Below are 81,166 nucleotides of genomic sequence, written 5' to 3' on the forward strand. Positions count from 1 at the left end.
GGGGCGGGGGTCAGGACCAGCCGAGTTCGTGGAGTTCGTCGTCGTCGAAGCCGAAGTGGTGGGCGACCTCGTGGATGACGGTGGTGCGGACCTCCTCGACGGCCTCCTCGCGGGTCTCGCAGAGGCGGAGGGTCGGGCCCATGTAGACCATGATCCGGTCGGGGAGGACGCCGGCGTACCACTCGCCGCGCTCGGTGAGCGGGATGCCCTCGTAGAGGCCGAGCAGGTCGGGGGTGCCGGGGGCGGGCTCGTCCTCGACGAAGACGGCGACGTTGTCCATCATCGCGGCCAGCTGCGGCGGAATCTGGTCCAGTGCGTCGGACACCAGCGCCTCGAACTCGTCCCGGGTCATCTCCACGGGCCCCATTGTCGGAGTTCCGCCGACGGGACGCCAGGGCACCGGCGGGGTGTCGGGGGCCGGAACGGCGGGGGCCGGGCGGGTGCTTGACTGGCGGCATGACGACGAGGGAACCGGTGCTGCGCGGGCAGGGGCGGGTGGTGGCGGCGGTCTCCGCGGGCGGGGTGCTGGGGGCGGGCGCCCGGTACGGGGCGGGGCTGCTGTGGCCGACCTCGGGGGACGCCTTCCCGTGGACCACGCTGGGGGTCAACGTGCTCGGCTGCGCGGTGATCGGGGTGGTGCTGGTGGTGCTCACCGAGGGGCGGCGCACGCCGAACCCGCTGCTGCGGCCGTTCCTGGCGACCGGGATCCTCGGCGGGTTCACCACCTTCTCGACGTACGCGGTGGACGGGCAGCGGCTGTTCGACCACGCGCTGCCCGGCAGGGCGCTGCTCTACCTGGGCGGGACGCTGCTGGCCGCGCTGGCGGCCGTCTGGGCGGCGGCGGGCGCGACCCGGGCGGTGCTGCTGGCGCGCAGCGAGCGGGCCGGGGGAACGGCCGGGGGCGCGGGCGGGCGAGCGGACGGAGGAGCGGACGGACGGGGGGCCGCGGGGTGAACTGGCTGCTGGTGCTGGCGGGGGCCGCGGTCGGCGCCCCGCTGCGGTACCTGACGGACCGTGCGGTGCACTCCCGGGTCGGCTTCGGCTTCCCGTGGGGCACGCTGACCGTCAACGTCGGCGGCTGCGCGCTGCTCGGCCTGCTCACCGCGGTCGCCCCGCCGGACGTCCGGCTGCTGCTCGGCACCGGCCTGTGCGGGGCGCTCACCACGTACTCGACCTTCTCGTTCGAGACCCTGAAGCTGGCCCAGAACGGCTCCCGCGGCGCGGCGCTGGGCAACGTGGTGCTGTCGCTGGGCGCGGGCCTGGCGGCGGTGTACGCGGGGGCGGGCGTCGGACGCGCGATCTGGGGGTGAGTGGGGCGCCACCCGTGTCCCGGTGGGCGGCCGCGCGTTGGGCACCGGGAACGGTGGCGGCCCCGGGCGGGTCGTGCGGGAGGTGGCTCGATGGTGGCGGGTTGGTCGGTGCGTCGGCGGCGTGCGGCGGCGGGTTCGGTGGCGGCGGCGCTGGCCGTGCTGGGGCTGGGCGGGTGCATGTCGGTGGGTGCGGACGCCCCCGGCGGGTCGGTCGTGGTGAAGCCGTCCGGGACGGGCGGCTCCGCGGCGGCGAGCGCCAGGCCGGGCGGCGGGTCGGGCGGGCGGCAGGGCGGTCAGCACGGGGAGCGCGGCGGCTCGTTGAGCCTTGACGGGGCGTCACCGGCCGCGTCGCCCCCGGCCGGGGCCCCCGCGCCCGGCTCCACGCCGCCGCCGGAGTCGGCGGGGGTGCCCGGTGCGCCGGTGCAGGTGCCCGCCCCCTCGGCGAGCAGCACGCCCCCCTCCGGCACGGCGAGCGGGCCGGCCTCGTCGCCGCCCAGCCCGCCCGCCGGCGGGGGCGGGACGGCCGCCCCGCCGAGCCCGCAGGGCAGCCCGTCGGCGCCCGCGCACTCGACGACGCCGTCCGCGACGCCCAGCGGTTCGGGGTCGGAGGGGCCGAGCGACCCGTCTTCGGTACACTGAGGAGGCGGTCCACACCTTCGTTCGAAGGCGATGACCAGGGGATTTGCCTCCGATCCCGAGGTTCCCCTATGGTGGTAGATCGTTCGTTTGATCCTATTTGGCTGGCGCTCCTCATACACCTTTGAGCGCCCTTGGCGCGTTCCGGCGATCCGTGGCTGACCGCATAGAGGCGGTTTTTCAACAGACCCACCGGACTTTGGCGCGTGCCACTTCCGGAAGGTTTTGCATGTCTCTCGTTGACGACGCCCGCTTCGCCATGCCCGCGAACGGGTCCGACGCCGACTCCCTCGACACCGACACGCTGGACGCGGAGCTCGCCGAGCTCACCGACGCCGACGTGGACACCGACACCGACTTCGCCGCGGACGTCGACACCGACGCCGCGGACGACACCGACGCGGACGCCGACGTCGACACCGACGCGGCGGACGACGCCGAGCCCACCGTCACCTTCAGCGACCTCGGTCTGCACGACGACGTGGTCCGGGCGCTCGCCAAGCGCGGCGTCACCACCCCGTTCCCGATCCAGGCCGCGACCATCCCGGACGCGCTGGCCGGCAAGGACGTGCTCGGCCGCGGCCGCACCGGCTCCGGCAAGACCCTGAGCTTCGGCCTCCCGCTGCTGACCCGCCTCGCCGACGGCGAGCGCACCAAGGCCAAGCACCCGCGCGGCCTGATCCTCGTCCCGACCCGCGAGCTGGCCATGCAGGTCGCCGACGCGCTGGAGCCGTTCGGCTCGGTGCTCGGCCTGCGCCTCAAGGTGGTCTGCGGCGGCACCTCGATGTCGAACCAGATCTACGCCCTGGAGCGCGGCGTCGACGTCCTGGTGGCCACCCCCGGCCGCCTGCGCGACCTGATCAACCGCGGCTCCGCCAAGATGGACGAGGTCGAGATCGCCGTCCTGGACGAGGCCGACCAGATGGCCGACATGGGCTTCCTGCCCGAGGTCACCGAGATCCTCGACCTGGTGCCGGCCGGCGGCCAGCGCCTGCTGTTCTCCGCCACGCTGGAGAACGAGATCGACACCCTGGTCAAGCGCTACCTGAAGAACCCGGTCACCCACGAGGTCGACCCGTCGGCCGGCGCGGTCACCACCATGACCCACCACATCCTGGTCGTGAAGCCCAAGGACAAGGCGCCGATCACCAACGCGATCGCCGCCCGCAAGGGCCGCACCATCATCTTCGTCCGCACCCAGATGGGCGCGGACCGGGTCGCCCAGCAGCTGATGGAGGCCGGGGTGAAGGCCGACGCGCTGCACGGCGGCATGACCCAGGGCGCCCGCACCCGCGTCCTCGGCGACTTCAAGGACGGCTACCTGAACGTGGTCGTCGCCACCGACGTCGCCGCCCGCGGCATCCACGTCGACGGCATCGACCTGGTGCTGAACGTCGACCCGGCCGGTGACCACAAGGACTACCTGCACCGCTCCGGCCGCACCGCCCGGGCCGGCCGCTCCGGCATCGTCGTCACCCTGGTGCTGCCGCACCAGCGCCGCGGCGTGTTCCGCCTGATGGAGGACGCGGGCGTCGACGCCTCGCGCCACATCCTCGACCACGCCTTCGACGCCGAGGTGGCCCGGATCACCGGCGCCCGCTCGCTCGTCGAGGTGCAGGCCGAGAGCGCCTCCGGCATCGCCGGTGCCGCCGAGCGCGAGGTCGCCGAGCTCACCCGCGAGCTGGAGCGCGCCCAGCGCCGCGCCACCGAGCTGCGCGAGGAGGCCGACCGCCTGGCCGCCCGCGCCGCCCGCGAGCGCGCCGACCTGGGCATCGTGGACGAGGAGCCGGCCGCCGAGGCCGAGACCGACGCCCCCGCCGCGGCGGCTGCCGCCGCCGAGGCCGAGCCGGTCGCCGAGGAGCGCGCCCCGTCCTACCGCGAGACCCGCAGCGAGCGCCCGGCCTACAACAACCGGGACCGCGGCGAGCGCGGCGGCTTCAACCGCGACGACCGTGGCGGCGACCGCGGTGGCCGTTCGTTCGGCGACCGGGACCGCGGCGAGCGTGGCGGCTTCAACCGCGACGACCGTGGCGGCCGTTCGTTCGGTGACCGCCCGCAGGGCGGCTTCAACCGGGACGACCGTGGCGGCCGTTCGTTCGGTGACCGCGAGCGTGGCGGCTTCAACCGGGACGACCGTGGCGGCGACCGTGGTGGCCGTTCGTTCGGTGACCGCGAGCGCGGTGGCTTCAACCGCGACGACCGTGGCGGCGACCGTGGTGGCCGTTCCTTCGGTGACCGCGAGCGCGGTGGCTTCAACCGCGACGACCGCGGCAGCCGTTCCTTCGGTGACCGTCCGGCCCGCTCCTTCGGCGGCGACCGCGACCGCGGCCAGGCCGGTGGCGGCAGCCGTCCGTTCGTGCGGCGCGACGACCACCGCACCGGTGGGCGCCCGCAGGGCGGTTTCAACCGGGACGACCGTGGCGGCGACCGTGGTGGCCGTTCGTTCGGTGACCGCGAGCGCGGTGGCTTCAACCGGGACGACCGTGGCGGCGACCGTGGTGGCCGTTCGTTCGGTGACCGCGAGCGTGGCGGCTTCAACCGCGACGACCGCGGCGGCTACAATGGCGGCGGCGACCGCAAGCCGCGCTGGAAGAACTGACGCCCTGCACGCAGGCTGATCCGGGCCCGTTCCACTTCGGTGGGGCGGGCCCGTCCGCGTTCCCGGGCGGTGAAAATCGCTGGTGGGGAGGGGAGTTGGGGGTTAGCGTGCCGTGGCATGAGCAGTAGGCAGCGGGCCATGGCCGCGCAGAACGAGGAGATCGCCGACCGCGGCGAGTACCGCAGCCCCGCCGGGGCGGTGGTGCGGATCGCCGAAGAGCTCGCCGAGGCCCGGGCGGGCACGGTGTCGTACCGGGCCGACGCGGAGTTCGGGCCGGGCCCGGGGCCGCTGGCGGCCGGGGCGGCGGTCGGGGCGGTGGTCGAGGTCACCGGCGAGGGCAGCATGCAGGCCGCCCGGCGGCTGGTCGCGGACGGCGGGCGGAGCGTCGCGGTGCTCAACTTCGCCTCCGCGCGCAACCCCGGCGGCGGCTACCTGCGCGGTGCGAAGGCCCAGGAGGAGGACGTCTGCCGCTCCTCGCTGCTGTACCGCTGCCTGCTGGAGGCCCCCGACTACTACGAGGCGCACCGGGCCTCCACCGACCTGCGCTACAGCCACCGGGTGATCTGGTCGCCCGGCGTGCCGGTGATCCGAGACGACCGGGGCGACCTGCTGGAACGCACCCACCGGGTCGGCTTCCTGACCTCGCCCGCGCCCAACGCGGGCCAGCTGGCGCTCCGTTCACCCGGCCAACCGCTCGCCCTCGCCCCGCTGCTGGCCGAACGGGCCGGACGGGTGCTGGCCGTCGCCGCCCGGCACGGGGTGCGGGAACTGGTGCTGGGCGCCTGGGGCTGCGGGGTGTTCCGCAACGACCCGACCGAGGTCGCGGCCGCGTTCGGGCAGGCCCTGGACGGGTGGGGCGCCGCCTTCGACCGGGTGGTGTTCGCGGTCTGGGACCGCAGCCACCCCTCGGCGAACCGGACGGCCTTCGAGACGCGCTTCGGCGGCTGAACCGGCCCCCGACGGCGTCCCGCCCGCTCAGTCGCCGGTGGCCAGCGCCGAGGCCGCGGCCACCACACCCGTCACGGACAGCACGGCCGGCCAGGCGCCGATCTTCTTCGCCAGCGGGTGCGAGCCGCCGAACGCGGCCAGGTACAGCGCGGTCAGCCCCGCCGCGGCCGGCACCCCCGACCGCCGCCCCCACCGCACCGCGGCGGTCGCCCCCGCCGCCGCCAGCACGGCACCGCCCAGCTCGCGACGGCCGCTGAACCGCGCGGTCGCGTACCCGCCGATCAGCCCGGTGGCGGCAACGGCGGCGGTGGCGGGGAAACGGGCCATCGGACGTACTCCTTCACGACTTCACGACTACGGGGCTTCACGACTTCACGGCCGTGGAGCTTCACGGCTGTGGAGCCTCACGACTGCGGGGCTTCACGACTGCGGGCTTCCGGTGGACGCGCCGCCCACGGCCCGTCCACGGTAACGCTCCTAACGAGCCGCCTGCCGTGCGGGGAACGGGGATTGGGATACTCGGGCGGTGACCGATCGAGAGCTTGCACCGACGGGGGACGGGGAGCTGCGGGCAAGCCCGCTGGAGCTCTTCTTCGACCTGGTCTTCGTCTTCGTCATCACCCAGCTCACCGCGAGCCTGGCCCACCACCTCACCCCCGGCGGCCTCGCCCGGGTGCTGGTGATGCTGGCGGTGATCTGGTGGATGTACGACGCCTACATATGGGTCGCCAACGCGGTCCCGCCGCGCACCCACGGGCAGCGCGGCCTGATGCTGCTGGGAATGGGCTGCTTCCTGGTCATCGCGCTCAGCGTGCCGCGGGCCTTCGACGGTGGGGGCGAGGCCTTCGGCTGGGCGTACCTGCTCGTCATCGCCGTGCACACCGGCATGTTCGCCACCGCCGGGGTCCGCCCCGGGGCGGTCGCCCGGATGGGGGCGCTCAACCTGCTGGGCGCCGGACTGGTGATCGCCGGCGGGTATCTCCGCGGCGGGCCCGAACTCCTGCTCTGGACGGCCGCGTTCGGCCTCCAGCTGGTCATCCCGTACCTGGTCGACCTGCCGCGCTTCCAGCTCCGCTCCGACCACTTCGTGGAACGCCACGGACTGGTGGTGATCGTCGCCTTCGGCGAGTCGGTGATCGCCATCGGCGTCGGCATCGGCGAGGCCCGACTCACCCCCGCCCCGGCCACCACCGCGATCCTCGCCCTGGCGGTCTGCGTCGGCCTGTGGTGGGCGTACTTCGGCGCGGACGACGAGGAGAAGGCCGTCCACGCGATGGCCCGGCTCGACGACGCCCGGCGCAACCTGGCCGCGATCAAGGTCTACAACCTGGGCCACTACGCCCTGCTGCTGGCCGTCATCCTGTTCGCCACCGGCGCCAAGACCGCCACCGCCCACCCCACCTCCCCCATCCACCTCCCCGAAGCACTCGCCCTCTCCGGCGGCACCGCGCTCTTCCTCTGCGCCAACACCGGCATCCGCCGCACCCTCGCCCTCGGCCCCACCCGCCTCCGCCTCCTCACCGCCGCCCTCGTCCTGGCCATCACCCCCCTCGGCACCCAGCTCAACCCCCTCACCCAACTCGCCACCACCACCGTCCTCCTGGCCCTCCTCTTCCACACCGAGGCCCGCCGACAGCCCGCACCCGAACGTCCGATCGCCGAGCAGCGGCACCACGACTCCGAGGAGCTCGGCGACCGGCATCCCCCTGGGGTCCTCGCCGTCGACGAGATGGGGTGACACCGGCGCCGTCAGATGCTCGTGCGGCCGCCGTCCGTCGTCACGCCGGGCCCAGGGTGCGGAGGGTGGCGAGGTCGGCGTCGGTGGCGCCGTGGTTGCGGAGGTAGGTGTCGAGGGAGCCGTGGGCGGTGGTGGCGTGGGTGAGGGCGGCGTGCAGGTGGGCGGCTTCGACGGGGCGGGAGAGGCGTTCGACTCCGGCGGCGTCGTAGTAGGGGACGGGGCCGCGGTCGAGGCCGAGGCCGGGGTTGGAGCGGAGGAAGTCGGCGGTGACGGCTTCGAGCGGGAGGCCGGCCAGGGTCTGCAGGACGGCGACGGTCAGGCCGGTGCGGTCCTTGCCGACGGCGCAGTGGACCAGCAGCGGGGCGCCGTTGGCCAGGGCGCGGACGGCGGCGGCGATGGCGACGCCGCCGGTCTCGGCCATGAACGGGTAGAGCGCGGCCTGGTCCTCGGGCCAGGCCCGGTCGGTGGTGGCCGGGTCGGGCAGCAGCGGCAGGTGGAGGTAGTCGACGCCGTCCGGGAGGCGGTCGGGCCAGTCGGCGACCTCGGGGGTGCTGCGCAGGTCGAGGACGGTGCGGATGCCGAGTGCCGCGAAGCGCTGCAGGCCTTCGTCGGTGAGGCGGTTGAGGGTGGCCGAGCGGTAGAGCAGTCCGGGGCGGTAGACGCCGGCCCCGGCGTCGCGGAGGTTGGGGACGTCGGGGATGTCGAGGAACGGCGCGGCGGCGATCTCGGTCTCGGTCATGCGTTCCACGGTAGGCGCAGGGGGCGACGGCGGGCCGGTGCGTTCACCGAACCGGTACCGGGATCGAGACCGGGAGCTGGAGCGGGAGCGGGGGCAGGAGAGGGGGCGGGAGAGGGGGCGGGACCGAGGGTCGCCGCGGCGGGGGCGGGGCCGGTCAGCGTCCGCCGGCCGCGTCCAGGAAGGCGCCGGTGACGTACGAGGCGGCGGGGGAGAGCAGGTAGAGGATCGCCTCGGCGATCTCCTCGGGCTGCCCGCCGCGCCCCATCGGCAGGTTCGGGCCGACCCGGTCGACCCGGCCGGGTTCGCCGCCGAGGGCGTGGATGCCGGTGTGGATCAGGCCCGGGCGGACGGCGTTGACCCGGATGCCCTCGGCCGCGACCTCCAGCGACAGGCCGGTGGTCATCGAGTCGAGCGCGCCCTTGGACGCCGCGTAGTCGACGTACTCGTTGGGCGAGCCGAGCCGGGACGCCGCCGAGCCGACGTTGACGATCGCGCCGCCGCGCCCGCCGTACCGGGTCGACATCCGGCGCACCGCGGCGGCCGCGCACAGGAACGGGCCGGTGATGTTGGCGGCCCAGATCCGCTGCAGCCGGTCCTCGTCGAGCTCGTCCAGCCGGCACTGCTTCTCCAGCGTGCCCGCGTTGTTCACCAGGGCGGTGAGGGTGCCGAGTTCGCGGTCGACGGTGTCGAACAGCTCGGTCACCCCGGCGGTGTGCGAGACGTCCGCGCGGACGGCGAGCGCGGTGCCGCCCGCAGAGCGGATCCGCTGCACCACGGCGTCCGCCGCGTCCCGGTCGGTGCGGTAGTTGACGCACACCCGGTAGCCGCGTCCGGCGGCGAGCAGCGCGGTGGCCGCCCCGATGCCGCGGCCGCCGCCGGTGACCACCAGTACCTCGTCCGCCTCGTCCTGCGCCATGCCGTCAGCTCCTTCGTCCACGACGGTGTCGCCCAGACGCTATCCCACCCGGTGAAACTCCTTTGCGGGCCGCCCGGTCGGCGGCCGAGCATCACTGCCATGGACCTCTCGCTCTCCCCCCACGGCCCGCTGCGGGCCGACCGGCCGGACCTGTCCGCGTACCTCGCCGCGGACGAGGTCGTCGACCACGACCACCCCGCGATCGTCGCCCTCGCCGCGCAGTTGCGGCAGGACGACCCGGTGCGGACCGCCGAGGCGGTGTTCGAGCACGTCCGCGACCGGATCGACCACTCGGCGGACGTCGGCCGCTGGTCGGCCGCCTACCGGGCCTCCGACGTGCTCGCCGCGGGCAACGCGATCTGCCACGGCAAGTCGCACCTGCTGGCCGCGCTGCTGCGTGCCAACGGCATCCCGGCCGGGCTGTGCTACCAGAAGCTGGAGGTGCTGCACGGCCTCAACGGCGTTCTGCTGCCGGGCAGTTCGTGGTGGGTGCGGCTGGACGGCCGGGGCAACCGGAACGGCGCGGACGGGCACTTCGCCACCACCCCCGCCGAGGAGCGGCCCGCCTGGGCCAACGACCCGGCGCTCGGCGAGCACCACTACACCACCGTGTACGCGACGCCGCCCGGGCCGCTGCTGGACGGCCTGCGCGCGGCCGTCCCGAACTCGACCGGATACGGCCACCTTCCGCTCGAACTCCCGGACACAGCTCGGTAGTTCACTGCCCCCGTGCGCGCAGGGCGGCGAGCCGCGGCGCGCGGCTCCGGGGCGAGTCCGGGCCCGAGCTGCGGGCGTCGCCGAGGTCCTCGCGGACGAAGGCCTCGGCGGCGTCGATCGCGGCCCGCAGGCCGGGGGTCATCGGTACGAACAACTCGTGCACCAGCTCCCGCAGTTCGGGGTCGTACTCCCAGAAGCCGATGACCCGTCCGCGGTCCACCACCAGGTGGGTCCGCGGGTCGGTCTCCTCGCCGAGGAGTCGCCCGCCCCGCCCATCCTGGCCGCCCCGGCCGCCCCGGCCGCCCCGGCCGTCCCGGCCGCTCCGGGCCGCCGGGGCGGGGCGGGCCGCCGGGACGGGGCGGTCCGCGTCCCGCGGGTCGACCAGCCGGGGCAGGTCGCGGTGCAGCAGGTGCAGGCCGTCGGTGGCCGCCAGCAGCGCGTACGCGGGCTCGTCCGGAACGGTGAACCCGGCGAACTCGTCGACGAGTTCGGGCGGCATCAGCAACTCGCTGCCGGGCAGCCGGACCAGCCCGAGCGGGGCCAGCGCGGCCTTCGCGGTCGCCGCGCCGAAACCGGAGAACCAGCGGAAGTGCCGCACCGAGGCCGGGGCCGCCCAGGCGAAGTACCGCCGCGCCAGGTCGGCGGCCTCCCCGTGCGCCGGCCGGTCCCACCGCAGGTAGCCGCGCGACTGCCGGTCCAGGCGGCCCCCGACCGGTACCCGGCGCGCCAGCCCGCGCGACTGCAGCAGCCCGAGCGCGGGCGGCAGGGTGGTCGCCACTCCGCGCCTGCGCCCCGCCTCGCCCAGCGACCGGACCGCCGGGCCCAGCTGCGCGTGCAGCTCCTTCGCGGTCAACGGCTCGACGGGGGACAGCACTTCGGTGACCGCCAGGCAGAGCTGCTCGATCTCGTCCCGGGTCACCCCGAGCTGCCGCGCCGCCGCCGCGAGCTCCGTCTCCACCGAGCCCGCGCCCGCGGCCAGGCCCAGCGCGGAGTCCTCGGCGGGCAGCAGGTACGTCCGCCCGCGGGCGGACGGCAACTCCTGCACCTCCAGTGCGGCCAGCGCCGCGTCCACCTCGGCCCGCCGCAGCCCCGCCCGGGCGAACAGCCCCAGGTACGGCCCCGCCCCGCCCGTCGACCGGGCCCACCCCGTCGCCGCCAGCACCTGCGCCGCCGACGCCCCGCGGTGCCGTCCGCCGTCCAACCACTGCCGCCGCGCCCACCAGGCACGCAGCTTCACCGCCGGGACCTCGCCGTTCACCATCCGCCCAGTATCGGCGCGGCCCCGCCGCCCGGCGGGGAGCGACGGCGGCGGCCGTGTCGGCCGGGGCCGCCCCGGTCGGTAAATCGCTCGCCCGGACGGTCCGCGGCGGGCGACACTGCACACCCGACACCCGCACCCGTACCCGTACCGCGCCCGCACCCGCACCGCACCCACCCGCGCCCGCCGAGGAGGCGTCCGCCCGTGAACGTCCTGCTCTCCGGCATCGTCGGCTCCACCGCGTACGGCCTGGCGCACGCCGGCTCCGACCTCGACCGGCTCGGCCTGTTCGCCGCCCCCACCGTCGCCTTCCACGGCCTGCACCGCCCCGCAGAGTCGCACGTCACCACCGCCCCCGACCGCACCCTCCACGAAGCCGCCAAGTGGTGTCGGCTCGCCCTCGGCGGCAACCCGACCGCCACCGAACTCGTCTGGCTGCCCGAGGAGTTGTACGAAGTCCGGACGCCACTCGGCGAGGAGCTGATCGGCCTGCGGGAGGCCTTCCTGTGCGGCCCGGCGGTCCGCCAGTCCTACCTGGGCTACGCCGCCCAGCAGTTCCGCAAGCTCACCGCCCGCGACCGCACCGACCCGACCGGCCGCGCCAGGGCCGCCAAGCACGCCCGCCACCTGGTCCGCCTGGTCCGCCAGGGCGTCACCCTGCACGAGACCGGCCGACTGGAGATCCGCCTCCCCGACCCCGAACGGGTCCGCGCCCTCGGCGAGCGCTACGCCGACCACCCGGAGGACGCCGCCCCCCTCCTCGCCGACGCCGAAACCCGCTTCGCCCGCCCCGGCGTCCTGCCTGCCACCCCCGACGAACGCCCGGTCGAAGCCTGGCTGCACCGCGTCCGCGCCGCCCACCTGCCCACACCCTGATCCCGCCCGCCCCCACCCCTCCAACCCGCGCGACCCGCCCGGCAATCCACTGGTCATCCCCCACCGGGCACCAGGTAGGATCACCCCGGCAGGCGCTGTCCCACCGGGCCCGCGCCTGCCGCGGGCCGCTAGCTCAATTGGCAGAGCTGCGGACTTTTAATCCGTAGGTTCAGGGTTCGAACCCCTGGCGGCCCACCGCAGTCCAGGCCAGGTCAGACACCGTCTGACCTGGCCTTTTTCGTGTCCGGAGCGGTTCGGGGGCTGTTTGCGCCGCTCGGGGCAGCACCCGGAATGCCTGAATTGTGGACCGGTGCGGGGACGGTGCGGGGACGACGCCCCCGAACCGCCCCCTCAGGCACCCTTTCCACCCACGTCCACCGCCCTCCATCCAGCCCCGGGTCTGTCGCTTCATGTCACGATCCGTGGATCAAAGCCCTTGCAGAGCTGACCCGCCGCAGAGCCGATAGATCGGCCTGCCGAGCAGCCGCGGCCCTCAAGGACTGTACGGTGCCGCAGGTGCGGAGCTCGGCCCCGGCGATGCGCCCCACTGCCGCTGGGCAGACGGTCCGCATCATGTGTGCGACCGGGCCGGATCTGACGGGGCGGCAGCGCATCGGTAGCGCGCTCGCTACGGCTGAGTTGCCTCCGAAGAAGCGTCCGGACGCCGTGGACGCCTTGGTGGCGCTGACTGCGGCCCGGCATGGCAGCGCTGTTGTCCTCACCAGTGACCCGGACGACCTCACGGCTCACCTGAAGGCGCTGGACGCCCAGGACGTCCACGTGGTCCAGGTCTGACCCCGAACTCGGAACGGACCAGCGGAGGGAGGGCGTCGGACCCTGCGCCCGGCCGCGTCATCGGTGGCACGGGGAGCCCGGGCTCGCCGCCGGTGCGTGAGCGGTGCGTGAGCGGACGGCGCACCAGAGCCAGGCCAGACGCCGTCCGACGGGCTCCTTCCACGCCGGGCGCTCGGGCGGTGGGCCACGACGACCCGAAATCGCGTCCGATGTGTCCCTCCGCGGGGACCGGTTCGGGGCCGCCCGGCGGCGGAGGTGCCGACTGTCCGCCGGGTCGGTGATCCTTGGGGGATGCGTGCCGCTCGCCTGATCCGCATGGCCCTCCTGATCCAGTCGAACCCCGGCCTGACCGCGGCCGCTCTCGCCCGCGAGCTGGAGGTCTCCGAGCGCACCGTGATCCGCGACGCCCAGGCCCTGCAGGAGGCGGGCGTCCCGGTCCGGTCGGAGCGCGGGCGGGTGGGCGGGTACTTCCTCGCCGCGGGATACCGGACCAGGCTCACCACGCTCCGTCCCGGCGAGGCGGAGACGCTCTTCCTGTCCGGCGTGCCCTCGGCCTTGCAGGACCTGGGGCTCTCGGACGCGGCCGAGACCGCTCGGCTGAAGTTGACGGCGACCCTGCTCCCCTCGGTGCGCCGGGCCGCCGAGTCCTCCGTGCGCCGCTTCCACCTCGACGCCCCGGCCTGGTTCCGCGAACCCGCCGCCCCGGACCTGCTGCCCGAGCTGGCCCGCGCGGTGTGGGCGGACCGGCCCGTCGAGCTGTCGTACGCGCGGCCCGGCAGGGACGGCGCGCCGCCCACCGCCGTGGCGCGGGTGGTGGAGCCGTACGGGCTCGTGCTGAAGGCCGGCACCTGGTACGTCGTGGCCCGCGTCCCCGGCGCACGGGAGGACCGCGACGGCGGCTGGCGCACCTACCGCGTCGACCGGATCACCGCGCTCGCCGCCGCTGCCGGAACCGAGGATCCGTTCGTGCGCGACCCGGCCTTCGACCTGGCCGCCCACTGGGAGGCCGGGTCCCTCGCCTTCGCCCGTGCCCTGCTGCGCACCACCGTCACCGTCCGGTTGACCGGGCGGGGCCTGCGGCGGCTGCCCGCGGTGGTGGACGGGGCCGCCGTCGCGGACGCGCTCGCCTCGGCGAGCGCCCCGGACCCGGCCGGCCTGGTCACCCTCGACCTGCCGGTGGAGTCCGAGGACGTTGCCTTCGACCAACTGGCCAGGCTCGACGCGGACGCCGAGGTCCTGGCCCCGGCTCACCTGCGCGCGCGCTTCCGCGAGCGCGCCGCCGCCCTGGCCGCGCTCTACGGGGCGGACTCAGGGGAGGTGGAACCCGTGGAGTCGGGAGCCGAGGCGGTGGAACCCGAGGAGGGCGCGGCGCGGCGGTAGTCCTCGGGGGAGACCTCCCCGCCGCGGGCGACGTCCTCGAAGTACGCCCAGACGTCCGGCTGGCTGCCGTCCGCGTCCGTCACCCCGTACGCCCTGGCGAGTTCCGCACTGGAAGTGGACGCGCCGTTCCACCGCTTCGCGCGGTCCGGGTCGGCGGCCAGCGCCGCGACCGCGCGGGCCAGGTAGCGCGGGGACTCCGCGATCGCGAACGCCGGCTCCTGGGCGATCGCGTCACGCCAGTTCTCCTCGCGCACGCCGAAGTGGGCGAGCATCTGCTCCGAGCGCAGGAAGCCCGGCGAGACCGCGACCGCCGTGCCCCCGTACTGCGCCAGCTCCTGCCCCAGCCCGAACGCGAGGCGGATCGGGGCGTTCTTCGCCAGGTCGTAGTACATGTTCTCCCGGTAGCGGCGGTTGTAGCGCGCGGTGCCGTCGGTGACTTCCACGTGCAACGGCGCGTCGGAGCGGATCAGCAGCGGGAGCAGCAGCGCCGCCGTGATCACGTGCGAGCGGACGCCGAGCTCCAGGATCCGCAGGCCGTCCGCGAGCGGCGTCTCCCAGCTCTTCTTCCCGAACACCGAGGCGACCAACAGGTGTTCGCCGCCCCACAGGTCGTTGACGAGGACGTCGAGCCGCCCGTGCTCCCGGTCGATCCGCTCGGCCAGGGCGCGCACCTGGGTCTCGTCGAGGTGGTCGGTGGGAACCGCGATCCCGGTCCCGCCCGCCGCGCAGACGAGTTCGGCGCTCTCCTCGATGGTCTCGGTGGTCCGGCCGACCTCGCTGGCCCGGGCCCGGGTGGTGCGGCCGGTGACGTACACGGTCGCACCGGCCCGGCCCAGCTCCACGGCCTGCGCCCGCCCCGCCCCCCGGGTGGCGCCCGCCACGAGCGCGACCCGCCCCGCGAGCGGACCCGCCGCGGCTACCCGCGCGGTCGTCGAAGTGTCCTGGGTGGTGATCTCCTCGTTGCTCATGTCATCCATCGTTCACGGTAAAACTGACAGAACACGTCACCTTTTCCGGGTGTTCCGTCCCGGGTTCAGGGGCTGGTTCCGTCAGGGGTGATGGTCCGCTGCTCCTCGAGGTCACGGATCCCGGGCTGTGCCGCGGGTCGGAGCGGACGGTCCCGACGGCGGGTCGGGCATCAGGTCAGGGGCAGCAGGAGGAGGGGGGAGCCGGTGGGGTGCGGGGAGCCGCCCGCCGGTTCCTCGGTGACGCCGACTCCGGAAGCCGCGTCGACGGGGCCGGCCAGGACCAGTGCGCCGTCGGAGGGGAGCAGTCCGGCGGGGCGCATGGTGCCCGCGTCGTCGAACCAGAGTTGGTAGACGCGGCCGTCGGGGAGGGCGGGCAGGCCGGAGGCCCAGAACCCGGCCCGACCGAGTGCGGGTGACCACACCGTGGTGCCGGTTCCGCCGCCGGTCACGGGACCGGCGGCGAGACGGGCGTCCGGGGCGGTGAGCAGGACGGTGAGGGCGGCCTGTTGCTGTTGCGCCGCCGCCGCTTCCGTCCGGGCCCGTTCGGTCTCCCGGTGCTGCTGGACGGCCACTGCGCCCGCACCGACGGCGACGGCGAGGCAGGCGGCCAGGGCGAGTGCCTGCCGACGCCCGGGGGATCGGCGGCCCGGGCGGTGACCGGGAACGGGGGTGACCCGCGGGGCGTCCTGCCGGGTGGTGGACAGGGCCGCCATGACCTGGGCCTTGAGGCGGGGCGGGGGAGTGGTGGTTTCGGCGGTGCCGAGTCTGGCGAGGGTGGCGGCGAACTCGGCGACCTCCTGCGCGCAGGGGGAGCAGTGCGCGAGGTGGTGCTCGAAGGCGGCGCGTTCGGTGTCGTCGAGGGCGTGGGCGGCGTAGGCGCCGGTGAGGGTGTGCAGGTCGGCGGTGGTGTTCATGTGCCCACTCCCAGGCAGTCGCGCATCCGGATCAGGGCATCGCGCATGCGGGTCTTCACGGTGCCGAGCGGGGCGCCGAGGACCTCGGCGACCTGCGGGTAGGTGTAGCCCCGGTAGTAGGCCAGGGTGAGGGACTCCCGCTGGAGCTCGGTCAGTGTCCTCAGGCAGCGGCGGACCTGTTCGCGCTCCAGGCGGCCCTCGACCTGTTCGGCGACCTCGTCGAAGGCCGTCGTGTGGGCGCCGGCCGCGGCCCGCCGGTCGCGGTCGGCCGCGGCCTGGGCGGCCCGGACGCGGTCGACCGCCCGGTGGTGGGCGATGGTCATCACCCACGGCATGACGTTCCCGCACTCCGGCCGGTACCGGGGAGCGGTGCGCCACACCTCCAGCATGACCTCCTGGGCGACCTCCTCGGACTGCGCGGGATCGCGCAGCACCCGTTGCACCAGCCCGAGCACGGGCCCGGACACCGCGTCGTACAGGCGGGAGAAGGCCTCCTGGTCGCCGAGGGCGATGCGGCCGACCAGTTCCTGGAGGTCGGGCCCGGCACGGCCGGGATCGGGGAGGCGGACGACCGTGCTCACCACGGAGCGGCTCCGGGGTGCCTGGCGGGGAGTTGCCCCGGGGTGGTGGGTGACATGGCTGCCTTCCGTCGAACGGCCGCGTTCGGCGGCTCGGGCGGCAGGTGATCGGGCACCTGCTCGTACTCGGCGTTCGACACCGTGCGGCGCGCGGATTGGTCACCCCGTGAACAGGGGGCCGTCGTCCCTGCGGGATGCCGAGCGTCCGGACGGCCGAAGGAGAACAGGCGGTCGGAGGCCGGGGCGGCCCGCGCCTGTCCGGCACCACCCGATCGGGCGGGCCGGAAAGTCCGACCAATCCGGGCCCGTCCACGTCCCGAACCGGGGATGTGACCAACGAACCGACTCCCGCCGCCGCCCCGCCCCGCGGCGCCGCCCGCAGACTCCTGCGGGCGGCCGGCGCGGCCGCAATCGGCCTGGCGTCGGCGGTGGCGGCGCTCGGCGCGGGCGAACTGGTCGCGTGCGCCGTCGGGGCCGGAACCGCGCCGGTGATCGCGGTGGGGTCGGCGGCGATCGACCTGACGCCGACGCCGCTGAAGGAGTACGCGGTCCGCACCTTCGGCACCCACGACAAGGCGGTGCTGCTGGGCGGGATCTACCTGACGATGGCCCTGCTCGCCGCGCTGGCCGGACTGCTGGCGGTTCGTCGCCCCCTCGCCGGGGCCGTGGTCTTCGCCGCGTTCGGCGGCCTCGGCGGCTGGGCGGCGCTGTCCCGTCCCGGCGCGTCCCCCGCCGACTGCGCCCCGTCACTGGTCGCCGGGCTGGTCGGCGCGCTCACCGTCCAGGCCCTGGCCCGGCTGTGGCGCGGATCGCCCGGGGCGGCCTCCGAGCAGCACGCGGAACCGGACGGGACGGGGACGACGAGCCGCAGGACGGTGCTGACCGCCACCGCCGGGACGTTCGCGGCGGGCGCCCTGGCCGGGGCCGGCGGCCGGGTCCTGACCGGACGCCGGTACGACGTCACCGCCGCCCGCGACGCCGTCCGCCTCCCCGCACCGGCCGAGCCGCTGCCGCCGCTGCCCGCCGCCGTCCACCCGAACGTCCCCGGCCTGTCGTCGTTCACCACCCCGAACTCCGACTTCTACCGGGTCGACACCGCGCTGACCCTGCCGCAGATCGACCCGCGGGACTGGACGCTGCGCGTCCACGGCCTGGTGGACCGCCCCCTGCTGCTCACCTTCGACGAACTGCTGCGCGAGCCGCTCGAAGAGCTCGACCACACGCTGTCCTGCGTCTCCAACGAGGTCGGCGGCCCGTACGTCGGCACCACCCGCTGGCTGGGTGCCGCGCTGCCCGCGCTGCTGCGCCGCGCCGGGGTCCGGCCCGGGGCGGACCAGCTGGTGGGGCGCTCGAAGGACGGCATGACGATCGGCACCCCGCTGGAGTCCGTCCTGGACGGCCGCCGCGCGCTGCTGGCCGTGGCGATGAACGGCGAGGCGCTGCCGGTCGCGCACGGCTTCCCGTGCCGCAGCGTGGTGCCCGGCTTCTACGGCTACACCTCCGCCACCAAGTGGCTGGTGGAGCTGGAGGTCACCACCTTCGCCGCCTTCGACCCGTACTGGGTGCGGCGCGGCTGGGACCGCACCGGCGCCGTCCGCACCGCCTCCCGGATCGAGGTGCCCGCGCCGTTCGCGAAGGTCCCCGCCGGTGCCGTCGACCTCGCCGGAACGGCCTGGGCGACCCACCGCGGCATCGCCGCCGTCGAGGTCCGCATCGACGAAAGTCCCTGGCAGCAGGCCGAGTTGGCCGCTGACGCCGGGCCCGACCTGTGGCGGCAGTGGTCGTACGCCTGGACGGGTGCGACCCCCGGCACGCACCGGATCGAGGTGCGCGCCACCGACACCACCGGCGCCGTGCAGCCCGAGAGCCGCGCCGCGCCCTTCCCCGCGGGGGCGACGGGCTGGCACAGCACCGTCGTCACCGTCACCTGACCCACTCCGTCCGTTCCCTGACCCAGCACCACTCCACCCCCGTACCGAGGAGAGATCCGCCATGTCCGCTTCCGTCCGCAACCGCCGTACCTTCACCGCCCTGCTCGCCGCGGGTGCCCTGGCCCTGACCCTGGGCGCGTGCAGCAGCAGCGGCGACGGTTCCGGTTCCTCGTCCGCCCCGGCCTCCACCGCTCCCTCCCCGTCCGCGGCGATGTCCGGCAGCACCGCTTCGGCCTCGGCGGCGATGGCCGACGCCCCGTTCGGCGCCGCCTGCGCGGCGGTGCCCGCGGACGGGGCGGGGTCGTTCAGCGGCATGGCGAAGGACCCGGTGGCCACCGCGGCCTCCAACAACCCGCTGCTGTCCACCCTGGTGACGGCCGTCAAGCAGGCCGGGCTGGTCGACACCCTCAACTCCGCGCAGAACATCACCGTCTTCGCCCCCACCAACGACGCCTTCGCCAAGATTCCCAAGGCCGACCTGGACGCGCTGCTGGCCGACAAGGCGAAGCTGACCAAGGTGCTCACCTACCACGTCACCCCCGAGCGGCTGGCCCCCGGCTCGCTGGCCGGCACCCACAAGACCCTGGAGGGCGGCGACCTCGCCGTCACCGGTTCCGAGCCCGACTTCACGGTCAACGGCAACTCCAAGGTGCTGTGCGGCAACGTGCAGACCGCCAACGCCACCGTCTACATCGTCGACACCGTCCTGATGCCGACCTCCTGACGCACGGTCACGCCCGAGGGCCCCGACCGCTTCGGCGGTTTCCGGGGCCCTCACGCCGTGCACCGGGGCCCGGACCGGCACGGGAATCAGGGGGTGAGTTCCGCCAGGGCGGAGCGGGCCCGCGGCGCCTGGAGGGGGTTGAACCGCGGGTCGGTGGCGAGGGCCCGGGCGAGGTGGGTGCGGGCGTCGTCGGTGCGGCCGAGGGCGCGCTCGATCTCGCCGCGGTGGTAGAGGAACAGGGAGCTGTGCCAACCGTGGGCGAGGGCGAGGCCGGTGTAGTCGAGGGCCTCGCGGTCGCCGTACGGAGCGGCTCACCGCCCACCCGGCCCTCGCCCGCCCACCCGGCCCTCGCCCGCCCCTGACCGGGCGCCGCCCGGACTCCGTACTGCGCCGATCGGGTGAACACCTGAGGTCCGCACCAAGCCCGTGCCCCCTCCGCCGCGAACGGAGGGTGTGCGCGGAGCCAGGGTCGGCCGTCACGCGCACACGCGGGGACGGGACCCTCCGGCTGGCACCACGGGTCCCGTCCCCGCCCGGTGCCGGACACGACGTTCTCGACGGCGGCTCGGGGGGCGTCCGGGTCAGTTCGGCTGTCCGGCCGCCGAGAGCAGGACGTCGACCAGGTGTTCCGCCGCGTCCGGGCGGCCGTGTTCGCGGGAGCGGGCGGCCATCGTGGTGCGGCGGGCGGGGTCGGTGAGCAGGGGGGTCAGGGCGGTGTGCAGGTCGGCGGGGGTGACCTCGCCGAGCAGGGCGGTGGCGGCGCCGGACTGCTGGAGGTGGGTGGCGTTGTGGGCCTGCTCGTTGCCGGCGGAGGAGGCGAGGGGGACGAAGACGGCGGCCTTGCCGAGGGCGGTGAGTTCGGCGAGGGTTCCGGCGCCGCTGCGGCTGACGACCACGTCCGCGAGGGCCAGGACGTCGGGCAGTTCGGCGCCGAGGTAGCCGGTGAGCAGGTAGCGGCCCGCGAGGTGCGGGGGCAGGGTGCGGGTGCGCTCGCGCAGGGCCGCCTCGTTGGCGGGGCCGCACTGGTGGACGACGTTGGCCTGGTGCAGCAGGTCGGGCAGGACGGCCGCGACCAGGGTGTTGATCTGCACCGAGCCCTGTGCGCCACCGGTGACGTACACCGTCGGCAGCGAGCGGTCGAAGCCGTACAGGTCGAGGGCGGTGACGGCCTTGTCGGCCCGCCCGGCCAGCACCGCGGGCCGCACCGGGTTGCCCGTCACCGCGGCGGTGCGGCGCGCGGACCCGGGCAGCAGCGGCAGGGTGGACTCCGAGGAGACCGCGACCCGGGTCGCCGCGCGGGCCAGCACCTTGTTCGCCAGCCCGAGGCGCACCGTCTGCTCGTGCACCACCAGCGGCACCCGGCAGGAGCGGGCCGCCAGGCCCACCGGCACGGCCACGTACCCGCCGGTGGCCAGCACCACGTCCGGCCGGAACCCGGAGACCAGGGCGCGGGCCTGCCAGGCGCCCAGCGGCACCCGGCACATGTCGCGGACGTTCGCCGGGGAGAGCAGCTTCAGCGGGTTCGACGAGCGCCGGACCTTGCCGGTGGCGACCGGCTCGAACCGGATCCCCTCCGCGGGCGCGACCCGGGCCTCCAGCCCCGCCGCGGTGCCGATCCACAGCACGTCGACCGCCCGCCCGTGCGCGGCCAGCCGCGCCTGCAGCGCCCGGACCGCCGTCAGCGCCGGGTAGGTGTGCCCGCCCGTGCCGCCGCCCGTGACCACCAGGCGCAGGGGAGCGATCCGCTCGGTGAACTCCATGCCCGTCTCCCGTCTCCCGTCGGCCACCGCACCGGGCCGCACCGCCCGACTTGACGAGCCATCAGCCTACGGCGCGGCCCGGGGCTCCCGGCGGGCTCCCGGTGGGCTCCCGGCGGGAGGGGCGGCGCGCGGAAAGGGATGTAACGGGGCGAATGCGACATTCGGTTGGTAGCGTTCCGCCCGCGGCGGTGGCGTCCGGGGCGCCCGGGGTGCGGGGAGCCGCGGGCGAGAGGGAGCGGGGCGCGTGGCGACGGAGGAGACGGCGGAGACGGTCCGGGACCCGGCGGCGGGGGCGGCCGAGCTGGCGCTGCCGACGCTGACCATGCTGGTGGTCGGGTCGATGGTCGGGGCGGGCGTGTTCTCGCTGCCGGGGCGGTTCGCGCAGGAGACCGGCGTGCTGGGCGCGCTGATCGCCTGGCTGGTCGCCGGGACGGGCATGCTGATGCTGGCGCTGGTGTTCCAGTCGCTGGCGATCCGGCGGCCGCAGCTGGACGCGGGCGTGTACGCGTACGCGAAGGCGGGTTTCGGCGAGTACCTGGGCTTCTTCTCGGCGTTCGGCTACTGGGCGAGCGCCTGCGTCGGCAACGTGACGTACTGGGTGCTGATCATGTCGACGGTCGGCGCGCTCGTCCCGGCGCTCGGGGACGGGGACACGGCGCTCGCGGTGGTGCTCTCCTCGTTCGGGCTGTGGGGGTTCTTCCTGCTGGTGCGGCGCGGCGTGAAGGAGGCCGCGATGATCAACCGGGTCGTCACGGTCGCCAAGCTGGTGCCGATCCTGGTGTTCGTGGTGCTGGCGCTGTTCTACTTCGAACCGGACGTGTTCGCCGACAACTTCCAGGGCGCCTCCTACGCGGGCTCGCTGTACGACCAGGTGCACGGGACGATGCTGGCCACCGTCTTCGTCTTCCTCGGGGTGGAGGGCGCGAGCGTCTACTCCCGCCACGCGAAGCGCCGTTCGGACGTCGGCCGGGCCACCGTGCTGGGCTTCCTGAGCGTCTTCGCGGTGTTCGCCTCGGTGACGATCGTGTCGTACGGCCTGCTGCCGATGGCCGACATCGCCGAGCTGCGGCAGCCGTCGATGGCGGGCGTGCTGGAGTCGGCGGTCGGCACCTGGGGGCAGGTGCTGGTGAGCGTCGGGCTGATCGTCTCGGTGCTGGGCGCGTACCTGGCCTGGACGCTGATGGCCGCGGAGGTGCTGTTCGTCGCCGCCGAGGACGAGGACATGCCGCGCTTCCTGGCCCGCGCCACCGCCCGGGACGTGCCGGTTCCGGCCCTGCTGATGACCACCGCGCTGTCGCAGGTGATGCTGGTCGTGACGGCGTTCTCGGACGACGCCTTCGACTTCGCGCTCGACCTGACCAGCACGCTCAGCCTGATCCCCTACCTGCTGGCCGCCGGGTACGCGGTCCTGGTGGCCCGGCAGGACCGGGCCGGCCCCGGGGTCTGGCTGGTGGCCGGGCTGGCCACGGCGTACACCGCCTTCCTGGTGTACGCGGCGGGCTGGGCGTACCTGCTGGTGTCGCTGATCATCTACGCGCCCGCGACCGTGCTGTTCGTGATGGCGCGTCGGGAGCAGGGCCGGCAGCTGTTCTCGCCGCGCGAGGCGGTGGTGCTGGTGCTGTCGGTGACCGGGGCGGTGGTGGGGGTGGTGGCGCTGGCGGCCGGGTGGATCAGCCTGTGAGTTCTCGTGACGCGACATCCCTGCTGCGACATCCGCGACGCGGCATCGGTGCCGCGACGTCCGTGACGTGACCCCCCCCGACCCGCCCCACCCACCCATCCCACCCCGCTGCGAAGGGACCGTTTCGATGACTGCTCCGGCTCTGGGCGTCCACTCCGAGGTCGGCCGACTGCGCAAGGTGCTGGTGTGCCGCCCCGGCCTCGCGCACCGGCGGCTGACCCCGGGCAACGCCGACGACCTGCTGTTCGACGACGTGATGTGGGTGGAGAACGCCCAGCGCGACCACGCCGCCTTCGTGGACCTGCTGACCGGGCGCGGGGTCGAGGTGGTCGAGCTGCACGACCTGCTGGCGCAGACCGTGGCGGTGCCCGGGGCGCGGGACTGGCTGCTGGACCGCAAGATCGTTCCGGACCAGGTCGGCCTGGGGCTGGTCGACGGCACCCGCGGGTACCTGGAGAGCCTGGACCCGGCGGCGCTGGCCGAGTTCCTGATCGGCGGCCTGGCCACCGCCGACCTGCCCGACGAGTTCCGCTCCGGCTACCTGGCGCTGGCCCGCGAGGCCACCGGCGTGCGCGAGTACCTGATGCCGCCGCTGCCCAACACCCTCTACACCCGCGACACCACCTGCTGGCTGTACGGGGGCGTGACGCTCAACCCGCTGTACTGGCCCGCCCGGCACGACGAGACGCTGCTGATGAAGGCCGTCTACGCCTTCCACCCGGACTTCGCCGACGCCACCGTCTGGTGGGGCGACCCGGAGCGGGACTGGGGCCAGTCCACCTTCGAGGGCGGCGACATCATGCCGGTCGGCAACGGGGTGGTGCTGATGGGCATGAGCGAGCGCACCTCCCGGCAGGCCGTCACGCAGGTCGCGGCCGCGCTGTTCGCCCGGGGTGCGGCCCGCCGGGTGGTGGTCGCCGGGATGCCCAAGCTGCGTTCCGCGATGCACCTGGACACCGTCTTCACCTTCGCCGACCGCGACACCGTCACCCTCTACCCGGCGATCATGGACCGGGTGCACGCCTTCTCGCTGTACCCCACCGACCGGGCCCCGGGCGTGGAGGTGGTGGACGAGGGCACCCGGCCGTTCACCGCGGTGGTGGCCGAGGCGCTCGGGCTGCGCGAGCTGCGGGTGATCGGCACCGGCGGCGACGTGTACGCCTCCGAGCGCCAGCAGTGGGACAGCGGCAACAACGCGGTCGCGCTCGAACCCGGCGTGGTGGTCACGTACGACCGCAACACCACCACCAACGCGCTGCTGCGGGGGGCGGGCGTCGAGGTGCTCACCATCGTCGGCGCGGAGCTCGGCCGCGGCCGCGGCGGCGGCCACTGCATGACCTGCCCGCTGATCCGCGACCCCGCGGACTTCTGACCGCCGCCCGCCCGCGCCCCGCCGCCCGCCCGTGCCCCGTCCCGCCCGCGCCCCGCCGCCCGCCCGCGCCCCGTCCCGCCCTGCCGCGGGCGGAAAAGTGTTCGGAAAGTCGTGCAACACCTGCGGGCGGTCGCGCATCTATAGGGGTGACAGCCCGGAACGGCCGGGCCACGGGGGTGCGATGTGATGCGCGGACAGGCCGGTACCGCCGAGCCGGCGGAGGACGGGTCCGGGGGCACGGTGCCCCGGCAGCGGGCGGGCGGCCGCAGGGGAGCACCGGCGGACGCACCCGCGGAGGCCCCGGCGGACGGCCGGGCCGCCCGGCGGGTGGCGGCCCGGCAGCAGGGGCGGCGGGGGCGGCGGGGCAGGCGCCGGATGCGGCGCTGGCAGCAGGTGCTGGTGTACGGGGCGACCGGGGTGGTGGTGCTGGCCGTCGCCACCGGCGGCTACCTGTACTACCGGTTCAACTCCAACATCCAGCAGGCGCCGCTGTACGCGGGCGAGGACGGCGACGCCGGGCAGGAGGTGCCGGACGCCTTCGGCCGCACCCCCATCAACGTGCTGGTGATCGGCTCCGACTCGCGCAGCGACCCGGAGAACTGCACGATCGGCGGCGCCTGCGAGGACAGCGGCACCAACGCCGACGTCAACCTGCTGCTGCACGTCTCCGCGGACCGCAGCAACGCGACGGTGATGAGCATCCCGCGCGACCTGGTCACCGACCTTCCGGGCTGCAAGGACCCCAAGACGGGCAAGTCCGTGTTCAAGGCGCAGCGCGGCATGATCAACTCGACCCTGCTGGGCGGCCCCGGCTGCACCGTGGCGGCGGTGCGCAAGCTCACCGACCTGCCGATCGACCACTTCGTGCAGGTCGACTTCACCGGCGTGGTCAAGATGTCGGACGCGGTGGGCGGCGTCCCGGTGTGCGTCAGCGACAACGTGTACGACCCGTACTCGCACCTCAAGCTGTCGAAGGGCGAGCACACCCTGCAGGGCCTGGCGGCGCTGCAGTTCGTCCGGACCAGGCACGGCTTCGGCGACGGCACCGACATCGGCCGCTCCTCGGCCCAGCACCTGTTCCTCGGCTCGATGATCCGTCAGCTGAAGGGCGCCGGGACGCTCACCAACCCGGCCGAGCTGCTCTCGCTCGCCGACGCGGCCACCAGCGCGCTCACCGTCGACCCCGGGCTGGACGGGGTCACCAAGCTGGTGGGCCTCGGCCAGGACATCAGCAAGGTGCCCTCCGAGCGGATCACCTTCACCACCATGCAGGTCGTCCACGACCCGGCGGACGACGACCGGCGGCTGATCGGCCCGGGCGCGACCGACCTGTTCCGGATGATCAAGGAGGACCGGCCGCTCACCGGCGGCCCGCAGCCCGGCGCCGCCGCCTCCGCCGCGCCGTCCACCCCCGCGTCCGCCTCCGCCCCCGCGTCCGCCCCCGCGGCCCCGTCGACGCCCCCGGCCGCGAACGGCCCGGCCCGCAGCGGCACCACCGTCGTGGTGCGCAACGGCACCGGCGTCACCGGCCGCGCCGCCGCGCTCGCCGACGTGCTCCGGCAGGCGGGCTTCGCCAAGGGCACCGCCGCCGGTCAGAGCGTCACCGCCGCGCACAGCGCGGTGACCTACCCGGCGGGCAAGAAGGCCGCGGCCGAGCAGGTCGCGGCGGCGCTCGGCCTGCCCGCGAGCGCCGTCCGGGCGGGTGACGGCTCCTCCGTCGAGCTGCTGATCGGCACCGACTGGACCACCGGCACCAGCTACCCGGCCGCCGCCGGCGGCTCCGCCCCCGCCACCTCCGCCACCCCCTCGACCGACCCCGCGGCCGCCCTGAAGGGCGCCGACGTCAGCACCGCCGACGACACCAGCGGCTGCGCCAAGGTCGGCAGGCAGAAGACGGTCTCCCTCCCCGGCATGGGCGGCATGACCCCGGTCCAGGCGTACGACCGCAGCAAGAACGTCCCCGACTCGGCACCCTGACCGCGCCCCTGACCACCCTCCTGACCGCACCCCTGACCGTGCCCCTGGCCGCGCCCCGGGGATTCAGCGGGTGCCGGGGAGCCAGCCGTTCTGGACGGCGCGGACGCCGGCTTCGAAGCGGCTGCGGGCGTCGAGGCGGTCCATCAGGGTGGCGGCGAGGCGGCGGGCGGTGCGGGGGGAGACGCCGAGGCGCCTGGCGATGGTCTCGTCGGTGTGGCCGCGGGCGAGCAGTTCGAGGACGGCCAGTTCCTGCGGGGGCAGGCCGTCGGCGCACTGGTGGCGGGAGGCGTCGTCGAGCGGGGCGGCGCCCTCCCAGACGCTCTCGAACAGGGCGCACAGGGCGGCCACCGTGCCGGCGCCGTGCAGGACCACCGCACCGGCCCGGGCGTCCTCGGTGTCGACCGGGAGGACGGCCCGCTGCCGGTCGAAGAGGATCATGCGGACGGGGAGTTCGGGCACCGTCCGGACCTGGCCGCCGTGCCGGCCGAGCCAGGTGACGTGGTCCAGGGTGGGCCGGTGGTCGCGGGCGCTGTCCAGGTAGACGGTGCGCATCCGCACGCCGCGGGCCAGCAGGGCGGCGTTGGGCTGGCGGCTGGCCCGCAGGTCGTCCTCGGTGTGGGCGCCGCCGGGGGCGAAGGTGGCCACTTCGCGTTGGGCGGACCCGGCGAGTTCGGCGAGGCGTTCGCGGATCGCGGCGGGGCCGTCCAACTGCTCGGAGGCGGTTCCGGGGGTGGCGGGGCGGAGCGCCGAGCACTCGGCGATCAGTTGGGCGGCCGCGGCCCGGGAGGACTCCACCCGCAGTTGCTGGGCGGCGAGTTCGGCCTGCTGGCGGGCGAGCAGCAGTTCCATCGCGGCTTCCGGGCCGACCGCCCGGTACCCGGTGCCCGTCCGGGCGGCGGGCTGCACCAGGGCCAGCCGGGCGAGCCGGTCGAGCGCGTCGTGCGCCCGCTGCCCGGGCAGCCCGAGCGCGCGGGCCAGGGCGGCCGTCCCGGTGTCGGGTTCGGCGAGCATCCGGCGGTAGAGGGCTTCGGCCTCGGCGTCGAGCCCCAGTGCGTCCAGCATGAATCGGTCCCCCCGTCCCGTGCGGCGCCGTCCGGTCGGTCGGGCGCCGGGCCAGAGCCTACTGAGTGGCCGGGGCGCGGGACCGTCCCGCCCGCGCGGATGTCTTGAGCGGGACTGCGCGGGCGGGACGGGGTCTCGGGGGAGGGGGCGGGGCAGGGGCGAGGGGGCGGGGTCAGACGGCGGCGACCGCCGCGAGGTGGTCGGGCATCTCGCCGCCGCTGTCCAGGAAGTGGGTCAGCGGCAGGGTCGCGGCGCCGAGGGTCACCGCGTCGGGGCCGAGGTCGGAGAGGGTGATGGTGGTGCGGGAGCGGGGGTAGGCGAGGGCGTAGCGGGTCGCGGCCTCGCCGATCGCGGGGAGCAGGCGGGGGCCGAGCAGCAGGCCCGCCCAGCCGCCGATGACGATCCGCTCGGGGTTGAACAGGTTGACCAGGTCGGCGATGGAGGCGCCGAGCAGTTCGGCGGCCTCGTCGAGCAGGGCGACGGCGCTGGGCTGCCCGTCCTCGGCGGCGCGCAGCAGGGCGGCCAGGCCGGCCTTCTCGCTGGTGCCGGGCACGGTGCCGTCCCAGCGCTCGACCAGGGCCTCGGCGCCGACGTACGCCTCCAGGCAGCCGCGGGAGCCGCAGCGGCAGGGGCGGCCGCCGACGTGCACCTTGGTGTGGCCCCACTCGCCGGCCGAGCTGGTGGCGCCGCGGAAGCGGACGCCGTCGGCGATCACGCAGGCGCCGACGCCGGAGCCGAACAGGGCGACCACGGCGTGCCGGCTGCCGCGTCCGGCGCCGAACCACATCTCGGCCTGGCCGAGGGTCTTGGCGCCGTTGTCGACGTACAGCGGCAGCGGGGTGTGCTCGCGCAGCATCCGGCCGAACGGGACGGCGTCCCAGCCGAAGGTCTGGCCGTGGACGACGGTGTCGGCGCCGGGGTCGGCGCCGGTGCCCTGCTCGACGATGCCGGGGACCCCGATGCCGATGCCGAGCACGTTCTCGGCGGGGACGCCCGCGGCGGCGAGGACCTGGTCGAGGCCGCTGGCGATCATCCGGACGACCCGCTCGGGGTCGTGCGCGGCGAGCAGCGGCTGGTCGGCGGAGGCGAGTTCGGTGAGCGCGAGGTCGAAGAGGGTGACCCGGACCTGGGTCTCGCCGATGTCGATGCCGACCAGGTGGGCCTGGCCGGGCGCGACGCGCAGCAGGATGCGCGGGCGGCCGCCGTCGGAGTCGACGGACCCGCACTCCTCGATCAGCCCGTCGGCGAGCAGTTCGCCCGTCACGTTGCTGACCGATCCGGCGCTCAGTCCGGTCGCGGTGCCCAGCTCCTGGCGGCTCAGCGGACCGTGGAAGTACAGGTGTCGCAGTAGCGTGGAACGGCTGCTCCGGCGCAGGTCGCGAACGGTCTGCTTGCCTCGCGGTGTCATCGGTGTCCCTTCTTCGTTGCAGAATCTACGCCGTCGCGCCTCTTGACGTCTACTTTTCTCAGACGTTAAATCTCGGCGTGAAGTAAGCAGTCCTGATTGCTTCTTCACCCCCACGAGACGACAGCCCGAGAGGGGCTCCTCCCATGCGCACCCACCGGATCTCCGCCGCCCTCGCCCTGACCGCCGCGATCGTCCTGACCGCCTCCGCCTGCGGCGGCGGCGGCAGCGGCGGCGGCAGCAACTCCAGCCCGAAGACCCTCACCTACTGGGCCTCCAACCAGGGCAGCAGCCTGGAGAACGACAAGCAGGTGCTGGAGCCCGAGCTCAAGAAGTTCGAGGCGCAGACCGGCATCAAGGTCAACCTCGAGGTCATCCCCTGGTCCGACCTGCTGAACAGAATCCTGGCCGCCACCGCGTCCGGCCAGGGCCCGGACGTGCTGAACATCGGCAACACCTGGTCCGCCTCCCTCCAGGCCACCGGCGCGCTGCTCCCGTTCGACCAGGCCACCTTCGACAAGATCGGCGGCAAGGACCGCTTCCTGGAGTCGGCCATCGCCTCGGCCGGCGCCAAGGGCAAGGACCCGGCGGCCGTCCCGCTGTACTCGATGGCCTACGGCCTGTACTACAACAAGAAGCTGTTCCAGGCGGCCGGGATCGCCAACCCGCCCGCCACCTGGGAGGAGCTCGTCGAGGACGGCAAGAAGCTGACCTCGGGCGACAAGTACGGCATCGCGATCGAGGGCGGCAACGTCTCGGAGAACGTGCACAACGTCTTCACCCTCGGCATGCAGCACGGCACCGGCTTCTTCGACGCCTCGGGCAAGCCGGCCTTCGACAGCCCGGAGGCCGTCGCCGCGGTCAAGCAGTACGTCGACTTCATCGCCAACGACAAGATCGCCGCCCCCGGCAACGCCGAGTACGCCGCCAACCAGTCGGTGACCGACTTCGCCACCGGCAAGGCCGCGATGCTGATGTGGCAGTCCGCGGGCGCCAACCTCAAGTCGCACGGCATGAACCCCGACGACTACGGCGTCGTCCCCGTCCCGGCCCCGGCCGGTGCCACCGGTGACAAGGCCACCACCTCGATGGTGGCCGGCATCAACATGGCGGTCTTCAAGAACACCAAGAACCTCGACGGCGCCCTGAACTTCGTGAAGTTCATGACCAGCGACGAGGAGCAGAAGACCCTCAACGGCACCTACGGCTCGCTGCCGTCGGTCAAGGCCGCGCAGTCCGACGCCGCGTTCGCCACCCCGGAGCTGCAGACCCTCGCGGGCGTCCTGCAGAAGAGCGCCGCGCCGCTCCCGCAGGTCCCGACCGAGAGCCAGTTCGAGACCCTGATCGGCACCGCCGTGAAGAACCTGCTGGCGTCCGCCGCCGCGGGCAAGCCGGTCACCGAGGCCACGGTCAAGGACGAGCTGTCCAAGGCCCAGCAGCAGATGCCGGCGAGCTGACGCACGTGTCCGAGAAAGTGATCGACCGCCAGACCGTCGGCAAGGAGGCCGCCCCGAAGGGGGCGGCCCCCGCCCGCCGGCGCCTCCGCGACAAGTTCGGGCGCAGCGCACTGCCCTACCTGCTGCTGCTCCCGGCCCTGCTGGCCGAACTGCTGATCCACCTGGTGCCGATGGTCACCGGCATCGTGATGGCGTTCAAGCAGCTCACCCAGTTCTTCATCCGCGACTGGGGCTCGGCCCCCTGGTCCGGTTTCGACAACTTCAAGGTGGCGCTGGAGTTCAACGCCCCGGTCGGCAAGGCGCTGCTGCACTCGTTCTGGGTGACCTGCGGCTTCACCGTCCTGTCGGTGGGCCTGTCCTGGCTGATCGGCGTCACCGCCTCGATCTTCACCCAGGACGCGTTCCGCGGCCGCGGCCTGCTGCGCGCGGCGTTCATGCTCCCGTACGCGCTGCCGGTGTTCGCGGCCGTGATCACCTGGTCGTTCATGTTCCAGCGGGACACCGGCCTGATCAACCACGTGCTGCACGACCAGCTGCACCTGACCAGCGACAAGCCGTTCTGGCTGATCGGCGACAACAGCTTCTGGGCGCTGCTGACCGTCTCGGTCTGGAAGTCCTGGCCGTTCGCCTTCCTCACCCTCACCGCGGGCCTGCAGAACATCCCGCGCGAGCTGTACGAGGCCGCCGCGCTGGACGGCGCGGGCGTCTGGCAGCAGATCCGCCGGATCACCCTGCCCTCGCTGCGCCCGGTCAACCTGGTGCTGGTGCTGGTCCTCTTCCTGTGGACCTTCAACGACTTCAACACGCCGTTCGTGCTGTTCGGCAAGTCCGCCCCGCAGGCCGCGGACCTGATCTCGATCCACATCTACCAGTCCTCCTTCATCACCTGGAACTTCGGCCAGGGCTCGGCGATGTCCGTCCTGCTGCTGCTGTTCCTGCTGCTGGTGACCGCGGTCTACCTGTTCGCCACCAACCGCCGCCGGGGGGAAGCAGAATGATCAACCCGCCCGCCTCCTTCCGCTGGCTGCGCCGCGTCGTGCTGCTGGTGCTGGCCGTCTTCACGCTGACCCCGGTCGCGGTGATGCTGAGCTCCTCGCTCAAGCCGCTGCGCGACGTCCAGGGCCCGTGGCGCTGGATCCCCAGCGAGCTGACCTTCCGGCCGTACGTCGACATCTGGAAGACCGTCCCGCTCGCGAAGTACTTCACCAACTCGCTGATCGTCGCGGGCTCGGCCACCGCGCTGTCCGTGCTGATCGCGCTGCTGGCCGGCTACGCGGTGAGCCGCTACCGGTTCCGCGGCAAGAAGATCTTCACGATCACCGTGCTGTCCACCCAGATGTTCCCCGGCATCCTGTTCCTGCTGCCGCTGTTCCTGATCTTCGTCAACATCGGCAACTCCACCGGCATCGCGCTCTACGGCAGCCGCGGCGGCCTGATCCTCACCTACCTGACCTTCTCGCTGCCGTTCTCCATCTGGATGCTGGCCGGGTACCTGGACTCCATCCCGCGCGACCTCGACGAGGCCGCCGCCGTCGACGGCTGCGGGCCGATCCGCACCCTGGTGCAGATCATCGTCCCGGCCGCCCTGCCCGGCATCATCGCGGTCGCCGTGTACGCCTTCATGACCGCCTGGGGCGAGGTGCTGTTCGCCTCCGTCATGACCAACGACCAGACCCGCACGCTGGCCGTCGGGCTCCAGGGGTACGCCACGCAGACCGACGTCTACTGGAACCAGGTGATGGCCGCCTCGCTGGTCGTCAGCCTCCCCGTGGTCGCCGGATTCCTGCTGCTGCAGCGCTACCTGGTGGCCGGTCTGACCGCCGGTGCCGTCAAGTGAGGCACCGTCAGGGTGCCGTCAACTGACGCCCCGGCAGGACCGCCGCCCCCTCACCCTCGAAAGGACCCCCCCGTGAACCACCTCGACGCGCTGCCGGCCAACTTCCGCTGGGGAGCAGCCACCGCCGCCTACCAGATCGAGGGCGCCGCGAGCACCGACGGCCGCGCGCCGTCGATCTGGGACACCTTCTCGCACACCCCCGGCAAGGTCGACAACGGCGACACCGGCGACACGGCCTGCGACCACTACCACCGCTGGCCGCAGGACCTCGACCTGGCCGCCTCGCTCGGCCTGGACGCCTACCGCTTCTCCATCGCCTGGCCCCGCGTCGTGCCGCTGGCCGACGGCAAGGTCAACGCGGCCGGCCTCGACTTCTACGACCGCCTGGTCGACGGCATGCTGGAGCGCGGCCTCACCCCGTTCCCCACCCTCTACCACTGGGACCTCCCGCAGGCCCAGCAGGACCGCGGCGGCTGGCCGGAGCGCGCCACCGCCGAGCGCTTCGCCGAGTACGCGGCCGTCGTGGCCGAGCGCCTCGGCGACCGGGTCCGCGACTGGTGCACCCTCAACGAGCCGCTCTGCTCCTCCTGGATCGGCCACCTGGAGGGCAAGATGGCCCCCGGCGTCACCGACCTCACCGCGGCCGTCCGCACCTCCTACCACCTGCACCTGGGCCACGGCCTCGCCGTGCAGGCCCTGCGCGCCGCCGTCCCCGGCGCCCGGATCGGCATCGTCAACAACCTCTCCACCATCGAGCCCGCCTCGCAGTCCGACGCCGACCTCGCGGCCGCCCTGCGCGCCGACGGCCACATCAACCGCTGGTGGCTCGACCCGGTCCTCGGCCGCGGCTACCCGCAGGACATGCTCGACCTGTACGGCGTCGAACTCCCCGTCCGGGACGGGGACATGGAGCTCATCTCGGCCCCGCTCGACTGGATCGGCCTCAACTACTACTTCCGCCAGATCGTCGCCGACGACCCCACCGGCGCCGTCCCGAACTTCCGCCAGGTCCCCGGCCCCAACCCCGAGCACACCGCCATGGACTGGGAGGTGCACGCCCCCGGCATCGAGGAGCTCCTGCTCCGCCTCACCGAGGACTACGGCGTCCGCGAGATCTACGTCACCGAGAACGGCTCCGCCTACCGCGACACCGTCACCGCCGACGGCCGCGTCGACGACCCCGAGCGCACCGCCTACCTCGAGTCCCACCTCGCCGCCTGCGCCCGCGCCGTCGCCAAGGGCGCCCCGCTGGCCGGCTACTTCGCCTGGTCCCTGCTCGACAACTTCGAGTGGGCGTACGGCTACGACAAGCGCTTCGGCCTCGTCCACGTCGACTACGACACCCAGGTCCGCACCGTGAAGTCCAGCGGCGAACGCTACGCCCAGCTCATCGCCGCCCACCGCGCCCGCGCCTGACACCCGGCGCCCCGCACGGGGGGAGAGGGGCAGGGCCCCGGGAGCACCCAACGCTCCCGGGGCCCTGCCCGTGTCGGACTTTCTACCAGCTGCCGGGCGTCAGCGGCCCTGCAGGGCCTTGACGTTGTCGCCGAAGGTCCAGCCCTTCGAGCCGTCCCAGTTGATCGACCAGGTCATCAGGCCCTTCAGCTGGCCGTTGAAGGAGCCGTAGGCCTGCGAGACCAGGCTGGGGGCCATGTAGCCGCCGCCCGCGCCGGGCTGGGCCGGGAGGCCGGGGACCTGCTTGTCGTAGGGGACCTTGACGGTGGTGCCCTGGATGGTCAGGCCGTTGTTGAGGCAGGTGGTCTGGGCGGTGAAGCCCTGGACGGTGCCGGCGGAGTAGGAGTCGCCGGAGCAGCCGTACATGGAGCCGTTGTAGTACTGCATGTTCAGCCACCACAGCCGGCCGTTGTCGACGTACTTCTTGATGATCGGCAGGTACGAGCCCCAGATGGAGCCGTAGGTGACGCTGCCGCCGGTGACGTACGCGGTCTCGGGGGCCATGGTGAGGCCGAAGCCGGCCGGCATCTGGGCGAGGACGCCGTCGATGATCCGGATCAGGTTGGACTGCGAGGCGGACAGGGTGCCGATGCTGCCGCTGCCGGACAGGCCGGTCTCGATGTCGATGTCGATGCCGTCGAAGTTGTACTTCTTCAGGATCGGGACGATCGTCGCGACGAACTTGTCGGCCACCGCGCTGGAGCTGAGGTCGATGCCCGCGGCGGCGCCGCCGATCGACATCAGCAGGGTCGCGCCGGCCGCCTTGGCCTGGCACATCTCGGCGGGGGTGGAGACCTTGACGCCCGCGTCCATGCCGTCCTGCCAGAGCACGGTGCCGTCGGAGAGGATCACCGGGAAGGCGGCGTTGATGACGTTGTAGCCGTGCTGGAGCATCCGGCTGTCGGTGATCGGGGTCCAGCCCATGCCCGGGTGCACGCCGTTGGAGGCGCCGTCCCAGTTCTCCCAGTAGCCCTGCAGCACCTTGCCGGTCGGCTTCGGCTTGGTCGGGCAGGTGGCGTCACCGGGCGGCTGCGAGGTGGGGGGCTGGGAGGTCGGCGGCTGCGAGGTCGGCGGCTGGGACGTCGGGGGCTGCGAGGTGGGCGGCTGCGAGGTGGGCGGCTGCGAGGTCGGGGCGCTGGTGGACGGCGACGGGCTGCCGCTGCCGCCGGGGCCGCTGAGCACCAGGTCGTCCGCGTAGAACGCGGGCTGGCCGTACCAGCCGTGCACGAAGACGGTCACCGAGGTGGTGGACGCGCCGGTGGAGAAGGTGGTGCTGAGCTGGCCGTACGAGGCGTTGCCCGGGGCCCAGGTGGAGGCGTTCACGCCGGTGCCGGTGGCGCCGAGGTAGACGTAGCTGCCCTGGACGAAGCCGCTCAGGGTGTACTGCGAGTTGGGCTGCACGCTGATGGTCTGCGTGCACTGCGCGCTGTCCTGGCCGCTGGGGGTGGCCTTGAGCGCGGAGGTGCCGCCGTGCACCGGGCTGCTGACGGTCGTCGCGCCGGAGCCGCTGGTGCAGGTCCAGTTGGCGAGGCCGCTCTCGAAGCCGGGGTTGGCGATCAGGTTGGCGACGTCGGCGGAGGCGGTGACCGAGCCGGCCACGGCGAGGCCGGTGCCGATCACGGCGGCGGCGCTCACCCCGGCCAGGGTGCGCCGGGCGGCGCTCGGGCCGGAGCGGGCCCGGCTGACCCGGGGCGCCTGGGCGGCGCGCTCCACGGGCGTGTACGACCTTCGACGGAACATCGTGATCCCTTCCCGCCGAAACACCTGGTCATGGGCATGACCAACGCTGTGGGGGCGCGGTGCCCGGCTGTGGGTGAGGTGGGGACATGTGGGGGTTGTGCCCAGCCGGATCGTAGGAGCGGGGGCAGGGGGCGTCAATAGGTCTGGACCAATAGCGAGGGTCTGGACCATTCCGGGGAAGGGTCGCCACCCGCCCCGCGCCGGGCGGGAGTTGCCCGTCAGTCCTCCGAGAGGGCGGTGAACGGCGCCGCCAGCAGCCAGGTCTGGTTCTCCCCGCCGTGCGGCGTCCGGAGCGACACCGGGGTGCGGGCGGCGCCGCTGCGCGGGCAGTTCAGCACCAGGCCGGTGCCGACGTTCTCGATCCGGTGCGCCCGGCCGCCGTTGACCGGCACCACCCGCCAGCGCTGCCAGGCGGCGTCCGTGCCGTGCCGGTCGCGCATCCGCACCGGCTCGGTGTCCGGCACCCCGCTGCCGTCCAGCAGCAGGTTGTTGGCCGCCGAGACCAGGTGGTGCTCCCCGGCGTGGCCGGTCGGCCGGAGCAGCCACAGCTGGTGCGGCTGTCCGTGCACCGGCCACAGGTGCGGGTGGCTGTCGTGCGTGGTGCGCAGCGCGGTGTCCAGCGCCAGCCCGCTGCTCACCGAGACCACCAGGAACGGCCCCAGCGGCTTGCGGGCCCGGCGCCGGAACAGCGAACCGACGTCGTCCGTACCGATCTTGAGGAACGGAACGCCGATCTCGGCACTGACGCGTCGCTCTCCCGGTGGCATGGCCGTCATCCTAGGACGCCCCCCGTGCCCCCGTACGCCCTTCCCGCTCACCGCCCCCGCGGCGCACACTGGCCGCGGCCCCCGGACGCCGAACGGAACGAGCCCAGCCGTGGACGTGGAGCAGCCCACCCCCGCCGCCCTGCTCGCCGAGGCCTGCGCCGCCGCCGGACGGTCCAGCGCCGGGGCGCAGTTGATCCGGGCGGGCGAGAACACACTGTGGCGGCTGCCCGGCGGGGTGATCGCCCGGATCGGGCGGGCCGGGCAACTCGCGGCGGCGCAGAAGGAGTTGGCCGTCGCCCGGTGGCTGCACCGGCACCGGGTGCCCGCCGTCCGGCCGCTCGACCACCCGGCCGCACCGCTGGCCGTCCGCGGCCGTCCGGCCACCTTCTGGTACGAGCTGCCGCCGCACCGGCCCGGCACCGCGACCGAGTTGGCCACCGCCCTGCGCCGACTGCACCGACTCCCGCCGCCCGGGGCCGGGTTGGGCGCCCTCGACCCGTTCGTCCGGCTCCCCGAGCGGATCGACGCCGCCGACCTGGAGCCGCCCCACCGCCGACGGCTGCACGCCCGGCTCGCCGAACTGCGCACCGCCTGGCGGGAACTCGCCCTCCCGGCCGGACCACCGCGGGTCGTCCACGGCGACGCCTGGAGCGGCAACCTCGCGGTCACCGCCACCACCGCCCACCTGCTGGACTTCGAGCGCACCGCCCTCGGCCCGGTCGAGTGGGACCTGACCACCACCGCCGTCGGCCACCACACCTTCGGCACCGTCCCGCCCGGGACGTACGCCGCGTTCTGCGCCGCGTACGGCGCCGACGTCACCGAGTCGCCCGGCTACCCGGTGCTCCGCGACATCCGCGAACTCCGGCTCACCTGCTACGCGTTGCAGCAGTCCGGCGCCGACCCGCGCCACCGCGCCCAGGCCCGCTACCGCCTCGCCTGCCTGCTCGGCGAGCACGGCCCCCGGCCCTGGGGCTGGACGCCGCTCGACTGAGCCCCGCCCCGCGCCGGCCGTCAGTCCACGCAGGGCACCCCGCCCAGCTCCACCGGCTCCGGCAGCTCGGGCAGCTCAGCCACGGAGGCAACGGAGGACGCGGAGGGCGCGGACGGCGCGGGCGTGGCCGGGTCGCCGCCCAGCAGGAGGCGCCGGGCCGCGCCCGCCACCGGCCGGTAGCGGCCGGGGCCGTCCGCGGTCACCGGCAGCGTCCGGAGGGTGCCCCGCCCGGCGGCCAGCGCCGGGACCTGGCGGACGAAGTCCACCGGGTTCCAGCCCCGGTCCACCACCAGGCTGCCGTCCAGCGCCCGGTACAGGGCGTCGAGCCGGGCGGTGCTCTGCAGCGTCCCGCCGGAGCGCAGCTTCTCCACCACCCCGGCCAGGAACGCCTGGGCCCGCCGGGTGCGCTCCAGGTCGGAGCCCGCGCCGACGCCGTGCCGCTGCCGGACGAAGGCGAGCGCCTGGGCCGCCCCCAGCTCCTGCCGCCCGGCCGGGAGGCGGACCCCGCTGTACGGGTCGTCCACGGCGCGGTTCAGGCAGACCGGGACGCCGCCGATCGCCTGGGCGGTGCGGTAGAAGCCGGCCATCGACACCTCCGCGTAGTGGTCGATCCGGACGTCGGTCAGCCGCTCGACCGACTTGAGCAGCGCCAGGCGCCCCGCCTCCTGGGCGCGGGTGCGCAGCGCCTCGCCCGACACGCCGTCGCCGCCCAGGCTCTCCAGCGCGGCCCGTTCGGCGTCCGGGTAGATCCGGTCGAGCCCCACCTCGCGGCCGTCGGTGTCCTCGGCCAGCACGTCCCGGGGCAGCGACAGCTCCCGCACCTCGCCGCCGCCCGCCGGGAGGTGGACCAGCATCAGGGTGTCGGTGGTGCCCGGCCGGTCGGCCGCGCCCGCCGCGCCGCTGTGCAGGTCGCCGCGGAGCAGTTCCTCCGGCACCGGCCCGCCCCGCGCGTCCAGGGCGCCGTCGGTGCCGACCAGCAGCACCGTCACCCCGTCGGACAGCGGCACCGGGGCCGGGTCCGGGTCCGGGCCGGAGTGCGCCAGCTCCACCGCGGAGGTCCGTTCCCCGGGGAGGTCGCGCGGCACCACCAGCACCCCCGCCCCGACCGCGACCGCCGCGGTCAGCGCCCCCGCCAGCAGCACCGTGCGCCGCCGCCTGGCCCGCCTGCGCCGCCGACCGGCGGCCAGCCCGCCATCGACCAGCCGGGCCGTCACCTCCGGCCCCGGCCCCGGCCCGCCGCCCGTCAGCCCGAAGGCCGTCCCCAACTGCACTTCGAACTCCCCGTCCCCGCCGTCGGCTCCGCCGCCCGTGCCGCCCGTCCCGCCGTCCACTGCCCCACTCCGTCCGTCGCGTTCCGGGTTCACCGCGCCACCAGCTCCGCCAGGTCCCCGCCCAGCAGCCCGCGCAGCTTGGCCAGCGCCCGCGAGCACCTGGTCCGCACCGCCGCCGAGCTGTCCTTCACGATCGCCGCGGTCTCCTCCACGCTGCGGTCCTCCCAGTACCTGAGCACCACCACCGCCCGGTCGCGGGGCGGCAGTTGCGAGAGCGCCTCGACCAGGGCGAGCCGCAGCGCCGAGTCCGGCCCGTCCTCGGCGACCTCCGGCAGCAGCCGGCTGGGCCGCTCGCTGCTGCTGCGCCGCCGCCGGTGCGTCAGGTACGCCCGGACCAGCACGGTCTGCGCGTACCCGGCCGGGTTCTCGATCCGCCCGGCCCAGCTCGGCCGGTTCAGCCGGTGCCAGTGCGCGTACATCTGCCCCAGGGTGTCCTGCACCAGGTCCTCCGACAGGTGGGCGTCCCCGCCGGTGAGGAAGTACGCCGAGCGGTAGAGCTGCCCGGACCGGGCCGTCGCGAACGCGACGAACTCCTCCTCCATGGCGGCCTGCCGTCGCGCCGTGCCCACTCTCGTCTCCCCTCGCCCGATCCGCCCTATGACGGTCCGGGACGCCGGGATGTTTCACCCGCGGCCGGATCCGTCGCGCCGGACGGGGCGCGGGGGTCCGTCGCACGGGACCCGGTGAACGTGTCCGTCCGTGGAGTATCACTGTCCGGTTGCGGACAGTCCCGGCGCCCCCGCCCGCTGGAAGGATGGGACGGCACCGCCCCGCTCGTACCCCGTACTGGAGTTCCCCCATGGCCCTGCCCGACGGATCGCTCAGCCACCGCTACCGCGGCGAGCACCCCGTCCGCACCCTGCTGTTCCTCTTCCGTCCCGACCGCGCCCGGGCCCTCGGCGCGGTCGGCGTCTTCTTCGCCAAGCACGCCCCCGTCTGGCTGCTGCCCCTGATCACCGCCAACATCGTCGACGTCGTGGTCAAGCACCGCGACGTGTCCGTGCTGTGGTGGAACTCCGCCGTCCTGCTGGCCATCCTGCTGCTCAACCTGCCGCTGCACATGCTGTACGTGCACTGGATGCACGGCTCGATCCGCCGGATGGGCACCCGGCTGCGCTCCGCCCTCTGCCACCGGATGCAGCAGCTGTCCATCGGCTACCACTCCCGGGTCAGCGCGGGCGTCCTGCAGGCCAAGGTGATCCGGGACGTCGAGGGCATCGAGACCGCCTCCCAGCAGACCGCCGACAACGGCCTGGCCGCGATCGCCACCCTGCTCGGCGGCCTGGTCGTGATAGCGGTCCAGACGCCCGCCTTCCTGCCGGTCTTCCTGGTGCTCGTTCCCGCCAGCGCCCTGCTGGTGGTCCGGCTGCGCGAGCGGCTGCGCACCCAGAACGAGTCCTTCCGCCGCGAGGTCGAGCAACTCTCCTCCCGCATCGGCGAGATGACCACCCTGATCCCGATCACCCGGGCGCACGGCCTGGAGCGCACCGCGCTGCGCCGGGTCGACCGCACCCTGGGCCGGGTCCTGGACGAGGGCCTGCGCCTGGACCTGCTCAACGGCCGCTTCGGCTCGATGTCCTGGATCCTGCTCAACTCGATCGGCGTCGGCTGCCTGGCCGGCTCCGCGCTGGTCGCCTACTACGGCTGGATGGACGTCACCCCCGGCGCCGTCGTCATGCTCAGCGCCTACTTCTCCTCGCTCACCGGCTCCGTCACCACCCTGCTCACCCTCACCCCGCAGCTCGGCAAGGGCCTGGCCTCGGTCCGCTCGGCCGGCGAGGTCCTCCAGGCCCCCGACCTGGAGGAGAACGCCGGCAAGGCGGACGTCGCGGGCGTCACCGGCCGGATCGACTTCCAGGGCGTCGGCCACAGCTACCACGGCGCGGACGCCCCGTCCGTCACCGGCTTCGACCTCTCCGTCCGCCCGGGCGAGACCGTCGCCCTGGTCGGCGCGTCCGGCGCGGGCAAGTCCACCGTCCTCAACCTGGTGATCGGCTTCCTGCGCCCCACCGAGGGCCGGATCCTGCTCGACGGCCGCGACATGGAGGAGCTGGACCTGCGCTCCTACCGCAAGTTCCTCTCCGTCGTCCCGCAGGAGTCCATCCTGTTCGAGGGCAGCATCCGGGAGAACGTCACCTACGGCATGAAGGACGTCCCCGAGGAGACCGTCCTCGCCGCCCTGCGCGACGCCAACGCCCTGGAGTTCATCGAACGCCTCCCCGACGGCCTCGACACCGTGGTCGGCGAACGCGGCGCCCGCCTCTCCGGCGGCCAGAAGCAGCGCCTGGCCATCGCCCGGGCCCTGATCCGCGACCCGCGCGTCCTCATCCTGGACGAGGCCACCTCCGCCCTCGACTCCCGCTCCGAGGCGCTCGTCCAGCAGGCCCTGGCCCGCCTGGTCCGCGGCCGCACCGTCTTCGTCGTCGCCCACCGCCTCTCCACCATCCGCGGCGCCGACCGGATCGTCGTCATGCACGACGGACGCATCGCCGAGATCGGCTCCCACGCCGAACTCCTGCGCACCGGCGGCCCGTACGCCGGCCTGCAGGCCGCCCAGCTCGCCTGAACCGCTCCTGAACCGTCCCTGGACCGCCCCCGTCACGAACAGGACCACCCGCATGACCGACCCGCTCAGCGGCAGACTCGTCCGGCTCAGGGAACTCCGCGAGACCGACCTCCCCCGCCTCACCGCCTGGTGGCGCGAACCCGGCCTCGCCATCCAGCAGCTCACCGGCCCCGTCCACCCCCAGCCCGACGCCCGGCTCGCCGACATGTTCCGCGCCTGGAGCCAGAACACCGGCACCGACCTCGGCCTCTCCGTCGAGACCCTCGACACCGGCGACCTGGCCGGCCACGTCACCCTCTACGGCGCCACCCCCAAGGACCGCTGCGCCACCCTCGCCATCATCATCGGCCCGCCCCACCAGGACCGCGGCCTCGGCACCGACGTCCTGCGCACCACCATCCGCTACGGCTTCGCCGAACTCGGCCTCCACCGCATCGAACTCACCGTCAACGGCTACAACACCCGCGCCCTCGCCGCCTACCGCCGGGCCGGCTTCACCGAGGAGGGCCGCCGCCGCGAGGCCGTCTTCCGCGCGGGCAGCTGGCACGACCAGGTCCAGATGGGCGTCCTCTCCACCGAGTGGCACGAGGACGCCTAGCGGAACCAGGGGCGCGGGGAACCGCGCGGCCGGGCGAGCACGCACAGCCTGATCGCGACGCAGGACGGTGCCTCGCACCCTCTCGCGACCTCGCTGACGCGCTCCTCCGCTGCGCGCAGTTCCTCGCGCCCCCGGTCGTCGCCTCCCGGCATGCCGAGCCTCAGCGCCGCGGGTAGCGTCGCGTTCCATGGACGTGGTGATCGCAGGTGGGCACGGAAAGATCGCGTTGCGGCTCTCGAAGCTGCTCTCCGCCCGGGGCGACGCGGTCGCCGGGCTGATCCGGAACCCGGCGCAGGCGGCGGACCTGAACGGGGCGGGGGCCAGGCCGGTGGTGTGCGACCTGGAGGCGGCCTCGGTGGAGGAGCTGGCGGAGCACCTCGCGGGGGCGGACGCGGTGGTGTTCGCGGCGGGGGCGGGGCCGAACAGCGGGGCGGCGCGGAAGGAGACCGTGGACCGGGACGGTGCGGTGCTGCTGGCGGACGCGGCCCGGCGGGCCGGGGTGCGGCGGTACCTGCTGGTGTCCTCGATGGGCCTGGACCGGATCGGCGACCCGGGGGTCACGCCGGAGTTCGACGCGTACCTGCGGGCGAAGCGGGCGGCGGAGGAGGCGGTCAAGGAGCGCCCGCTGGACTGGACGGTGCTGCGGCCGGGCGGTCTGACCGACGAGCCCACCGAGCGGCACGCGCACCTCGCGCCGCCGCCGAACCGCTTCGGCCAGGTCTCCCGGGACGAGGTCGCGCACACCCTGGTGCGGCTGCTGGACGACGCGTCGACGATCCACCAGACCCTGGAGCTCACGACCTGATCCCGGCCCGACCCGGCCCGACCGCGGTTGCCCGGGGCCGGGCCGGGCGGGATGGTGGTGGTTGAGGTGAGTGCGATGGCCGAGATCGCCCTGCAGCTGGACGTCGCGGCGTCCCGCGAGCGGCTGCTCGCGGCGCTGGACACCCGGGAGGGCCTGGCGTCCTGGTGGACCACCGGGCTGGACCGGGACGGCGAGGACCTGCTGTTCACGGTGCCGGACGCCCCGCAGCCGCTGCGCCTGCGCCGGGAGCGCGCGGACCTGGAGCGGGTCGCCTGGCGCAGCGTCGGGGTGTTCCCGCCGGCCTGGCAGGGGACGACGGTGACCTGGGACTTCTTCGACCACCCCGACGGCGCGCGGCAGTCGCTGCTGCTGCTGCGGCACCTGGGCTGGGCCGCGGACGCGGGCCCGGCGGTGCCGGTGGCGGCGGGCCGCTGGGCGGAGCTGGTCGTCCGGTTGAAGGACTACGTGCAGAGCGGCCGCCCGCAGCCGCTGTTCGTCCCGGGGGCGCACCCGCACCCGGGGGTGCACGCGGAAGCGGACTGAGGGCGTGCGCGGGGTGCGACGCGCCGGTCCGGGCGATGACCGGCATGGAGCCGGGCAGACGGGTGAGACTGGCTGCATGTTGGGACTTCCGGACCGCATCAAGGCCTACCTGTTCGACCTGGACGGGGTGCTGACCCAGACCGCGAAGGTGCACGCCGCGGCCTGGAAGGACATGTTCGACACCTTCCTGCGCGCCGAAGCGGCGCGCACCGGCGGCGAGTTCGTGCCGTTCGACCCGGGCCGCGACTACGACCGGTACGTGGACGGGCGGCCCCGGCTGGACGGCACCCTGCAGTTCCTGTCCTCGCGCGGGATCGTGCTGCCCGAGGGCACCCCGCAGGACCCGCCGGGCACCCGCACCGTCAACGGCCTCTCGGGCGCGAAGAACGACACCGTGCTGCGGATGATCCACGACCAGGGCGTGCAGCCGTACGACGGCTCGGTGGCGTACCTGCACCGGCTGCGCGAGCTGGGGCTGCCGCGCGCGGTGGTCTCGTCCAGCGCGAACTGCCGGGACGTGCTGCGGGCCGCCGGGATCGACGACCTGTTCGAGGTGGTGGTGGACGGGGTCGTCCTGGCCCGCGACCACCTGGCGGGCAAGCCCGCGCCGGACACCTTCCTGGCGGCCGCGCGGCAGCTGGGGGTGGCCCCGGAGCACGCCGCGGTGTTCGAGGACGCGCTGGCGGGCGTCGCGGCGGGGAAGGCCGGCGGCTTCGGCGCGGTGGTGGGCGTGAACCGCACCGGGCAGGCCGACGCGCTGCGCGAGCACGGCGCGTCCGTGGTGGTGGACGACCTGTCGGAGCTGCTGGAGGAGCACGGAGGGGAGCGCGGATGAGCCCGTCGGAGGCCTTCACCGTCGACCCGTGGGGGATCAGCGAGCACGGCCTGGACCTGCCCGGGCAGGCCCGCGCCGAGTCGGTGTTCGCGCTGTCCAACGGCCACATCGGGCTGCGCGGCAACCTGGACGAGGGCGAGCCGCACGGCCTGCCCGGCACCTACCTGAACGGCGTGTTCGAGCTGCGGCCGCTGCCGTACGCGGAGAGCGGCTACGGCTTCCCGGAGTCCGGGCAGAGCGTCATCAACGTCACCAACGGCAAGCTGATCCGGCTGCTGGTCGACGACGAGCCGTTCGACCTGCGCTACGGCGAACTGCGCAGCCACCGGCGGACGCTGGACTTCCGGGACGGCATCCTGCGCCGGGAGGCGGAGTGGACCTCGCCGGCCGGCCGGACGGTGCGGGTGACCTCGTCCCGGCTGGTGTCGCTGACCCAGCGGGCGGTGTGCGCCGTCGACTACACGGTGGAGGCCGTGGACGGGCCGGTGCGGATCGTGCTGCAGTCCGAGCTGGTCGCCAACGAGCAGCTGCCGGGCAGCGCGGGCGACGCCGACCCGCGGGCGGCGGCCGTGCTGGAGGCCCCGCTGGCGGCCGAGCTCCAGCACGCCGACGGCGTCAAGGGCGTGCTGGTGCACCGGACGAGGTTCTCCGGGCTGCGGGTGGCCGCCGCGATCGACCACGTGATCGACGGGCCGGAGCGGATCGACACCACCGCCGAGTCCTCCGACGACCAGGCCCGGATCACCGCGACCACGGTGCTGAACGCCGGGCAGAAGCTGCGCCTGGTCAAGTACCTCGCCTACGGCTGGTCGGCGACCCGTTCGCTGCCCGCGGTCCGGGACCAGGTCGAGGCGGCGCTGACCGCGGCCCGGTACACCGGCTGGGAGGGGCTGGTGGCCGAGCAGAAGGAGTACCTGGGCCGGTTCTGGAGCGACAACGACGTCGAGATCGAGGGCGACGTCGAGCTCCAGCAGGCCGTCCGGTTCGCGCTGTTCCACGTGCTGCAGGCGGGCGCCCGCAGCGAGGAGCGGGCCATTCCGGCGAAGGGCCTGACCGGCCCCGGCTACGACGGGCACTCGTTCTGGGACACCGAGACCTTCGTGCTGCCGGTGCTCACCTACTGCCTGCCGGACGCGGTCAAGCAGGCGCTGCGCTGGCGGCACACCACGCTGCCGATGGCCCGCGAGCGGGCGGCCCAACTCGGCCTGGCGGGAGCGGTGTTCCCGTGGCGGACGATCCGCGGCGAGGAGTGCTCCGGCTACTGGCCGGCCGGCACCGCGGCGTTCCACATCGGCGCGGACATCGCGGCCGCCGCGGTCCGCTACGTCCGGGCCACCGGCGACACCGAGTTCGAGCGCACCCACGGCCTGGAGCTGCTGGTGGAGACCGCCCGGATGTGGCGCTCGCTGGGCCACCACGACGCCAAGGGCAACTTCCGGATCGAGGGCGTCACCGGGCCCGACGAGTACTCGGCGGTCGCCGACAACAACGTGTTCACCAACGTGATGGCGCAGTCCAACCTGTGGAACGCGGCGGACACGGCGCTGAAGTACCGGCACGAGTCCTCGCTGCTCGGGGTGGACACCGAGGAGGCCGCGGCCTGGCGCGACGCCGCCGACAAGATGTTCATCCCGTACGACGAGCAGATCGGCGTGCACCCGCAGGCCGACGGGTTCACCGACCACCAGATGTGGGACTTCGACACCACCCCGGCGGAGAAGTACCCGCTGCTGCTGCACTACCCGTACTTCGACCTGTACCGCAAGCAGGTGGTCAAGCAGGCCGACCTGGTGCTCGCCATGCAGGTCCGCGGCGACGTGTTCACGCCCGAGCAGAAGGCCCGCAACTTCGCCTACTACGAGCGGCTGACCGTCCGCGACTCCTCGCTGTCCGCCTGCACCCAGGCGGTGATCGCCGCCGAGGTCGGGCAGCTCGACCTGGCCTACGACTACACCGCCGAAGCCGCCCTGATGGACCTGCACGACCTCGGCGGCAACACCCGCGACGGCCTGCACATGGCCTCGCTGGCCGGGGCCTGCATCGCCCTGGTCGCCGGGTTCGGCGGCCTGCGCGACCACACCGAGCAGCTCTCCTTCCGGCCCCGGCTGCCCGCCGGGCTGCAACGGCTGTGCTTCTCGATGAACGTGCGCGAGCACCTGCTGCGGGTCGACATCACCCACGCCACCACCACGTACACGCTGCGGCGCGGCAGCGTGCTGCCCGTCCTGCACGACGAGGAGCAGCTGCGGATCGAGGCCGGCAGGCCGGTCAGCCGCCCCACCGCGCAGGTCGCCGACCCCGGCGAGCGCCCCGCCCAGCCGCCCGGCCGGGCCCCCGCCCGGCGGCACGGCCTGGCGGGCGTCAAGGTCGGGACGGTCGACCACCTGCCCGCCGAGTAGCCGCCGCGGCCGGTCCGCGGCCGGAGTCGGGGCCGGGGTCGGGGCCGGGGCCGGAGTCGGGGTCGGGGTCGGGGTCGGGGCCGGAGTCGGGCGGGGTCAGCGCTTGACCGGCGGGCAGGTGCCGGTGCTGTCGCCGATCGAGTTGATCTCGGCGTTGGAGCGGGAGTCGCCCGCGTAGTCGAGCTGGTCGGTGCACTTCGTGCCGGACGCCTTCGGGGTGCTCGACGACTTCGCGGGCGTCTTGCCGCCCGTCGTCGGGGTGGCCGACGCGCCCGCGGCGGGCGAGGCGGCGCTGGGCGCGGTGGGCGAGGCGGCGCTGGACGAGGCGGGGGCGGACGCGCTGCTGCGGGACGGGGCGGGGTCGCTGTCCTCACAGGCGGTGAGCGACAGGCAGGCCGCAACGGCGACAAGGGCGATCGCCGGGAACTTCCGAACGCGCATGGTCCTCTTCTTCCGGGTCGAGCGTCCCGCTCGCGGCGAGCGGGTCCACCGGGAGCCGAAGGCGCTGCTCCCGGAGACGAGACTCCCTCAACTCCTGCCGGGATTCCGTCCGTACGGCGTCCCGGTTCCGCAACAGACCCGGTGCCCCGCCGCCCCGGCCCGCTGTCTTCCGAGCGGGTGACCGTGCGCATACCGGCCTGACGGACGGTCAACACTCCAGGGGCTCAGGCGGACCGCCGGTGCGGGGCGTCCCCCTGCCCCCGGCGCCGCTCCCCCCGAACGGAGGCCCCGTTGCGCCGTCCCCTCGCGCTCACCGCCGCCCTGCTCACCGCCCTCGCCGCCGCCCCCGCCCACGCGCACGCGCACGCCGCCCCGCGCTGGGTGCGCACCTGCACCGCCCCCGCCCGGGCCGACACCGCCTCCTGCAACGCCCTGCGGGTCCTCGGCGCCACCGCCGCCGCCGACGGCTACGGACCCGCCGACCTGCTGGCCGCGTACGGACTGCCCGCCGACGGCGGCGAAGGCGCCACCATCGCCGTCGTCGACGCCTACGACCACCCCCGCGCCGAAGCCGACCTCGACGTCTACCGCCGCCACTACGGGCTCCCCGCCTGCACCGCCGACACCGGCTGCTTCCGCAAGACCGACCAGCGCGGCGGCACCCGGCTGCCCCGCGGCAACACCGCCTGGGCCGGCGAGACCGCCCTCGACCTCGCCATGGTCTCCGCGATCGCCCCGCGCGCCCGGATCCTCCTCGTCGAAGCCGACAGCGCCGCCGTCGGCAACCTCGGCGCCGCCGTCAACACCGCCGTCGCCCTCGGCGCCCAGTACGTGTCGATCAGCTGGGGCACCACCGAGAACGCCAACGCGGCCGACTACGACCGCCGTTACTTCGACCACCCCGGCACCGTCATCGCCGCCGCCTCCGGCGACGCCGGGTACGGCGTCAACTTCCCCGCCTCCTCCCCGCACGTCGTCGCCGTCGGCGGCACCACCCTCCGCCCCGACGGCTCGCCCCGCGGCTGGAGCGAGACCGCCTGGGCCACCGGCCCCGACGAGGGCACCGCGAGCGGCTGCTCCGGTCTGCTCCCCAAGCCCGCCTGGCAGGACGACCCCGGCTGCGCCCGCCGCACCGTCGCCGACCTCGCCGCCGTCGCCGACCCCGCGACCGGCGTCGCCGTCTACCAGACCTACGGCGGCAACGGCTGGTACACCTACGGCGGCACCTCCGCCGCCGCCCCCGTCATCGCCGCCGCCTACGCCCTCGCCGGCCCCCCGCCCCCCGGCAGCGCCCCCGCCTCCTTCCCCTACCGCAACCCCGCCGCCCTCCACGACGTCACCACCGGCGCCACCGCCACCTGCGCCCCGGCCTACCTCTGCACCGCGGGCCCGGGCTACGACGGCCCGACGGGGCTCGGCACCCCGAACGGGGTGGCGGCCTTCCGGGATTCGTGACACCAGGGGCGCGGGGAACGGCGCGGCCGGCCGAGCACGCACTGCCGGATCGCGACGCAGGACGACCACTCGCACCATCCCGCGATCCTGCCGACGTGCGACTCCGCCGCGCGCAGTTCCCCGCACCCCTGCCGGTTCAACTTCCCTCAGCGCTTCGGTGCGGGCGTCAGCCTGCTCGTCACGCCCACCCGGTTGAGCGCGTTGATCGCGCAGATCAGGGCGATCAGGTGCGCCAGCTCGGTCTCCGAGAAGTGCTTCGCGGCCTCGTCGAACACCGCGTCCGGGACGCGGGTCTCGGCGACCAGGGTGACCGACTCGGTGAGGGCCAGCGCGGCGCGCTCGCGGGCGGTGAAGTACGGGGTCTCGCGCCAGGCGGCGAGGGTGTCGAGGCGGTGCTCCTGCTCGCCCTTCGCCCGGGCGTCGCTCGCGTGGCGGTCGAGGCAGAACGCGCAGCCGTTGATCTGGGAGGCGCGCAGGTTGACCAGTTCGGTGAGCACCGGGTCGGCGAGGCCGGCGATCGCGGCGCGGGAGGCGTCCAGCAGGGAGCGGTAGAACTCGGGGGCGCGGTCGCGCAGCGAGATGCGGAGGGACGGGGCGGGAACAGTGGAATCGTCGGTCATACGGCCCACCGTAGGCGCGCGGTGGACCGGTGGCGTGGTTCATTTGGGAGATGGATTCCTGGGCCACTTTCGGCGGCGACCTGCACCTCGACCTGGACGCCGGACGGGCCCGCGGCCTCGGCCTGCGCGCCGCCCTGGAGGACGCGCTGCGCACCGCCGTCCGCGACGGCCGCCTCGCCGCCGGGACGCGGCTGCCGTCCTCCCGGGCGCTCGCCGTCGACCTGGGCATCGCCCGCAACACCGTCGCCGAGGCGTACACCCAGCTCGCCGCCGAGGGCTGGCTGGCCTCCCGGCAGGGCTCCGGCACGGTGGTCGCCGAGCGCGGCCCGCAGTCGGCGCCCGCCGCCCCGCCGCCCGGCCTGCGCGTCCGGCGCCCGCCCGTGCACAACCTGCGCCCCGGCTCGCCCGACCTGAGCCGCTTCCCGCGCGGGGCCTGGCTGGCGGCCGCCCGCCGGGCACTGGCGGCGGCCCCGCACGAGGCGTTCGGCTACGGTGACCCGCGCGGCCGGATCGAGCTGCGCCGCGCCCTGGCCGCCTACCTGGCCCGGGCCCGCGGGGTGCGCACCGACCCGGAGCGGCTGCTGATCTGCACCGGCTACCTCCAGGGCCTCGGCCTGCTCTGCGCCGCGCTGCGCGAACACGGCCTGACGGCCGTCGCGGTGGAGGAGTACGGGCTGCCGCCGCAGCACGCGGTGATCACCGCGCGCGGCCCCGCCCTGCGCCCGCTGCCGCTGGACGAGGGCGGCGCCCGGACGGGCGAACTGGCCCGCACCGAAGCGGGGTTGGCGGTGCTCACCCCGGCCCACCAGTTCCCCACCGGGGTGCCGCTGCGGGCCTCCCGGCGGGCCGCGGCGGTCGACTGGGCCCGGCAGGGCGGCGGCTACCTGCTGGAGGACGACTACGACGGCGAGTTCCGCTACGACCGGCACGCGATCGGCGCGATGCAGGCCCTCGACCCCGAGCGGGTGGTGTACGCGGGCACCGCCGCCAAGTCGCTGGCGCCCGGCCTGCGGCTGGCCTGGCTGGCACTGCCCGCGGCCCTGGTCGAGCCGGTGGCCCGGCACAAGCGGCTGGCCGACGCGCAGAGCGGCGCCCTGGAGCAGCTCACCCTGGCCGAACTGATCGACTCCGGCGACTACGACCGGCACGTCCGGCGCAGCCGCCACCTGCTGCGCCGCCGCCGCGACCGGCTGGTCGAGGTGCTCGCCGAACGCGCCCCCGCGGTGCGGGTCACCGGCCTCAACGCGGGCCTGCACGCCGTCCTGGAACTGCCCGCGGACGGCCCCGACGAGGACGAACTCCTGCGCCGCGCCCGGAAGTCGGGCCTGGCCCTGAACACCCTGGGCTGGCACCGGGCCCCCGGCGCGAGCCCCGACCCGCAGCGGCCCCCGGGGCTGGTGATCGGCTACGGCACGCCGCCCGAGCACGCCTTCGGGGCCGCGCTCGACGCGCTGTGCGAGCTGCTCGCTCAGCCCTTGTGACTGCCCACGTAGAACAGCAGGAACAGGAAGGCCACGAACACGTGGCCCGAGACGATGTAGATCCACACCCGGATCCACACCCGGTTCGAGGCGCGGTAGCCCGCGTCGATGGTCTCCGCGTACTTCGGGACGGTCGGGGTGGGGGCGGGGGCGTGGGCGGCGGGCTTTCCGGTGTCGGTCATGGCGCGGTCTCCTGACGTGGAGGGGGTGGGGCTACAGTCGCGGGGCGTCGCCCAGGCACAGGTCGCCGCCGGGGCTCTGCAACAGCGTGTGGACGAAGATCAGGTCGAGGCCGGCGGCGGAGTCCGCGGCGATCACGTGCGGCGTCATCGAGTCGAAGTGCGCGGAGTCGCCCTCGTCCAGGAAGTGGACCCGGTCGCCCAGCGTCAGCTTCATCCGCCCCTTGGTGACGTACAGCCACTCCTCGCCCGGGTGCACCCGCACCACCGCGTCCTGCGTGCTCGGCGGCACGTGCACCCGCAGCGCCTGCATGGCCCGGCCCTGCGCCCCGGCCCGCCGGTAGCCCCAGCCACCGGCCCGTCCCGGCTCGATCCGGCCGCCCCGGATCACCGGGTCCGGCTCACCGGGCTGCTCGCCGAGCAGCTCGGCCACGCTCGTCCCGTACGCCCGGGCCAGGCCCAGCAGCACCGGCAGCGAGGGCTGCCGCCGCCCGGTCTCCAGGCGCGACAAGTAAGCTGGCGAGAGACCCACCCGGGCCGCCGCGACCTCCAGCGTCAACCGGCTGGAGACCCGCTGCTCCCGCAGCCGCGCACCGAGGCCCGCGACCTCCTGGTCCTCGTCGAGAGGGCTGTCCGTCATGTGACCAGTGGACACCCTCCCTGCCCCCGAGGCAACAAACTTGCCCCACAGGCAAACCCGCCCCACGGCCCCGAACCACCCCGCCCGCCCGGCCGGGCCCCCTCCCCGCCCCGGAGGGGTCGGGCTTCCTCGCTCTTCCTCGCCCGCCCGGCCCGGGCTTCCGCTGCCCCGGAGGGCCGGGCTTCCTCGCTTCCCCCGCCCGTCCGGTCGGGGTTTCCGCCGTTCGTCCCCGGAGGGGCCGGGTGTTCTTGTCCTTTCTCGCCTGCCCGGCCAGGGCTTCCGCTGCTCTCGCCTCCCGTCTGCTCCGGAGGGGCCCGGCCAGGGCTTCCGCTGCTGTCGCCTCCCGTCTGCTCAGGAGGGGTGCGGCGTTCTCGCTTCCTCTGCCCGTCCGGCCGGGGTTCCCGCCGTTCGTCCCCGGAGGGGCTCTCAGGGGCGCGGGATGTTGCGGAGGTTGGAGCGTGCCAGGTCGATCATCTTGCCGACGCCGCCGGTGAGGACGGTGCGGCCGGCGGCGAGGGCGAAGCCCTTGAGCTGGGCGGCGGTGATGTGCGGGGGGATGGAGAGGGCGTTGGGGTCGGTGACCACGTCGACGAGCGCGGGGCCGGGGCGGTCCAGGGCGTCGGCCAGGACCTCGCGGACCTTCGCGGGGTCGGTGACCCGCTTGGCGGGGATGCCGCAGGCGCGGGCGATCGCCGCGTAGTCGACGTCGCCGTTGTCGATCTCGGACTCGGGGTAGCCGGAGACCAGCATCTCCAGCTTGATCATGCCGAGCGCCCCGTTGTTGAACACCACGGTCTTCACCGGCAGCCGGTACTTCGCCACGGTGAGCAGTTCGCCGAGCAGCATGCCGATCCCGCCGTCGCCGGACACCGACACCACCTGCCGCCCGGGGAAGGCGAGCTGGGCGCCGATCGCGTGCGGCAGGGCGTTGGCCATCGAGCCGTGCAGGAAGGAGCCGATGACCCGGCGGCGCCCGTTGGGGGTGAGGTAGCGGGCGGCCCAGACGTTGCACATGCCGGTGTCGACGGTGAAGACGGCGTCCTCGGCGGCGACCTCGTCGAGGACGGAGGCGACGTACTCGGGGTGGATCGGCCGGTGCTTCTCGATGTCCTTGGTGTAGGCGCCGACCACCGTCTCCAGGGCCTTGCAGTGCCGTTCCAGCATGCCGTCCAGGAAGCGGCGGTCGCCCTTGCGCTCCAGCAGCGGCAGCACGGCCCGCAGGGTGGCGGCGACGTCGCCGTGCACGGCGAGTTCCAGGGGGGTGCGGCGGCCGAGCCGGGTCGCGTCGTGGTCGACCTGGACGGTGCGGGCCTGCGGGAGGAAGGAGTCGTACGGGAAGTCGGTGCCCAGCAGCAGCACCAACTCGGCCTCGTGCAGGGCTTCGTGGCACGCGCCGTAGCCGAGCAGGCCGCTCATCCCGACGTCGTACGGGTTGTCGTACTGCACCCACTCCTTGCCGCGCAGGGTGTGCCCGATCGGGGCGTTCAGCGTCTCGGCGAGGTGCATCAGCTCCTCGTGCGCGCCGCGGACGCCCGCGCCCGCGAAGACGGTGACGGTGCGGGCGGAGTTGAGGGCGTCGGCGAGGGCCTGGACCTGGGACCAGGGCGGGGCGGCGACGGCCTGCTCGGTGAGGAAGCTGCTGCTGCCGGTGGGGGCGGCGGCGGTGAGCGCGGCGACGTCGCCGGGGAAGACCAGCACCGCGACGCCGGGGGAGCCGAGCGCGTGCTGGACGCCGATCCGCAGCAGCCGGGGCAGCTGGGCGGGGTTGGAGAGCATCTCGCACCAGGAGCTGCAGTCGGTGAACACCCGTTCGGGGTGGGTCTCCTGGAAGAAGCCGGTGCCGATCTGTGCGGACGGGATGTGCGAGGCCAGGGCCAGTACGGGCACGCCGCTGCGCTGGGCGTCGTACAGGCCCTGGACCAGGTGGGTGTTGCCGGGGCCGCAGCTGCCCGCGCAGACGGCGAGGCGTCCGGTCAGTTCGGCCTCGGCGGCGGCCGCGAACGCCCCGGCCTCCTCGTTCCTGACGTGCACCCAGGAGATGCCCTCGGCGCGGCGGATCGCGTCGACGACCGGGTTGAGGCTGTCGCCGACCACCCCGTAGACGCGTTCGACCCCGGCCTGCCGGAGCACCTCCACCATCTGGTCGGCCACGCTGCCCACGGGATCACCTCACGCCAGGAACCACCACCGAAACGGACATTCGCACCATAACGGCTCGGGTGTCCGGGTCGTGGCTACCGCCCGTCGACGGTCGCGCCGAGGGCCTCGCAGGCGCCGGTGGTGGAGTCGGTGAGCGGGCCGACCACCGGGTACTGGGCCAGGTCGCGGTGGCACAGCTCGGCGGTGGACGGCAGGGTGCCGTGGTAGCCGGTGTCCAGGCCCTGGGCCTGGCCGAGGCCGCCGGCCTGGGCGATCGGGGCGGCGGCCTGGGCGGGGGCCTGGGCGAGGGCGATCCCGGCCGCGGAGAGGACGGCGAGGGCGGTGAGCTTCTTCATGGCAGGTGCAACGAGGAGCGCCCCCGCCCGGTCACGAGGATTGACCCGGCAGGGGCGCTCCGGACGCCGGATCCGGACGGCGGATCAGGACAGCCGCACCCGCAGGCTGCTGACGCTGTTGCTGAGGAAGGAGGCGATCGGCCGCGGCGGCTCCCCGTCGGCGAGCCGCAGGCCGGGGAAGCGGGTGAACAGCTCGCGCAGCGCCGTCTCCGCCTCCAGCCGGGCCAGGACGGAGCCGATGCAGAAGTGCGGCCCGTGCCCGAGCGAGAGGTGCCGGACCGGGGAGCGGGTCAGGTCGAAGCGGTCCGGGTCCTCCCAGTGGCCGGGGTCGCGCCCGGCGGCCGCGTACGAGGCGAGGATGCCGTCGCCGGCGGGGATCACCACCTCGCCCAGGTCGATGTCCTCCAGTGCGTACCGCATCGGGAAGTGGCCGACGGGGGAGTCGCGGCGCAGGGTCTCCTCGACCACCGCGGACCACGGGACCTCGCCGCCGAGCACCAGCGCCAGCTGGTCGGGGTGGGCGAGCAGGGCGAGCACCGCGTTGGAGACCAGGTTGAGCGTGGTCTCGTGCCCGGCCACCACGAGCTGCAGCAGGATGCCGATCAGCTCCTCCTCGCTGAGCCGGTCCTGCTCCTCGCGGGCGGCGATCAGCGCGCTGGTCAGGTCGTCGGCGGGCGCGGCCCGCTTCTCGGCGACCAGGGCGGCCAGCAGCCCGCCCATGTCGCGGGCGGCGGCGGCCCCCGCCCCGGGCACGGCGGAGGAGCTGACCATGACGTCGGACAGCTCGTGCAGCCGGTCCTGCTGCTCGGCCCGCAGGCCCAGCAGTTCGCCGATCACGTCCATCGGCAGCGGGTAGGAGAACCGGCTCCGCAGGTCGACCGACCCGTCCGGTCCGACGGCCCCGGCGAGGTCGTCCAGCAGGCCGAGGACCCGCTGCCGGACGGCGGGGGCCAGCGCGTCGACCCGGCGCGGGGTGAGGGCCTGGCTGACCAGGCCGCGCAGCCGGCGGTGGTCGGCGCCGTCGGAGGTGGTCAGGCCGGGGACGGTGACGAAGGTCATCAGCGGCCAGCCCTCGGGGAGCCGTCCTTCCCGGTACAGCGTCCAGTGCTCGGGGCCCTTGGCCACCCGCGGGTCGGCGAGCAGGTGCTGCAGGGTGTCGTGGTGGCTCACCGACCAGACCACCACCCCACCAGGGAGCTCAACCTGCGTCGCAGGTCCGCGAGCGCGGAGCCGCTGGTTCTCGGTGAGCTGGTCGGCTCCGGCGGGGTCGAGTCTGTAGGGGCAGACCCGGGCTGCGGCTGCGGCGTCCATGCGGTCCTCTCGGGCGGGGCGGGGCGGGGCGGGGTGAAGGAGCTGTACAGCACCGGCAGACTGGTCAGGGCGCGCGACCACGGGGACGGCCGCCAGGTCAACTCATGTGCCGGTACGGCTAGTTGGAGGTCCGGCAGGCAGTGCAGCAGGGTCTCGATCGAGGTCTCGACGATCAGCCGGGCCGGGTCCTTGGCCGGGCAGACGTGCCGCCCGGCGCCCCAGGCGAGGTGCGCCCGGTTGCCGCTGAGGCCCTCCGCGCCGTGCACCGAGGGGTCGTCGTTGGCGCCGGCCAGGCCGAGCACCAGCATGTCGCCGGCGCTGATGTACTGGCCGCCCAGCACGGTGTCCGAAGTCGCCCACCGGCCGGGGAAGTTCTGCACCGGCGGGTCGCGCCACAGCACCTCGTCGAGGGCGTCCGCGACGGTCGCCCGGCCGCCGGTCAGGCTGGTGCGGAAGCGGCGGTCGGTGAGCAGCAGGCGCACCGTGTTGCCGATCCAGTTGATGGTCGACTCGTTGCCCGCGACCAGCAGCACCATCAGGTTGTGGACGACCTCCTCGTCGCTCAGCCCGGCGGGGTGGGCCAGCAGCCAGGACGTCAGGTCCTCGCCGGGCCGGGCGCGCCGCTGCCCGACCAGGGCCGCGAGCATGCTGCCGAACTCGGCGGCGGAGCGCTGCGCCTCCCCGCCGCTGTCCACCATGCCGGTGATCATCCCCAGCAGCCGCGGGCCGTCCTCCTCGGGCAGGTCCAGCAGCATGGTGAACACCAGCAGCGGCAGCCGCCGGGTGAACTGGGCGACCAGGTCGGCGGTGCCGTCCGGCCCCCAGCTCTCGATCAGCGCCGTCGCCGCGGCCTCGGTGGTCTCCCGCAGCCACCGGTGGTCGATCCGGCCCAGGGCCTCGCCGACCGCGGTGCTCAGCCGGTGGTGCTCGGCGCCGTCCATGCTCTGCAGGGTGGGCCGCCACATGGTCATCGGCACCAGGGGCGAGTCGGCCCGCAGCCGCCCCTCCCGGGCCACCCGCCAGTGCCGCGAGTCCTTGGAGAACAGCTGCTCGTTGCGGGTGAGGTCGAGCATCTCCTGGTAGCCGATGACCAGCCAGCCCTCCACCCCGGGCTCCAGCTCGATCGGCGCGACCGGGCCGTGCTCGGCGCGCAGCCGGGCGTACAGGCCGTGCGGGTCGTCGGAGACCGCCGTGCCGTACAGCGGAGCGGCGCCCGGGCGTCCGGCGTACGGGCAGCCACCGGACGCCAGGTGTTCGGGAACGGTCATGACAACTCCAGGGCGCCGACCCGCAGGTGGTCGACGAAATCGATCAGCAGTCGGTGCGCGGCGTCCTCGTCGCGGACGTCGCAGGTGAGGATCGGCACGCCGGGCAGCAGGTCGAGCGCGGTCCGCAGCTCGGCCTCCGGGTGGGCGGGGGTGTCGGGGAAGACGTTGACCGCCACCGCGAACGGGATGCGCTGCTCCTCCAGCAGCCCGAGCACGTCGAAGGACTCCTCCAGGCGGCGGGCGTCGACCAGCGCGATCGCGCCCAGCGCCCCGCGCGACAGGTCCTCCCACAGCGGCCAGAAGCGCTGCTGCCCGGGCGTGCCGAACAGGTACAGCGCGAGCCGGTCGCTGAGCGTGATCCGGCCGAAGTCCAGCGCCACCGTGGTGGTCGCCTTGTGCGGACGCCCGGTCAGGTCGTCCACGCCCTCGCCGGCCGAGGTCATGGTCTCCTCGGTGCGCAGCGGGTCGATCTCGCTCAGCGCGCCGACCAGGGTGGTCTTGCCCACCCCGAACGGCCCGGTGACCAGGATCTTCACCGCGCCCTGCACGCTGGACGGCAGGTACGCGGGCTCAACGGAGCTGGCGGAGGCCAACCAGCACCTCCTCGATCAGGGCGAGCGGCGCCCGCTCGGCCGGGCGGGCGGGCGGCAGCACCTGGACGGCGCCCAGTTCCCACAGGTCGCCGACCAGCACCTTCAGCACGCTGATCGGCAGCCCGAGGTGGGCCGCCACCTCGGCGACCGACAGCAGCTCCCGGCACATCTCCAGGACGGCCAGCTGCTCCCGGTTCACCACCATCGGGTCGACCGCGGCCCCCGGCACGGTCCGCAGCAGGCTCTCGAACTCCAGCACGTCCCGGTTGGCCCGGGTGCGCCCGCCGGTGATGACGTACGGGCGTACCGGCCCGCGGGTCACCGTTCCTCCCCGGCGGCCGCCCCTTGCCGGGGCGCGGCGGTCAGGTGCTCGCCGATCCGCCCGACCAGCATCTGCATCTGGTACGCCACCAGGCCCGCGTCGACCGACTCCCCGGCCACCACCGCCAGGTGCGCCCCGGCCCCGGCGGCGACCACGAACAGGTAGCCGCCGCCGTACTCGATGACGATCTGCCGGGTGCTGCCGTCGCCGAAGCCGGTGGCCACGCCCCGGGACAGCGACTGCAGCCCGGAGCAGGCGGCGGCCAGCCGCTCGGCGTCGTCCCGGTCGATCCGGGGGCTGCGGCCGATCTCCAGACCGTCGTTGGACACCACGAGGGCGTGCCGGACCTCCGGTACGGAGACGATGTCGGCCAGCAGCCAGCCGAGGTCAGGGTTGGTCGTCATGCGGTTCTCCCTGGGGGGAAGCGGGGAATACGTCGGGGCGGTCCGCGGCGGACCGCCGGTCCTGCTGGGCGGCGGTGCGGCCGTCAGCGGTGCCGCTCTGGAACAGCGACATGAAGGCCCGGGCCTCCTGGGCGGAGCGCGGCGAGACCGTCGGCTCCTGGGGGAACGGGCGCTGCGGGGTGCCGCCCCGGCGGTTGCTCCGGCGCGGCAGGGGGCCGGCCTGCGGGGGGACCGCGGGCGGCGGGGTCGGACCGGTCCGGGGGGCGACCGGGCGGGTGGGCAGGGGGCCGGGCTCCTGGGGCGCGCGGCCCCGGGCGGCGGGCGGCCGGGGCGCGGGCGGCCGGGCGTGCGCTCCGGCGGGACGCGGCGACGGCAGGCCGTGCTGCGGCAGCGGGTCGGTGAGCAGCGCGTTCGGCAGCAGCACCACCACCCGCACGCCGCCGTACGGGGACGGGGTGGAGTGCACGGTGACCCGGAAGCCGTACTGCCGGGCGAGCAGGCCGACCGCGGCCAGGCCCAGCTGCGGGACCTCGCCGATCCGGGAGACCTCCAGCGAGCCGCCGCCGGCCAGCGCGGCGGCGGCCTTGGCGACCGTCACGTCGGTCATGCCGACGCCGCAGTCGTCGATCTCGATCACGGCGCCGTTGTGCACCGGCATCAGCGTGACGTACACCTGCGAGCTGGGCGGCGAGTAGCGGGTGGCGTTGTCCAGCAGTTCGGCGACCGCGTGGATCAGCGCCTCGGCGGCCGCGCCGAGCACCGCGGTGTCCGCCCGGTTGTGCACCACGACCCGCTGGAACGGCAGGATCCGGCCCTGGGCGCCGCGCACCACGTCCTCCAGCGGGACGGGCTCGGGCCAGGTCCGGCCCGCGCGGGAGCCGCACAGCACGGCCAGGGTCTGCGCCAGGCGGGCCTGCTGGGCGGCGGCGTGGTCGGCCCGCAGCAGTCCGTCGAGCAGCACCGGGTCGTCGTGGGTGCGCTCCATCTCGTCCAGCCCGGCCTGCTGGTCGTGCGCCATCACCAGGATCCGGCGGGCCACGTTGAGGAAGGCCCGGCGGGTCGCCGCGTTCATCTCCTGCTCGTGCAGGGCGGCTTCGTCGCCCGCCCGGCGGTCGGCCAGCTCGGCCGCCAACTGCTCCCGGACGGTGGCGAGTTCGCGCTCGGTGCGGGCCAGCCGGGTGCGCAGGGTGCGGGTGACGGCACGGGAGCGGGCGGTGGCCGCGAGGGCGAGGAGGGCGAGCAATGCGGCTGCTGCCAAGCACCATTGAGTGGTCGTCACACGCGGAGTTTATGGTGGTGTTACTACTTGCGTATGAACGGTTCCAACTTCTGTCGTTCAGATTCCGTCAATTTCGGACAGGTCGGACAGTTCGTGCCCGGGCTCAGGTAGCGAGCCGGTGCAGCAGGAGCAACGCCACGTCGTCCTGCCGGACTTCGCGCTCCGTCACGTTCAGCGTCAGCAGGTCGGCCAGCCGCTCCAGCGCCTCCGGCCGCTCCAGCCGACCGGCCCCGCCCGCCTCCGCCGTCCACAGCTCCAGCCCTCCCAGCATCCGCTGCACCGACTCGTCGTAGTCCTCGTCCCGGACCTCCACCAGCCCGTCCGTGTAGGCCAGCAGCGTCTCGCCCGGCTCCAGCCGCGCCTCGGCCGGCGGGTAGCGCACCCCCGGCAGCACGCCCAGCGGCGGGCCGCCCGGCAGCTCCAGCTCCGCCGCCCCCGCCGCCCCGATCCGCACCGGCGGCGGGTGCCCGGCCCGGGCCGCCCGCAGCACCCCGGTCGCCGGGTCCAGCACCACGTACAGGCAGGTGGCGAACAGCTCGGTCTCCATCCCGGCCAGCAGCCGGCTGGTCCGCTCCAGCGTGGTCGCCGGGTCGTGCCCGTCCGTCGCGTACGCCCACAGGCCCGAGCGCAGCTGGCCCATCACCGCGGTCGCCTCCGCGTTGTGGCCCTGCACGTCGCCGATCACCAGCCCGACCAGGCCGCCTGGCAGCCGCAGCAGGTCGTACCAGTCGCCGCCGATCTGCATCCCCTCGGTAGAGGGCAGGTAGCGCGCCGCCGAGGCGATCCCCGGCAGCACCGGCAGCGAGCGCGGCAGCATCGCCCGCTGCAGCTCGCTGGCCCGCTCGTGGTGCACGTCGTACAGCCGGGCCCGCTCCAGCGACTGCGCCAGGATGCCCGCGAACGCCGAGTACATCGTGCGGTCCTCGCGGCTGAACGAGCGCTCGGTGGCGAAGGTGATCAGGCAGGAGCCGACCTGCCGGCCCGAGGCCACCAGCGGCAGCACCGTCCAGGCGGCCGGCGCCTCCGGGCCGCGGCGCTCCTGGCCCGGCTCGCTGAACAGCGGCGTCGCCCGGGCCAGCACGTGCTCCATCACCCCGCCCGCCAGGTCGTGCAGCCGGTTCAGCTCGGCCCGGTGCGGGCCGCCGAACACCGCCGGGGAGACCGGCATCAGCCGACCCTCGTCCACCAGGTCCAGCACCACGCCGGCCGCGCCCAGCGCCGGGCGCGCCACGTCGGTCAGCGCCGTGGTCACCTCGCGCACCGTCACCGCCCGGGACAGCGCCCGGGTCAGCGCCAGCAGCAGCGTGGAGCGCGCCCCCGCCGCCGCGGCCGCCACCGGACCGCCGCCCGCGGGGCCCGCCCGCCACTCCCGCCCGGTCAGCAGCCCCGCCGTCCGCACCGGCCGCTGGTGCACGTCCAGCATCACCTCGCCGGCCTCGTCCACCTGCCAGGGCGCACCGTCCGGCCGCACCACCCGGTACGAGATCCGGTACGGGCCGCCGGTCGCCAGCGCCTCCGCCAGCGAGGCCTGCACGTCCGGCAGGTCCTCCGGGTGCACCACGTCCGCCAGCTCCGGCGCCTGCCCGGTCGCCCCCGGCGGCGGCAGGCCCACCACCCGGTACGCCTGCGCGTCCCACAGCGTCTCGCCGGTCACCAAGTCCCGTTCGAACGCCCCGGCGCCCGCCGAACGCACCGCCAGCGAGATCAACTCACGGTCGGCGGAAGGCAGTTCCGTCCGCGGACCGTCCGAGGCCGGATCGGCCGCGTGCACGTGGTCCAGCAGGTGCGCGAGCCGGTGCGCGGCCACGTCGGCGAAGGTCTCCAGCAGCTCGACGTCCCGCCGCGGGACGGCCCCGCGGTGGGCCAGCGCCACCGCCAGCGAACCCACCGGGCTCCCGTCCACCACCAGCGGCAGCACCGCCAGCGCGACCAGGCCGGTGCCCAGGCCCGCCGCCGTGTTCGGGTAGTCCGTGCTGGTCTGCTGCGGGCTCAGCAGCACCGGCTCCCGCCGCCGCAGTGCCAGCGCCGCGGGCAGGTCGCTCTCCGGGTCGACCAGCCCGTACTTGCGGTGCGCCCACTCGGGCAGCTCGTGCGAGGCGGTCAGCCGCAGCGTCCCGCCGTCCAGCAGGTACAGCGCCGAACCCTCGCCGGTGATCCAGGCCGGGCCCTCGGTCAGCAGCGCCGCCAGCAGCTCGGCCGCGCTCGACGCCCGCAGCAGCGCCCGCACGCACCGCAGTTCGGAACGGCTGGCCCGACGCGGAGAGCTCTGGTCCATGCGAAGCGCCCGGCCCTTCCGGTCGACGTGCCAGTGCTGACCATCTTATGGACGCACCGGGCAACCAGGCGCTTTCACGACACGTGGTGAATTCCGCGGCATTTCCGACATCTTGCCAGTGGCGGCGAGGGCGGTGACGGGAGTGGGGACGGTGACGGTGACGGGGTGAGGTGGTGGGGCGGGGCCGGGGGCCGCTACTGGCCGTCGACCTCGCCGTAGCCACGCTGCGGGCGCGCCGCGACCGGCCGCAGCGAGCGCAGCCCGCGCGCCACCGCGACGCCGCGCAGCAGCGCCGCGCCCCAGCCCTCGCCCCGCGGGTCGGCGGTCGGGTGCGGGGAGCCGGGCGCTCCGTCCGGTGCCGTCCGGGGAGCCGGGATCAGCCCCGTGCCAGGCTCGATGTGCTGAGTCGCCTGCGGCATGTCCCTGATCCTCCGTGCTTGTCGGCCACACCCGTGGAAGGTCTCCACGCGGTATGACTTCCCGACCGAAGGACAGTGTTACGCACCAGTGGTGTCGGAATGATGGGGGAGAGGTTGCGAAACGGTGTGGAAGGCGCGCGACCAGCGCGTCCGCCCCGCAGGTCGCGCCCCCGCGCCTCCGGCGACTCCGCGGCCGCTGGAGCTGCTGGAGCCGCCGCGGTCAGGCCCCCGGCTGCTGCTCGGCCGCGGTCTGCGCGAAGTCCTCGTCCAGCACCAGGTCCGGCGCGGAGACGGCGTCCTTGAGCGGGCCGAGCCCGTCGCGGTGCTCCGGTGCGGCGTGCGCACTGGGGGCGGTGAGGGAGGCGACCACGCCTACGGCGAGCGAGGCAAAGGCGAGCATGCTGCGCTTCTTCATACCGGGTAGAACGCGGCACCGCCCCGGGAGGTCACGGCCCTTCCGCCCCGGGCCAGTTGGCCAGCCCCTCGACCAGCACCCCGGTCAGCCGCTCCAGCGTGACGTCCGTCCCCTCGGCGAGCTGGAACGCCCCCGCCGTGGTCAACGAGGCGTACCCGTGGGCCGCCGCCCGCAGCGTCCGCACCGCGTGCACCGCCTCCGCCCCCTCCAGGCCGTAGCCGCGCAGCACCGCGAACAGCACCCCCACCAGCCGCTCGGCGGCCGCGACCAGCTCCGGATCCGGGTCCGGCACCTGCGGCAGCGCCGCGTACCGCCGCGGGTGCCGCAGGGCGTACGAGGCGTACGCGGCGAGCAGGGCGCGGACGGCCCCGTCCCGGGAGTGGCCGAGGACGGCGGCGGCCAGGTGGTCGGCCAGCTCCCCGGTGGTGCGGACGGCGACCAGGCGGCGCAGTTCGGGCAGGCCGCCCGCCACGTGCTTGTACAGCGAGGGGGTGGCGACCCCGGCCCGGGCGGCGACGGCGGACAGGGTGAGCGCCTCGGCGCCCCGGTCGTCGATCAGGTCGACGGCGTGGTCCACCACGGCGGCGGTGGAGAGTCCGGCGCGGGGCATCAGCGGGAGACCTCGTCGTTCTCGTCGTTCTCGTTGTTCTCGTCGGCCAGTTCGGCCAGGAAGGGCAGCAGGGCGTCGGCGACGGCCTGCGGGTGGCTGGCCATCGGGTAGTGGCCGGCGCCCCCGATCATCACCTTGCGGCCGCTCAGTGCGGCGGCCTGCCGGTCCGCGACCAGTTCCGGCTTCGGGAAGTCCGGGTCCGCGTCGCCCATCAGTACCAGCGCGGGCACGTCCACGCCCTCGCACCAGCCGACCGGCGCCGAGTCGCCCTTCAGGTAGCCGCGCAGGGCCGTCTTGCGGGCGGGCTCGCGGAGCATCCGCGCGAGGTCGGCCCGGTGGGCCTCGAAGTCGGCGGGCCGGGCGGTGGCCGGGTAGTAGAACTTCTGCATCGTGCCCCACAGGCCCGGGAAGGCGGTGATCAGCGGGGCGGCCAGGCCGAACAGCGCCTTCTGGAAGGCGTTCAGCGGCAGGTTCTCGATGAAGGCGTCGACCAGCACCACGCCGCCGGTCCGCTCGGGGGCGAGCGCCGCGGCGCGCAGCACGGTGGCGCCGGTGTACGAGCTGCCGACCAGGACGGCGCCGCGCAGGTCCAGGTGGGACAGCAGGGCCACCAGGTCGTCGGCGAGCGCGGCGGGGGTGTGGTCGGTGAAGCCGGTCGAGGACTCGCCCATGCCGCGCAGGTCCATGGTGACCACCCGGTGCCCGGCGGCGGACAGCAGCGGGACGAGGTGGCGGTAGACGGTGCGCCGGTCGAGCATGCCGGGCAGCAGGACGACCGGGGCGCCGGAGCCGGGGGCGTCGTCGTAGGCGATCCGGCCGCCGGTGACGTCGAGGTACCGGGTGGTGGTGCCGAGGGTGCTGTTCATCGCGGGCCTCCTGGGCGGGCGTCGTCCGGCGCCCCGGGCTCCCCTGCCCGGCTGCTGCCGATAGCCATAAAGCTAAGGCTAATAGCCTTAGCCGTCAAGCCACCGGGCAGCCGGGCGGTCGGGCAGCCGGGCGGTCGGGTCGCCAGGGCGTCGGGTCCACCCCGGAGGGCGGCCGCTCAGATCCCGTCCACCTTGAACGGGTCGTGCTCGGAGAGCAGCTTCTCCAGTCGGGCCTGGTCGACCCGGCTGGTGAGTGCACCCTCCTCCTGGCGGTCGCGGATCACCTTGGCCAGCGTGAACGCGGAGGTGATCTCGTAGAGCAGTCCGACGGCGAGGAAGGCGCGCATCCAGGCGCTGACCGGCAGGTAGGCGATCCCGAGGGCCAGGGCGACCGTGGCGAACGCGAAGGACGCGACGGCCTGCAGGAAGTAGGCGGAGGTGGTGCGGTGCGGCACGGAGGCTGTCATGGGCCCAGGGTCCCGCCGGGGCGCGGGCGGGTCGTGAGTACGGATACTCAATCGCTCCGTCACGTTCCGTCATGGCCGGATTCGGGTGGTCTGGTGAATCGTCACAAATCGCCCATAGGGCGTCAGGAAAGTTTCACTGCACCTCGGAAGGCGCTTGGAATCATGGGGTCCATAGGATTAACGTTTGATAACGCAGCGCGGTCGGCAACGCCGTAACCATGCGGCACCGTGCGCCACGCCTAATCCACCGGGCCCGCCCCCGCGGCAGGTCCAGGAGCCGGGGAACCACGTTCCACCGGGGTGAATCGGGACGGCCCTGGGCCCGACCGTAGGAGACCTTCCACCTCCGAACCCGTCAGCTAACCCGGTCGGCGGCAGGGAAGGAAGGAGCACGCCCCCGTGGCGTCGACCTACACCGAGAGCACCGCCGGCACCCAGCTGCTCGACCACCCGGTCGAGGCCGAGTCCTTCCGGCACCGGCTGCCCCGCCAGGCCCGCACCGGCGCCCCCCTGCTGGGCGTCACCGCGATGACCGCCGCGCTCGGCGCCACCGGACTCGCCACCGCCCCCGCCCAGGCCGCCGTACCGGCCCCGGCACCCGTCACCGCCACCGACGGGGCCTCCGACGGACTGCTCGCCGCAGACCCCGGACTCGCCCTCGCCGCCCGCATCCTGCAGCAGGCCGACGGGCAGCGCACCACCACCGAGGAATCCGCCCGGCTCGCCGCCGCCCAGGAGGCCGAGGCCAAGCACGCCGACCGCCAGGCCGGGACCGTGGCCGCGAACGCCGCGGCCGTCGCGAACGCCGAGAGTGCCGCGGTCGACGGGACCGCCGCGGTCGACGGGACCGCCGCCGACCGCTCCGCGCCCGCCCTCCCGTTGACCGGCTACCGGCTGACCGAGCAGTACGCCCCGGCCGGTGCGCACTGGGCCCACCTGCACACCGGCCTGGACTTCGCCGCCCGCACCGGCACCCCCGTCACCGCCGTCACCGGCGGCACCGTCACCGCCGCGGGCTGGTCCGGTACGCACGGCTACCGCGTCATCCAGACCCTCCCCGACGGCACCGAGGTCTGGTACTGCCACCTCTCCCGGATCGCCACCGCCTCCGGCCCGGTCGCCCCCGGCACCGTCCTCGGCGCCGTCGGCGCCACCGGCAGCGCCACCACCCCGCACCTGCACCTCGAAGTCCGCCCGGCGGGCGGCGCCCCCGTCGACCCGCTGCCCTGGCTCCAGCACCTCGGCCTGCAGCCGTAGTTCCGTCCGGCCACCCCGTCCGGACGGGACGGCCCGCCCGGACGGGGTGGGCCGCACCGCGCTCAGCTCGCCTGGCCGGTCGGCATGACGGTGACCTGCTGGAGGTTGACCCGCGGCGGCAGGGCGGCCAGGAACCCGACCGTCCGGGCGATGTCGCCGGGAACGAGCCACTCCATCGTCTCCTTGGAACCGGCCAGCCAGTCGAGCGCGCCCCGGTCGGTGACGTGGTCCTGGAGCTCCGTCCCGACGATGCCCGGCTCGATCGTCGAGACCCGGACGTGCTTCGCGCCCAGCTCGGCCCGCAGGTGGCGGGAGAGGTGGGTGACGTAGGCCTTCGTCGCGGAGTAGACGGCGAAGGTCGGGAAGATGTTCTGCGCCGCGATCGACGAGGTGTTGACCAGGTCGGCGACGCCGCGTTCGGCCGCGGCCGCGACCAGCTGCGGGGTGAACGCGCCGATCACGTTCATCAGGCCGGAGACGTTGAGGTCGATCTGCCGCTGCCACTGGTCCACCGCCAACTCCTCGACCGGCGCCGGGAGCATCACCCCCGCGTTGTTGAACAGCAGGTCCGCGCCGCCCAGTTCGGCGGCGACCCGGTCGGCGGCCGCCCGCACCGCGGCCCGGTCGGTGACGTCCGCGGCGATCGCCAGGGCGGTGCCGCCGGCCCGCTCGATCCGGTCGGCCAGCGCGGCCAGCCGCTCGGCGCGGCGGGCCAGCAGGACGACCCGAGCGCCGAGCCCGGCGAGCTCCTCGGCGGTGGCCTCGCCGATGCCGCTGGAGGCGCCGGTGACCACGGCGGTGCGGCCGGCCAGGGGCAGGGGGACGAGGGGCAGGGCGGCGGGGGACGGGGCGGCGGGGGACGGGGAGGTGGGCGTGGACATGGTGTGCCTTCCTGGCCGAGCACGGGAGTTGCGGCGCCGGAGGACCCGGCCGCCGTTCCAGCAGACCAGCTCGACGGGCCCGCGGACGGCCCCGGGCGGACCCTGCGCCGACTGGTACCGCCAGGGCCACCCACGGCCCGTCGACGCGCCCCGGGAGCCCGCACACTTGGTCCATGGAACGCAGCAGGGAAATCGCCGACTTCCTCCGCACCCGGCGCGCCGCGATCGCCCCGGAGGCGGCCGGGCTGCCCGCGGACGGCCGGGTGCGACGGGTGCCCGGCCTGCGCCGCGACGAGGTGGCCCGGCTGGCCGGCGTCAGCACCGAGTACTACACGCGCCTCGAACAGGGCCGGGCCGGGCGCCCGTCCACCGAAGTGGTCCAGGCGCTGGCCCGCGCCCTGCGGCTCGACCCCTCCGAGCGCGAGCACCTCGCCGACCTGCTGCTCCCCGCCGAGCACGCGGCCCGCCGCGCCCCGGAGCGGCCGCAGCGGGTCAGGCCGGGGCTGCACCTGATGCTGGAGACCCTGGCGCACGTCCCGGCGTTCGTCCTCGGGCGGCGCACCGACGTCCTGGCCGCCAACCGGCTGGCCCGGGAGGTCCTCGTCGACTTCGACGCGCTCCCGGCCACCCGCCGCAACCTGGCCCGCTACTACCTGCTCGAACCGCAGGCCCGCGAGCGGGTCGGCGACTGGGCGACGATCGCCGCCGAGACCGTGGCCATGCTCCGCCTGGAAGCCGGACGGTACCCCGACGACCGCAGGCTGGCCGAGCTGATCGGCGAACTCACGCTGCGCTGCCCGGAGTTCCCCACCTGGTGGAACGACCACCGGGTGCTCCGCCGCACCCACGGCGCCAAGCACTACGTCCACCCGCTGGTGGGCGACCTGCACTTCTCCTACGAGTCCTTCCAGGCCCCCGGCGACCCGGACCAGACGCTGTGCGTCTACTCCGTGGAACCCGCCTCCGCCACCGCCGACGCCCTGCGCCTGCTGGCCGGCTGGAGCGCCCCGGCCGCGACCTGACGCCGCGCCACTTCCCGCCGCGCCACCTGACGCCGCGGCGGCAGCCTGCGGCCGGACGCGGTCAGGGCGAACCGCAGGCCGCCCGCGGGGGAGGACGGCTCGGGCGGGAAGGTCGCGAAGCGGGCCGGCGCGTCCGGACCGGCGGTCGACCCCCGGCCGAGGACCGGGGCCGCCCGGCCCGGTGGCGGCGGGGCGGCGGGCACGAGCAGGAAGCTGGGCGGCGGCCCGGCCGCCCAGCAGCCGGCACCGGCGCACCGGCGAGAACAGGGCGGTCCAGGCCGCGACGGTGCGGGCGGCGGTGCGGGCGGGGAGCAGCGATCGGGTCATGCGGCAATCCTGCTCCGGCCCGGCGCTACGAGGATCCACCGTCCGGCCATGGTTGACGAACCGTCAGGAGGACCCCCGGGTCGTCCGTTCGGACGACCCCGCCGCCCCGGAGGCCCTCAGTACTCCTCGGGGGCCAGCTCCGGGAACTCCTCCAGGAGCAGCCGCGGCAGCCCCGGGACGGTCCACTCCCCGCACAGGTCGATCGCGGCCTGCGCCACCGCCTCCTCGAACTCCTCGAAGGCGCCGGAGAGCTCGTCGGGCATCGGCAGCCCGCGGGCGGACCGCTCGGCCAGGTTGCGGTAGCTGCGCCGCATCAGGCCCTGCTCCAGCAGCCGCCGCGCCCCGTCCGTGGAGACCCCGACCAGCAGCGGCCGCCCCGGCTGGTCCCAGTTGCCGTCCCCGTCCAGGCCCGGGGCCCGGTCGAAGGCGGCGTGCCGCTCCTCCGCGGGCAGTTCGCGGAACGCCGCCAGCCACTCCCGGACCCGGTCGAGGTCGTCGACCGGCACCTCGTCCGCGCGCAGCAGCAGCGCGTACAGCCGGGGCCAGGTCACCAGGTCGGCGCGGCGCAGCAGCGAGAGCAGCACCTCGCCCTGCCAGTCGGTCTCGGCGCGGAGCTTTTCGGCGCGCTTGGCGTTCAGCCGCCGGGCGGCCCGCTGCCACTCGATCAGCAGCCGCACCGCCGCCGGGTAGGCCGCCGGGTCGCCGTCCGGCTGCACGTACAGGTGCAGCTGCTCGTACAGCAGGTGCTCCAGCACGGGGGAGGTCAGTTCGGGCAGGCCGTCGTGCAGCCGGGCCCCGCCCAGCTCCAGCAGCGTCAGGACCGTCCGCACCGCCGGTTCGGGCACCGGGTCGTGGCCCTCCGCGACCGCCCAGTCCAGCAGGTCGGTGGCCCGGGTGCGGGGCAGCAGGTGCAGGTCTTCGTCGTTCACCCAGGTACGGTAGCCGGTCCCCGGACGGCCGCCCGGTAGGGTCGGCGGGCATGGAGACCCTCCGGCTCGTCGGCCCCCGGCTCACCCTGCGGGAGTACCGGCACACCCCGGAGGAGGTGGCCGCCCTGCACGCCGTGCACGGCGACCCCGGGACCGTGCGCCACCTCCCGTTCGGCGTCCGGGACTTCGAGGAGTGCGCGGACCAGGTCGAGCTGTACCTCGAAGCGGCCGAGGAGGACCCCCGCACGCACTACCGGCTGGCCGTCGACGACCCCGCGGGCGACCCGATCGGCCAGGCCGCCCTCACCCGCGAGGGCGGGCACGCCGCCTGGCTCGGCTGCGTCCTGCGCCGCGACACCTGGGGCCGCGGCCACGCCGCCGAGGTGACGGCGCTGCTGTGCGGGTTCGGCTTCGGGACGCTGGGCCTGCACCGGCTGGCGGCCCGCTGCGACCCCGCCAACACCGCCTCGGTCAGGGTCCTGACCAGGGCCGGGTTCCGCTACGAGGGCCGGATCCGGGCCGAGTCGCACCGGGACGGCGCCTGGCACGACGCGCTCCAGTACTCGCTGCTCGCCCCCGAGTGGACCGGCCCGCCGTGGGCGGGGGAGAGCAGGCTCCAGGGCGGGACGGGGGGTTAACCCCACCACGAAGTCGGCGGCAGGCTTCATTACGCCGGGCCGGTCCGGACGGGCAGATTGGTACCCGTGCCCGGCACCGCCGACCGGCGGCGCCGCCCGACCAACCGAAGGACCGCGGATGTCCACCGCTGCGTACCCCGCCACCGCCCTCGGCGGCCACCACGACCGGCCCGGGTTCTGGCGCGCCCCGTTCTCCCCGCAGACCTTCCGGGAGTTCGGCTACGCGCTCACCGGCCTGCCGATGGCCGTGCTCGGCTTCTGCCTGGTCGTCCCGCTGTTCAGCGCCGGGATCGGCCTCGTCGTCACCGCCCTCGGCCTGCCCGTCCTCGCCCTGCTGCTGGCCGTCGCCCGCGGCCTCGGCGCCGCCGAGCGGCTGCGGATCCGTTCGCTGTTCGGCGAGGACCTGCCCGCCCCGCGGGAGCTGGCCGTCCGCCGGGAGGGCGTCTGGGGCCGGATCACCGCCCGGCTGGCCGACCCGGCCGGCTGGAAGGCCGTCCTGCACCAGGTCGTCATGTTCCCCTGGGCGATCCTCAGCTTCGCCCTCTCCCTCACCTTCTTCACCCTCGGCTGGTCGCTCGCCCTGTTCCCGCTCTACCAGTGGGCGTTCCGCCACTACACCTCCTGGGAGGGCTACCGGGTCGCCGACTGGACGGGCTCGGACGGCGTCCACCACGTCTACGAGATCACCTCCATCCCGCAGATCACCGGCGTCTGCCTGCTCGGCCTGGTCCTCCTCTTCCTCACCCCCCAGCTGATCCGCGGCCTCACCGGCGTCAACCGCCTCGCCGCCCGCGCCCTGCTCTCCACCGAGAACTGACCCCCGCGACGACTGACCCCCGCGACGACGGCCCCACAACGGCCGACCCCGCGTGCGACACCGCTGGACGTGCGACACCCCCGGGCCCGTGGTCGGATGACCACGGGCCCGGGCCGCACCCCGGGCCCGCCGAACGCCCGGAGGCCCGCATGCGTCCGACCGCCCCGAACCGGCCCCAGGCCGCCCCGCCGGTCCTGGTCACCTCCCGGCCGCTCGACGAGTACTGCGCCTCCTTCGGCCTCACCCGCGCCGAGCTCGGCCGACTGCCCGGCCCCGTCCTCGACTGCCCCGGCGGCGCCGCCGCCCTCGCCGCCGAGGCCCGCGCCCTCGGCTGCGAGGTGCTCGCCGCCGACCCCGGCTACGCGCTCGGCCCGCGCCGCCTCGCCGCGCTCGCCGCCGACGGCCGCGCCGTCATGGCCGACGCGATCCGGCGCGAACCCCGCCGCCACCTGCCCGCCGACCGCAGGCACCGCCCCGAGCAGTACCTGCGCAGCTGGGACCGCGCCCGCCGCCTGTTCGCCGCCGACGCCACCGCCCACCCGGAGCGCTACGTCGCCGCCGCGCTGCCCCGGCTCCCGTTCGCAGACGGCACCTTCGCGCTCACCCTCAGCTCCTACCTGCTGTTCGCCTACCCGGCCGTCTTCGGCCCCGCCGACCAGCTCCGCGCCCTGCGCGAACTCGCCCGGGTCACCGCCCCCGGCGGCGAGGTCCGGGTCCACCCCCTGCACGACGAACGCGGACGCCCCTGCCCGCACCTCACCGAGCTGCGCGCCGCGCTCCGCCACCACGGCATCGCCAGCCGCGTCCTGGCCGCCCCCGGCACGGGCGGCCGCCCCGCCCGCGTCCTGGCGCTGCACCCCCGCGCGCCCCGCGGCACGCGCACCGAGCCCCGGCGGGAGCCCGGGAACGCAGACGGCCCGTGGGCTGCTCCTCGGACCGCCCCCTGGGGGACGGCCACCGAGGCACCGGGGATGTACCGGTGAGCCCACGGGCCGGGTGACTGCTGGGAATTAGCCTGAGCCGGAGGCCGAACGGCCCCACCGCTGCACAGGCAGGGGCGGCTCTAGCGAGCAGCCACCTCACGCATCCTGAAAGAACTCAACTCAGGATCACCTCCTTTCAGTGTGCCGCCACCATAGGCACCGCCCCCCGCGACGGGCAACGGATTTATTCGGCGGATTCCGCGGCCGGGCACGACGAAGGCCCGGAGGCGGTGCCTCCGGGCCTTCGTGCTACTGAGTAGCGGGGACAGGATTTGAACCTGCGACCTCTGGGTTATGAGCCCAGCGAGCGGCCCCGCGAGCGGGCACGGAGCGGGCACGGAGCAGGTACGGAGCGGTTACGGAGCAGGTCCGAAGGGAGCCCGGAGCCGGGTACGACGAAGGCCCGGAGGCGGTGCCTCCGGGCCTTCGTGCTACTGAGTAGCGGGGACAGGATTTGAACCTGCGACCTCTGGGTTATGAGCCCAGCGAGCTCAGGGCCCTCCCCCCGGAGCGGCCGGCTGCCGGGTGCGACGGGTCTGCGCCCAGACCGCGAAGCAGACCAGGGCGGCGAAGCACGGCACCATCACCAGCCCGTACACCAGCAGGAAGCCGTCCGTGCCCAGCCCGGCGGCCGCGTTCCACACCCCGTGCAGGCCCATCGCCAGCAGCAGGCCCAGCGGCGCGCCCAGCCGGGCCGGCCAGCGCCGGGCGGTGGCCAGGGTGAGGGCCAGGCCGAGCCCGGTCAGCGCGGTGAACAGCGGGTGCGCGAACGGCGAGAGCAGCGCCCGCAGGACGAAGGTGTGCACCGTCCCGTCGAAGTCCCGCAGGCTCGGGGCCTCGCCCAGGCCGATCGCGTCCAGCCGGGCCTGCCGGTCCGCGGTGAACGCCCGCCCCAGGTACAGCGCGTTCTCGGTGAACGCGAACCCGCAGGCCGTCACCCCGCCCAGCACCGTCCCCGCCGCCAGCGTGCGCGGGGAGGAGCGGGCCCGCCGGGGGCCCGCCGGGACCGGGCGGGAGCGGGCGGGGCGGAAGTGGGCCGGACGGCCGCCGGGCCGGTGCCACAGCAGGCGGCGCCACCGGCCGCACGGGCGGCCCTCCTCGCAGCGGTGCCGCCGTCGCAGCGGCGGCAGCAGCACCAGCAGCGCCGAGCCCTTCGCCACCTCCTCGATCAGCGGCGTCGCGAACTCCGCGCCCAGGGTCTCCCCGCGGGCGCCCCGGTGGGCGATCAGGAAGTCGCTGGCCCAGCCGTTCGCCAGGATCGCCACCGTGGTCGCGGCGCACGCCCCCCAGGCCAGGCAGAACAGCAGGTGCCGCACCGGCACCCGCGCCGTCCGGTTCAGCCAGGCCAGCGACCCCAGCACGAACGGCAGCGGCAGCAGCGCCAGGCCCGACCCCACCAGCAGCCCCGTCGTCCCGGTCTGCCGCTGCACCAGGCGCAGGATCAGCACCCCCGAACCGGCCAGCGCCGACGCCGCCACCGCCGAGGACAGCGCCGGACGCCGCAGCGGCCACAGCCGCCGCCACAGCGGCACCGCCGCCGCCCGGCCCGCGACCGGGCCGCCCTGCTGCCCCGGGATCCGCCCGCTCAGCACCGGCCGCCCCGGCGGCCGGCCCGGGAGCAGGCCGCCGGACCGGCGCACGGACGGCGCCGGGAGCGACCGGTGGCCGGTGGGGGGCGTCGGGGGATCGGCGGCCGTGGCGGCGGCCGCCACGGGCAGGCCGGGGGTGGACCTGCCGCCGGGCGGACTGCTCACCCGCAGCAGCGTAGGCGAACCCCTCCTCCCGGCGGGAGTGGTCGGCACAATCCGTACCCGCCGGGTGACCGGCCGTCAGCGGAACGGAACCCCGCCCACCGCCTCCGTGACATCCGTCATGACGGGTCGGTGACGCCCGTTCCTGGGCCGCGGCCGGGCCCGGCGGGCACAGTGGTGGACGCCGCCGGGGGAGGCACCGGGGCGACGGAGAACGACACGGGGGAGAGACCATGAACGGCACCGCGACCAGGACGCCCGCCCGGCAGGCCGAACAGCAGGCTGCCCGTCCCGCCGGACAGCAGGCCGAACAGCAGGCTGCCCGTCCCGCCGGACAGCAGGCCGGACAGCAGGCCGGGCCGCAGGCCGGACGGGAGCCGGTGCCGGCGTCCGCGCTGCCGAGCGTCGCGGAGATGCGCCTGCCGGTCTGGTTCTTCGGCTTCGAGGGCGTCCTGGCCGGGGCCTTCGACCTGCTCCGCGCCGCCCCCTCGGCCTGGCCCGCGCTGGTCGCCCTGGCGGCCGTCAACATCGGCGTCTCGCTGACCCTGATGCGGCGGCGCCTCAAGCTCGCCAAGCTGCTGTGGCGCGGCAAGGGCACCCGCAAGGTCGCCCTCGGACTGGTCGGCCTGCGGCTGGGCAGCCACCTGGTGCTCGGCCTGCTCGGCACGGCGGTGACCTCCGCGCCCGGGCACGTGCTGTTCGCGCTGGTGATGGGCGCGGTGACGGTCGCCCTGCTCGTCCACGTCCAGCGGACGGCGCTCGGCGCGTTGGTCGCCGCGGGCAAGGCCGCCGCCTGAGCGGCCGCCCAGCCGCCGCCGGACGGCCCCCGCCGGGTCAGCGGCGGCGGAACAGCAGGTCGTGCACCACGTGGCCCTTGGCCAGGCCCGCCCGCTCGAACTTCGTCACCGGACGCCACCCGGGCCGCGGCGCGTACCCGGGCACGCTGCCCGCGGGGTGCTCCTCCGGCTCCAGCCAGCCCGAGCCGTCGCCCTCCGGGTGCAGGTTCTCCAGCTCCGGCGAGGCCTCCAGCACCTGCAGCATCTGCTCCGCGTACGGCTCCCAGTCGGTCGCGCAGTGCACCACCGCGCCGGGGGCCAGCCGGGGCAGCACGAGCTCCAGGAACGAGGACTGGATCAGGCGGCGCTTGTGGTGCTTCGGCTTCGGCCACGGGTCCGGGAAGAAGACCCGCAGGCCCGCCAGCGAGGCGTCCGGCAGCATGTCGCGCAGCAGGATCACCGCGTCGCCCGCCGCCAGCCGGACGTTCTCCGAACCGTCCCGCTCCAGGAACTGCAGCAGGTTGCCGTGGCCCGGGGTGTGGACGTCCGCCGCGAGGATCCCCGCGGACGGGTCCGCGGCGGCCATCGCGGCCGTGGTGTCGCCCATCCCGAAGCCGATCTCCAGCGTCACCGGGCGGCCGTCGAACAGCGCCGACAGGTCCAGCGGGGTCCCGTCGATCGCCAGCCCGTACCGCTCCCAGCCGCGGTCCAGCGCGCCCGCCTGCGCCTTGGTCATCCGGCCGCGGCGCGGCTGGAAGCTGCGGATCCGCTGCTCGCGGTGCTGGGCCTCGGTGGCCTTGTGCGGGTACATCGGTGCGGGGTACGCCGCCGGGGCGGCGGAGAGCCGGGCCGACGCGGACGACTGGGTGCTGGGGGCGGAGGAGGTCACAATCGCACCAGTCTAAGGGAGCCCGGAACGGAGCCCCCGGCCCTCACCCCGCCCTCACCCGGACCTCATCCCGCCCGCAGCGCCGCCACCGCCCGGCGGGCGACCTCGCGGCCGATGCCGAGGGAGGCCGTCGCCGCCGGGGAGGGCGCGTTGAGGACGTGCACCGCCCGGCGGGGGGAGCGGGGGTCGTCGGGGTCGAACCCGGCGAAGGCGAAGTCGTCGAGGAGGGTGCCGTCGCGGGCGACGGCCTGGGCGCGGACGCCCGCGGCGGCGGGGACGAGGTCGGCCTCGGTGACGCCGGGGAGCAGGCGGCGGACGGCGGTGGTGAAGGCGCGCTTGGAGAGCGAGCGGTGCAGTTCGCCGACCTCGTGGCGCCAGTGCCGGCGGGCGATCCGCCAGGTGCCGGGGAAGCCCACCGTCTCGGCGAGGTCGCGGGCCCTGAGGGTGCGCCAGTCGTAGCCCTCCCGGGCCAGCGCGGGCACCGCGTTCGGCCCGACGTGGACGTCGCCGTGGACGCCCCGGGTGAGGTGCACGCCGAGGAACGGGAACGCCGGGTCGGGGACGGGGTAGACCAGGCCGCGCACCAGCGCCCGCCGTTCGGGCACCAGTTCGTAGTACTCCCCGCGGAACGGCACGATCCGCACCCCGGGGTCGTCGCCGGCCAGCCGGGCGATCCGGTCGCTGTGCAGCCCGGCGCAGTTGACCAGCACCGCGCAGCGGACCTCGCCGTGCGGGGTGGTGACGGTGACGCCGTCCGCGCGCCGGGCGATGCCCAGGACGGGCGTGTTCAGGCGCAGCTCGGCCCCCGCCTGCCCGGCGAGGTCGGCGTAGCGGCGGGCCACCGCGGGGTAGTCGCAGATGCCGGTGGTGGCGAGGTGCAGCCCGGCGATGCCGGTGACCTCGGGCTCGTGCGCCCGGATCCCGGCCGGGTCGAGCTCGGTGAGCGGGATGCCGTTGGCCCGGCCGCGTTCGGCGAGGGCGGCGAGGCGGGGCAGCTCGGCCGGGTCGGTGGCGACGATCAGCTTGCCGGTGACCTCGTGGGCGATGCCCTGCTCGCGGCAGAACCCGACCATCTCGCGGGCCCCGCCGGTGGCGTACCGGGCCTTGAGCGAGCCCGGCCGGTAGTAGACGCCGCTGTGGATCACCCCGCTGTTGCGGCCGGTCTGGTGGGTCGCGGGCGCGGCCTCCTTCTCCAGCACGGCGACGCCGGTGCCGGGGTGCTCGCGGGTGAGCGCGTACGCGGTGGACAGCCCGACGATGCCGCCGCCGACCACCAGGACCTGGACGTCGTGCTTCAACCCCGCCACCCCTCGGCTGTGTGAGACCGCTCCGATGGATGGTGCCACGGCGGGGTCGCGCGGCGGAGGGCGTTCAGGAAGTGGCCAGGACCAGGCGGGCGCGCTCGGTCAGGTCCTTGACGCGCTGCTCGTTCTGGTAGGGCTCCAGGCGGCGCAGCAGCTCGACCATGTACTCGCGGCTGCGGTGCGAGGAGATCCGTCCGGCGACCTCGACGGCCCGCTCCCCGGCGGCGACCGCGGCGTCCAGGTCGCCGGCCTCGGCCTCGGCCATCGCGGAGACCACCAGCCGCAGGCCGTGCGAGCGGACGTAGCCCTCGGTGGGGCGGGCCAGCGCCTCGCGGGTGAACTGGCGGACCTTGGACGGGACGCCGAGGTCGCGGAAGCACTCGGCGGCGTCGGCGGCGAGGCGGTCGTAGGCGAAGAAGTCGATCCAGGTCGGGTCCTGGTCGCCGGGGCGGGCGCGGTCGAGCGCGGTCTCGGCGGCGGCCAGCGCGGCGGCGCAGGCCGGGGCGTTGCCGGCCTTGGCGTGGGCGCGGGCCTCGACCAGGTGGAAGAAGCTCATGGTGCGGGCGGTGGCCATGCCCCGGTTGCGCTCCAAGGCGGCCTGGGCGAGGTCGACGGCCTCGTCGGGGAAGGAGCGGTAGGCGGCCTGCAGGCTCATCGAGGCCAGCACGTACCCGCCGAGGGGCACGTCCCCGGCGGCGCGGGCCAGCCGCAGGGCCTGGATGTAGTAGCGCTGGGCGGCCTCGTGCTGGCCGGTGTCGAAGGCCATCCAGCCCGCCAGCCTGGTCAGTTCGGCGGTGGCGCCGAACAGCGCCCGGCCGACCGCGTCGCTGTACGAGGCGAGCAGCAGCGGGGCGGCCTCGACCCGCAGGCACTCCGGCACCATCGAGGAGCGCCAGTCGCCGCCGCCGTACTTGGAGTCCCAGCGGCGGGCCTCCTGGGCGGCCTCGCGCAGCTTCGCGGCGTCCGCGTGGCCCACCCGGTAGCCCGTCAGGTCGGGGACGGCCTCGCGGGCCACCGAGCCGTCCGCGGGCGTGATCAGCCAGCGCGAGACGGGCGTGGCGTACGCGGCGACCGAGAAGGTGCCCGCCAGGCTGTCGCTCCACCGCCCGCCGCCGGGGCCGCGCCGCAGGTCCAGGTCGACCCGCCACAGCTCGGTCGCGGAGCGGACGGCCTCCGGTACCTCGCGCGGGAACTCCAGGCCCAGCTCGGGCGTGGGGTGCGAGTCGGCGAGGCCGATCTCCTCCAGCGGGACGGGGCGGCCCAGCTTGTTGCCGAGCGCGGTGGCGATCAGGTGCGGCACCGGGCGCTGCGGGACCATCCCCTTGGTGACCCAGCGGGCCACCGAGGTCTTGTCGTAACGGAGGGTCAGGCCGCGTTGCGCGCCCAGGTCGTTGACCCGGCGGGCGAGCCCGGCGTTGCTGATCTGGGCGAGCGCGAGGAGGGCCCCGAGCCGGTCGTTCGGCCCTCGTGAGCTGACGGTCATGGTGGCGGTGGCACCCCCTGGCGACGTCGTGCGCGGAGTCGTGCGCGGATGGCGGCGAGCCGCGACGACCGCGGTACGCCACCGGACTGCTTGCACCTAGCGTAGTCGTCCGCGTTCCGAGGGTTAAGAGGCTGCATTCCGGTTGGCGGGAACGCGCCGCGTCCACGCCGGGCGCCCGGACGCCCGCCGGGTAGCCCGGGGGCAGGTGCCGGACGCCCGTGCTCCGGTCCCGTGCCCGTGTGCGCCACCCGTGCTCCCTGGCCGCAGCGGCAGGTGGGCGATTCGCTAAAGCCTGTGGATCGGCCCGCCGTCGAGGACCCGGCGGGCCGGGGGAAACGCTGCCTCAATCCCCGCGGGCAGCTGCGCGTCCGGGAGGGCATGCGGATGCCCTCCCGGGCCGTGCGACGGCTTTCGGCCAACTTCGGTCGAGCCGTGACGGTCGCGGCCGTTCCCCACGCCGTCCTGCCCGGTCACCGGCCTTTCCCCGGACGGGAGTTCGAGACCCGCACGGTCCGGGCCCCGGAGGGGGAGGCCCGGTCCGTGCGCCCTCCGGCACCGGGTGCCCGAAAGCCTGGCGCTCAACCGCCCCATCGGTGGCACGATGTCTCCTGACGGCGCGCCAACCCCGTACGCCCGCCCCGGGTTTCGCCGCGCGCCCGCAGCACCACAGGTGGAGGCGCGATGCGGTGGCTCACCGGCTGGAGCGGTCTGACCGCTGCCGACCCGGCCCTCGCCGCGGTCCGCCCGCTGGCCGGCACCCTGCTCTGGGGCGGCCCGAACCCGCTCTGGGCGGTCGGCGACTGGCGCCCCGACGAACTGCGCCTCGCCGTGCTCCGCCCCGGCGGCCCCGCCACCGTCCGCGGCGGCCTCGACCCGGGCGACCCCACCGACAGCGCCGACCACGACACCCCCGCCACCCTCCGCCTCGCCGTCGCGGGCCGCTGCGGCGCCACCGACCGCGAACTCGCCGACGGCCTGGCCGCCGCCCGCGGCGGCGCGCTGCGCCACCTCACCCACTGGCCCGGCAGCTACACCGTCGTGCTGCGCACCGGCACCCGCTCCACCGTGCTGCTCACCGACCTGTCCGGCGCCCAGCCGGTCTTCCACACCCCGTTCGCGGGCGGCACCGCCTACGCCACCGCCGCCCTCCCGCTCGCCGACCTGGTCGGCGCCCCCGTCGACGCCGCCCACCTGGCCGCCCGGCTCGCCACCCCCGACACCCCCGAGACGCTCGGCGACCGCACCCCCTACCGGGGCGTGCGCCGCGTCCCGCCCGGCCACGCGCTCGGGATCCGCGGCGGGCGCGCCGACCGCACCCCGTACGACGACCGGCCCGCCGAGCCGGCCGGCGCCGAGGCGCCCGCCGTCCGCGAGCTCACCCGGGCCCTGCTGGAGGCCGTCCGCTGCCGGGTCCGCGCCACCGGCCCCGCCGACCGGCCCCGGCTCGGCGTCGACCTCTCCTACGGCACCGCGTCCGCCACCGTCGCCCTGCTCGCCGCCGCCGTCCCGCTGCCGCCCGGGCCCGGCGCCGACGCCGCCCCCGAGCGGCCCGCCGCCCGCACCGGCGCCGTCAAGGGGTCCTGGGCCCGCCGCACCGAACCGCCCGAACCCGAGACCCTCCCCGCCGTCACCCTCGGCGACGCCGAAGGACTCGCCCTCGCCGTCCACGCCCCCCGCCTGCGCCACCTGGTCGTCCCGCCCGTCGCCCCGTACGCCGACCTCGCCGACCCCCTCGCCGGGCCGCTCACCGACGAACCCGGCCCCGCCCTGGTCGACGCCGCCCGGCACGCCGCCGCGCACCGGGCCGGCGGCGCCGACCACCTCACCGGCCACGGCGCCCGCCAGGTCCTCGACGGCCACCCCGCCCGGCTCGCCGACCTGGTCCGCTCCGGCCGCTCCCTCGACCTGCTCGCCCCGATCGCCGCCCTGGCCGGGGCCGACCGGGCCGCCGCGGGCGCCCTCACCGGCACCCTGCACACCCCCGTCACCGTCCTGCGCGCCGCCCGCCGCCTCGCCCGCGCCCGCTACGCCGACGCCCTCGACGACCTGGCCCTGCAACTGACGCTCCGTCAAGAACCCGTGTCGGGGCGGACGATGGGCCGCACCCTGGCCGCCGAGCTGGCCTGGCACCGCCCCGGCCCCGCCGCCCACCTGCTCGCCGACGAACCGCTCGCCGCCCTCGCCCAGCACCTGCGCACCGCCGCCCGCGACGGCGCCCCCACCGAACCCCCCGGCGCCCGCCGCGCCCGCCTCGCCCTGCACCGGCACGCCGCCCACTACCGCACCCTGGTGCACGCCACCGAACAGCACGGCCAGCGCCTGCACGCCCCCTTCCTCGACAACCAGGTCGTCCGCGCCGCCCGCCTGCTCCCCGACGACCTGCGCCTGCAACCCGGCGCCCGGCACGCCCTGCTCGCCGCCGTCCTGGCCGGGGCCGGGCGCACCGACCTCCCCGCCGACTGGGGCCGCGCCCCCGGCCCCGACCCACACGACCCCGCCCGCCGCGGACTGCGCGCGGCCGCCCCCGCGCTCACCGAACTGCTCGACCGCCCGCTGCTCGGCGAAGCCGGACTGCTCGACGTCCCCGCCGCCCGCAAGACCCTCGCCGCCGCCACCGACCCCGCGCAGACCGCCCCGCCCGGCACCCTCGCCGCCCTCGCCGAGCTGCTCGCCGTCGAACTCTGGCTCCGCCGCCTCGCCGCCCGCCGCCCCGGCTCCTCCTGGACCGGCCTGCCCGCCCCGCGCCGCACCGCGCTGGAAACCTGACCGCCCCCGGGCGCGGCTGCCCCGCCGCCGGGCGCCCGCTGGGTAGCGTCGGGCACCCCAGCCCCCTCCCGGAGACCGCGCCATGACCGCCACCCTCCCCGTCCACCACGAGCCGCCGCCGCCCGGCCCCGCGATCCTGGCGGGCTGCGACGGCTCCGACGCCGCGCTCTGGGCCCTCGACCGCGCCATGACCGAGGCCGAGGCGCACCGCCTCCCGCTGCACGTCCTCGCGGTGGTCAACCCCTCGCCGACCGGCTACCCGCCCGGCATGGCCGACCTCGTCCAGGAGAGCACCGAGCGGCTGACCGAGAGCATGGCCGACGGCCTGCGCCGGGCCGTCGCCACCGTCCAGTCCGCCCGCACCCGTCCGTACGCCGGGCCGCTCGGCCTGCACGTCGTCCTCGGCAACGTCGTCGACCTGCTGCTGCAGGCCGCCGCCGGACGCCACACCCTGGTCGTCGGCACCCGCGGCAACGGCGGCTTCTCCCGGCTGCTGCTCGGCTCGGTCAGCACCGCCGCCGTGCACCACGCGACCTGCCCGGTGCTGGTCGTCCCCGCGCCCGCCGCCGAGGAGGGCTGAGCGGGGCGACCGGAATGTCCGCGGATGGTTGAGCGTTCACCTTCCGTCGAACGGCCGTCCGGCCCTCCCCAGACCCCCGACAGGAGCACGCCCCGCCATGAAGGTCGAAATCTACTCGGACATCGCCTGCCCCTGGTGCTACGTCGGCAAGCGGCGCTTCGAGCAGGCCCTCGGGCAGTTCGAGGGCAGGGACGGCGTCGAGGTGGTCTACCGCCCCTACCAGCTCGTCCCCGACGCCCCCGAGCAGGCCCGCCCGCACCGCGAGTGGCTCGCCGAGCGCTACGGCCCGCAGTCCCTCGCCATGGACGCCCGGATCACCGAGGTCGGCAGGGCCGTCGGCATCGACTACGACTTCGACGCCGCCCTGGAGGTCAACACCCTCCGCGCCCACCGCCTGCTCCACCTCGCCGAGACCGAGTACGGCGCCACCGTCCAGGCCGCCCTCAAGGAACGCCTGCTCAAGGCCCACTTCTCCGAGGGCGTCGACGTCGGCGACGTCGAAGCCCTCGCCGACCTCGCCGCCGAGACCGGCATCGACCGCGACCGCGCCGCCGCCTACCTGGCCGGCGACGAGGGCGAGGCCGAGACCCGCGCCGCCCTCGCCGAGGCCCGCGCCATCGGCGTCACCGCCGTCCCCACCTTCGTCTTCGAGGGCAAGTGGGCCGTCCAGGGCGGCCAGGAGGCCGAGACCTTCCTCCAGGTCCTCCGCCAGGTCGAAGCCGAGACCGCCCGGCAGATCACCCCGATCGCCCCGCCCGCCGCCACCTGCGAGGACGGCACCTGCGCGGTCTGAGACCCGCTGCGCCGGGCCGGACGCGAAACCGGGGTACGGGGAACCGGGGGACGCGAAACCGGGGGACGGGGAACCGGGGGCGGGGAACGGCACGGCCGACCGCCGACCGCCGCCCGGACCGCGACGCAGCACAGCGCCTCGCCCCGCAGCCCCGCAGCTCCGCCGCCCCGCAGGGGCCCTCAGCAGGTGAGCCGGGCCTGCGCCCAGTCCGCCAGGTCGACGACCGGGACGGAGCCGCGGACCGGGGTGACCACCAGCCGGATGGACGTCCGGCCGTCCAGCGGGACGTGGACGGCGACCGGGGGGGTGTCCGCTGACATCGCGGGGGAGCTCCACAGCACCCGGCCGTCGTCCCCCTGCACCGAGAACACCACCTCGCCGTACGTGACGCCGTAGTCGTCCAGCCCGACGACGGCGTCGAAGGAACGGCAGGGCCGGTTCAGGTCGACGGTCACCCGGGAGGGCACCCGGGCCGCCAGCACGTGCTGGTAGCGGGTGCCGTGCAGCTGGGCCGCGGGCCGTTGCAGGACCTGCCCGCCGCCGCGGATGCTCGGGGTGTCGGACGCGCTCCGGTGGCCGCGGTTCAGCGGCACCTCGTCCAGCCAGAACTGGCGGGCCGTCACCACCGGGGGCGTCGGCGAGGGTGAGGGCGTGGGCGTGGGCGTGGGGGTGGGGGACGGCGTCGGTGTCGGCGTCGGTTTCGGCGACGGTGCGGGCGGGGGCACCCGCCGCGGGGCGGGCGTCCGCGTGGGCGTGGGCTTCGGGGTGGGGGACGGCGACGGCGTCGGGGTGGGCGTCGGTGTCGGCGCGGGGGTGGGC

General features: G+C 75.1%; 77 protein-coding genes, 2 tRNA genes and 1 riboswitch. Of the genes, 37 read left to right on the top strand and 42 right to left on the bottom strand.

What is annotated here, in order from left to right; genetic code table 11:
• Positions 1-10: 10 nt before the first annotated feature.
• Positions 11-352, bottom strand: a complete 342-nt coding sequence (locus tag OO57_RS21940) for a metallopeptidase family protein (protein ID WP_033254353.1) — start codon at positions 350-352, stop codon at positions 11-13.
• 104 nt (positions 353-456) lie between these two features.
• Between OO57_RS21940 and OO57_RS21945 the strand changes: the two genes are divergently transcribed.
• Positions 457-954: a FluC/FEX family fluoride channel gene (locus OO57_RS21945; RefSeq protein WP_051778073.1), complete on the top strand. Its 498-nt coding sequence runs from the start codon at positions 457-459 to the stop codon at positions 952-954.
• Positions 951-1,310: a fluoride efflux transporter CrcB gene (gene crcB, locus OO57_RS21950; RefSeq protein WP_033254302.1), complete on the top strand. Its 360-nt coding sequence runs from the start codon at positions 951-953 to the stop codon at positions 1,308-1,310. Before OO57_RS21945 ends, crcB begins: the two co-directional genes overlap by 4 nt.
• Positions 1,311-1,603: 293 nt before the next feature.
• Here crcB and OO57_RS44005 read toward each other — a convergent pair whose 3' ends face one another.
• A complete protein-coding gene (locus OO57_RS44005) occupies positions 1,604-1,762 on the bottom strand; it encodes a hypothetical protein (RefSeq protein ID WP_158715186.1) in 159 nt (52 codons plus the stop codon).
• A gap of 413 nt (positions 1,763-2,175) precedes the next feature.
• On the opposite strand from OO57_RS44005, the gene OO57_RS21955 reads away from it, so the two are divergent.
• Complete coding sequence (locus tag OO57_RS21955) at positions 2,176-4,545, top strand: DEAD/DEAH box helicase (protein ID WP_033254303.1); 2,370 nt, start codon at positions 2,176-2,178, stop codon at positions 4,543-4,545.
• Positions 4,546-4,662: 117 nt separating this feature from the next.
• Positions 4,663-5,493 carry a TIGR02452 family protein gene (locus OO57_RS21960; protein ID WP_033254304.1) on the top strand — a complete coding sequence of 277 codons (831 nt, stop codon included), beginning with the start codon at positions 4,663-4,665 and terminating at the stop codon, positions 5,491-5,493.
• Positions 5,494-5,520: 27 nt separating this feature from the next.
• Here OO57_RS21960 and OO57_RS21965 read toward each other — a convergent pair whose 3' ends face one another.
• Positions 5,521-5,820: a hypothetical protein gene (locus tag OO57_RS21965; protein ID WP_014137277.1), complete on the bottom strand. Its 300-nt coding sequence runs from the start codon at positions 5,818-5,820 to the stop codon at positions 5,521-5,523.
• A gap of 199 nt (positions 5,821-6,019) precedes the next feature.
• On the opposite strand from OO57_RS21965, the gene OO57_RS21970 reads away from it, so the two are divergent.
• Positions 6,020-7,231, top strand: coding sequence for a low temperature requirement protein A (locus OO57_RS21970; RefSeq protein ID WP_051778074.1), 1,212 nt, complete (start codon positions 6,020-6,022; stop codon positions 7,229-7,231).
• A gap of 40 nt (positions 7,232-7,271) precedes the next feature.
• Here the strand turns inward: OO57_RS21970 and OO57_RS21975 are convergent, their stop codons facing one another.
• Together OO57_RS21975 and OO57_RS21980 are read right to left on the bottom strand one after the other, a co-directional pair.
• Positions 7,272-7,970 (bottom strand): tyrosine-protein phosphatase, encoded by a 699-nt coding sequence (locus tag OO57_RS21975; RefSeq protein ID WP_033254305.1) that lies wholly within the window; start codon positions 7,968-7,970, stop codon positions 7,272-7,274.
• A 154-nt stretch (positions 7,971-8,124) separates the two neighbouring features.
• Positions 8,125-8,886 (bottom strand): SDR family oxidoreductase, encoded by a 762-nt coding sequence (locus OO57_RS21980; RefSeq protein ID WP_033254306.1) that lies wholly within the window; start codon positions 8,884-8,886, stop codon positions 8,125-8,127.
• Between the two features lie 99 nt (positions 8,887-8,985).
• Between OO57_RS21980 and OO57_RS21985 the strand changes: the two genes are divergently transcribed.
• Positions 8,986-9,603, top strand: a complete 618-nt coding sequence (locus OO57_RS21985) for a transglutaminase-like domain-containing protein (protein WP_051778075.1) — start codon at positions 8,986-8,988, stop codon at positions 9,601-9,603.
• 1 nt (position 9,604) lies between these two features.
• On the opposite strand, the gene OO57_RS21990 is transcribed toward OO57_RS21985, so the two are convergent.
• A complete protein-coding gene (locus OO57_RS21990) occupies positions 9,605-10,864 on the bottom strand; it encodes a DNA glycosylase AlkZ-like family protein (protein ID WP_033254307.1) in 1,260 nt (419 codons plus the stop codon).
• Positions 10,865-11,065: 201 nt separating this feature from the next.
• Between OO57_RS21990 and OO57_RS21995 the strand changes: the two genes are divergently transcribed.
• The 4 genes from OO57_RS21995 (at position 11,066) to OO57_RS22010 (ending at position 13,912) form a co-directional block, all read left to right on the top strand.
• Entirely contained in the window at positions 11,066-11,737 is a 672-nt protein-coding gene (locus tag OO57_RS21995) for a DNA polymerase beta superfamily protein (protein WP_033254308.1), read from the top strand.
• A 122-nt stretch (positions 11,738-11,859) separates the two neighbouring features.
• Positions 11,860-11,932 (top strand) — tRNA-Lys (locus tag OO57_RS22000).
• Between the two features lie 471 nt (positions 11,933-12,403).
• Positions 12,404-12,532: a hypothetical protein gene (locus tag OO57_RS46870; protein WP_267884977.1), complete on the top strand. Its 129-nt coding sequence runs from the start codon at positions 12,404-12,406 to the stop codon at positions 12,530-12,532.
• Positions 12,533-12,823: 291 nt separating this feature from the next.
• Positions 12,824-13,912 carry a helix-turn-helix transcriptional regulator gene (locus OO57_RS22010; RefSeq protein WP_081973863.1) on the top strand — a complete coding sequence of 363 codons (1,089 nt, stop codon included), beginning with the start codon at positions 12,824-12,826 and terminating at the stop codon, positions 13,910-13,912.
• On the opposite strand, the gene OO57_RS22015 is transcribed toward OO57_RS22010, so the two are convergent.
• From OO57_RS22015 to sigK, 3 genes are all read right to left on the bottom strand, one after another.
• A complete protein-coding gene (locus OO57_RS22015) occupies positions 13,828-14,880 on the bottom strand; it encodes an SDR family oxidoreductase (RefSeq protein WP_081973864.1) in 1,053 nt (350 codons plus the stop codon). The two genes, OO57_RS22010 and OO57_RS22015, sit on opposite strands and share 85 nt — an antisense overlap.
• 170 nt (positions 14,881-15,050) lie before the next feature.
• A complete protein-coding gene (locus OO57_RS22020) occupies positions 15,051-15,794 on the bottom strand; it encodes an anti-sigma factor (protein WP_033254309.1) in 744 nt (247 codons plus the stop codon).
• Entirely contained in the window at positions 15,791-16,375 is a 585-nt protein-coding gene (sigK, locus tag OO57_RS22025; RefSeq protein ID WP_033254360.1) for an ECF RNA polymerase sigma factor SigK, read from the bottom strand. The genes OO57_RS22020 and sigK overlap by 4 nt, the downstream gene beginning before the upstream one ends.
• Positions 16,376-16,701: 326 nt before the next feature.
• On the opposite strand from sigK, the gene OO57_RS22030 reads away from it, so the two are divergent.
• Together OO57_RS22030 and OO57_RS22035 are read left to right on the top strand one after the other, a co-directional pair.
• Positions 16,702-18,303, top strand: coding sequence for a molybdopterin-dependent oxidoreductase (locus OO57_RS22030; RefSeq protein WP_033254310.1), 1,602 nt, complete (start codon positions 16,702-16,704; stop codon positions 18,301-18,303).
• Between the two features lie 61 nt (positions 18,304-18,364).
• On the top strand, positions 18,365-19,027 hold the full coding sequence (locus OO57_RS22035; protein ID WP_033254311.1) for a fasciclin domain-containing protein: 663 nt from the start codon (positions 18,365-18,367) through the stop codon (positions 19,025-19,027).
• 581 nt (positions 19,028-19,608) lie between these two features.
• Here the strand turns inward: OO57_RS22035 and OO57_RS22040 are convergent.
• A complete protein-coding gene (locus tag OO57_RS22040; RefSeq protein ID WP_033254312.1) occupies positions 19,609-20,787 on the bottom strand; it encodes a UDP-N-acetylglucosamine--N-acetylmuramyl-(pentapeptide) pyrophosphoryl-undecaprenol N-acetylglucosamine transferase in 1,179 nt (392 codons plus the stop codon).
• A gap of 322 nt (positions 20,788-21,109) precedes the next feature.
• Between OO57_RS22040 and OO57_RS22045 the strand changes: the two genes are divergently transcribed.
• From OO57_RS22045 to OO57_RS46875, 3 genes are all read left to right on the top strand, one after another.
• The gene (locus OO57_RS22045) at positions 21,110-22,468 is read left to right on the top strand and encodes a basic amino acid/polyamine antiporter (protein ID WP_234337455.1); all 1,359 of its coding nucleotides are present in this window, start codon (positions 21,110-21,112) and stop codon (positions 22,466-22,468) included.
• A 127-nt stretch (positions 22,469-22,595) separates the two neighbouring features.
• The gene (locus tag OO57_RS22050) at positions 22,596-23,840 is read left to right on the top strand and encodes an arginine deiminase (RefSeq protein ID WP_033254314.1); all 1,245 of its coding nucleotides are present in this window, start codon (positions 22,596-22,598) and stop codon (positions 23,838-23,840) included.
• Positions 23,841-24,026: 186 nt separating this feature from the next.
• Positions 24,027-25,817, top strand: coding sequence for an LCP family protein (locus OO57_RS46875; protein WP_081973865.1), 1,791 nt, complete (start codon positions 24,027-24,029; stop codon positions 25,815-25,817).
• A gap of 63 nt (positions 25,818-25,880) precedes the next feature.
• Here the strand turns inward: OO57_RS46875 and OO57_RS22060 are convergent, their stop codons facing one another.
• Together OO57_RS22060 and OO57_RS22065 are read right to left on the bottom strand one after the other, a co-directional pair.
• Complete coding sequence (locus tag OO57_RS22060) at positions 25,881-26,879, bottom strand: helix-turn-helix transcriptional regulator (RefSeq protein WP_033254315.1); 999 nt, start codon at positions 26,877-26,879, stop codon at positions 25,881-25,883.
• Positions 26,880-27,051: 172 nt separating this feature from the next.
• Positions 27,052-28,287: an ROK family transcriptional regulator gene (locus tag OO57_RS22065; RefSeq protein WP_033254316.1), complete on the bottom strand. Its 1,236-nt coding sequence runs from the start codon at positions 28,285-28,287 to the stop codon at positions 27,052-27,054.
• A gap of 143 nt (positions 28,288-28,430) precedes the next feature.
• Between OO57_RS22065 and OO57_RS22070 the strand changes: the two genes are divergently transcribed.
• The 4 genes from OO57_RS22070 (at position 28,431) to OO57_RS22085 (ending at position 32,994) form a co-directional block, all read left to right on the top strand.
• Complete coding sequence (locus OO57_RS22070; protein ID WP_033254317.1) at positions 28,431-29,741, top strand: ABC transporter substrate-binding protein; 1,311 nt, start codon at positions 28,431-28,433, stop codon at positions 29,739-29,741.
• A gap of 5 nt (positions 29,742-29,746) precedes the next feature.
• Positions 29,747-30,739 carry a carbohydrate ABC transporter permease gene (locus tag OO57_RS22075; protein WP_418909906.1) on the top strand — a complete coding sequence of 331 codons (993 nt, stop codon included), beginning with the start codon at positions 29,747-29,749 and terminating at the stop codon, positions 30,737-30,739.
• Positions 30,736-31,578 (top strand): carbohydrate ABC transporter permease, encoded by an 843-nt coding sequence (locus OO57_RS22080; protein WP_033254319.1) that lies wholly within the window; start codon positions 30,736-30,738, stop codon positions 31,576-31,578. Before OO57_RS22075 ends, OO57_RS22080 begins: the two co-directional genes overlap by 4 nt.
• A 72-nt stretch (positions 31,579-31,650) precedes the next feature.
• Entirely contained in the window at positions 31,651-32,994 is a 1,344-nt protein-coding gene (locus OO57_RS22085; protein ID WP_033254320.1) for a GH1 family beta-glucosidase, read from the top strand.
• Positions 32,995-33,093: 99 nt separating this feature from the next.
• Here the strand turns inward: OO57_RS22085 and OO57_RS22090 are convergent, their stop codons facing one another.
• Both OO57_RS22090 and OO57_RS22095 read right to left on the bottom strand, forming a co-directional pair.
• Complete coding sequence (locus tag OO57_RS22090) at positions 33,094-34,773, bottom strand: carbohydrate binding domain-containing protein (RefSeq protein WP_051778076.1); 1,680 nt, start codon at positions 34,771-34,773, stop codon at positions 33,094-33,096.
• A gap of 218 nt (positions 34,774-34,991) precedes the next feature.
• Positions 34,992-35,540: an RICIN domain-containing protein gene (locus OO57_RS22095; protein WP_033254322.1), complete on the bottom strand. Its 549-nt coding sequence runs from the start codon at positions 35,538-35,540 to the stop codon at positions 34,992-34,994.
• 109 nt (positions 35,541-35,649) lie between these two features.
• Here OO57_RS22095 and OO57_RS22100 point away from each other — a divergent pair, with 109 nt between their 5' ends.
• Complete coding sequence (locus OO57_RS22100) at positions 35,650-36,534, top strand: phosphotransferase family protein (RefSeq protein WP_051778077.1); 885 nt, start codon at positions 35,650-35,652, stop codon at positions 36,532-36,534.
• A 20-nt stretch (positions 36,535-36,554) separates the two neighbouring features.
• Here OO57_RS22100 and OO57_RS46880 read toward each other — a convergent pair whose 3' ends face one another.
• Both OO57_RS46880 and OO57_RS22110 read right to left on the bottom strand, forming a co-directional pair.
• Positions 36,555-37,865 (bottom strand): LCP family protein, encoded by a 1,311-nt coding sequence (locus OO57_RS46880; protein ID WP_051778078.1) that lies wholly within the window; start codon positions 37,863-37,865, stop codon positions 36,555-36,557.
• 29 nt (positions 37,866-37,894) lie between these two features.
• A complete protein-coding gene (locus OO57_RS22110; protein WP_033254323.1) occupies positions 37,895-38,407 on the bottom strand; it encodes a SigE family RNA polymerase sigma factor in 513 nt (170 codons plus the stop codon).
• Positions 38,408-38,664: 257 nt separating this feature from the next.
• Between OO57_RS22110 and OO57_RS22115 the strand changes: the two genes are divergently transcribed.
• The 6 genes from OO57_RS22115 (at position 38,665) to OO57_RS22140 (ending at position 45,611) form a co-directional block, all read left to right on the top strand.
• On the top strand, positions 38,665-40,431 hold the full coding sequence (locus OO57_RS22115; RefSeq protein WP_033254324.1) for an ABC transporter ATP-binding protein: 1,767 nt from the start codon (positions 38,665-38,667) through the stop codon (positions 40,429-40,431).
• 52 nt (positions 40,432-40,483) lie between these two features.
• Entirely contained in the window at positions 40,484-41,029 is a 546-nt protein-coding gene (locus OO57_RS22120; protein ID WP_033254325.1) for a GNAT family N-acetyltransferase, read from the top strand.
• 187 nt (positions 41,030-41,216) lie between these two features.
• Positions 41,217-41,834: an SDR family oxidoreductase gene (locus OO57_RS22125; RefSeq protein ID WP_033254326.1), complete on the top strand. Its 618-nt coding sequence runs from the start codon at positions 41,217-41,219 to the stop codon at positions 41,832-41,834.
• 75 nt (positions 41,835-41,909) lie between these two features.
• Positions 41,910-42,377, top strand: a complete 468-nt coding sequence (locus OO57_RS22130) for a hypothetical protein (RefSeq protein ID WP_051778079.1) — start codon at positions 41,910-41,912, stop codon at positions 42,375-42,377.
• A 76-nt stretch (positions 42,378-42,453) separates the two neighbouring features.
• On the top strand, positions 42,454-43,212 hold the full coding sequence (locus tag OO57_RS22135; RefSeq protein WP_033254327.1) for an HAD family hydrolase: 759 nt from the start codon (positions 42,454-42,456) through the stop codon (positions 43,210-43,212).
• Positions 43,209-45,611 carry a glycoside hydrolase family 65 protein gene (locus OO57_RS22140; protein ID WP_033254328.1) on the top strand — a complete coding sequence of 801 codons (2,403 nt, stop codon included), beginning with the start codon at positions 43,209-43,211 and terminating at the stop codon, positions 45,609-45,611. The genes OO57_RS22135 and OO57_RS22140 overlap by 4 nt, the downstream gene beginning before the upstream one ends.
• A 96-nt stretch (positions 45,612-45,707) precedes the next feature.
• On the opposite strand, the gene OO57_RS44845 is transcribed toward OO57_RS22140, so the two are convergent.
• On the bottom strand, positions 45,708-46,052 hold the full coding sequence (locus tag OO57_RS44845) for a lipase chaperone (protein WP_033254329.1): 345 nt from the start codon (positions 46,050-46,052) through the stop codon (positions 45,708-45,710).
• Between the two features lie 291 nt (positions 46,053-46,343).
• Between OO57_RS44845 and OO57_RS22150 the strand changes: the two genes are divergently transcribed.
• Positions 46,344-47,507 (top strand): S53 family peptidase, encoded by a 1,164-nt coding sequence (locus OO57_RS22150; protein ID WP_033254330.1) that lies wholly within the window; start codon positions 46,344-46,346, stop codon positions 47,505-47,507.
• Between the two features lie 146 nt (positions 47,508-47,653).
• Here OO57_RS22150 and OO57_RS22155 read toward each other — a convergent pair whose 3' ends face one another.
• A complete protein-coding gene (locus OO57_RS22155) occupies positions 47,654-48,127 on the bottom strand; it encodes a carboxymuconolactone decarboxylase family protein (protein WP_033254331.1) in 474 nt (157 codons plus the stop codon).
• Between the two features lie 50 nt (positions 48,128-48,177).
• Between OO57_RS22155 and OO57_RS22160 the strand changes: the two genes are divergently transcribed.
• Positions 48,178-49,608, top strand: a complete 1,431-nt coding sequence (locus OO57_RS22160) for a PLP-dependent aminotransferase family protein (protein ID WP_033254332.1) — start codon at positions 48,178-48,180, stop codon at positions 49,606-49,608.
• On the opposite strand, the gene OO57_RS45845 is transcribed toward OO57_RS22160, so the two are convergent.
• From OO57_RS45845 to OO57_RS22240, 16 genes are all read right to left on the bottom strand, one after another.
• Complete coding sequence (locus OO57_RS45845; RefSeq protein WP_033254333.1) at positions 49,596-49,790, bottom strand: DUF6126 family protein; 195 nt, start codon at positions 49,788-49,790, stop codon at positions 49,596-49,598. The two genes, OO57_RS22160 and OO57_RS45845, sit on opposite strands and share 13 nt — an antisense overlap.
• A gap of 31 nt (positions 49,791-49,821) precedes the next feature.
• Positions 49,822-50,427 (bottom strand): helix-turn-helix domain-containing protein, encoded by a 606-nt coding sequence (locus tag OO57_RS22170; protein ID WP_033254334.1) that lies wholly within the window; start codon positions 50,425-50,427, stop codon positions 49,822-49,824.
• A gap of 426 nt (positions 50,428-50,853) precedes the next feature.
• The gene (locus tag OO57_RS22175; RefSeq protein ID WP_267884978.1) at positions 50,854-52,587 is read right to left on the bottom strand and encodes a pyruvate dehydrogenase; all 1,734 of its coding nucleotides are present in this window, start codon (positions 52,585-52,587) and stop codon (positions 50,854-50,856) included.
• 74 nt (positions 52,588-52,661) lie between these two features.
• Positions 52,662-52,922, bottom strand: a complete 261-nt coding sequence (locus OO57_RS22180; RefSeq protein WP_033254335.1) for a hypothetical protein — start codon at positions 52,920-52,922, stop codon at positions 52,662-52,664.
• A gap of 84 nt (positions 52,923-53,006) precedes the next feature.
• Entirely contained in the window at positions 53,007-54,092 is a 1,086-nt protein-coding gene (locus OO57_RS22185; RefSeq protein WP_234337452.1) for a cytochrome P450 family protein, read from the bottom strand.
• On the bottom strand, positions 54,089-55,501 hold the full coding sequence (locus OO57_RS45850) for a cytochrome P450 (protein WP_234337453.1): 1,413 nt from the start codon (positions 55,499-55,501) through the stop codon (positions 54,089-54,091). Before OO57_RS45850 ends, OO57_RS22185 begins: the two co-directional genes overlap by 4 nt.
• Entirely contained in the window at positions 55,498-56,094 is a 597-nt protein-coding gene (locus OO57_RS22195; RefSeq protein WP_033254337.1) for a GTP-binding protein, read from the bottom strand. Before OO57_RS22195 ends, OO57_RS45850 begins: the two co-directional genes overlap by 4 nt.
• Positions 56,072-56,416, bottom strand: coding sequence for a DUF742 domain-containing protein (locus OO57_RS22200; protein ID WP_033254338.1), 345 nt, complete (start codon positions 56,414-56,416; stop codon positions 56,072-56,074). The genes OO57_RS22195 and OO57_RS22200 overlap by 23 nt, the downstream gene beginning before the upstream one ends.
• Positions 56,413-56,820: a roadblock/LC7 domain-containing protein gene (locus tag OO57_RS22205; RefSeq protein WP_033254339.1), complete on the bottom strand. Its 408-nt coding sequence runs from the start codon at positions 56,818-56,820 to the stop codon at positions 56,413-56,415. Before OO57_RS22205 ends, OO57_RS22200 begins: the two co-directional genes overlap by 4 nt.
• Positions 56,804-58,099, bottom strand: a complete 1,296-nt coding sequence (locus OO57_RS22210; protein WP_158715187.1) for a sensor histidine kinase — start codon at positions 58,097-58,099, stop codon at positions 56,804-56,806. Before OO57_RS22210 ends, OO57_RS22205 begins: the two co-directional genes overlap by 17 nt.
• Positions 58,100-58,202: 103 nt before the next feature.
• The gene (locus OO57_RS39685; protein ID WP_081973867.1) at positions 58,203-60,374 is read right to left on the bottom strand and encodes a SpoIIE family protein phosphatase; all 2,172 of its coding nucleotides are present in this window, start codon (positions 60,372-60,374) and stop codon (positions 58,203-58,205) included.
• A 194-nt stretch (positions 60,375-60,568) separates the two neighbouring features.
• Positions 60,569-60,793, bottom strand: coding sequence for a hypothetical protein (locus OO57_RS22220; protein ID WP_033254340.1), 225 nt, complete (start codon positions 60,791-60,793; stop codon positions 60,569-60,571).
• A 220-nt stretch (positions 60,794-61,013) separates the two neighbouring features.
• Positions 61,014-61,193 (bottom strand): hypothetical protein, encoded by a 180-nt coding sequence (locus OO57_RS22225; RefSeq protein ID WP_158715188.1) that lies wholly within the window; start codon positions 61,191-61,193, stop codon positions 61,014-61,016.
• A gap of 46 nt (positions 61,194-61,239) precedes the next feature.
• Positions 61,240-61,818: a TetR/AcrR family transcriptional regulator gene (locus tag OO57_RS22230; RefSeq protein ID WP_033254342.1), complete on the bottom strand. Its 579-nt coding sequence runs from the start codon at positions 61,816-61,818 to the stop codon at positions 61,240-61,242.
• Positions 61,818-62,684 carry an alpha/beta fold hydrolase gene (locus OO57_RS22235; RefSeq protein WP_051778082.1) on the bottom strand — a complete coding sequence of 289 codons (867 nt, stop codon included), beginning with the start codon at positions 62,682-62,684 and terminating at the stop codon, positions 61,818-61,820. Before OO57_RS22235 ends, OO57_RS22230 begins: the two co-directional genes overlap by 1 nt.
• A 176-nt stretch (positions 62,685-62,860) precedes the next feature.
• A complete protein-coding gene (locus OO57_RS22240) occupies positions 62,861-63,151 on the bottom strand; it encodes a YiaA/YiaB family inner membrane protein (RefSeq protein ID WP_033254343.1) in 291 nt (96 codons plus the stop codon).
• Between the two features lie 226 nt (positions 63,152-63,377).
• Positions 63,378-63,540, top strand: a riboswitch (cyclic di-AMP (ydaO/yuaA leader).
• A 10-nt stretch (positions 63,541-63,550) separates the two neighbouring features.
• Here OO57_RS22240 and OO57_RS46885 point away from each other — a divergent pair.
• Positions 63,551-64,408, top strand: coding sequence for a M23 family metallopeptidase (locus OO57_RS46885; RefSeq protein ID WP_051778083.1), 858 nt, complete (start codon positions 63,551-63,553; stop codon positions 64,406-64,408).
• 62 nt (positions 64,409-64,470) lie between these two features.
• Here OO57_RS46885 and OO57_RS22250 read toward each other — a convergent pair whose 3' ends face one another.
• Entirely contained in the window at positions 64,471-65,289 is an 819-nt protein-coding gene (locus tag OO57_RS22250; RefSeq protein WP_081973868.1) for an SDR family oxidoreductase, read from the bottom strand.
• A 173-nt stretch (positions 65,290-65,462) separates the two neighbouring features.
• On the opposite strand from OO57_RS22250, the gene OO57_RS22255 reads away from it, so the two are divergent.
• Positions 65,463-66,311, top strand: coding sequence for a helix-turn-helix domain-containing protein (locus OO57_RS22255; protein ID WP_033254344.1), 849 nt, complete (start codon positions 65,463-65,465; stop codon positions 66,309-66,311).
• Between the two features lie 443 nt (positions 66,312-66,754).
• On the opposite strand, the gene OO57_RS44015 is transcribed toward OO57_RS22255, so the two are convergent.
• Entirely contained in the window at positions 66,755-67,567 is an 813-nt protein-coding gene (locus tag OO57_RS44015; RefSeq protein ID WP_033254345.1) for a hypothetical protein, read from the bottom strand.
• 50 nt (positions 67,568-67,617) lie between these two features.
• On the opposite strand from OO57_RS44015, the gene OO57_RS44020 reads away from it, so the two are divergent.
• The 3 genes from OO57_RS44020 to OO57_RS39690 all read left to right on the top strand — a co-directional run bounded on the left by OO57_RS44020 (position 67,618) and on the right by OO57_RS39690 (position 70,005).
• The gene (locus tag OO57_RS44020) at positions 67,618-68,205 is read left to right on the top strand and encodes a GNAT family N-acetyltransferase (protein ID WP_051778084.1); all 588 of its coding nucleotides are present in this window, start codon (positions 67,618-67,620) and stop codon (positions 68,203-68,205) included.
• Between the two features lie 118 nt (positions 68,206-68,323).
• Positions 68,324-69,022, top strand: coding sequence for a sensor domain-containing protein (locus OO57_RS22270; protein WP_051778085.1), 699 nt, complete (start codon positions 68,324-68,326; stop codon positions 69,020-69,022).
• Between the two features lie 149 nt (positions 69,023-69,171).
• Positions 69,172-70,005 carry a class I SAM-dependent methyltransferase gene (locus OO57_RS39690; protein ID WP_051778086.1) on the top strand — a complete coding sequence of 278 codons (834 nt, stop codon included), beginning with the start codon at positions 69,172-69,174 and terminating at the stop codon, positions 70,003-70,005.
• Between the two features lie 439 nt (positions 70,006-70,444).
• On the opposite strand, the gene OO57_RS22285 is transcribed toward OO57_RS39690, so the two are convergent.
• Positions 70,445-70,513: transfer RNA gene (locus OO57_RS22285), tRNA-Met, on the bottom strand.
• Positions 70,497-71,759, bottom strand: coding sequence for a PrsW family intramembrane metalloprotease (locus tag OO57_RS41355; RefSeq protein ID WP_081973869.1), 1,263 nt, complete (start codon positions 71,757-71,759; stop codon positions 70,497-70,499). Before OO57_RS41355 ends, OO57_RS22285 begins: the two co-directional genes overlap by 17 nt.
• Positions 71,760-71,989: 230 nt before the next feature.
• Between OO57_RS41355 and OO57_RS22295 the strand changes: the two genes are divergently transcribed.
• Complete coding sequence (locus OO57_RS22295) at positions 71,990-72,553, top strand: hypothetical protein (protein ID WP_081973870.1); 564 nt, start codon at positions 71,990-71,992, stop codon at positions 72,551-72,553.
• A gap of 37 nt (positions 72,554-72,590) precedes the next feature.
• Here the strand turns inward: OO57_RS22295 and trmB are convergent, their stop codons facing one another.
• From trmB to OO57_RS22310, 3 genes are all read right to left on the bottom strand, one after another.
• Positions 72,591-73,421, bottom strand: coding sequence for a tRNA (guanosine(46)-N7)-methyltransferase TrmB (trmB, locus tag OO57_RS22300; RefSeq protein ID WP_033254347.1), 831 nt, complete (start codon positions 73,419-73,421; stop codon positions 72,591-72,593).
• 65 nt (positions 73,422-73,486) lie between these two features.
• Positions 73,487-74,719, bottom strand: coding sequence for an L-2-hydroxyglutarate oxidase (gene lhgO / locus OO57_RS22305; protein WP_033254348.1), 1,233 nt, complete (start codon positions 74,717-74,719; stop codon positions 73,487-73,489).
• Positions 74,720-74,792: 73 nt separating this feature from the next.
• A complete protein-coding gene (locus OO57_RS22310) occupies positions 74,793-76,208 on the bottom strand; it encodes a hypothetical protein (protein WP_033254349.1) in 1,416 nt (471 codons plus the stop codon).
• Positions 76,209-76,889: 681 nt separating this feature from the next.
• Between OO57_RS22310 and OO57_RS22315 the strand changes: the two genes are divergently transcribed.
• The 3 genes from OO57_RS22315 to OO57_RS22325 all read left to right on the top strand — a co-directional run bounded on the left by OO57_RS22315 (position 76,890) and on the right by OO57_RS22325 (position 80,347).
• Entirely contained in the window at positions 76,890-78,974 is a 2,085-nt protein-coding gene (locus OO57_RS22315) for an asparagine synthase-related protein (protein ID WP_033254350.1), read from the top strand.
• 82 nt (positions 78,975-79,056) lie between these two features.
• Complete coding sequence (locus tag OO57_RS22320) at positions 79,057-79,554, top strand: universal stress protein (RefSeq protein WP_051778088.1); 498 nt, start codon at positions 79,057-79,059, stop codon at positions 79,552-79,554.
• 97 nt (positions 79,555-79,651) lie between these two features.
• Complete coding sequence (locus OO57_RS22325) at positions 79,652-80,347, top strand: DsbA family oxidoreductase (RefSeq protein ID WP_033254351.1); 696 nt, start codon at positions 79,652-79,654, stop codon at positions 80,345-80,347.
• Between the two features lie 179 nt (positions 80,348-80,526).
• On the opposite strand, the gene OO57_RS22330 is transcribed toward OO57_RS22325, so the two are convergent.
• The gene (locus OO57_RS22330; protein ID WP_158715189.1) at positions 80,527-80,970 is read right to left on the bottom strand and encodes an NPCBM/NEW2 domain-containing protein; all 444 of its coding nucleotides are present in this window, start codon (positions 80,968-80,970) and stop codon (positions 80,527-80,529) included.
• Positions 80,971-81,166 lie beyond the last annotated feature (196 nt).

Source organism: Kitasatospora phosalacinea, assembly GCF_000717185.1.
Lineage (GTDB): Bacteria > Actinomycetota > Actinomycetes > Streptomycetales > Streptomycetaceae > Kitasatospora > Kitasatospora phosalacinea_A.

Coding starts and splice junctions, on each gene's coding strand:
- OO57_RS22325 (WP_033254351.1), top strand. CDS start 79,652: ATGAAGGTCGAAATCTACTCGGACATCGCCTGCCCCTGGTGCTACGTC.
- OO57_RS22205 (WP_033254339.1), bottom strand. CDS start 56,820: ATGACGACCAACCCTGACCTCGGCTGGCTGCTGGCCGACATCGTCTCC.
- OO57_RS22120 (WP_033254325.1), top strand. CDS start 40,484: ATGACCGACCCGCTCAGCGGCAGACTCGTCCGGCTCAGGGAACTCCGC.
- OO57_RS45845 (WP_033254333.1), bottom strand. CDS start 49,790: ATGACCGACACCGGAAAGCCCGCCGCCCACGCCCCCGCCCCCACCCCG.
- OO57_RS22155 (WP_033254331.1), bottom strand. CDS start 48,127: ATGACCGACGATTCCACTGTTCCCGCCCCGTCCCTCCGCATCTCGCTG.
- OO57_RS22070 (WP_033254317.1), top strand. CDS start 28,431: ATGCGCACCCACCGGATCTCCGCCGCCCTCGCCCTGACCGCCGCGATC.
- OO57_RS22180 (WP_033254335.1), bottom strand. CDS start 52,922: ATGAAGAAGCTCACCGCCCTCGCCGTCCTCTCCGCGGCCGGGATCGCC.
- OO57_RS44845 (WP_033254329.1), bottom strand. CDS start 46,052: ATGCGCGTTCGGAAGTTCCCGGCGATCGCCCTTGTCGCCGTTGCGGCC.
- OO57_RS39690 (WP_051778086.1), top strand. CDS start 69,172: ATGCGTCCGACCGCCCCGAACCGGCCCCAGGCCGCCCCGCCGGTCCTG.
- OO57_RS22140 (WP_033254328.1), top strand. CDS start 43,209: ATGAGCCCGTCGGAGGCCTTCACCGTCGACCCGTGGGGGATCAGCGAG.
- OO57_RS22045 (WP_234337455.1), top strand. CDS start 21,110: ATGCTGGTGGTCGGGTCGATGGTCGGGGCGGGCGTGTTCTCGCTGCCG.
- OO57_RS21940 (WP_033254353.1), bottom strand. CDS start 352: ATGACCCGGGACGAGTTCGAGGCGCTGGTGTCCGACGCACTGGACCAG.
- OO57_RS22250 (WP_081973868.1), bottom strand. CDS start 65,289: ATGTCCACGCCCACCTCCCCGTCCCCCGCCGCCCCGTCCCCCGCCGCC.
- OO57_RS22310 (WP_033254349.1), bottom strand. CDS start 76,208: ATGACCGTCAGCTCACGAGGGCCGAACGACCGGCTCGGGGCCCTCCTC.
- OO57_RS22230 (WP_033254342.1), bottom strand. CDS start 61,818: ATGCCCCGCGCCGGACTCTCCACCGCCGCCGTGGTGGACCACGCCGTC.
- OO57_RS21985 (WP_051778075.1), top strand. CDS start 8,986: ATGGACCTCTCGCTCTCCCCCCACGGCCCGCTGCGGGCCGACCGGCCG.
- OO57_RS22320 (WP_051778088.1), top strand. CDS start 79,057: ATGACCGCCACCCTCCCCGTCCACCACGAGCCGCCGCCGCCCGGCCCC.
- OO57_RS46875 (WP_081973865.1), top strand. CDS start 24,027: ATGCGCGGACAGGCCGGTACCGCCGAGCCGGCGGAGGACGGGTCCGGG.
- OO57_RS21975 (WP_033254305.1), bottom strand. CDS start 7,970: ATGACCGAGACCGAGATCGCCGCCGCGCCGTTCCTCGACATCCCCGAC.
- OO57_RS22090 (WP_051778076.1), bottom strand. CDS start 34,773: ATGTTCCGTCGAAGGTCGTACACGCCCGTGGAGCGCGCCGCCCAGGCG.
- OO57_RS22115 (WP_033254324.1), top strand. CDS start 38,665: ATGGCCCTGCCCGACGGATCGCTCAGCCACCGCTACCGCGGCGAGCAC.
- OO57_RS22130 (WP_051778079.1), top strand. CDS start 41,910: ATGGCCGAGATCGCCCTGCAGCTGGACGTCGCGGCGTCCCGCGAGCGG.
- OO57_RS22020 (WP_033254309.1), bottom strand. CDS start 15,794: ATGAACACCACCGCCGACCTGCACACCCTCACCGGCGCCTACGCCGCC.
- OO57_RS22080 (WP_033254319.1), top strand. CDS start 30,736: ATGATCAACCCGCCCGCCTCCTTCCGCTGGCTGCGCCGCGTCGTGCTG.
- OO57_RS21945 (WP_051778073.1), top strand. CDS start 457: ATGACGACGAGGGAACCGGTGCTGCGCGGGCAGGGGCGGGTGGTGGCG.
- OO57_RS22235 (WP_051778082.1), bottom strand. CDS start 62,684: ATGAACAGCACCCTCGGCACCACCACCCGGTACCTCGACGTCACCGGC.
- OO57_RS22035 (WP_033254311.1), top strand. CDS start 18,365: ATGTCCGCTTCCGTCCGCAACCGCCGTACCTTCACCGCCCTGCTCGCC.
- OO57_RS22225 (WP_158715188.1), bottom strand. CDS start 61,193: ATGCTCGCCTTTGCCTCGCTCGCCGTAGGCGTGGTCGCCTCCCTCACC.
- OO57_RS21960 (WP_033254304.1), top strand. CDS start 4,663: ATGAGCAGTAGGCAGCGGGCCATGGCCGCGCAGAACGAGGAGATCGCC.
- OO57_RS22015 (WP_081973864.1), bottom strand. CDS start 14,880: ATGAGCAACGAGGAGATCACCACCCAGGACACTTCGACGACCGCGCGG.
- OO57_RS44020 (WP_051778084.1), top strand. CDS start 67,618: ATGGAGACCCTCCGGCTCGTCGGCCCCCGGCTCACCCTGCGGGAGTAC.
- OO57_RS22125 (WP_033254326.1), top strand. CDS start 41,217: ATGGACGTGGTGATCGCAGGTGGGCACGGAAAGATCGCGTTGCGGCTC.
- OO57_RS21955 (WP_033254303.1), top strand. CDS start 2,176: ATGTCTCTCGTTGACGACGCCCGCTTCGCCATGCCCGCGAACGGGTCC.
- OO57_RS22270 (WP_051778085.1), top strand. CDS start 68,324: ATGTCCACCGCTGCGTACCCCGCCACCGCCCTCGGCGGCCACCACGAC.
- OO57_RS22040 (WP_033254312.1), bottom strand. CDS start 20,787: ATGGAGTTCACCGAGCGGATCGCTCCCCTGCGCCTGGTGGTCACGGGC.
- OO57_RS22295 (WP_081973870.1), top strand. CDS start 71,990: ATGAACGGCACCGCGACCAGGACGCCCGCCCGGCAGGCCGAACAGCAG.
- OO57_RS22255 (WP_033254344.1), top strand. CDS start 65,463: ATGGAACGCAGCAGGGAAATCGCCGACTTCCTCCGCACCCGGCGCGCC.
- OO57_RS22315 (WP_033254350.1), top strand. CDS start 76,890: ATGCGGTGGCTCACCGGCTGGAGCGGTCTGACCGCTGCCGACCCGGCC.
- OO57_RS21990 (WP_033254307.1), bottom strand. CDS start 10,864: ATGGTGAACGGCGAGGTCCCGGCGGTGAAGCTGCGTGCCTGGTGGGCG.
- OO57_RS22220 (WP_033254340.1), bottom strand. CDS start 60,793: ATGCCGCAGGCGACTCAGCACATCGAGCCTGGCACGGGGCTGATCCCG.
- OO57_RS22050 (WP_033254314.1), top strand. CDS start 22,596: ATGACTGCTCCGGCTCTGGGCGTCCACTCCGAGGTCGGCCGACTGCGC.
- OO57_RS22170 (WP_033254334.1), bottom strand. CDS start 50,427: ATGACGGACAGCCCTCTCGACGAGGACCAGGAGGTCGCGGGCCTCGGT.
- OO57_RS21965 (WP_014137277.1), bottom strand. CDS start 5,820: ATGGCCCGTTTCCCCGCCACCGCCGCCGTTGCCGCCACCGGGCTGATC.
- OO57_RS39685 (WP_081973867.1), bottom strand. CDS start 60,374: ATGGACCAGAGCTCTCCGCGTCGGGCCAGCCGTTCCGAACTGCGGTGC.
- OO57_RS22240 (WP_033254343.1), bottom strand. CDS start 63,151: ATGACAGCCTCCGTGCCGCACCGCACCACCTCCGCCTACTTCCTGCAG.
- OO57_RS22110 (WP_033254323.1), bottom strand. CDS start 38,407: ATGGAGGAGGAGTTCGTCGCGTTCGCGACGGCCCGGTCCGGGCAGCTC.
- OO57_RS21980 (WP_033254306.1), bottom strand. CDS start 8,886: ATGGCGCAGGACGAGGCGGACGAGGTACTGGTGGTCACCGGCGGCGGC.
- OO57_RS22095 (WP_033254322.1), bottom strand. CDS start 35,540: ATGCCACCGGGAGAGCGACGCGTCAGTGCCGAGATCGGCGTTCCGTTC.
- OO57_RS22160 (WP_033254332.1), top strand. CDS start 48,178: ATGGATTCCTGGGCCACTTTCGGCGGCGACCTGCACCTCGACCTGGAC.
- OO57_RS22060 (WP_033254315.1), bottom strand. CDS start 26,879: ATGCTGGACGCACTGGGGCTCGACGCCGAGGCCGAAGCCCTCTACCGC.
- OO57_RS22135 (WP_033254327.1), top strand. CDS start 42,454: ATGTTGGGACTTCCGGACCGCATCAAGGCCTACCTGTTCGACCTGGAC.
- OO57_RS22065 (WP_033254316.1), bottom strand. CDS start 28,287: ATGACACCGCGAGGCAAGCAGACCGTTCGCGACCTGCGCCGGAGCAGC.
- OO57_RS45850 (WP_234337453.1), bottom strand. CDS start 55,501: ATGACCGTTCCCGAACACCTGGCGTCCGGTGGCTGCCCGTACGCCGGA.
- OO57_RS22010 (WP_081973863.1), top strand. CDS start 12,824: ATGCGTGCCGCTCGCCTGATCCGCATGGCCCTCCTGATCCAGTCGAAC.